Annotated in this window: 62 protein-coding genes and 2 pseudogenes (1 of these 64 only partly in view); 12 read left to right on the top strand and 52 right to left on the bottom strand. The window is 47.4% G+C overall.

Going from position 1 to position 115,343, the window contains the following annotated elements:
- Positions 1–150: 150 nt before the first annotated feature.
- From NYR53_RS11900 to NYR53_RS11845, 12 genes are all read right to left on the bottom strand, one after another.
- Entirely contained in the window at positions 151–1,122 is a 972-nt protein-coding gene (locus NYR53_RS11900; protein ID WP_367618640.1) for a Gfo/Idh/MocA family protein, read from the bottom strand.
- A 286-nt stretch (positions 1,123–1,408) separates the two neighbouring features.
- Complete coding sequence (locus NYR53_RS11895) at positions 1,409–2,881, bottom strand: glycoside hydrolase family 32 protein (RefSeq protein ID WP_261305359.1); 1,473 nt, start codon at positions 2,879–2,881, stop codon at positions 1,409–1,411.
- The gene (locus NYR53_RS11890) at positions 2,868–3,836 is read right to left on the bottom strand and encodes a carbohydrate kinase family protein (RefSeq protein ID WP_261305358.1); all 969 of its coding nucleotides are present in this window, start codon (positions 3,834–3,836) and stop codon (positions 2,868–2,870) included. The genes NYR53_RS11895 and NYR53_RS11890 overlap by 14 nt, the downstream gene beginning before the upstream one ends.
- A 37-nt stretch (positions 3,837–3,873) precedes the next feature.
- A complete protein-coding gene (locus tag NYR53_RS11885) occupies positions 3,874–6,117 on the bottom strand; it encodes a GH32 C-terminal domain-containing protein (protein ID WP_261305357.1) in 2,244 nt (747 codons plus the stop codon).
- A 23-nt stretch (positions 6,118–6,140) separates the two neighbouring features.
- The gene (locus NYR53_RS11880) at positions 6,141–7,805 is read right to left on the bottom strand and encodes a type 2 periplasmic-binding domain-containing protein (protein WP_261305356.1); all 1,665 of its coding nucleotides are present in this window, start codon (positions 7,803–7,805) and stop codon (positions 6,141–6,143) included.
- Between the two features lie 115 nt (positions 7,806–7,920).
- The gene (locus tag NYR53_RS11875; RefSeq protein ID WP_261306340.1) at positions 7,921–8,817 is read right to left on the bottom strand and encodes a carbohydrate ABC transporter permease; all 897 of its coding nucleotides are present in this window, start codon (positions 8,815–8,817) and stop codon (positions 7,921–7,923) included.
- Positions 8,818–8,829: 12 nt separating this feature from the next.
- Positions 8,830–9,744 carry an ABC transporter permease gene (locus NYR53_RS11870; RefSeq protein ID WP_261305355.1) on the bottom strand — a complete coding sequence of 305 codons (915 nt, stop codon included), beginning with the start codon at positions 9,742–9,744 and terminating at the stop codon, positions 8,830–8,832.
- Between the two features lie 85 nt (positions 9,745–9,829).
- Positions 9,830–10,834: a LacI family DNA-binding transcriptional regulator gene (locus NYR53_RS11865; protein WP_261305354.1), complete on the bottom strand. Its 1,005-nt coding sequence runs from the start codon at positions 10,832–10,834 to the stop codon at positions 9,830–9,832.
- A gap of 159 nt (positions 10,835–10,993) precedes the next feature.
- Positions 10,994–11,191: a hypothetical protein gene (locus NYR53_RS11860; RefSeq protein WP_261305353.1), complete on the bottom strand. Its 198-nt coding sequence runs from the start codon at positions 11,189–11,191 to the stop codon at positions 10,994–10,996.
- Positions 11,192–11,233: 42 nt separating this feature from the next.
- Positions 11,234–12,004, bottom strand: coding sequence for a formate/nitrite transporter family protein (locus NYR53_RS11855; protein ID WP_261305352.1), 771 nt, complete (start codon positions 12,002–12,004; stop codon positions 11,234–11,236).
- 173 nt (positions 12,005–12,177) lie between these two features.
- Positions 12,178–12,609, bottom strand: a complete 432-nt coding sequence (locus NYR53_RS11850; RefSeq protein WP_261305351.1) for a universal stress protein — start codon at positions 12,607–12,609, stop codon at positions 12,178–12,180.
- Between the two features lie 101 nt (positions 12,610–12,710).
- Positions 12,711–13,238: a hemerythrin domain-containing protein gene (locus NYR53_RS11845; protein WP_261305350.1), complete on the bottom strand. Its 528-nt coding sequence runs from the start codon at positions 13,236–13,238 to the stop codon at positions 12,711–12,713.
- A 138-nt stretch (positions 13,239–13,376) separates the two neighbouring features.
- Between NYR53_RS11845 and NYR53_RS11840 the strand changes: the two genes are divergently transcribed.
- On the top strand, positions 13,377–14,393 hold the full coding sequence (locus NYR53_RS11840; RefSeq protein ID WP_261305349.1) for an acyltransferase family protein: 1,017 nt from the start codon (positions 13,377–13,379) through the stop codon (positions 14,391–14,393).
- Between the two features lie 367 nt (positions 14,394–14,760).
- Here NYR53_RS11840 and pflA read toward each other — a convergent pair whose 3' ends face one another.
- The 4 genes from pflA to NYR53_RS11820 all read right to left on the bottom strand — a co-directional run bounded on the left by pflA (position 14,761) and on the right by NYR53_RS11820 (position 21,869).
- Positions 14,761–15,501: a pyruvate formate-lyase-activating protein gene (gene pflA / locus NYR53_RS11835; protein ID WP_261305348.1), complete on the bottom strand. Its 741-nt coding sequence runs from the start codon at positions 15,499–15,501 to the stop codon at positions 14,761–14,763.
- A gap of 20 nt (positions 15,502–15,521) precedes the next feature.
- Complete coding sequence (pflB, locus tag NYR53_RS11830; RefSeq protein ID WP_261305347.1) at positions 15,522–17,780, bottom strand: formate C-acetyltransferase; 2,259 nt, start codon at positions 17,778–17,780, stop codon at positions 15,522–15,524.
- 26 nt (positions 17,781–17,806) lie between these two features.
- Positions 17,807–20,413 (bottom strand): bifunctional acetaldehyde-CoA/alcohol dehydrogenase, encoded by a 2,607-nt coding sequence (gene adhE / locus NYR53_RS11825; RefSeq protein ID WP_261305346.1) that lies wholly within the window; start codon positions 20,411–20,413, stop codon positions 17,807–17,809.
- A 271-nt stretch (positions 20,414–20,684) separates the two neighbouring features.
- Entirely contained in the window at positions 20,685–21,869 is a 1,185-nt protein-coding gene (locus tag NYR53_RS11820; protein WP_261305345.1) for an MFS transporter, read from the bottom strand.
- Between the two features lie 215 nt (positions 21,870–22,084).
- Between NYR53_RS11820 and NYR53_RS11815 the strand changes: the two genes are divergently transcribed.
- Entirely contained in the window at positions 22,085–24,811 is a 2,727-nt protein-coding gene (locus NYR53_RS11815; protein ID WP_261305344.1) for an EAL domain-containing protein, read from the top strand.
- A gap of 52 nt (positions 24,812–24,863) precedes the next feature.
- On the opposite strand, the gene NYR53_RS11810 is transcribed toward NYR53_RS11815, so the two are convergent.
- From NYR53_RS11810 to NYR53_RS11770, 9 genes are all read right to left on the bottom strand, one after another.
- Positions 24,864–25,280, bottom strand: a complete 417-nt coding sequence (locus tag NYR53_RS11810) for a hypothetical protein (protein WP_261305343.1) — start codon at positions 25,278–25,280, stop codon at positions 24,864–24,866.
- Positions 25,280–26,563, bottom strand: coding sequence for a diaminobutyrate--2-oxoglutarate transaminase (gene ectB / locus NYR53_RS11805; protein WP_261305342.1), 1,284 nt, complete (start codon positions 26,561–26,563; stop codon positions 25,280–25,282). Before ectB ends, NYR53_RS11810 begins: the two co-directional genes overlap by 1 nt.
- A 50-nt stretch (positions 26,564–26,613) precedes the next feature.
- Positions 26,614–28,395, bottom strand: coding sequence for an ABC transporter ATP-binding protein (locus NYR53_RS11800; RefSeq protein ID WP_261305341.1), 1,782 nt, complete (start codon positions 28,393–28,395; stop codon positions 26,614–26,616).
- A 3-nt stretch (positions 28,396–28,398) separates the two neighbouring features.
- A complete protein-coding gene (locus NYR53_RS11795; RefSeq protein ID WP_261305340.1) occupies positions 28,399–30,180 on the bottom strand; it encodes an ABC transporter ATP-binding protein in 1,782 nt (593 codons plus the stop codon).
- A 24-nt stretch (positions 30,181–30,204) separates the two neighbouring features.
- A complete protein-coding gene (locus NYR53_RS11790; protein ID WP_261305339.1) occupies positions 30,205–42,882 on the bottom strand; it encodes a non-ribosomal peptide synthetase in 12,678 nt (4,225 codons plus the stop codon).
- A 95-nt stretch (positions 42,883–42,977) separates the two neighbouring features.
- Positions 42,978–50,657 carry a non-ribosomal peptide synthetase gene (locus NYR53_RS11785; RefSeq protein WP_261305338.1) on the bottom strand — a complete coding sequence of 2,560 codons (7,680 nt, stop codon included), beginning with the start codon at positions 50,655–50,657 and terminating at the stop codon, positions 42,978–42,980.
- Positions 50,658–50,735: 78 nt separating this feature from the next.
- A complete protein-coding gene (locus tag NYR53_RS11780; RefSeq protein ID WP_261305337.1) occupies positions 50,736–58,418 on the bottom strand; it encodes a non-ribosomal peptide synthetase in 7,683 nt (2,560 codons plus the stop codon).
- Positions 58,419–58,449: 31 nt separating this feature from the next.
- Complete coding sequence (locus NYR53_RS11775) at positions 58,450–75,531, bottom strand: non-ribosomal peptide synthetase (protein WP_261305336.1); 17,082 nt, start codon at positions 75,529–75,531, stop codon at positions 58,450–58,452.
- 30 nt (positions 75,532–75,561) lie between these two features.
- A complete protein-coding gene (locus NYR53_RS11770; protein ID WP_261305335.1) occupies positions 75,562–76,365 on the bottom strand; it encodes a thioesterase II family protein in 804 nt (267 codons plus the stop codon).
- 452 nt (positions 76,366–76,817) lie between these two features.
- On the opposite strand from NYR53_RS11770, the gene NYR53_RS11765 reads away from it, so the two are divergent.
- Positions 76,818–78,407, top strand: a complete 1,590-nt coding sequence (locus NYR53_RS11765; protein ID WP_261305334.1) for an esterase/lipase family protein — start codon at positions 76,818–76,820, stop codon at positions 78,405–78,407.
- A gap of 186 nt (positions 78,408–78,593) precedes the next feature.
- Here NYR53_RS11765 and NYR53_RS11760 read toward each other — a convergent pair whose 3' ends face one another.
- The 7 genes from NYR53_RS11760 to NYR53_RS11730 all read right to left on the bottom strand — a co-directional run bounded on the left by NYR53_RS11760 (position 78,594) and on the right by NYR53_RS11730 (position 86,457).
- Positions 78,594–80,036 (bottom strand): alpha/beta hydrolase family protein, encoded by a 1,443-nt coding sequence (locus NYR53_RS11760; protein WP_261305333.1) that lies wholly within the window; start codon positions 80,034–80,036, stop codon positions 78,594–78,596.
- A 79-nt stretch (positions 80,037–80,115) separates the two neighbouring features.
- Positions 80,116–80,805 (bottom strand): 4'-phosphopantetheinyl transferase family protein, encoded by a 690-nt coding sequence (locus NYR53_RS11755; RefSeq protein ID WP_261305332.1) that lies wholly within the window; start codon positions 80,803–80,805, stop codon positions 80,116–80,118.
- A 15-nt stretch (positions 80,806–80,820) separates the two neighbouring features.
- Complete coding sequence (locus tag NYR53_RS11750) at positions 80,821–82,023, bottom strand: ABC transporter permease (RefSeq protein ID WP_261305331.1); 1,203 nt, start codon at positions 82,021–82,023, stop codon at positions 80,821–80,823.
- Positions 82,023–82,709, bottom strand: coding sequence for an ABC transporter ATP-binding protein (locus NYR53_RS11745; RefSeq protein WP_261305330.1), 687 nt, complete (start codon positions 82,707–82,709; stop codon positions 82,023–82,025). Before NYR53_RS11745 ends, NYR53_RS11750 begins: the two co-directional genes overlap by 1 nt.
- Positions 82,706–83,815 (bottom strand): efflux RND transporter periplasmic adaptor subunit, encoded by a 1,110-nt coding sequence (locus NYR53_RS11740; protein ID WP_261305329.1) that lies wholly within the window; start codon positions 83,813–83,815, stop codon positions 82,706–82,708. Before NYR53_RS11740 ends, NYR53_RS11745 begins: the two co-directional genes overlap by 4 nt.
- A gap of 260 nt (positions 83,816–84,075) precedes the next feature.
- A complete protein-coding gene (locus tag NYR53_RS11735; protein ID WP_261305328.1) occupies positions 84,076–86,184 on the bottom strand; it encodes a hypothetical protein in 2,109 nt (702 codons plus the stop codon).
- A 111-nt stretch (positions 86,185–86,295) separates the two neighbouring features.
- On the bottom strand, positions 86,296–86,457 hold the full coding sequence (locus NYR53_RS11730; protein ID WP_261305327.1) for a hypothetical protein: 162 nt from the start codon (positions 86,455–86,457) through the stop codon (positions 86,296–86,298).
- Between the two features lie 239 nt (positions 86,458–86,696).
- Between NYR53_RS11730 and NYR53_RS11725 the strand changes: the two genes are divergently transcribed.
- The gene (locus NYR53_RS11725; protein ID WP_261305326.1) at positions 86,697–89,117 is read left to right on the top strand and encodes a beta-propeller domain-containing protein; all 2,421 of its coding nucleotides are present in this window, start codon (positions 86,697–86,699) and stop codon (positions 89,115–89,117) included.
- A gap of 66 nt (positions 89,118–89,183) precedes the next feature.
- On the opposite strand, the gene NYR53_RS11720 is transcribed toward NYR53_RS11725, so the two are convergent.
- From NYR53_RS11720 to NYR53_RS11705, 4 genes are all read right to left on the bottom strand, one after another.
- Positions 89,184–90,419 carry an MFS transporter gene (locus NYR53_RS11720; RefSeq protein WP_261305325.1) on the bottom strand — a complete coding sequence of 412 codons (1,236 nt, stop codon included), beginning with the start codon at positions 90,417–90,419 and terminating at the stop codon, positions 89,184–89,186.
- 288 nt (positions 90,420–90,707) lie between these two features.
- Positions 90,708–92,129, bottom strand: a complete 1,422-nt coding sequence (locus NYR53_RS11715; protein ID WP_261305324.1) for an NAD-dependent malic enzyme — start codon at positions 92,127–92,129, stop codon at positions 90,708–90,710.
- Positions 92,130–92,175: 46 nt separating this feature from the next.
- Positions 92,176–93,600 (bottom strand): aspartate ammonia-lyase, encoded by a 1,425-nt coding sequence (gene aspA / locus NYR53_RS11710; protein WP_261305323.1) that lies wholly within the window; start codon positions 93,598–93,600, stop codon positions 92,176–92,178.
- Positions 93,601–93,623: 23 nt separating this feature from the next.
- Positions 93,624–94,889 carry a cation:dicarboxylate symporter family transporter gene (locus NYR53_RS11705; protein WP_290428994.1) on the bottom strand — a complete coding sequence of 422 codons (1,266 nt, stop codon included), beginning with the start codon at positions 94,887–94,889 and terminating at the stop codon, positions 93,624–93,626.
- A 255-nt stretch (positions 94,890–95,144) separates the two neighbouring features.
- Between NYR53_RS11705 and NYR53_RS11700 the strand changes: the two genes are divergently transcribed.
- The gene (locus tag NYR53_RS11700) at positions 95,145–96,428 is read left to right on the top strand and encodes a sensor histidine kinase (protein ID WP_261305322.1); all 1,284 of its coding nucleotides are present in this window, start codon (positions 95,145–95,147) and stop codon (positions 96,426–96,428) included.
- Between the two features lie 4 nt (positions 96,429–96,432).
- Positions 96,433–97,353: a response regulator gene (locus tag NYR53_RS11695; protein ID WP_261305321.1), complete on the top strand. Its 921-nt coding sequence runs from the start codon at positions 96,433–96,435 to the stop codon at positions 97,351–97,353.
- A gap of 293 nt (positions 97,354–97,646) precedes the next feature.
- On the opposite strand, the gene NYR53_RS11690 is transcribed toward NYR53_RS11695, so the two are convergent.
- The 4 genes from NYR53_RS11690 to NYR53_RS11675 form a co-directional block, all read right to left on the bottom strand.
- Entirely contained in the window at positions 97,647–98,228 is a 582-nt protein-coding gene (locus tag NYR53_RS11690; protein ID WP_261305320.1) for a TMEM175 family protein, read from the bottom strand.
- Positions 98,225–98,524 (bottom strand): antibiotic biosynthesis monooxygenase family protein, encoded by a 300-nt coding sequence (locus NYR53_RS11685; RefSeq protein ID WP_261305319.1) that lies wholly within the window; start codon positions 98,522–98,524, stop codon positions 98,225–98,227. Before NYR53_RS11685 ends, NYR53_RS11690 begins: the two co-directional genes overlap by 4 nt.
- A 121-nt stretch (positions 98,525–98,645) precedes the next feature.
- Positions 98,646–98,996 (bottom strand): winged helix-turn-helix transcriptional regulator, encoded by a 351-nt coding sequence (locus tag NYR53_RS11680; RefSeq protein WP_261305318.1) that lies wholly within the window; start codon positions 98,994–98,996, stop codon positions 98,646–98,648.
- Between the two features lie 39 nt (positions 98,997–99,035).
- Entirely contained in the window at positions 99,036–99,371 is a 336-nt protein-coding gene (locus tag NYR53_RS11675) for an EthD family reductase (protein ID WP_261305317.1), read from the bottom strand.
- A gap of 157 nt (positions 99,372–99,528) precedes the next feature.
- On the opposite strand from NYR53_RS11675, the gene NYR53_RS11670 reads away from it, so the two are divergent.
- Both NYR53_RS11670 and NYR53_RS11665 read left to right on the top strand, forming a co-directional pair.
- Complete coding sequence (locus NYR53_RS11670; RefSeq protein ID WP_261305316.1) at positions 99,529–99,672, top strand: hypothetical protein; 144 nt, start codon at positions 99,529–99,531, stop codon at positions 99,670–99,672.
- 551 nt (positions 99,673–100,223) lie between these two features.
- A complete protein-coding gene (locus NYR53_RS11665) occupies positions 100,224–100,931 on the top strand; it encodes a DNA alkylation repair protein (protein ID WP_261305315.1) in 708 nt (235 codons plus the stop codon).
- A 293-nt stretch (positions 100,932–101,224) separates the two neighbouring features.
- Here NYR53_RS11665 and NYR53_RS11660 read toward each other — a convergent pair whose 3' ends face one another.
- Positions 101,225–101,632: a hypothetical protein gene (locus NYR53_RS11660; protein ID WP_261305314.1), complete on the bottom strand. Its 408-nt coding sequence runs from the start codon at positions 101,630–101,632 to the stop codon at positions 101,225–101,227.
- A 198-nt stretch (positions 101,633–101,830) separates the two neighbouring features.
- On the opposite strand from NYR53_RS11660, the pseudogene NYR53_RS34435 reads away from it, so the two are divergent.
- The 3 genes and pseudogenes from NYR53_RS34435 to NYR53_RS11645 form a co-directional block, all read left to right on the top strand.
- Positions 101,831–101,982: pseudogene (locus tag NYR53_RS34435) on the top strand (MerR family DNA-binding transcriptional regulator); the annotation flags it as partial.
- 54 nt (positions 101,983–102,036) lie between these two features.
- On the top strand, positions 102,037–102,201 hold the full coding sequence (locus tag NYR53_RS11650; RefSeq protein WP_261305312.1) for a MerR family transcriptional regulator: 165 nt from the start codon (positions 102,037–102,039) through the stop codon (positions 102,199–102,201).
- 125 nt (positions 102,202–102,326) lie between these two features.
- Positions 102,327–102,902 (top strand): annotated as a pseudogene (locus NYR53_RS11645) (SDR family oxidoreductase); the annotation flags it as partial.
- Between the two features lie 144 nt (positions 102,903–103,046).
- Here NYR53_RS11645 and NYR53_RS11640 read toward each other — a convergent pair.
- Together NYR53_RS11640 and NYR53_RS11635 are read right to left on the bottom strand one after the other, a co-directional pair.
- Positions 103,047–103,661 carry a TetR/AcrR family transcriptional regulator gene (locus NYR53_RS11640; protein WP_261305311.1) on the bottom strand — a complete coding sequence of 205 codons (615 nt, stop codon included), beginning with the start codon at positions 103,659–103,661 and terminating at the stop codon, positions 103,047–103,049.
- Positions 103,662–103,728: 67 nt separating this feature from the next.
- Entirely contained in the window at positions 103,729–105,201 is a 1,473-nt protein-coding gene (locus tag NYR53_RS11635; RefSeq protein ID WP_261305310.1) for an NAD(P)/FAD-dependent oxidoreductase, read from the bottom strand.
- A 680-nt stretch (positions 105,202–105,881) separates the two neighbouring features.
- On the opposite strand from NYR53_RS11635, the gene NYR53_RS11630 reads away from it, so the two are divergent.
- Entirely contained in the window at positions 105,882–106,100 is a 219-nt protein-coding gene (locus tag NYR53_RS11630; protein WP_261305309.1) for a hypothetical protein, read from the top strand.
- Between the two features lie 70 nt (positions 106,101–106,170).
- Here the strand turns inward: NYR53_RS11630 and NYR53_RS11625 are convergent, their stop codons facing one another.
- From NYR53_RS11625 to NYR53_RS11585, 9 genes are all read right to left on the bottom strand, one after another.
- Positions 106,171–106,776: a pentapeptide repeat-containing protein gene (locus NYR53_RS11625; protein WP_261305308.1), complete on the bottom strand. Its 606-nt coding sequence runs from the start codon at positions 106,774–106,776 to the stop codon at positions 106,171–106,173.
- 242 nt (positions 106,777–107,018) lie between these two features.
- Entirely contained in the window at positions 107,019–107,531 is a 513-nt protein-coding gene (locus tag NYR53_RS11620) for a GNAT family N-acetyltransferase (protein WP_261305307.1), read from the bottom strand.
- Between the two features lie 108 nt (positions 107,532–107,639).
- Positions 107,640–108,536, bottom strand: coding sequence for an ROK family protein (locus NYR53_RS11615; protein ID WP_261305306.1), 897 nt, complete (start codon positions 108,534–108,536; stop codon positions 107,640–107,642).
- Positions 108,537–108,541: 5 nt separating this feature from the next.
- Complete coding sequence (locus tag NYR53_RS11610; RefSeq protein WP_261305305.1) at positions 108,542–109,240, bottom strand: N-acetylmannosamine-6-phosphate 2-epimerase; 699 nt, start codon at positions 109,238–109,240, stop codon at positions 108,542–108,544.
- A 32-nt stretch (positions 109,241–109,272) separates the two neighbouring features.
- The gene (locus NYR53_RS11605; RefSeq protein ID WP_261305304.1) at positions 109,273–110,946 is read right to left on the bottom strand and encodes a response regulator transcription factor; all 1,674 of its coding nucleotides are present in this window, start codon (positions 110,944–110,946) and stop codon (positions 109,273–109,275) included.
- Positions 110,947–110,979: 33 nt separating this feature from the next.
- Positions 110,980–112,713 (bottom strand): sensor histidine kinase, encoded by a 1,734-nt coding sequence (locus NYR53_RS11600; RefSeq protein ID WP_261306337.1) that lies wholly within the window; start codon positions 112,711–112,713, stop codon positions 110,980–110,982.
- A 42-nt stretch (positions 112,714–112,755) separates the two neighbouring features.
- A complete protein-coding gene (locus tag NYR53_RS11595; RefSeq protein WP_261305303.1) occupies positions 112,756–113,640 on the bottom strand; it encodes a carbohydrate ABC transporter permease in 885 nt (294 codons plus the stop codon).
- Positions 113,641–113,671: 31 nt separating this feature from the next.
- Positions 113,672–114,577, bottom strand: a complete 906-nt coding sequence (locus NYR53_RS11590) for an ABC transporter permease (RefSeq protein ID WP_261306336.1) — start codon at positions 114,575–114,577, stop codon at positions 113,672–113,674.
- 82 nt (positions 114,578–114,659) lie between these two features.
- A protein-coding gene (locus NYR53_RS11585) for an extracellular solute-binding protein (protein ID WP_261305302.1) crosses the window boundary here: on the bottom strand, positions 114,660–115,343 show its end. The gene runs 1,005 nt beyond the window's last position; 684 of the gene's 1,689 nt are visible here — the last part of the coding sequence; the start codon falls outside the window, past its right edge; its stop codon occupies positions 114,660–114,662.

Below are 115,343 nucleotides of genomic sequence, written 5' to 3'. Positions count from 1 at the left end.
TTGAGCAATATAAGGTATCTACGTTCCGTATGACCTGGGTGGCTTTGGATAAATATGAGTTAAGCTTTCGCTTAACCCAATACATATAAATTCTTTCAAAAAAAAGCATACTTAACAATAATTTTCTCACTGTTAAATATGCTTCTTTACTTATACCAGGCGAACGGGCAATCCCGATTTCGCTGATTCCAGTGCAGCAACAGTCACCTGTTGTGTCTTAAAGGCATCCGCATAATCCGAAAGAATACCGACGGTATCCCCTGTTTTTAGCGCATGGATGAAGGCTTCATTTTCTACGAGATAGGGATTAACCAATCTTTTAATTTCAGAGGTTGCATGGGCTTCGATCAATTTCAATCGCTCCGTATCCCACTCCAGCATGCCTTCCTGCGTATAGCAGGTAATACCCACCTTGCCCAAACCATTTGGCAGCACGCACGTATTAGAAATATTAGCTATTGCTCCGCTGCGAAATTTTAAACTAACCGTTCCCACATCGGCTGCCGTTACCCCATCAAATTGCTTATGCATCACTTGATTGCCATACAAAGCGTAGACTTCGTCTATCTCTCCGATACAGTAACGCAGAATATCGACAAGATGTGTGCTTTGTTCGATGAATTGTCCACCTGATCTCTCTTGATCTCTCCACCAAGCAACTTGAGGCATACTGCCCATCCAACCGCCCGTAATCATGCCGACATTTTGCTGGCTCAACAATTGTTTCATCTGACTTACTGTATCTGTATAACGAAAATGATAGCCTACGGACGTAATCAAGGGTTTCTTGCGCAATTCGGTTAAAATCTGACTGGGCTGCTCGACATTGACACCAAGCGGCTTTTCAACAAAAAAAGGAATGCCTCTTTCAATAAGCTGGATTTCAAACTCCCCGTGCGACATTGGCGGTACTAGAATATATACGGCATCCAAGCGCTCGGCGTCCAACATCTCACTAACACTTTCATAACTGGAAGGAATGCTGAATGCCGAAGCGAACTCCTCCGCCTTTGTCTTACTCGTCCCGCATACCGCTTGGATCTGCACGTCTTCCATCTCGGATAAAATTTTTGCGTGCATCTTACTGAAACCGCCTGTACCGATAATGCCGATATGTAACATGATTACAAGCTCCTATCTTATCCAATTTTTGTACAATCGTATGGGCCTGCCAGATTTTGCTCGATAATATCCGTCTACCGCGTCGGCCCACCCTCTCGCTACATTGCAGAGTTCACCTGCTTATTATACCACCTTACGTATAGTAATCATTGGGAATTTGCAGAGAATTTTTCCATACCGAGCCTACTGATTTGAGGCAATTCTATTAATAAATAAGAAAGCTAGTTCTTCAGTCGTTCGAAGAACTAGCTCTCTTACCTGCTTTCATCAAAACCAATAACGTGAATCAATCAAAAATGGAATTAAGCGTATAAATCGTTAGTGATTTAACCTTAACGCTCCCTTCTTTCGTATACAGTTTGATACCTGCTGACGAAGATAATGGGAAAATCTGATCCGTCATGACGAGCTTCCCGTCATTGACAAAAACTTCGATGGACGACCGGTCCACGAAAATACGCATCTTAACATTTCCAGTCTCGGCTTCCAATAAAGCGCTGTGCTTACATGCAAAATCAGCATGGAAATCGGCAGCTCCAGAACGACTGCGATCAATAAACAGCAGTTGCTCATGAGTGCTATAGCCAACGATTGTTTCCTCTGTTTCGGAGGTTCTTAGCTTCAAACCAAATTCTAATGTATTGTCAAACTCAAATTCTGCGATGATTTCCAGCAAATCGCCTTGAGCTACCGTTATTTCGGAATTTTCAAGCTCAAAAGCTGCCCAATTCTCTTCACTTCGCCTTTGAGCCTGGAGCTCACGTATAGGTTTCTGACGGAGCCGGACCCCCTCCATTTCCGCCGTAAGTGTAAGCTCTCTAGGAAGCGTCATCGCTCCTCTCCACTCGGAGGTTGGAATCACATTGGCATATTTCCAATTGTTCATCCACCCGATAAACAGGCGTCTTCCCTGCTGTTCAGGCACGTCTGACCATGTGACGCCAGCGTAGTTATCTCTTCCGTGATCCAGCCAAAGAAGTGGAGCCGGGGATTCCTCTGGAACAAAAGTATTCCCATTGAAAGACCCAATAAAATACTGAGTGCGTGATCCTTCCGGGAAATTGGCATCATCTCCAATACTAACAATAAGCACCCATCTCTTGTTATTCATATCTCCATCTACTGGCAGCTCAAATAAATCTGGGCATTCCCAAATACCGTCATGCGAGCCTTGTCCTAACCCAAATTCACCCGAATAGGTCCAATCTTTCAAATTCACTGATTTGTAAAATCGGACCTCGTCGCCCGCAGCAATGACCATTACCCAGCTTTGCTGAGGATTGTACCAGAATACTTTGGGATCACGGAAATCAGGCAGATCTTCTTCTATAAGTACGGGGTTGTTTGCGTATTTTGTCCACGTTCGCCCTCGGTTCATGCTGTAAGCAAGACTTTGTCTTTGCCTAGTTAGATCCGTCCCAGGTATCGTATCATGATGCGTGAAAACAGCGACTAGACCTGACTTTCCACCAAAAAATCCGCTTGTATCGTGTTTATCAACCACTACGCTTCCTGAAAAAATAGTACCGTGTTCATCAGGCGCAAGCGCTATGGGAAGATGCTCCCAGTGAACCAGATCGTGACTGACAGCGTGACCCCAATGCATAGGTCCCCAAACCGTACTTTCAGGGTGGTACTGATAGAAAAGATGATACTCCCCCTCATAAAATACCATCCCATTCGGGTCATTCATCCACTGATCTTTCGGTGTGAAATGAAGCTGCGGCCGGAATTGTGTTTGATTATTAGCTGTTATCATGATGCTTCGTCACCTTTCGTATCTCTTCTAGGCTCGGCATCGCCGGTATGGCTCCTCTTCGGGTTGTTGCTAAAGCACCTGCTGCATTGGCGAAGCTGATTATGCTTCGAATTTCAGTTTCACTTATTGTTTGAATGGTTTGATTAGAATCAAGCCAACCGTTAAGGAAACCACCGAAGAACGCATCGCCCGCACCTGTAGCGTCTATGGCATTTACAGCATAACCACTAACGCTCCCCGTTGCTTGACCAAAACGGTAAAAAGCGCCTTTTTCAGCCCGCGTAATTAAAATGATGGAAGGACCAAAGGCTTCGTATAGCACACGTGATCCTTCTTCAAGATCAGTAACATCCGTTAAGAATACGAGCTCTTCTTCCGATAATTTCACGATGTCAGCATGTGACAAGCCATATTCCATCATCCGTTTAGCATGCTCCAAATCGTCCCAAAGCGGAATTCGCAAATTGGGATCAAACGATACCGTGCAGCCATTTTCTTTGGCGAACAGAAGTGCTTTCCTTGTCGCGGAGGCTGACGGTTCATTCGTCATCGATAACGAGCCAAAGTGAAATAACTTCGACTGCGCAATCATATCGAGGAGAACCTCATTTTCTGTCAGCAGCGTGTCGGCTCCTGGTTTACGATAAAAGCTAAAGGAGCGGTCGCCACTAGCATCCAATTGAACAAAAGCCAGCGTCGTGTTCGCTTCGCTGCTCATTACTACGCCCTGCGTATCAATACCGCACTGTCCAAGCGTATCCACTAGGTATTGTCCGTGAATGTCGGATCCAACCTTGCTAATGAAGCCAGTCCGCTTGCCCCACTTAGCTAAAGCAGCCAGCACATTGGCTGGCGCGCCCCCAGGGTTTCGTTCAAATAAAGCATAACCTAGCTCTGAGTTTCCAGCTGGTGTGAAGTCGATTAACACTTCACCTAATGCAACGATATCATACATCGCTCTCTCTACCTCCCGATATGTTCATCCGTTTTCTCTACACCGACACTTGAAATGCCGGTTTTATCTCCCATATTTGCATGGACGCGATTCGAATGTCTCGATTCCCGTGTAAAAGTAACCCTAGCGCGTCCAATCTAGATGGGTAGGCGCGTGTCGTTAAGCTTTTTAGACCGTTGGCGTAGACCTCGATCAATGATCGATCTACGAACACCCGCAGCTGCAGAGGTTCACCGCGAAGCTCAAGCAGCCCCTCTTGAATGCCAGTCGTTCGTTCACGCGTATCTAACGTTGTTTTATTTCGATTCACGCCAAGCCGCTCTCGATCCTGATCATAGAAGACAACGGTCTCTTCTTCCCCATCTGGCGTTCGTCTGAGCGAGATTCCGTATTGGTTGGCCGCGCCGTAGCCAAATGTTAGCTCTAACTCAAACGTATCACTCTGTATATTTTTCAAACTTTCATTCGCTTCATCCAAATTAAGATCCCATACGTTCAGAAGCTGCTTACCCCGGAGTTGACGCATTTCTTCGATTGGCTCGATCCCAAGCTGTCCATCCTCCCGCAGAGTCAAACTGACTGGCATGCCAGCGCCGTGCGACCATCCGCAATCGTAATCGATTTCAGGTGTTCGCTCACCTTGAGCAATCGTAAATAGCAGCGACCTGCCTGTTACAGGATCAACCATGCCGCTCGGCCCAGTGAAGTGGAAATCACCAACATCGATGAGTCCCGGCTCTTCATGATCCGGAATGAACAGGTAACCCGCAGCATCCCATGTCCCGATCCAATAATTCACTTCTACCTTAGCACCTGGCCCCCATGGGCTAATCAGCAAAATATGCTTGCCCGTTGCCTCACCATTACGCTTTAACGGCAGAAGTACTGGCAATTCCCATACAACGCCAAGGTATGGATACTTCTCGTAATTGCTCACGTAAAGAGGGCCTTCGAGCTTCCAGTCGATCAAGTTCGCAGAGCGGTAGACCATCGCGGTTCCGCCTCGTCCCTCTATCCCCGTGCCGACGAGCATGATCCACTCTTCCTTCTCTTTCCACACATACGGGTCACGGAATTCACCAAAGTATCCGATGCCAGGCTCCTGAACGACGATTGGCTCAGGATGCTTCACCCATGTCTTCAAATCTAAGTCTCCATCCTGGAGATAAGTGGTTCGAGCCAGACCCACCGATTGATTGGGAGAACATGCGTTATTCCCTATTGTATAAAATAATGCCGGAAATCCGTGTTCATCATAAGCCGCACTTCCTGACCAGATTCCATCCGGATCAAAGCTCGGTTCCGGCGCCAAAGCCGCTGGAAGATCGCGCCAATGTACTAAATCTTCACTCACCCAATGTCCCCAATGGATATAATGCCAAAAGGGGCCGTTTGGGTTGAATTGGTAGAACAAATGATACTGTCCATTGAAATAAATCGGCGCATGCGGTTCGTTCATCCAATGCCCTGGCGAGGTCAAGTGATACACCGGACGATGCCGATCCTGAACAAAGCTAGCTCTTGGAATCGCCAGGTCATCGAAAGGAATAGCGGGTACAGCGCCGCCGTGTTCGGTTAAATATTCCCGGTAAGTTCTCGCGATGTCCTCCTCAGACATCGCGAGATCATATAGACAAAGTTCATCCATCAAACCGTCGAACATATTCATCGTGAAGGCTTCTGCTAAAATGACACCCTTGTTATTGCGCCCAATTAACAAATCTTCTTGACTGGGAGTAATCAAAGTAATGTCCTGCCCATGGTGCTTTACTGCAACTATATATCCGTTCAAATACAGCTTCAACTGTCCGGATAACGCTTCGTAAGTAGCGGCGACGAAGGACCATTCTCCCTTAGGGAGTGGATGATTATAGCACCAAACCTCTACCCATTGATCGCCAAGCGCAAGCTGGAGTGACCATGATCCATGACGAGATAAACCGAAGACATAACCCTCGCAGCGTTCTCTGTCATGTTGATTGACGATGGCGGCGAGCCGCTGCTCATCACCGAAGTCATAGCTGCGCGGAGCGATCCAAGCTGTAATCGTTAATGCTCCCGACAAGCTAGGGCATTGGTCTGCCGGGCGCTGCAGCCATGTTGAATAACCATCAAACAACAGCGCACTTCCACGAATTCCTTTACGCCAAATCGGATCTTGCGGCGGCTGAAACCGACCTTTCGTAAGGGCATATTGAATGGAATCCAAATTACCCGTATACGGATCATGCGCTATGCGCCCCTGCCCTTCATCGAAGGACCAATAGGCAATAGGTTCCATGTTCGATACCTCCTGCCTTCCCTTTACTTAGCCGCTTTATTGTAGCGGTCTAATGCATCCTGGTAGATTTTCAACAAATCATCTAATCCCATTTTCTTCAGCGTCGTTAAATAGCTATCCCATTCTTTCTCAACGCCGCCTTCCATCAACCATTTGGAGCGTTTTTCATTGGTCAGCTTGGCGATGTCCGGTTTGATTTTGCTGATTTTATCCAGCTCTTCCGGCGTAAAGAAAATACTCGGATAATTCTCTTTTTCCATTTGCGGAACAAACGTATCCTTAATACGGTTCATTCTTTCCAATGCGCGAGGCTCTGGAGCGACGAGATTTTGGAAGTCTTCCGCCAAGATGACGCCCGTCATGTTCGGCGCTACTTTTTGACGGAATTCGCCAGCGGCTACGCCTGCATCAAGCGGCTTCTGCACCAGTTTGCCTTCTTTTTCATCGAATACGACGCCAATCGGTCCCCAATGAAGCTGAGCGGCCATCTTCGGCTCATATTGCAAATCTAACCATCTGGCTGTGATTTCGGGATTTTTGTTCACTTTGGTAATTACTGGACCGCCACGGCTCCAAGGAGAGCCATTGTTGTATTTCACGACCATGTCCTTGAAAGGCGGTACGAGTGCATAATCCTTGGCGCGGTCCGGTCCAACAATTTCCGTCTCTTCCCACCAGAGGTAGGAACCGAGCGTAACATCCTTCGTTTTTCCCTTTGCAAAGTAGGGTGCCGGATTATTATTGAAAGTAAATGAATCCTTATCTACGAGGCCCTCTTCGACCCATTTGTGGAAATACGCGACTGCATCTTTATATTTCGGATCAATTGCGGCGTAATTCACCTTGCCATCTTTCACATTCAAATGCTCGATAAACGAGTTATCGCCAGGTTGATACGTTTTGTCTGGGACTCCGAAAGCTCCGAACAAGTAACCAATATCTCCGGTCCAGAAGGTATTCATGAAGGACATCGGTACTTCATCGGCCTTGCCGTTCCCATTAGGGTCTTTCGTTTTAAAAGCAGTAAGTACATTATGCAGCTCTTCAATGGTCGTAGGCATCTTCAAACTCAACTTATCCAGCCAAGCTTTGTTCAAGAAGAGAAAATCCGGATTCGAGCCGATGCCAGCCTGTCCTTTACCCAGTTCTTCCGCCACAGGAAGCGAGTAGATTTTGCCGTCAGGCGCGGTAACGAATGCTTTCAGCTCCGGTCTTTTTTCAAACAGCTTCTTCACGTTAGGCATATACTTATCGATGAGGTCATTCAGCGGGATGATCGTACCGTCCTTGCTGTATTTCACCAAATCATTATCTGTGAAACGAGCGCCATAGAAGACATCCGGTAAGTTGGAGCTGGCTAGCAGGATGTTCTTCTTATCGTTATAGTTCGCTTCCGGGACATTATCCCAATCTACATGTACGTTCGTCTGTTCTTCTAGACGTTTAAATATTTCCATCTCGCCATAGTTAGGCGCAAGCGGTGCTTTGGGCGATACCATTTTCAGCGTTACTTTATCCTTTACAATCGGGTAACCGCTTTCGTTGAAGCTTTTGGAGGCTGCTTTCTCGCTGCTTTGCGGAGATACTGATGCGGCATCTTTCGCTGCCGGTGCTTTGTCATTGCATGCTGCCAATACCAAACTTAAGCTCATCGTTACCATCGTTAATGTCGTTAGCCTTTTTTTCATTGTCGATACCCTCCTCTTTGTATGTAACCCTTTACGCTCAGTCTGATCCATGGATGCACTTCTTGGTATCACCGAAAGACCGCCACCACCACCTTTCATGCTTGCCTTCGATTCATTAGCCTTTTACAGATCCAATCAGCACACCTTTAACGAAATAACGCTGTAAAAACGGATATAGAATGAGCAGTGGCGCCGCCGCAATGAGGATGACTCCATATTTGATCAACTCAGAGACCCTTTGTTTCGCTAAAAGAGAGTCAATATCCGATACCATGTCGCCGATAGGCTGGCTCTGGATCAAAATATTACGGAGGACCAGCTGCAGCGGATACAGCTTTTCATTCTCCAAATAAATTAAGGCATCGAAGAATCCGTTCCACTGGCGAACAACCGCAAACAGCACAAGGACCGCAATAATGGGTTTGGATAATGGAATCACAACACTCCATAGAAAACGCGTATTTCGACAGCCATCCATGAATGCCGCTTCTCGAAGCTCATCTGGGATCGTGGATTGGAAAAACGTCCGGGCAATAATAATTCCAAAAGCATCGACAGCCGATGGCAAGATGACCGACCAGATCGTATTCACCATGCCCAGATTTTTGACCAATAAATAAGTTGGAATTAAGCCACCGGAGAAAAACATCGTAAATACAAAGAACAGCATGAACGTATTGCGTCCATAAAAATCCTTACGGGAAAGCGGATATGCCGCTCCGATTGTTAAAGAAACACTGATGAGTGCACTTGCCACTGCGTATACGATCGAATTTCCATAACCAGACCAGATCTGAGGATCTGATAAAATTCTGCTATAACCTTCGAGTGTAAAGCCTTTGGGCCATAGCCACACATTGCCGGCATAGATTTGATCTGGCTCGCTGACGGAAGCAATAACGACGAAATAAAGCGGGTACAAAATCAACAATGCAAAGCCACTTAATACAAGGATGTTTAAAGCGTCGAACCATTTATCAGCGGTACTCTTAGCTGTAATCATTGGGCGAATGCCTCCTCTCAGTTAAAATAGGCCGCTGCCATTTATTTTTTTGACGATCCGATTAACGGAAAGCAGTAGTACGAAATTGATCAAAGAATTGAATAAACCTACTGCTGCAGAGAAGCTGTATTCCGCTCGCTGCAAGCCGATTTTGTACACATACGTAGCAATAATTTCAGACGAACTGGCATTCAGGTCATTTTGCATGAGAAATGCTTTTTCAAAGCCAACATTCATAAGGTTCCCGATGGCCAATATGAATAAAATGAGAATCGTTGGCTGAATCCCTGGAATATCGATATGCCAGATCCGTTGCCATTTGTTAGCTCCATCCACTACCGCCGCTTCGTGAAGATGCGGATCGATACCAGCCAGCGCTGCTAAGTAGATAACAGAGGCGAAGCCGGTTTCTTGCCATACACCGGAGAATACATAGAGGCTTTTGAACCATTCCGCCTTTGATAAAAAGTAGATCGGCTCGCCTCCAAAAAGTTGAATGATATGATTAATGAGTCCGCTGCCCGGTGATAAGAACACATACAACATACCAACAAGGACGACTGTTGAGATGAAATACGGAGCATAAATGACAGTCTGGATAAAACGTTTGTACCTTTCATGAAGCAGCTGATTGAGCAGCAACGCGATGAGGATAGGCACAGGAAATGAAACCACTAAAGAGAAAACACTAAGTCCTAACGTATTCTGAATGACAGTCCAAAAGTTGAAAGAATCGAAAAACCGCTGAAAATGCTCCATGCCTACCCAAGGACTTCCCCAGAAACCTTTGGAAGCGATAAAATCCTTAAATGCAATTTGAACCCCATACATAGGCCAATATTTAAAAATGATAAAATAAATCACTGTGGGCAGTATGAGCAGATATAACTCATAGTTGGCTCTGATCTGTTTAAGCGGGTCTTTGAACTTGTTCATTAGCAATGCTGCAGCCCCTTTCTTTTTGGAGAAATCGTTTACGTAAACGTTTTTCTAATGTTCAAAAAAAAGCTGAAACAGCTTTTTAACAGGAATCTCGCAAAATTAACGAGGTTGGTAGTCTGTATTCTGCGCTTATTGCGTCTGGCTTCTCAATCCGTTCTAACATAATCTCTGCTGCTTTCACGCCGATCTCGTAAGAAGGCTGCCGGATAACCGACAAAGGCGGACACGTAATTTGTGTCCAATCATAATCATCAAAACCAATAATAGCCAACTCGGCTGGAATTTGAATCCGACGTTCTTGTATGTATTTCATGGCGCCCATTGTCAATACGTTATTAGCAATAAACAGCGCTGTAATCTTCTGCTCGCCAAGAAGCGCCTTAACGCTCTCGTATCCGCTCTCAAAGTGAGATTCCGCCATCCTTACAATGGATGAATCAAACGGAATATCGTGATCTGCTAATGCTTTTTTGTACCCATCAAAGCGCTCATTACTCGTTGTAATCCCGAGTTCCCCGGTTAACAGCCCAATTCGGCGATGACCTTTCAGGATAAGCGTTTTCACTGCATCGTAAGCGCCTCCAATTCCGTCGGCCAACACACAATCCCCGTTATAACCCGTCGGATTGCGGTCGATGAACACAACGGGATAATTTGAGCGCACGATATCGTTTAGATAACTCACATCTTCAGCGATTGATGCAATAAATAAACCGTCAATTAACTTGGAGTCAAACAATTTAATCTGTTCTTTCTCATCTTCAATTTGTTCTGTTGTATTGTTGCTCAGCAGCAAATGATAGCCATGCTGCTTCAATGTATACTGAATACCTTGTGCTACCATCATAAAGAAGAAATTAGAAGTATCCGATGGAAGAACGGGCACGATGAGGCCGATTGTATTAGACTTCTGACTGCGCAAGCTCCTTGCTGCTGAATTTGGACGGTAATCGAGCTCTTCCATTGCTTCATAAACTTTGCGCTTAACTTCATCCGACACATAGCGAGTGTTATTAATAACATGTGACACTGATGCTATCGAAACGCCCGCATGCTCAGCTACCTGCTTAATGCCCGATCGCATAACATTCGACCCTCTTCTCTCAAGAAAACGTTTACGTAACCGTTTTCTTATATTATATGGTTGAATTCTCTGCTTTGTCAATGACTTTTTATGTATAGAAAAATCCCAAAATTCCGCTTTGGGATATTTTAGGATCTTTTTCTATTTTCTCTTTTTTCCTCATTTAACCTGATCTTTACTTAATAATGGCTCGTTTTCCATTTCATAGCCTGTTATTTTCTCTTTAACAATAGTCACTTTGCCCCCACTATTCATCAAAGTCGTTTTAACATCACCTATTTTGCAATCTCCGCAGACCCAACTGTTTTCTAACTTTCTAAACCCATTAGTCGAGCCACATTGTTCGCAAGTAATCATTTATCATCAACTCCTCGTTCAATGAAAAATGGATACTACACACTAATGAGAATGACGATAAACCAATGTATAAACGCCCGCTACAAATAGAGCCCCTCCAATTAAATTCCCCAAGTACACCGGTACCAGATTTTCCATAAAATCGATCCAGGTTGCCTGGTTTGCGAAAATAGCCGCAGGAATGACAAACATATTGGCAACGACGTGCTGAAATCCGATCGCTACAAAAGCCATTGTAGGGAACCATATTCCCATTATTTTACCTGCATCATCATCTGTCCCATAGGCTAACCAAACTGCAAGCCCAACTAACATGTTACAGCCAATACCGGATAATAGCGCTGCAGAGAATGGCTCTGCCGTTTTGGCGTGGACAATTTTTACAAGTTTAGTCAAATAAACACCATGTTCTGTTAAACCAACTTGATGCCCAAAAACATAGGCGATGAACACTGCTCCCAGGAAATTCCCAACTGTTATTACAGCCCAATTATTTACTAACTGATGAAATTTGATCTCTCCGGAAAAGAATGCAGCAGGTACTGCCATCATATTCCCAGTAAGAAGCTCGCCGCCTGCAATGATCGTTAATATCAGACCTAAAGGAAAAAAAGCAGCTCCTACTACGCTGCCTACGTCACTCCATGGGGCCGGAAATACGCTGCTAACCCTAATGTACAGTAAAAAGCCCAAGGCAATATAAGTACCTCCTAAAAAACCGAGAAAGAGCTGATTCCTGTACCCAAACTGTACCTTTTTCATTCCTGTTTCTACCGTACGTTCCCATATCTGCTCCTGTTTCATAAATCCCATGCTGACTTCCCCCTCCTTAGCCATTTCTTTCGTTTATAGAAGCTTCTAAGAATACTATGTGAATTACATCACATGAAAAGGTAGTCTAAAGAGGGCATGCCTCCGCGGTATCTGCCACTGCGAAAACTGCCCTTTAGAAATATGTTGAATGTAGAATCGTCAGTAAGGCACTACTATTTTACGACCAGTACCGGGAGCTTTGCATGTTGAACAATATTGTGGCTGACACTGCCAAGAACAAATTCACCAATACTACTAAGTCCTCTGCTGCCAACAATAATAAGATCCGCTTGAATTTCATCAGCATATTTCAGAATTTCTTTCGTAATCGACCCGCTTCTCACTTCAATATGAACATTCGAATAATCAGTAGTTTTTTCTTTTATTTTACCAATGACTTGCTCGGAGTAATCCAAATAATTGTTTTCAATGACAATAGGCGGTATGACAACCGAGGAACCAAGCACATATGTCGGAAGATTAAAAATATGAATAATATCCAGTTTCGAAAAATGATTCAACTTGGCCAACTTCAATGCAGAATCGAGCGCTTTATCGGAAGCTTCGGAACCGTCATAGGCTACTACTATTTTCGAATATAACATTTCACCTTCACCTCGTTTGTTTGATACCACCAGTATAATTCTTTCTAAGCTTAATCGATGTGAGAAAGATCACATGCTAAGCCAATAGCGAAATATACTTCTTAAGCTTTAGCATAAATATCGTTAAGCATTTGGTTCGCAACCGGGAAAAACATTTCCTCTTCGGACAGCAGATGCTCCGATAATACAGAGCAGGCCACTCTAAGCAGTGAGATCGCCTTTTTCAGCCTTATGCTGTCGGCACTTTTACATTGATCCGCAAATTCAAGAAATGAGCGGACAAAGCGTTCCGCTTGTTTATGATCCTCCCCCAGAACCCAGGTTGAGGTCCAAAAAGTAGGCTCCATCCCCTGATTCGCATACCCGGCCAGGATTGGCAAAACTTCATCTTCCTCCCAGTGCTCGTGAGCCTCCAGTTGAAGCATGAAGGTTTCCATCTGTTTTCGGATTTCTTGAAGCAAACGCTTTGACTCTTCCGAGCCAAGAATGCCGACTAGTTCGCTTGTGATTTCCTGGAAATGGACCAATTCTTTCTTTAGTGCGCTATGTTCGTCCTTTAAACGCTCAAGCATCTGTTGAAGTCTAGAAGTCTGAGCGTCATCTAACGGCATCCCAAGCTCAATAACCATACTTGATTCCTCCTTTTATTGCGTTAATCACATTGTAACTCTTTATTTCAGCTTTCACTGTGAGGAGAATCACTGCGGCAAATTGAAGCTAGGACTATATTAGAAGAAAAGGTATTTTTCGCAATGGAGGTAATCGTCGTGGGTAGAGAAAACAATGCTGCTACGAATACGTTTATGTTAAACGCTAAGTTTCTGCTCATTTTATTTGTGGTCATCGCTAATTGTATCGAGCCGCTGATTCAACAAAGTCCAGCTTTCCACTCCTTATATCTGGGTATTTACACCTTTCATATCCCCATGTTTGTCATGGTAACCGGATATTTCTCTAAAAATTTCCGTCTGGACATCTCAGGAATCAAAAGTCTTCAAATGATTTTTTACCATTATCTGATCTTCCAAAGCCTCTATTCTCTGCTCGATTTGCTAGCCTTCCATGCGCCGGGTGTCCGTTATTCTTTTTTCATTCCTTATTCGTTATTGTGGTTTTTATTGAGTCATTTTTGTTGGCGATTGCTCCTTATACTGTTTACAAAAATGCAGCATCCCCTTGTGATCTCTGTTGTTCTTGGAATACTTGTCGGTTATGCACCTTTTACCGGGACGATGCTCAGCTTTTCCAGGACACTAGTCTTCTTCCCTTTTTTCTTGGCCGGATACTATTTTCACCTCGATATGATCCCTAAACAGATCGTTCATATGAACAGATGGTTAAGCGCAATTGGCCTACTTGGTGTTCTGATCATTCTGAACGCGATTCCGCTTGATCCCAAATGGTTATATAGCAGTTTTACTTTTAAGGAGTTGGGTTCCTTTCATTGGTATGCAGGAGGATATCGCTTGGGCGTGTACGTGTTGGAAATTATCGCTTCCTTTTGCTTCTTGAGCTTCGTTCCTCGCAGCCAATCTATCCTTACAGAATGGGGCAAATATACCGTATATGTGTTTTTACTGCACGCTCTTATTACGAAAACAGCCATTTCGATGGGCGTTTTCTCGTATGTACGCACTCCTGTACAAATGACTCTCGTCTTGCTGCTTGCCGTCGCGATTACCTGGCTCCTATTGCAAGAATCGGTACGCCGGTTCAGTCGACCTCTTATCGAACCCAATCTATCTTTTTGGGAACGATGGATAGCTGGAAAACACAGCATATAGCAATTTCTAGCTCGGGTTCGATAGTTGCTGGCATTCACGGAACGCGAAATACTTGCATCCAAGACATTGACCTGCAAAAAGTACATCCTATTTTAAAGGATTTGTCGTTTTCACGGTGCTCACCTGTAAAACCTGCATCTCATTTGCTCGAAAAGCACCAACAGCGAATAAACCGTTCGATTTAGATGTATCTTTTGCAGGTCATCTCCTCTAATTCTACCTATTGTATGCTTTATCATGTATAGAATGCAGGTTGTTCATCTGCTGACAGGTAGTTACTAGCGAAAACTATGGCTTCTTCCTTTTTGCTTCACGGCTAAATTCTTATAGTTTAAATAACAAAATAAAACCACCCAGCAAGTTAATGCTAAAGTGGCTTTGTTTGACTTGCTATATTACCCATCTCAATGAGATTCCTCGCTCTGGCAACTTCCTGATCAGTTGGTGTAGGACATTGTTCAAGCGGGTATTCTTTCCCCATTTGCTGCCACTTATAGACGCCCATTCTGTGATAGGGCAGCAGCTCCAATTTACTAACATTAGGCAATGAACCGATGAACTTACCGAGCTCGCGTAAATCCTTGTAGTCATCCGTCCACCCAGGTACAAGCACATGTCGGATCCAGACAGGCTTATCGATCTCATTCAAATGTTCGGCAAAGCGAATGATACGATCATTAGGCTGTGCTGTAAGTTCGATGTGCTTATCAGGATTGATCTGCTTCAGATCGAGCAGTACTAAATCCGTCACATCCAAAAGATCCTGTGCATGACTCGGCTCACAAAATCCGTTCGTATCCAGTACGGTATGCAGGCCCCAGCGTCTTTTGCACTCAGCAAATAAACGGGCCAGGAAGGGAGCCTGAAGTGTTGGCTCCCCGCCTGTTACAGTAATTCCGCCGCCTGAACGGCGATAGTATTCGAGGTAAGGTTCAATCTCATTTAGAATCTCCTCTACATCCATCTGCTTGCCCGTATTCATTTCCCATGAATCCGGATTATGGCAATACTTACACTGCAGCGCACAGCCCTGCATGAACAGAACAAAGCGGATGCCAGGACCATCAACGGTGCCAAAGGAGTCGAAGGAATGTATGCGTCCTTTCATCGGTCTGTCCCCCTCTCTATTTACATCGTGCCGTGAAAAGTACGATGTATCACATCAAGCTGTTGTTCCTTAGTCAGCTTGATGAAGTTCACGGCATAGCCGGAAACACGAATCGTCAATTGTGGATATTGCTCCGGATGCTCCATGGCATCCAGCAGCTTTGCACGGTCAAAAACATTAATATTCAGATGATGACCGTAATTGGCCATATAGCCATCGAGCATGGAAACAAGATTCGAGATGCGTGACTCCTCTTCCCTGCCAAGTGCCTTCGGTACGATGGAGAACGTGTTGGAAATACCGTCGAGGCAATGCTCGTAGGGAATCTTGGCAACAGAAGCCAATGAGGCCAATGCACCTTTCCGGTCACGTCCATGCATAGGATTGGCGCCTGGTGCGAAGGGCTCTCCGGCTTTGCGCCCATCTGGGGTGCTTCCTGTCTTTTTCCCATAGACGACATTAGAGGTAATGGTCAGAACGGACATCGTGGGCACTGCCCCGCGATACGTCTTATGCTTCCTGATCTTATTCATAAACGTTTCCGTCAATTGAACGGCAATGGCATCTACACGATCATCATTATTGCCATACTGCGGGTACTCGCCTTCAATTTCAAAGTCGACCGCAATGCCATTTTCATTGCGGATCGGGCGTACCTTCGCATATTTTATCGCACTCAGTGAATCAGCAACTACGGACAATCCGGCGATACCTGTTGCCATCGTGCGTATAATTTCACGGTCGTGCAACGCCATCTCAATCCGCTCATAGCAGTATTTGTCATGCATATAGTGAATAACGTTAAGTGTGTTCACATACAGCTTCGCAAGCCACTCCATGATCGTATCGAATTTCCCCACTACTTCTTCATAGTTCAAAATATTAGAAGTCAAGGGAGCTAACCGGGGCCCCACTTGTATCCCTAGCTTCTCATCCACACCGCCGTTAATGGCATAGAGCAGAGCCTTGGCCAGATTGGCGCGTGCGCCGAAAAATTGCATCTGCTTGCCGATGCGCATCGCGGAAACACAGCAAGCAATACCGTAATCATCCCCATAATATGGCCGCATCAGGTCATCATTCTCATATTGAATCGAACTGGTCTCGGCCGATACTTTTGCACAGTAAGCTTTGAAGCCATCGGGCAGCTTGGTCGACCACAGCACGGTCAGGTTCGGTTCAGGTGCAGGCCCTAGATTGTATAAGGTATGCAGAAAGCGGAAGGAATTTTTCGTCACTCGCGCTCTGCCGTCCAGTCCCATGCCGCCAATTGATTCTGTTACCCAAGTAGGGTCTCCACTGAAAAGCTCGTTATAGTCGGGGGTACGTAAAAATTTGACGATGCGAAGCTTCATAACAAAATGGTCAACAAGCTCCTGCGCCTCTACTTCCGTCAATGTTCCATCCGTTAGATCTCTTTCGAAATAGATATCAAGAAAGCTCGATACGCGCCCAAGGCTCATCGCCGCTCCGTTCTGCTCCTTGATGGCTGCCAAATAAGCGAAGTATAACCATTGTACGGCTTCCTTGGCATTCGTCGCCGGCTTCGCAATATCAAAGCCATACGTTTTGGCCATCTGTTTTAATTCGCCCAGACTGCGGATCTGCTCGGAAAGCTCCTCTCGCAGCCGGATGACATCTTCGGTGATCGCATCCACTTCCATTTGCAGGAGGTCTTTCTTCTTTTCTTCGATCAACCGATCCACACCATACAGAGCGACACGTCGGGAATCACCAATAATGCGGCCACGACCATAAGCATCAGGAAGCCCTGTAATGATTGCAGCCTTACGCGCTGTTTTCATTTCCGAGGTGTAGGCATCGAACACACCTTGGTTATGTGTTTTACGAATATCTGTAAACACTTGGATCATTTCTTCCGGCAGCTTAAAGCCATAGGCCTCGCAGGCGTCGATGACCATGCGAATGCCGCCGAAAGGCTGCACAGAACGCTTGAGCGGAGCATCGGTTTGCAAACCGACAATTTTCTCTTTGCTCTGTGCGATATAGCCTGGTGCGTGAGAAGTAATCGTGGACACTGTCTGGACATCGATATCCAAGACGCCTCCATTCTCCCGTTCTTGGCGGGTCAGCGTGCTAACTGCCTGCCACAGCTGATCTGTAGCTTCTGTAGGACCTGCCAAGAAGGAATGATCTCCTTCGTAAACCGTTATATTTTGATCGATAAAATCTTTCACATCAATGGTCGTTTGCCATTTGCCTTTCACAAACCCACTCCAACAACGGCCTGCCTTTAAGTCCTCTTCTCGTATTGCCATGGTGGTACCTCCTTAGGTTTGCACGATTAAAACTTTCCGTAAAAAGCATTCCGATAAACGTCAGCGAGCTCTGTCACTAGAGGCATCCGAGGATTCGCTGTTGTACATTGATCTTCAAACGCCCGATCCGCCAAGTAATCTACACGCGTCTCGAATTGTTCCGCATTGAATCCCAAATCCTGAAATTTCTCAGGAATACCGAGGATTTTATTCAGCTTACGGATGGCCTCGATGAGACTGTTTACTCCTTCTTCCGTTGTCTTCGCTGGAAGCCCAAGCATACGCGCGATTTCCGCATAGCGTTGATCCGCTATGAAGTGATCGTATTTCGGGAACGAAGTGAATTTCGTCGGTTTTTGAGCATTATAGCGAATTACATGCGGCATCAAAATCGCGTTGGTGCGACCATGCGCGGTGTGGTATTCGCCGCCCCATTTATGCGCCAAACTGTGGTTAATACCCAGGAAAGCGTTCGCGAAGGCCATTCCGGCGATCGTTGAAGCATTATGCATTTTCTCACGTGCAATTGGATCTGCTGTGGCAAACGATTTCTCTAAGTTTTGGAACACCATTTGGATAGCTTTCATGGCTAAACCATCGGAATAATCATTCGCCATAACGGATACGTAGGCTTCAATAGCATGGGTTAGGACGTCCATTCCCGTGTCGGCTACCGCCGTCTTCGGCAAGCTATACACATAGTCAGGATCAATGATGGCAACGTCCGGTGTAAGCTCATAATCAGCAAGCGGATATTTGGTATTGCCCTTCTCTTTGTCTGTAATTACAGCGAAAGACGTCACTTCGGAGCCAGTCCCAGAAGTCGTAGGTATCGCGACGAATTTCGCTTTGCGCCCTAGACGCGGATATTTGTAAACCCGTTTACGAATATCCATGAATTTTTGCTTTAAGGCATCAAAGCTCGTATCTGGGTATTCATAGAACAACCACATCGCTTTAGCCGCATCCATCGGTGACCCGCCACCTAACGCAATAATGCAATCCGGCTGGAAGCTTGCCATCTGTGCCCGGCCGCGTTCCACCGTTTCAACAGATGGATCGGGCTCCACATCCGAGAACACTTCGATGTAGACTGGCAGCTGTCGTTTGCGGAGGTAATATTCTACACGTTCTACGTAACCTAGCTTCACCATCATGGGATCCGTGACAATCATGACGCGTGTAATGTCAGGCATTTTTTCTAAATACTGTGTAGCACCTTTTTCAAAATAAACTTTTGGCGGTATTTTAAACCACTGCATATTGACTGTTCGATAAGCAACTCGCTTCACATTGATCAGATTCACGGCGCTCACGTTAGAGGTTGTGGAGTTATGACCGTAAGAACCGCAGCCTAGTGTTAAGGAAGGCAAGTTAGTATTATAAATGTCTCCAATAGCACCGTGGGTGGAAGGTGAATTGACAATAATGCGTCCTGTTTGAAGCTTACCTGCGAACGCTTGGATGACCTCCGCATTCTGAGAATGAATGACGGAGGAATGTCCCATACCGCCAAACTTCACCACTTCCACAGCCCGATCAATGCCTTGCTCAGCATTCTTCACTTTGTAACAAGCGAGCACAGGGCTAAGTTTTTCAGCCGATAATGGAAATGCCTCACCAACGCCTGCTAACTCCGCAACTAGTATTTTCGTAGCCGCAGGCACCTTAATACCAGCCATCTCAGCAATTTTCGCAGCAGGTTGTCCGACTATTACCGCGTTAACCGCACACTTCTCAGCGTTAATCACCAACTTGGAAACTGCTTCTGTTTCTTCTTTATTTAAGAAATAACAGCCCTGTTCAATCATTAACTTTCTTGTTTCCGCATATACCGATTCTTCAATAATAACCGCTTGTTCAGAGGCGCATATCATCCCATTGTCAAACGTCTTGGATAAAATCAAATCATTGACAGCTTGCTGCAAATTCGCTGTTTTCTCAATGAAACAAGGCACATTGCCGGGTCCAACACCCAAAGCTGGCTTTCCAGTACTATAAGCTGCCTTCACCATTGAAGACCCTCCCGTTGCCAGAACAAGCGCTACATCCGGATGATTCATCAGCAGTTGGGTAGCTTCCACAGATGGATGCTTTACCCATTGAATGCAATGCTCCGGTGCGCCTGCTTTAACAGCTGCGTCCAGCAATGTCGCTGCAGCTGCGCTGCTAGATTGTTGTGCAGATGGATGGAAAGCGAATATGATTGGGTTGCGGGTCTTTGCCGCGATTAATGACTTGAACATCGTCGTCGAAGTCGGATTGGTAACGGGCGTCACGCCAGCAATAATGCCCACGGGCTCAGCAACCATTCGGTAGTTCTCATACGAGTTTTCCTCAATCACTCCAACTGTCTTGTTATTTTTAATGCTGTGGTAGATATATTCAGTAGCAAATAAATTCTTGGTAATTTTATCTTCGTAAACACCCCGACCGGTTTCCTCAACAGCAAGCTTGGCTAGAACCATGTGCCTATCAATGCCTGCTAATGCCATTTGCTGAATCATTTGGTCAACCTGCATTTGATCCAGCTTCAGAAATTGCTGCTGAGCTATCTTCGCTCTGGCTACCAGCTCATTGACTTCGTCTTGAGCAGAAATCTGTTCAATCCTCTTCGCTTCTTTTGTTGTCATGGTTCATTCACTCCTTTATTTTCAATCCATGTGAAGCTGTTGTCTTGAAGTTCTACCTTTAGATTAAACTTAATCAGGAACCCCAACTATGACAAAAATCACAAGATGAAGGATTAGAGCGCTTAATTCCTTGAACGATTTGTGAATATTTTCACATTCTAATTTACAGGTGTAAGACGGCAGTTCTATGTGCATAAAACTTGCCGCTCAGGCTGACATACCGACCAAAAAGCTCATCGCCGACAATGCTCAACTTTTTTCCCGTATTTCTTTAAGGTGAACCAAGAACTTTCTGTTTTCTGCGAATCCATATAACAAATCCAAACACGATAACACACGTCAAGGATACCCATGAACTATATAAAAAAACTTGCCTCATCCCGTAAGCTGAGCTCATAATTCCACCTAAGAAGCTGCCGATAATACGGGCGGCTCCAAGGCTGAGCAAGCCGTTAAGTGTTTGACCGCTGGCCTTCCATTCTGAAGGCACTTCACGGTTGATAAACGTGGCAAGCGTAACAGAAAGCACGATGAAAATAAGTCCGTGCAGCAGCTGCACCGGTAAGATCCAAAGCGGATTCCCGATTAAGGTAAACAAGAACCACCGGATCGAAGATGCGAGCGCGGCCACAATCAGAAGGGCTGAGATAGGGACGCGTTTGAAAATCCAGCCGGAAAACAGAAGAAACGGCAGCTCGCTGAGTGAAGAAATCACCATCGACCAGCCTAGCAGCATGCTGTCTCCTCCCATCTCCTTGAAGTAGATTGGGAAGAATGCGTAATAGTAACCCAAGGTGATTTGAACAACAAAGTTGATACCCAAATAAAACATCAGCTTACCGTTACGGAAAAGCTCCCGGAAACGTTTGCCGGTGACATTAGTCTGGCGGCCGGCAGCTGGCGGAAAACGCCAGAGAAACAGCAATGCGGCGGCCATAGTTCCGGCGTAGACAGGGAACATTGAGCCAATGTGTGACTTGGCTGCTATACCGAAAGCAAGAGACATGACAGCGAAGCCCACTGTACCTCCCAGGCGAATCCAACCAAAACTCCAAGTGGGACGCCTGTCCAATTCTTCCAATGTAATCGCATCACTGATTGCAAATATAGACGTCTGAAAAAATGTGAACACACAGATTAACAAAAGCAGGTAAATGAAATGATGTGAGAGCGGGAAGAACAAAATGGAAACACCGCTACCCATCAATAGAAAGCGAAGTACGCTATTCTTCGTCTTGGCCCGGTCACTGAGCGCCCCCCAAACCGGTTGGCCAAACATCGCAACCAAAGGTCCAAGGCTAAGAAGCATCCCGATTTGCTCCTGAGAAAATTTAGCGCTATGCAGGTAAACCGGCATAAATGTGCCGTAAACAGCGTTTCCCATGTAGATGACTACGTAAAACAACAAAAAAGCGTTCATCTTCGTTGTCAGCCCCTTCTTTCCTTTTAGAATCATACATCATTTAAGAAGCAATCTCTTCCTTTTCACGAACGAGAAGTCGGCAGTATTAACTGTACGACAGTGTAGTATGCGGTTCAAGAACTATTTTTTAGGAAATTCGAGATGTTGGTCGGGGATGTCCGAGTGGTTCGACTTAGCTTCTCAGAGGAAGGAGTTTATCAGTTTTTGTCGAAATTCATAGGTACTATTAACTACTTCAGGAGAAACATATGAAAAAGCAATTTAATACCTCAAAAATAGATCCTAATCCAAGTACGGAAGCTATCATTGCCTTGCAAAATGAAAATGATTACCTCAAAAAAGCCATTCTCGATATCGTGCAAGGTATTGAAAGTGAGGCTGCAGATAGTTTTTTTATACACTTGGTTCAATATCTAGCTCGCGTTTTAAAATGCTCCTATGCTTTCATTGCTGAAGTCGATCACCAGTCCGTAAAAACGATCGCCATGTATCAGAAAGGAGAAATGATAGAGCAATTTGAATACACGTTGGAATATACACCTTGTGAAAATGTAGTAAATGAAAAGCGTCTTTGTTGTTATCAAGAGTGTGTGCAGAACTTATTTCCCTTGGACTCGGATTTGACCAAATTTGATATTCAAAGCTATCTGGGTATTCCTCTCTTACATGTCGATGGTACTGTCATTGGCATACTTGTTGTGATGCACGATCAACCGATTCATGACAGGTTTCTCGCAGAAACGATACTGAAAATTTTCTCGTTTAGGGCATCCGCTGAGCTAATACGATTGTTGGAAGAGAAAAAACTAAAAATTAGCGAGCAGAATTTACTAACTTTAATTCATACGATGCCAGACATTGTTGTTTTTAAAGATGGTAAAGGCAGATGGATCGAAGCGAACAACGCGGTTCTCCGACTATTTGAGTTAAAACAAGATACATACAAAGGTAAAACGAACAGCGATTTCCAAAAAACCAATGAATTTCACAAAGAAATGTTCATTACATGTGAAAAAACGGATCAAGAAGCCTGGGAGGCAGGCAAACCTATTATTTTCGAAGAAGAAATTAAACGTTCCCGCGGTGCAAGTATGATGGTTGAATATACCAAAGTGCCCATTTTTGATCATAAGGGAAACCGACAATGGCTCATTGTTATTGGACGTGACATTACGGATCGGAAATTCCTACAAGATAACTTAATAGGTCAAAATGATATTTTGGAAATGATCGCAAAAGGCAAACCACTTCGTGATATTTTGCATCGAATTATTGAATTAGTCGAACAACAAAGCGGCGCTATTTGCTCGATTCTTTTATTGGAAAAAGAATGCTTGAAACATTGTGCAGCACCAAACCTTCCAGAATCCTACATTCGTGCGATTGATGGCGTGGAAATAGGGCCAACTGTAGGTTCATGCGGAACAGCCGCTTTCTTCAATACCAAAATCATTGTTTCTGATATCGGAAATGATCCACTATGGGATGACTATCGGGAGATTGCATTCCTTCACGGTCTTAGAGCTTGTTGGTCCGTGCCGATAACGGATAAAAATAATCAGGTGCTTGGAACATTCGCCATGTACTACAAAACTCCCAATTCTCCCCAAACCTATGAGCTTAATTTGATTGAACGAGCGGCCTATCTGGTAAGTTTGGTGATTGAACGGGATAAAGCGGAAGCAACCATTCGTCACATGGCTTTTCATGATTCTTTAACCGGACTTCCGAATCGAAAATCGTTTCAACATATGCTCGAAGAAGCCATTGTTGATGCTGAGCAAAACGATCAAATCGTTTCCGTGCTTTATCTGGATTTAGACCATTTCAAAATGATCAACGATTCCATGGGGCACTCCTGGGGAGATGTTCTACTGCAGAATGTTTCGGATCGATTGAAAAATCTGATTACGAATAGAGGCGTTGTCTCACGTCAAGGCGGGGACGAATTTACGATATTGTTACCGGGCACAACCAAACAAGAAACGGAGGATATTGCTAAATCAATCCTGGTTGCTTTGACCATTCCCTTTCGTATTCAAGATCAAGATTTATATATCTCAACTAGTATCGGAATCAGCATGTTCCCTTCTGATGGGAGCACGTTTGAAGCATTGATCAAACAGGCAGACATCGCGATGTATCAGGCGAAAAGCCAAGGGGAAAATTTATACCAGTTTTATGTAAAAGAGAATGAGTATCCTGCCTCTGAACATGTAGACCTCTACAGAAATCTAAGAAAAGCATTAGACAACAATGAATTTGTACTTGTTTATCAACCGCAATACGATATAGCAACGAAAGAATTCATTGGTGTAGAAGCTTTAATTCGGTGGAATCATCCCGAGAAGGGAATCGTCTCTCCCATGCAATTTATTCCATTTGCCGAAGAAGTTGGACTCATTGTTCCAATTGGGAAATGGGTCTTGCATGAGGCCTGCAAACAGTGGCGTTTATGGATGGACCATTTTGGAAGTACATTTAAAATGTCAGTCAATTTATCCTCGAGGCAGATGTATGAACCGGACTTAATTGAATTGATGACCAAGATTTTGAATGAAACAGGGATGGACCCTCATTTCTTGGAAATTGAAGTTACGGAAAGCATCACGATGAATCTGGACCGAGCAACGATGCTGCTTTCCAAACTGAAAGGCATTGGAGTAAGCATTTCCATTGATGATTTTGGTACGGGGTTTAGTTCATTGGCGTATTTGAAGAACTTCCCTATCGACCGCATTAAAATTGATCGAACATTTATTAAAGATCTTTCCAATGATATTAGTGATCAAAACATCGTGAAAACAATCATCGCTTTGGGGATAAATTTAAATCTAAAAGTAATCGCTGAAGGCGTCGAGTCTGAGGAGCAGCTCACTCTTTTAAGAAACTATGGTTGTCATGAAGCACAGGGATATTTTCTGGGACTTCCCATGTCTGCGGATCACATTGCTAAGCTTATTAATTCGGAGTAGTTTCTTTCAGTGAAATAGAAATACCCCCGGAAAATAATTCCAGGGGTATTTCCTAAAGGCTCAAAATTGCATGCCAAATGAAGATGACAAACCAGATAACAAACAGACAAACTGTTACTAAAAAAGTTGTATTAATAGAAATGCTTTTCTTATGGTTATTTCTAATGCTCAAATGATCTTGTCTAACATTTCCTTCATTATCCAATAATCGTACGTTCAATTTGTTAAGATGATTGGATGCAGAAAGTAAAGCAGAGATCGAAACAACCGGCCATAAGAATAAAGTGATCAACAATACAGCTAATGCATTCATGAGGTACTCATTTGGTAGAACAATCTTTAATTTAATGATTAGCATGGCTGCAAGGTTAAAAGCAAGAATACCTAGGCCCAAATAACCTATGATGATTCCTTTTTTCTTATTTCTCATATCAATCTCCATATCATTGCTTTCCCGCCACTTGGCCATCAGATTAAAGCGTGCTGCCTTAATCCGGATTTCTCAAAGCATTCTTGAACCGCCTGTCTCAACATGGAGCAGCCCTGCTCAAGCTCCTCCATCGATATGGTTAACGGGGGCATCAGCTTGATGACAGCGTCTTGACGGCCCACCCTTTCCAAAATGAGTCCCAACTCATAACAGCGGCTGGCAATTTCTTTGGAAATGTTCTCATACTTGCTTGCGGATACATCAACGCCCCATAGCAGACCCATTCCCCGAATCTGGATATCCTCGCTTATCGGAGCGATTTCCTCCTGCAAAAACCGACTGACAAAATGAGCTTTCAGATGAACCTCAGCCTCTAAGTTATATAACTCCCTGTATTCCAGTGCTGCAGCTGCCCCGACAAACGCCAATTGGTTGCCGCGGAAAGTCCCCGTATGCTCCCCTGGATGCCAAACATCCAATTCCGGCTTTAACAAGGTAATGGCCATCGGTAGTCCATAACCGCTAATCGATTTGGACAACACGACAATATCTGGAACGATTCCTGCCCGTTCGAAAGAGAAAAACGGACCTGTTCGGCCGCAGCCAACCTGAATTTCATCGCAAATGAGCAAAATATCATGCCGGGTACACAGATCGCGAAGACGCTGCATCCACTCGATTGGCGCTTCATTCAAGCCTCCCTCCGCTTGCACCGTTTCAAAAATAATGGCTGCTGGCTTGTCGATACCGGAATGGTCATCCGTCAGTACAGCTTCCAAATAGTGGATGGTGTCAAATGTATTCATGAATCCGCATGGAAAAGGCATAAAGGAAACATTGTGTAAATCCGTACCCGCCGCCAATCTGTGGTACAGGTTGCTGGTTACCGATAAGCTGCCAAGCGACATGCCGTGGAAAGCCCCCATAAAGGAGAAAATACCTGAACGTCCTTTGACTTTGCGAGCCAGCTTTAACGCTGCTTCCACAGCATTCGTACCGGTCGGTCCGCAAAATTGAACTTTATAATCAAGCTCTCTCGGCTTCAAAATGAGCTCTGAAAATGTATGCAGGAACGACTCTTTCGCCGAAGTAAACATATCGAGTCCGTGGGAGATGCCGTCTGATTCCAAATATTCGACCAGCTTACTTTTGATGTAATCGTTGTTGTGACCATAATTCAAAGCGCCCGCTCCTGCAAAAAAGTCGATAAACGTTCTTCCGGACTCGGCGTACAGCATAGAACCTTTTGCTTTCGTGAACACATCGGGAAAAGACCTGCAGTAAGAACGTACATTCGATTCCATTTTTTCGAAAATAGACATGAATTCCACTCCTCTTATCTTTCGATTGATTTCATGAAAGCATCCTTCTCTTACGCGGTGACCGGTTCCGTCTCGTGCTCGTTATGCGATTGCTGCCGGTACAGCTTTGCGTATAAACCTTCTTTGGCCATGAGCTGCTGGTGGCTTCCCTTTTCCTTTACAACACCTTGTTCCATCACATATATGACGTCCGCCTTCTCAACTGTTGATAGCCGATGAGCGATCATCAGGGTCGTCCTGTCTTTCATCAAAGTATGTAAAGCACTCTGCACCCAAAACTCGGATTCAGCATCCAGCGCAGAGGTAGCCTCATCGAGAAGGAGAATCGGGGCATTTTTGAGCAAAGCCCGGGCAATGGCTATTCGCTGACGCTGTCCTCCAGATAACGAAGTTCCCCGCTCGCCAACCATCGTATCGTAGCCGTCAGTCAGCTCCATAATGAAATCATGCGCATACGCCGCTGTTGCCGCATCCTTCAAGTCTTGATCCGTCGCATCTGGTTTGCCGAATCGGATGTTATCGCCAATCGTACCGTGAAACAAATAAGGGTCCTGTGGAACATAAGCAGTTAGCTCCCGAATTTCAGAAAGCATATAATGACCCAGCGGCTTGCCAAGCAAACGGATCGTCCCGCCATTAGCCGGATAGAAGCCGAGAAACAGCTTCATGACGGTGCTTTTACCGCTGCCACTGGCGCCTACGAGGGCCGCTATCTGTCCTTTCTGCACAGATAGTGTACTCCCGTTTAGAATGCCGGCCGAGGTACCGTAATCAAAAATCACGTCGTTCATTTCCAATTCTGTACTTGGCAACGCCTCCTGCTCGCTGACCTGTGGAGGTACGGACGAATATCGATCCGGCTCCGCCCTCTCATCAAGCAGCTCGAATACGCGTGCGGCCCCGGCAAACGAATGCTGAATCAGAGAAACGATACTGCCAAGCTGCAGAAATACCATCGAAACGCCCGTTTGCAGTTGGATGATTTGCCCCAAAACGCCAAGCTCGATTAAATTTTGCGAATACATGATAATCCCAACAACGAGCATGCCGCCTAAGCTCATGAAGTTAATCACGAAATTCACGGCTTCAAGAAGACCCGTTTGATGCCCCTGCTTCATCGCTGAGGCTGTGACCTCCGCATTCCTATCATGGAATCGCTTCGTAACTGTACGATGAAGTGAGAACATCTTGATCACTTGCAGGCCGGCCAGCAGGTCAGATAACCGTTCGGTCAAACCGCCCGTTTGCTCTTGAAACCGATCACTTATTTTCCGCAAAGGGCGTGCGAAGCGCGTGTTGATCAAGATGGACAGCAGGCCGAGCGCCAGCAAAACCAAGGCAAGCCGCCAATCGAGTAGGAACATAACGACTAGTGAGCCGACCAATGTCAAACATTCTACAGTGATCGATTTCAAATGCTCCGTAAACGTTTGTTCCATCAAGTGCATATCATTCGTCGTTCGCGAAACGATATCTCCGGAATGATGGGTTTCATAGTAGCGCTGCGGCAGCCGTCCCAACCGTTCAAAAACGAGCAGCCGGATGTCCGCCATCGTTTGTTTTACGCTGCGATGATACATATAGCTAAAAAACGGCGACAGGACACTAAGCATGACGAACGTGCCGCCAACGATCCAAACCGCCTTCATGAGCACAGCATGATCGCGATGAACGGAAAATTCAAGTAAATATTGAATAACGAAAGACATTAGAATAGCAATGCTCGCATTGCTTATGCTATCTCCGATTAATCCGATGAAATACCTTTTACGGCGCAGCTGCATAAAAGACATCAGTCGTTTAAATTCCTTGTAGGACTGTCTAAGGAACATGACTTAAGCCCCCTCTCTGTCTGCGCTGGCGGTACCGTCTTGCAGCACAAATTGTTTGAAGTACAGCTTTTTGTAAGGACCATTGCTGCGGATTAATTGCTCGTGCGTGTTGCATTCCACAATTTTCCCATCGCTCATAAAAATCACATAATCCGCTTTATCTAACGTCGTCAGGCGATGCGTGATGACGAGAACCGCACGGTCCTTCATCACCCGTTCGATCGCTTCCTGAACGATAGCTTCGGAGTGCGTATCGAGCGCGGATGTCGGCTCATCCAACAGCAGAATCGGCGCATCCTTCAACAGTGCCCGCGCGATCGCAATCCGCTGCTTCTGACCTCCTGACAAGGAACCCCGTTCTCCGATGACCGTTTCATACCCTTCCGGCTGCTGCATAATAAAATCGTGCGCATTCGCTTCTTGGGCCACCCGGACGATATCGTCACGGGTGGCATGAAGGTTCCCAAAACCGATGTTCTCGGCAATCGTGCCCGGAAATAGGTGCGTATCCTGAGAAACGAGTGAGATTTGGCTGCGAAGCTGCTTCAGACTCCACTCATGCAAGGGCCGGCCGAGCACCTTAATCGTACCGCTGCCCGGTGCCAGTTCATAGAAGCCGCAAAGCAGCTTGAACAGTGTGCTTTTCCCGCAGCCACTGGAGCCTACGAGAGCGATCGTCTGCTGATTTTGCAGCCAAAAGCTTAAACCGTTCAGCACATTCGTTTGTCCGTCATAGGAGAACGTGACGTTATCAAATTCAATCGGTGCTGCATTTAGGTACAATTCTTGGAATGAGCGGATATCTTGTTCCACCGGCATATCAAGAACATCAAACAATCGCCTAGCTGCCCCGGTCACTTCCTGAACCTGAGCGGACAGCACCGGGATCATCGATATGGGCTGTAGAACAAACGAAAACATATACAAGAAAATGATGATGTTGCCGGAAGTCAGCTCGCCTTGTTCAATCAAGTAGCCGCCGATGGCGACCATCAAAATGAGCGGTGTCGAAAGCAGCAGAATACTGATTGGCGACATGAGTGCGCGACGCTTTTCGAGCTGCAGGCTTTTGGACAAAACCTGCTGCATCACGCTGCTGTATTTTGCGAACAACGTATCCTGCCTGTTAAAAGCTTTGACCATCGAGATTCCGCCGATCATATCTTGGGTGACCGCATTAGCAGCGCCCAATTGTTCCTGCAGCTGTTCGGAATATTTGCTTATTGGCCTGCTCAAAACGGCTGTCACGGCAATACCAACTGGCAGCAGGATGAGACTGAACAGGATCAGCTTCCAACTCGTAAGCAAAAGAATCGTAAGCGCACTGACAAAGACCACCGGCATGTAAAATAGATTGGCAAAATGGTGGATAAAAAAGTTTTGCAGCACGGTCGTATCGTTCGTCAGGCGGGATACGAGATCACCCGATTGCTGCTTCTCTACAGTGGAAACCGGTAGGTTCTCCAGATGATCCGCAACCGAATTGCGCAAATCGCGCAGCGCGTAAGCACTAAACCGGGTTGAAGCATATTTGATCAAATACTTCGAAATCACACCGATCAGCGCCATAATGCCAATGAAACCAGCGGAAAACAGCAGCTTCTCCGAAGAGCTGTCGACCATTTGCTCAATTAGCTTCCCCATCCCGATATCGACGCCTGCAGCCATGAGCGAGGTTACAATCGTCAGAAGAACCCAAAAGATGTAAGGCTTGATGTAGGCCATCAGCCGAAAAAAAATCGGCTTTGGTCTTGGTAGCTGTGTCTTGCTTTTTCGACTGGCCAAAGTATCGCTCCTCTTCATTGCGGGTTATAAGGATAAGATTTCCTTGACAATCTCTGCATTTTTGGCGGCATATGGCGCATCCAACATGTCTTCATGAGGGCCTGCTCCCTCATAGCTGCGGTACTGCGAAGTTGTAGATTGGTTCCACAGTGTGCTGCCACTTAACTTGCCGCTTGATTTGATTCCGTTCTGTACAAAATGGATATTCGCATGAATGGTGCCGTTGTTTTGCAAACCGTTCAGGTAAAGCATGTAGTTTTTCATTTTTTGAATCACACTGTTTTTGATAAGTTCATTACTTACATAGGCTTCATATTTAGCGTTAGACTCGGCTTCCTGGATCAAAACGTCGACCTCTTTCGCCACCGTCTTTTCGGATTGACGGATGACTTTGTTTTTCCTAGACGCATCTAGCATGATCAGATCCGAGACAGCGTACCCTTTTGCCTCCATCGCCTTCGTCAGCTCGAACATGAGGTTGCCGCCGGCGGAATACCCCATAAAGACATACGGCCCCTCCGCCTGAACACTTGTCACAAGCTCGATGTAACGTTCCAGGCGATCCTCGCTCTCAATAAAATCAAGACCGTAGAGGGCATGCGAACCGATCTGTTCCGCGAGCTCTTTAAACACGAAACCGAAGCCGCCTACCGGTGGGAAACAGAATACATGACGATCTGTTTTCCGGTTCAATAAGGTAATAGGTTTGTTAAAATCGATCCTCAGCTCTTTGGAATCCAAGTATTGAGCCATTTGTTCAACAGTCGGATGCTGGAATAAGTAATGCAGCGGCAATTCCTCCTGCATCGATTCGTAAATTCGCGTCACAAGCTGAATAGCTTTCAGTGAATGGCCGCCAATTTCGAAAAAGTTGTCGTGAACGCCAACTTGCTTCAGGCCAAGGAGCTCCTGCCAAATGGCGGCGAGACGCTCCTCCGTTGCGTTACGAGGTGTGACATAAGCTGCGCGGGCCAAGGTGCTTTCATCCGGCTTCGGCAGCGATTTTTTATCCAGCTTACCATTCGGAGTCAGCGGCATGGCTTCCATACGGATGAAATAGCTCGGGACCATGTATGCCGGCAGCTCGGAGGAAAGATACGCCCTCAGCTGTGCCATGTCCTGGCTAACGCCTGCAACCAAGTATGCGCAAAGTACCTCTTCTCCGTTCATTTCTTCCGTCACGACGACAGCTTCTTGCACATATTCATGTCTGAGGAGAACTGCTTCTATTTCTTCCAGTTCGATCCGGTAGCCCCTGATTTTCACCTGCTCGTCGAGGCGTCCGATGTATTCGATCGTACCGTCTGGCAGGAACCGGGCAAGATCTCCCGTTTTGTACAACCGTTCACTTGTCCCTGCTATGGAAGTGAATGGATTCGCGACAAATTTTTCGCTCGTCAGGTCCTCACGATTCAAATATCCTCGGGCCAAACCGTCCCCTGCAATACACAGCTCGCCAATGATGCCGATCGGCTGCAGATGATGATCGGTTTCATTCACAATGTACACTTGCGTATTTGCGATCGGACGGCCGATTGTAATGTCCTTATCTGGCGTCAGGTCTCGCAGGAATGTGGCTACGACGCTGCTTTCCGTAGGACCGTATTCATTCACAAGCTCGATGTGCGGGAAAAGCTGCTTGCTGCGCTCGATCACAGGTTTGTTCACCTTTTCGCCGGCAACCGTAATGATACGCAGCGAGCCAGCTTCATCGGTGTTCATACAGTCGAGCAGCGCTGCGTACAAGCTTGGCACGCTGATGAAATGCGTAATGCGATGCTCCGCGATTTGCTTTTTGATAGCGACGGGGTCCTTTGCTTCTTCTTCCTGCGGCAGAATAACCGTGGCTCCCGCCAGAATCGGAGTAAAGAAGCTTGTCACGAAACCGTCAAAAGCAAATGAGAACAGCTGCAGTACATTGTCTTTTGTGCTCAGCTCATATTCCGACTTTCTCCATAAGAGATTGCCGGCGATGCTGCGGTGCTCGATCATGACGCCTTTCGGTTTACCCGTCGTACCCGACGTATAAATGATGTAAGCCAAATCCGTCTGCGCATTGACCTGCTGCAGATTGGAACCGTCCGCAGCATAGTGTTGATTGTCGTTCAAATCCAGCAGCTCTCCGGAGAAAGCCGCCTTTAACTCACCGCTCATGCCCACGATCAATCGCTCCTGAGTCAGCACGATCGCAGTACCGCTATCCTCTAGCATGTAGCGAATTCGTTCTTGCGGATACTGCGGATCAATCGGCACATACGCGCCGCCAGCTTTCAATATCGCCATGATACCGACGATCAGCTCGAGCGAGCGGTCGGCCATAATGCCTACCCGCGTCTCCGGGCGAACGCCCTTAACCCGCAGCGTTCTTGCCAACTGGTTAGCCTTCGTATTCAACTCCGCATAGGTCAGCTGCCGGTCCGCACAGACGACTGCCATCTGTTCTGGAGTTCGCGCCGCCTGCTCCTCAAACAGCCCGTGCAGCGGCTTTTCGTTTAGCACGTCTGTCTGCGTTGCGTTGAAGAGAGCTATTTGCGAAAGCTCATCTTCCGTCATGAGATCAACCTCAGCTAACAACGTATCAGGACGATCTAATAAGTTGTCGATCAGTTTTAACAAATGGCGGCCCATACGCTCTACGGTTGCTTTGTTAAACAATTTGGTGCTGTACGCCAGATTAAATCCGATCTCACCTTCGGTCTCAACCGCTGTTAACGCGAGATCGAATTTGGCGACGTTATGTTCGAGAGGGAACGGTTTGAACTGCAGTTCGTTAAGTTCGATCACCGCTTCATCTGTATTTTGGAAAATAAAGATTGTATCGAACAGCGGATTACGGCTTAAGTCCCTTTGTAAGCCCAAATTTTCTACCAACAGCTCGAACGGGTAGTCCTGATGCTCGTATGCCTGCAGCGCAGTTTCTTTGACTTGCTGAAGGAAGTTACGGAACGTCAATCCGGCTTCTGGCTGGCTCCGCAGCGCTAACGTATTGACGAACATCCCGACAACATTTTCCACGTCCGCATGCGGTCTGCCGGCAATTGGTGTTCCCACCACTAGATCATCCTGACCGGAATATTTGGCAAGCAGCACATTAAATGCGGCGAGGAGCACCATATACAGCGTCGTTCCCTGTGAAGCAGCCAATCGGTTCAGTAGCTCCATCCTTTTAGGGCCGGAGCCGAAAGCGATAAAGTCCCCTTCGAAGCTTTTCACTTGCGGTCTAGGATAATCGGTTGCGAGATTTAGCAGCGGCACTTCGCCGGCAAACTTGCTTAACCAATATTGCTCGTGCCTCAGCATGACACCGCTTTGGAATTGTTCATTTTGCCATACCGCAAAATCCTTGTACTGGATAGTCAGCTTTGGCCGATCAGCGCCCGTGTAAAGCGCAGCAAAATCATTCACAATGATGCTGCTTGAGACACCGTCTGAAACGATATGATGCATATCTAAAACAAAGACATGCTGATCGTCCGCCCTTCGGATCAAAGCTGCGCGAATCAATGGCGCTTCACTTAGCTTGAACGGACGAATGATAGACTGCACAAGTTGAGCGGCAGCTTCGTCTGAATCAGCCTGGAAGACCTCGATTTGAACCGTCAGTTCGGCATCCGCATGTACCTTCTGCCTCGGCTCCCCATCCACGGTATGGAATGAGGTGCGAAGTACTTCGTGCCGACGAACAAGTGCCCGATAAGCCTGCTCAAATCTCTCAAAATCTAGCTCGCCTTCGATCAGCATCACATCCGGCATGTTATAACCGACGCTGCCCGACTCAAACTGCTGCAGAATGAACATCCGTTTTTGAGCGGATGACAGCGGGTAATATTCCTGCTCATCAGCAGGCCCAATCGACTGGTAATTGTGCGATGCGGATTGGTCAATAAACTTGGCAATCTGCTGCACCGTCGGCATCTCGAACAGCATGCGCAGCGGCACTTCCACACCCGTTTCACGATGAATCTGGGCGAGGAGCATCATCGCTTTCAGAGAATGGCCGCCCAATTCAAAAAAGTTATCATGAATGCCGATCCGGCCGATTCCGAGAATATGCTGCCAGATACCGCAGAGATTATCCTCCGTTGCATTTGACGGTGCCGTATAGTTGTTCTCATGCCCACCATCCGGCTCGGGTAGTGCTTTGCGGTTAATTTTACCGTTCGGAGTCAAGGGAAGCTGATCCATTTGAACAAAGTATGACGGCACCATATAGGCAGGAAGCTCCTTGCTTAAGCTTTCTTTCAGCTCAGAAGCTGGCATCAATTCGTCAGAAACGAAGTATGCGCATAAGTACTTTTGACTATGGGAATCCATCCGATCAATGACTACGGTTTCTTTGATCCCCGATTGTTTCAGCAAAATAGCCTCGATTTCGCCGAGCTCGATTCGGTAGCCTCGTATTTTAACTTGATGATCTACCCGTCCGATATATTCCAAATTGCCGTCCGGCAGGAAACGTGCCAAGTCACCTGTTTTGTACAAACGAATACCAGTTTCGCTGCGGAATGGGTCCTCCATGAACACTTTCTTCGTTCTCTCCGGGTCATTCAAATAGCCGCGCCCAACCCCGATGCCGGACACACATAATTCGCCTTGAACGCCGATAGGCACAAGCTTCATATACGGGTCAACGATGTAAACATGCAGGTTTTGCACCGGCTTGCCGATCGGCACCGTTTCCAGTTCCGGCGCTTCATCCATTTCGTACAACGTAATGTCATCCGACGCTTCAGTTGGCCCGTATGCGTTGACCAGCTTCACGTGCGGATAGCGCTCGAACCATTTTCGCGCCAGCGGAGGTTTGATCGACTCCCCGGTCACCAGCACATATTGCAGATCGGGAAGCGGTACGACTTCAGGTAAATCCAGCATCGCGGTCATATACGAAACGACTACCTCCAGAACGGTTGCCTTGTCTTCCGCCACTTGCTTCATAAACTCACGTACATTCAACACGAGTTCATGACTGTACATCGCCGTCCGGCCACCAATCACTAAAGCGGTAACCAACTGCCAGACGGAAATATCGAAGCAGTGCGGGGCATTCTGGACTATGACACTTTGTTCGTCCAGATCGAAGGCGTTGATCATCGCATCCATATGATTCAGCATGCCTGCATGCTCCAGCATGGCGCCCTTCGGCTTGCCGGTCGAACCGGATGTATAAATGACATAAGCAAGGTTATTGGATCCCGGTACCGGGAGGATTCCATTCTCTGCTTCTACTTGGCGGATGACCTCATCGACCGTATCCATCGGAATGATTACTCCGTTACAGTCTTGTTCGATTTCAGGCGTTACGTATGGCATTTCAGTCAGCAGGCACACAGCGCCAGAATCAGCAAGCATATCGCGAATTCTTTGCGGCGGATAATCCGGATCGATAGGCACATAAGCGCCGCCCGCCTTCCAAATGGCAAGGATGCACACAATCATCTTTGGTGAACGGTGCAGCAAGATGGCCGCCAAATCCTCCTGCTTCATCCCTTTTAAAAGCAAGTAACGAGCTAACTGATCTGCCCGCTCATTCAACTCGCGGTAAGTGATGTGCGTTCCTTCGAAGCTGACCGCGATGCGATCCGGCGTTTGCGCCGCTTGTTGCTCGAACAGCTGCGGCATCGTCACATCCAGGTTGAACGGTTCTCTCGTATCGTTAAATAAATGAATGATCTCATGCCTCTCTGCAGCGCTAAGTATATCGATCTCAGCTAGCAAGCTATCGGGGTTCGAGACGATTTGATGGAGCGCCCGCAAATAGTGGTCCGCTAATCTTTCCACCGTCGCCCGGGTAAATAACCGCGTGCTGTATTCCAAATTGAAGCGGATTTGATCCTCTTCGTCCGTTGCTTCCATCGAAAGATCGAATTTGGCAATTCGGCTCTCCGTTTCATAAGGCGTAAATTGGAGCCCTTCCATTTGCGCCGCCTGAACAGAAATGTTCTGCATGCTGAACATGGTGTCAAACAACGGGTTGCGGCTTAAATCGCGGGCCATATTCAGCTTGTCGACGAGAGATTCGAAAGGATAATCTTGGTGCTCGAATGCTCCAAGTGTTGTATCTTTTACCGACGCCAAAAACTGCTTGAACGTCTGCCCGCCTTCCGAACGGTTGCGCAGTGCCAGTGTGTTGACGAACATCCCGATAACAGGCTCAAGCTCCGCACGCGGTCTCCCGGCGATCGGCGTTCCGATCACGATGTCTTCCTGCCCGCTGTATTTGGACATCAGCACATGATAAGCAGCTAACAGCACCATGTACAGCGTTGTGCCGGTTTCGGCGGCAAGTCGTTTGAGCCTGTCAGCCAGCTCTTTACCTGAGAGAGCGGTTATATAATCGCCTTCAAAGCTTTGGATGGAAGGTCTGGAGAAATCGGTTGGCAAATCAAGTATCGGAATTTCTCCTTCAAACTGGGATAACCAGTAAGTCTCCTGCATTTGCATGAATTCCGATTGGAAAAACGCGTTCTGCCACACAGCAAAATCTTTATAATGGATCGAAAGTTCCGGCAATACTTCGCTTTGATACAAACGGACGAATTCGTCAATGAGGATTGCCATCGATACGCCATCAGAAATGATATGATGCATATCGAAAAGGAATAGATGACGTCCAGGCTGTAGATGAATCAGACCTACGTGAAGCAGAGGCGCCTTCGATAAATCGAACGGTCGAACGAACTGTTCTACCAACCGACCTACTTCGGTACCTTCTTGAGCGAAATCGATATATTCAATCTCAAATTGCAGATTCCGGTGTACGGTTTGGACCGGTTCGCCATCTACGACCGAGAAAGAGGTTCGCAGCGATTCATGTCGTTCAACCAAGCGAATGAACGACTGTTTGAATCTTTCGAGGTTCAGCTCACCTTCGATGAACATAACACCGGGCATATTATAAGCCGTTCCGGAGCCTTCAAATTGCCCAAGAATAAACATCCGCTTCTGGGCGGAGGAAACCGGGTAATAGTCGCGCTGCTCGACCGGCTTGAGCGCCGTATAGGTCTCCCTGTCGGCCTGTGCGATATGCTGGGCCAGCCTCTCTATCGTTGGCGACTCGAACAGCACCCGCAGCGGCACGTTTACTTGAAGCTGCTGCTTGATCCGCGCTAGCAGCGTCATCGCCTTCAGCGAGTGGCCGCCCAGCTGGAAGAAATCGTCGCGGATGCCGACCTGCGGCACGCCGAGTACATCCTGCCAAATGGCAGCGAGCTGCTCTTCCGCCATATTGCGCGGTGCTGCATACGCTGTGCCTAGTCCTAAGCCGCCTTCCGGCTCGGGCAGCTCACGGCGATCGATTTTGCCGTTAACCGTCAGAGGCAGCTTCTCCAGCTGCACCACGTACGCCGGTACCATGTAGGACGGCAGCTCTTGCGCCAGAAACGCCTTTATTTCCGGCGCACCCAGTTCCTGCTCCGCCACGATGTAGGCACACAAGAACTTCTGCCCGCTAGCGTCCTCGCGTGCGATCACTACCGCATCCTTCATGATAGGATGCTTCATCAGCTCCGCTTCGATCTCGCCCAGCTCGATCCGGTACCCCCGTATCTTCACCTGCTGATCAATGCGGCCCCTATATTCAATCGTCCCGTCCGGCAGCCATTTCGCCAGGTCACCAGTGCGGTACATCATCTCTCCCGCTATGAATGGGTTCGGTACGAAGGTCTCGGCCGTCAGCTCAGGCCGGTTCGCATACCCTCTCGCCACGCCATGACCGCCGACGTACAGCTCACCCGGCACGCCGACTGGCTGCAGCTGGTTGTACTTGTTCACGATGTACGCCGTGGAATTACTGATCGGCCGCCCGATCGGAATGCTTCCCTCGTAATCGCGTTCGATCCTAAATGTCGTGGAGAACGTGGTGTTCTCCGTCGGCCCATAGCCGTTAATCAGTCGTAAATCCGGACACTTACTGCGTACGTGGTTAATGTGGCTTGGAGACAACGCGTCTCCACCGACTAGCAGTTGGTGAACACCCCTGAACAGCTCCGCGTTCTCCTGCGAAAGCTGGTTGAATAGCGGTGAAGTAAGCCACATCGTCGTGATGCGGTGTTCGGCGATGAACGCGCCAAGCTGCTCACTATCCAGGATGACACTCTTCTCGGTCAGGTAGAGCGTACCTCCGTTCAGCAGCGCACCGAAGATTTCGAACGTGATCGCATCGAAACCAAGCGCTCCTGTTTGCAGGATCCGCTCATCCGCACTCCACTGAACGTAGTTCGTTTCCTTAACCAGCCTTACAACGCTGCGCTGCTCAATGAGCACCCCTTTCGGCTTGCCGGTGGAGCCGGACGTGTAGATGACATACGCCAGATCGCGCGATGAGCCAGGCAGCACCAGATTGGAGCAGTCGCTATTATAAACAACAACCTCATCGTCAAGGAAAATCACTTGTGCAAAAGCAAATGCCGTTGTCTGCTGACGCAGGTGCCGCTCTGTCAGAATGATACGTGCTCCGCTATCTTCGAGCATGAACTTCATGCGCTCTACAGGCACATCGAGATCAAGGAGCAAGAAGGCGCCGCCTGCCTTCAGAATGCCGAGCAGGCCGACCATAAGTTCTAGTTTGTGTTCCGCCATCAGACCGACGACATGATCGGGACCTACGCCTTGTGCGATCAGCGTCCGCGCGAGTCGGTTCGCTTGCTCATTGAGCTGACGGTAGGTCAGCTGCTGACCCTTCCATTCAATAGCAGGATGATCAGGTGTTTGCCGGGCCTGCCGCTCAAATAACGCAGCAATAGTCATTTCGCTCGGGTAATCTGTTTGCGTATCGTTGAAATCAGCCAGAATTTGTCGTCTTTCTTCCTCTGAGAGCATGTCGAGCTCCGCCAGCTTCCTCTCCGGTTCCTGCACAATGGATTCGAGCAGTACGAGGTAGTGGCGGCCCATTCGCTCGACAGTTTCCCTTTCAAAAAGGTTCGTGCTGTATTCGATATGAACGCTCAGACCGTTCGCCGCTTCCTTCGCTTCCAAGGATAGATCGAATTTGGAAATGTAATTCTCAACCGCGTACGGCTCAACCTGCAGCTCTTCGAATCCGGCCTCCTGCACATCGATGTTTTGCACCATGAACATCGTATCAAACAACGGATTGCGGCTAATATCGCGCACAATGTTCAGCTTTTCGAGAAGTAGCTCAAACGGGTAATCCTGATGGGTGTACGCCATCATCGCGCCCAGCCTGACTTCCGCTAAAAACTGCTTAAAGGTTTTATGGCCCTCGGGCTTATTTCTCATCGCCAGCGTGCCGACAAACATGCCAATGATGCCTTCCACATCGGCATGGGATCTTCCGGCTGTAGGTGTGCCGACAATGATGTCTTCTTTTCCGGAATATTTGGAGAGCAAGACGTTATAGGCGGCAAGCAGCACCATGTAAAGCGTTGTTCCTGTTTCCGCAGCGATGCGCTTTATGCCATCCAAAATCCGTTTTTCCGCCTGCAGCGATACATGATCGCCCTCAAAGCTTTGCACCGCAGGTCTTGCATAGTCAGTCGGCAGCTCCAGCTGCGGCAGCTCCCCTTCAAACAAGTCAAGCCAGTAAGCTTCCTGTTTTTTCAGTTTCTCACTTTGCAGACCGTCATGCTGCCATACGGCAAAATCTTTATACTGAACGGAAAGTTCCGGCAGTTCTGCCCCATGATACAATTCTGTAAATTCGTTGACGAGGATCGACATGGAGACCCCATCCGAAATGATATGGTGCATATCGCACATGAAGATGTAGTGATCGTCGGCAAGCTGAATCAACCCTACGCGGAGCAGCGGGGCAACATTCAAATCGAACGGTTGAATAAATGAGCGGATCAACGCCTCGACCTCGACACGAGATGGCTCTCCCCCATCAACCTCCGTATAACGGATCTCAAACGGAACATATGCGTGTATTCTCTGAAAAGGCTCTCCATTTACCGTTTCAAACGATGTTCGCAGCGTCTCATGGCGTTCGATCAATTGGCGGAACGCCTGTTCCAAGCGGTTTCTATCCAGCTTCCCTTTCAAATTGAACACGCCTGGCATATTATAGCCTGTGCCAGAACCTTCAAATTGATTGATGATGAACATCCGCTTTTGTGCCGAAGAAACAGGATATACATCCTGCTGCGGTGCAGGGCGAATCGCCAAAAATCCGCTGCTTTCTGCGTCAAAAGCTTCTATATAACGAGCCACCGCTTCAATATTCGGCGTCTCGAACATCAAGCTTAACGGCACTTCCACTTCGTACGCTTTGTGCAGCGCTGTGATGAGCGACATCGCCTTCAACGAATGCCCGCCCAGCGCGAAGAAATCGTCCAGCACCCCGACCTGACCGCAGCCGAGCACGTCCTGCCAAATTTGCGCGAGCCCCGCTTCCAGTTCTGTTCTCGGTGCCACGTAGGCCGTGCCCGAGTCCAACCCGCCTTCTGGCTTCGGAAGCGCTTTGCGGTCGATTTTGCCGTTGGCGGTGAGCGGGATTTTGTCCAGCTTCACAAAATGCGACGGGATCATGTACGCCGGCAAATCACTGCCGATATGCGCCCTAAGCTCGGACACAGTCAGCTCCCCGTCTGAGATGAAGTAGGCGCACAGGAACTTCTGCCCTTGTTCGTCATCCTGCGCCAACACTGTCACTTCCTTAATCCGCTCATGCAGGAGCAGCTGCGTCTCAATCTCGCCAAGCTCGATGCGATGCCCGCGGATCTTCACCTGATGGTCGATCCGACCGAAATATTCCATCTCGCCACTGGGCAGCAAACGCGCTAGGTCGCCGGATCGATACAGCCGTTCCTCCGGCTTGTAAGGATTCATGACGAACCGCTCAGCCGTCAGCTCCTCGCGGTTCAAATAACCGCGGGCGACACCGTCTCCGCCGACGTACAGCTCGCCGACAACGCCGATCGGCACCAGCCTGCGCTGCGCATCGAAGATGTAGCTCGTCAGTGTGGGAATCGGACGGCCGATGTTGCTTAGGTTCGTTTCGATTTCGCGATCCGTTATTTCTTTATAGGTAACATGTACAGTCGTTTCGGTAATCCCGTACATATTAATCAGCAGCGTATCCGGGTATTTCATCTTCCACGGCTTCAGCATGAGTGGGTTCAGCGCTTCCCCGCCGAAGATGACATAACGGATGGATAGCCCCTTGCTCTGCTGCTGCAGCTCCTCTTGGATCAGCGTGTAGAACGCGGTCGGCGTTTGATTCAGCACTGTCACTTGCTCCTGCCGCAGAAGCTGCGCGAATGCTTTCGGGTTTTGCGCGGTTGTCTTTGGTACAACCACACACCTGCCGCCGTACAGCAGCGCCCCGTACATTTCCCACACGGAGAAATCGAAGCAGAAGGAGTGGAATACCGTCCACACGTCACGCTCGTTGAAATCGAACTGCAGCCGGTCATGAACGAGCAGACGCACGACGTTCTGATGCTCGATCATAACGCCCTTGGGCTTGCCGGTCGTGCCGGACGTGTAGATGATGTAGGCCATATCGTGCGGCCCATTCACCGGTTCCAGGTCAGCAGAATCCCCGGCGTACAACTCATCATCGCTCATATCGAGTACGACGCCGTCATAAGGTACTTTTCCGGTCAGATGCGGCTGCGTCAGCAGGACGCGGGCCCCGCTGTCCGCAAGCATGAACTGCGTGCGCTCCTGAGGGTAGTCCGGATCGAGCGGTACATAGGCGCCGCCTGCTTTGAGTGTCGCAAGGATGCCGACAATCATATCGAGCGAGCGCTCGACGAGCAGGCCGACCCTAACGTCCGGCCCCACTCCGTGGCTGCGGAGGTTGCGGGCGAGGCTGTCCGCGCGTTCGTTCAGCTGACGATACGTCAGCTGCTCTTCACCGCAAGATGCAGCGACGCGATCCGGCGTCCTTAGCACCTGCTCCTCGAACAAACCATGGATCGTTTGTTCCTTCGGAAACGCCGCCCCTGTCTGATTGAATTCGTCCAGCAGCGTCATTTTTTCAGCCATGGAAATAAACTCAAACTCCGCCAGACTGCGGTCCGGCTCGTTCAAAGCCGACCGCAAAAAATGAATCAAGTGAAACACGATTTGCTTCATCAAAAATTCGCTATAGATTCCGGTGTTGTATTGGATAACCAGTTCAACCTGTTCCTCGGCTTTTGAAAACTGGAAGATAACATTGGATTGGACATGGTTGGCGACGCTGCTGTCATGAATGCTCTCAAGCAAAACAAGCGTAGGAAGGTAAGGTTTGTCTCCGCTCCCTTTTGGCAGGTCGAGCAGCTCCGCCAACTTCGCATACGGATAATTTTGATGCTCATTGGCAGATTGGATGGTTTCTTTTACAGCTGTCAGCCATTGTTTGAACGTGCAGGTATCCTGCATGAAAGTCATTTGCAGCAGCAAAAGCGAGTTCACCAGAACAGAACTTTGTTTGTTTTGCTTGAAAACAGGCATGCCTACGATAATCTCCGCTTGGGACGTATACCGATGCAGGATGTATGTAACCCCAGACAAGAGAATCATATAAAGAGCAAAATCGGACTTACTCGTGATATGCTGCAGCTTTTGCGAGAGCTCTGACGGCAAGTCGTATTTCATCGCCGACATTTTGTCGGGAATAGCGGCTGATCGATCAGCATCCCTCGGAAATTCCGAAAGAACGATTTCACCCTGCAGCTTGTTCAGCCAATACTGCTGCTCTTTCTCAAATTGACCGCCGGCAAGCATCATATTTTGTGAATATTTATCGATCATGAGCATCCTCCTAAGAGTTTTGCTTTAGCAAAACTAACTTCGTAAGCATAGGCTTAGTTTTCCATAGGAAAACTGACTTCGTAAGCATTGGCCAACTAAAATAGAAACTCCACAGCCTCATCCAACACATTTTCCAACTTGTCGAAGTGCGTAAGTGCAATATCTCTCAACAAAATGCCCGGATTTTCCGTAACCTGATGCAGTAACGCTTGATAATCGGTCATCATCCGTTCAATCGTCTCTTTATGAAACAAATGGCTGGCGTATTCCGCATGGAGCACAATCTCGTTTTCATCCTCGATCGCTTTGACTGACAAATCGAACTGGGCGATTTTGTTTTCCGTGTGGTAAGGTTCGAATCTAAGACCGGCAAACTCCGAAGCTTTCATCTCCTGATTCTGCACACTGAAGACCGTATCGAAGAGCGGATTTCGGCTTAAATCCCTGCGCAGCTCCAATTGATCAATGAGCATCTCCAAAGGGTAATGATGGTGTTCCAGAGCCAGTAATGAACTTCGCTTCACTTCCTCCAAAAACTGCGCGAACGTTTTACCGCTTTCCGGCTGGCTGCGTATCGCGAGCGTATTCACAAACATGCCGAGAATGTTCTCGGTTTCAGCAAGCGGCCTGCCTGCTACCGGTGTTCCAACGATTACATCCATCTGCCCGCTGTATTTGGAAAGCAGCACTTGATACGCGGCAAGCAGCATCATGTAAAGTGTGGCGCCATAATCGGACGCTATGTTGTGAATTTGATCGCGCAGCGGCTGGCTTAACCTCACGGTGAGCGCATCCCCTTCAAAACTTTGAACGGCTGGTCTCGGATAGTCAGTCGGCAGCGCCAACACCGGAATAGTGCCGGAGAACGTCTCAAGCCAGTACGCTTCATGGATTCGCATCGACTCGGAAGAGAGCATGCTGTTCTGCCAAACAGCGAAATCTTTATATTGAACCGTTAATTCAGGCAGATCATCTCCACGATACAGGCATGCAAATTCACTTAACAAAATGCCCATCGACACGCCGTCGGATACAATGTGGTGCATATCAAACAGCAGTAAATAGCGCTGAGCACTTACATGTACGAGCTTGACTCGCAGCAGCGGTGCCTTTTGCAAATTGAATGGCTGTACAAACTCCGTAACGATGGAAGCCAGCCCTTCCTCAGTGCTTCTGGCGTACTCAACCTCAAAATGAACATTCGTGTGCACGATCTGCACCGCTTCGCCGTGGACTGTCTCGAACGTCGTCCGCAGTGATTCATGCCGGGCAACCAAGCACCGGAACGCTTGCTCGAATCTCTCCAGATCCAATTCACCTTCCATGAACATGACGCCTGGAATGTTATAGCTAGTGTTCGAGCCTGTAAATTGGCTCATGATATACATCCGCTTCTGGGCGGAGGAAACCGGGTAAAAATCGCGCAGTTCCACTGGCTTAATCGCCGCATATGATTCCCTGTCGGCCTGTACGATATGCTGGGCAAGCGCCTCTACCGTCGGCGACTCGAACAGCATCCGCAGCGGCACATTCACTTGAAGCTGCTGCTTGATCCGCGCCAGCAGCGTCATCGCCTTCAGCGAGTGGCCGCCGAGCTGGAAGAAATCGTCGCGGATACCGACTTGCGACACACCGAGTACGTCCTGCCAGATGACGCAAAGCCGCTCTTCTGTCATATTGCGCGGTGCTGCATATTCTGTGCCGAGCCCCAAGCCACCCTCTGGCTCAGGCAGCTCGCGCCGATCGATTTTGCCGTTAGCGGTAAGCGGCAGCTTCTCCATCTGCACCATGTACGCCGGCACCATGTAGGATGGCAGCTCCTGTGCCAGCAACGCTTTTACTTCCGGCACATCCAGCTCCTGCTCTGCCACGATGTAGGCGCACAAGAACTTCTGCCCGTTCGCATCCTCACGAGCGATCACTACGGCATCCTTCATAGCAGGATGCTTCATCAACTCCGCCTCGATCTCGCCCAGCTCGATCCGGTACCCCCGGATCTTCACCTGCTGATCGATACGGCCTCTATATTCAATCGTCCCGTCCGGCAGCCATTTCGCCAGGTCACCGGTGCGGTACATCGTCTCTCCCTCTTTGAATGGGTTCGGAACGAAGGTCTCGGCTGTTAGCTCCGGACGGTTCGCATACCCTCGCGCCACGCCATCACCGCCGACGCATAGCTCGCCCGGCACGCCGATCGGCTGCAGTTGGTTGTACTTGTTCACGATGTATGCTGTCGAATTGCTGATTGGCCGCCCTATCGGGATGCTTCCCTCGTAATCCCGTTCAATCAAGAATGTCGTGGAGAACGTTGTGTTCTCTGTCGGACCATAGCCATTAATCAGACGCAGACTCGGAAACATGTAGCGAACGTGATTAATGTGGCTCGGCGACAACGCGTCTCCGCCAACCAGCAGCTGCCGCACACCTGCGAACAACTCCGCATTCTCCTGTGAAAGCTGGTTGAAAAGCGGTGATGTGAGCCACATGGTCGTGATTCGATGATCGGCGATAAACGCACCGAGCTTTTCGCTATCCAGAATAACGCTCTTATCAGCTAGATATAGCGTAGCTCCGTTCAGCAGTGCGCCAAAAATCTCAAACGTAACCGCATCGAAACCAAGCGCGCCTGTCTGCAGAATGCGCTCATCTTCGCTCCACTGGACGTAGTTCGTCTCCTTCACCAGCCGTACGACGCTGCGCTGTTCAATAAGCACGCCTTTCGGCTTACCTGTAGAGCCAGACGTATAGATGACGTAGGCCAGATCGCGCGGTCCTCCCAGTGACAGCAAGTTCTCGCTAATCAAGCTATTCTCATTCAATACGGCTTCATCGAGGTCGATCACATGTTCAGCGAGCGCAGCCTGTGCCATCCAATACAATTTCCGCTGCGTCAGTACGATGTTAGCGCCGCTATCTTCGAGCATAAATCTGATCCGTTCCGCAGGCATTTCTAGGTCAAGCAGCAAATAAGCGCCGCCTGCCTTCAGAATGCCCATTAGACCGATCATCAGCTCGATCGAACGATCCGCAAGTAGGCCAACGACCTTGCCTGCGCCAACCCCCTGCTTCCTCAGCTCGTTTGCTAGTAGATTCGCCCGCGCATTCAGTTCCCGATAGGTGAGTTGTTTACCCTCAAAGACAACAGCCGGATGATTCGGTGTCAGCGCGCTCTGCTTCTCAAACAGCGTTGCGATCGTCTCGTTGTTCGGATAATCAGAGCTTGTATCGTTGAATTCTTGAACGATTTGCCATTCTTCCTCACTAGGTACTATGCTTAGCTCCGCCAACGTCAGATCCGGGACTAATACGATTTTTTCTAACAAGCATACGAAATGGCGCGCCATCCGCTTCGCTGTCTCCAGCGCAAACAGATTCGTGCTGTAATCCAGCTGGAGCTCCAAACTTCCCGCTCCTTCACGCACTTCCAGCGTCAGATCAAATTTGGCGATGCCGCTTTGCCAGACGTGCGGTGTAAAGGTCAATTCCCCAAAGCCTGCTCCGCCCTCTTGGCCTAGTCCCGGATCGATACTCTGCATGCTGAACATCGTATCGAACAAAGGATTGCGGCCGGGATCGCGCCGAATATTCAACTGCTCCAGCAGCTTATCAAACGGATACTCCTGCGCTTCAAAGGCTTGAAGGGCATACTCCTTTACTTCCGACAAGAAGCTGTGGAATGTTTTCCCGCCTTCCGGACGGCTTCGCAGCGCCAGTGTACCGACGAACATCCCGACGACATGCTCCAAGTCCGCCTGAGAACGGCCGGCTGTCGGAGTACCTACAACGATATCTTCCTGTCCGGAATACTTGGAAAGCAGGATATTATAAGCAGCAAACAAAACCATGTACAGCGTTGACCCGTTTTCAGCAGCCAATCGTTTCAATGACCCGAGCAATTCCGTATCAACTGCAAAGCGTATATGGTCACCCTCGAAGCTCTGCACTGCAGGGCGAGGGAAGTCAGACGGAAGCTCCAGCTGCGGCAGCTCGCCGGCAAATGAATGCAACCAGAACGCTTCTTGCTTGCGCAGTGATTCACTTTCCAGCTGAGCCTGCTGCCAAACTGCATAGTCTTTATATTGGATGGACAGTTCAGGCAAAGTACCACCGCCATACAACTGTACAAACTCCTTCACGATGACAGACATCGATACGCCGTCTGAGATAATATGATGCATGTCGTACATGAACAAATGACGCCGTTCCTGCAGCTCTACAAGCGCAACACGGATCAATGGCGCCTTTTGCAGATCGAATGACCGCATAAAACGCTCCACCAGGCGTTCAATGACTATGTTTTCTGAAGCCGAATCCTCAGCGCTTTCAGACAGTCGTGAGAACTCTACTTCGAAATCGACGTTCTCATGAATCTTCTGAACCGGCTCCCCGTCGACCAACTCAAAGGACGTGCGCAGCGCTTCGTGCCGCTGGATAAGGCGAGCGAACGCTCTCTCGAACAGGTCGCGGTCTAACTCGCCGCAGACGATAAACACGCCGGGCATATTGTAGCCTGTACCTGCATCATCCAAATCTTGCAGCACAAACATCCGCTTTTGTGCGGAGGAAACCGGATAATACGGCTTTTTCCCCGCTGGTTGGATTGCTTTACGGACATCCTCCTCCGCCTCGCGGATCTTGCGTGCCAACCCTTCCGCTGTAGGCGATTCAAACAGCTCGCGCAGCGGGATATTGACGCTGAAATGCTTGTTCAAGCGTGACATCAACGTCATGGCTTTCAGCGAATGTCCGCCGAGACTGAAAAAATTGTCATGAATGCCTATGCGGACAATCCCCAACACTTCCTGCCAAATAGCAATAAGTGCTTCTTCCACGACATTTGTCGGCGGTATGTACTCCGTCCCCGTTACGAACTCCCCATCAGGCTCAGGCAGTGCTCGACGGTCTGTTTTGCCGTTCGGTGTCACAGGCAGCTTAGCCAGCTCCATAAAAAACGACGGAATCATGTATTCCGGCAGTTCTCTCAGCAAATATGTCCGCAGCTCTAGCGAATGAAGCGGCCTATCTGACACGTAATACGCGCACAAATAAGTTCCTCCCTGCGCATCTTTCCGGTCCAATACGGCTGAGGCCGTCACCGAAGGATGATTCAGCAACTGCGATTCGATTTCGCCAAGCTCAATGCGGTGTCCACGGATTTTCACCTGATGGTCGATACGGCCTAGAAACTCGAGGTTGCCGTCCGGCATCCAGCGTGCCAGATCGCCCGTTCGATACATGCGTTCGCCTTCACGATACGGATTTGGCATAAACTTTTCCGCTGTCAGCTCGTCGTTGTTCCTGTAACCGCGCCCTACGTTATCACCAGCTATGAATAATTCTCCCGGGGCGCCGAATGGTTGAAGCTGCAATCCGTCATTCAACATATAGATGCCGTTGTTCGCAATCGGCCGTCCAATCGAAGGCAGCTCAGGAATGTCTCCGTTTGGCTCCATCTGAAAGATGGTGACGACATGGGTCTCCGACGGACCATAATGGTTATGGAGTTTCACGCCATTTTTTTGCAAAAAGGAACGAAGCTGATTCGTGACCACCAGCTGCTCGCCAGCAGTAATGATATGCCGTACACAAGACGGAAAACGGCCGGCGTATTCTTGCTCGTTAAAAATAAATTTCAAGAAGGAGACCGGAAGGAACAAGACTTCAATTTGCGCCTCTTCAATTAAGTGAAGCAGCTTATGCACCTCTCGCTTCGTATCTCCGTCGATCAGATATAATTTCCCTCCCGAACACAATGTAGAAAAAATCTCCTGGTAGCAAACATCGAAGATCATCGTTGTGTACTGCAGAACAGTACTGCCGTAATTGACATTGTCGTGGCGGAAAACATGGTGAAGCAGGTTGACCATATTGCGATGTTCAAGCATGACACCTTTTGGCTTACCTGTCGTACCTGACGTATAAATGATATAGAACAGATCGTTGGCGCTGCTGTTTACCTCCAGATTACTGCTCTCCGAGTCATATACGTGATCGCTCGAAATATCAAGGATTTCACCCTCAAACGCCAACTTTCCGTATAAATGGCTTTGTGTTAGCAAAATGGATGCACCGCTGTTGTGAAGCATATAATTGACGCGTTCTTCCGGAAGCTCGGGATCGATCGGCACATAAGCGCCTCCCGCTTTCAGAATCGCCAGAATACCGACTACCAAATCCGGCGAACGTTCCACCATAATCCCGACAGCCTGATCCGCTCCAACGTTTTTGCCATGAAGCGTTCTGGCTAATCGGTTAGCCCTTTCGTTCAATTCAAGGTACGTCAACTGCCGTTCCCCGAATACAACGGCCACTTGATCCGGCGTTTTCTCCGCCTGCTCCTCAAACATACGATGAACAGTCAAATGGCTTGGAACTTCTTCCCTCGTATCGTTCAGCTGCAGAAGAAGCTGCTTTTCTTCTTCGGTGACCATAACTAGATCCTTCAGGCGCAGCTCCGGATGTTCCACGATTGTCCATGCGACGGTATTCAGATGTCCTTCGATGCTCCGCAGAAACTGCGTGTTATACACGTTCGCGTTATAGTTCAGGCGCACCGCCAGCTCCCGGCCTGGCATAACCAACAAGTTCAAATCGTAGCTCGTCTGCTCGATCATGCTCACATCCGTTGCTTCAAATCCCAATTGGCTTTCGAGGGATCCATTTTGCACGGACTCCTCCACCGGATAGTTTTCGAAAACGAGAATATGATCGAACAGATTACTCTTAAGCAAGCTTTGCGCCTGAACCTCAGCAAGCGGCAAGTAGGTGTACGATTCGGCAGCCAGCGCATTCAGCTGCACACTTTGCAGCACATCCGAGAATGATTGATCCGCGGACGACTTCACGCGTACCGGAATCGTATTAATGAACAAACCGACCATTTTCTCAATGCCGACAACCTGCGAAGGCCGCCCGGAAACGACGGAACCAAATACGACATCATTCGCATGACTATACCTTTGCAGCACGATGCCCCAGATCGTCTGAAACACCGTATTCAACGTTACCTGGTGCTTGCCCGCCAACTGCTGCAGCTTCGCAGTCAGCTTCTCATCGAACCGGATTGTCAGCTCTTCCTGCTTATATCCGCGCCCTGCCATATCCGTGGCGGGAGCTGTCATCTGGGGCACAGACGCCAGTTGTTCATATCCGGACAGCGCATCAGCCCAAAAACGCTTTGCTTCGTCCTTGTCCTGGCGTTCCAGCCATTTGATGTAGTCGCTGTATGGATACGTCCTTTCCAACTGGATCGGTGCTTGTTCCCGCAAGGAGGCATAGATTTGGAACAGTTCGCCGACGATGATACCGAGACACCATCCGTCCATCAGAATGTGATGGTGGCTCCAAAAGATTTGATATTCGGACTCCCCCGTCTGAAGAATGGAGACACGCATCATCATGTCCTTGGACAGATCGAATCCTTGCTCCAGATCTTCCTGTTTAAACCGCTCTACAAATAGCTCACGTTCCTGTTCAGGCAAACTGCTGACATCTTCAAAACGGACCTGAATCTGACGCTCTTTCAGCACCACCTGCACGGGTCGTTTCACTTTTTCATAAAGGAACACGGTGCGAAATACGTCATACCGCTGAGCGATTCGGTTTAAACTGACCGAAAACAAGCCAATATCGAGCGTCCCTCGTACGCGGATGGACATTTGTTCGAAGTAAGCATTCGATTGGCCCTGCTCGAGCAAGTAATGAAACAGCATCCCTTCCTGCATCGGGGATAAAAAATACATGTCTTGGACGTGTTCTTTTTTAAATTGGCTCATACAGGGGCTTCTCTCCTTAGAATTTACATTAGGGACGTAAGCATTTGCTATGCTATCATTTCGCGTATCTTGCCATGATTACAGCTTTTCACCAAGCAATTCGAAGATATCATCGACGTCGTCCGTCGTCAGTCCCTTGGAGCTGAAATCGCTCGCAGTCCGCTCGCTTTCCTCTTTGTTCCTACAGTGATCGATGATGCGGAGCAAATGATAGTTGAACGCAGCAGATAAACATTGCATGGTGGATTCCTCATACTGTCTCGGGCTATACGAAATTCGGAAGCTCATCTCGCCGTTTGCTATCATTCCGTTCATGATGATTGGATACATGCGGTGGGAATTCGGATTAATCGGTTCTCCCATGTCATACGGGGACGGACCGAACGCGTCATGGACGAGATTCGCATCGAACTGACCGAGATAGTTGAAGCAGATCTCCGGTTTTAGTTTAAAATGGAGTCCGGACCGTTTGTCTTCCGGTGTCAAATATTTCAGAATGTCATAGCCGATTCCCTTGTTCGGTACCTGTCTGAGAGTCTCCTTAACCGACTTGATTTCCCTGGATAAATCACCATCCGTCAGATCAAGCACGATCGGATACATGGAGGTGAACCAGCCGACTGTCCGGGAAATGTTGACGTCTTCCATCATCTCTTCGCGCCCGTGGCCTTCGAGTTGAACAGCAATACGATCGGTCTGCCCCCACTCCTGAACGGCCAATCCTACAGCGGTTAAAAGAATGTCGTTCATTTCCGTATGGTAGGCATGATGGACATGCTTCAGCAGATGCTCGGTCTGTTCCCGGGTAAGCGCCATTTCTGCCGTTGCACTTTCGCCAAGTGTACAGGTTTCAACTGCAAAATCTTTATACAATGAGCCAACTGACATATTTTCTAGCTGTTTCCAATAATCAATTTCCTGCAGCAATTCCTTGCTTTCCGCGTAGGCCGTTAACCGTTGAGACCAATATTGGAACGAGTCCGTTTTTTCCTGAAAAGATGTCTCTTCGCCTGCAAGGGCCTGCGCATAGCTTGTCGCCAAATCTTCAAACAGGATGCGCCAGGAGATCCCGTCAACGATCAAATGGTGAGCGGCAAGCAGCAAGTGATCACCTTCGGCTGTTTGAAAAAGAGCTGCTTTCAGCAAAGGACCTTGACTCAGGTCGAAGCTTTGTTGAATGCGATTGGCTTCCGATGCAATGCGCAGTTCTGTGTCAGCATGAGCCCTGAAGTCGAACTGTTCGAATCCATAAATCTCGCCTTCCAGACCGCGGCCCAACTGGACGATCCGCCCGTCCTTCTCGCTGTAAACCATACGAAGCGCATCATGATGCTGGACAAGATCGTGCAGCGCCTTCTCCAAAGCCAGCGAATCGAATCCGTCAGACTTATGCAGCATAACGGATTGATTCCAGTGATGCTGGCTGGCAAACCGCTGATCGAAAAACCATTGCTGAATCGGTGTCAACCCGACTTCACCCGTTACGGTCTCCTGACTGATTTGGCGCTTGACCAGCGCAACTAAGCCGCTCAGTTCTTCGATCGAAGGGTATCGGAACAGATCTTTCATCTCAAGCTGCAGCCCATGATTAAACAAACGCGAGGCTACTTGTATGCCCTTGATCGAATCGCCGCCAAGATCGAAGAAATTGTCACGTATACCGATCCGGTCCGATCCCAGCACTTCCTGCCAGATGTGTACCAGCTTTTCTTCCAACTCGTTTCGAGGCGCTATGTATTCGGCTCCTGTCTTCAGCCCACCCTCGGGCTTCGGTAGCGCCTTCCGGTCAACCTTGCCGTTAGACGTCATCGGCATCTGCGGGAGTCTTACAAAATGCGACGGGATCATGTATGCCGGCAGATCCTCGGATGCATGCGCCCGCAGCTCCGTCACGGTCAGATCCTGATCCAACAGCAGGTACGCGCAAAGGAACTTTTGCCCCTGCTCATCGTCCAGCGCCATTACGACGGCCTCGCGAATCGACTCGTGCTTCAAGAGCTGTGTCTCGATTTCGCCCAGCTCGATCCGATGCCCGCGGATTTTGACCTGATGGTCGATTCGGCCCAAATATTCCATTTCTCCGCTGCGCAATAATCTGGCGAGATCACCCGACCTGTACAGCCTTTCCTCCGGCTTATAGGGATTCGCAATGAACCGCTCGGCCGTCAACTCTTCGCGGTTCAAATACCCGCGAGCTACGCCTTCTCCGCCCACATACAGCTCTCCAATGACACCGATCGGTACTAACCGCTGCTCGCTATCCAAGATGTAGCTTGTCAGTGTCGGAATCGGCCGGCCAATGTTGCTTAAGCTCGTCTCCATGTCCTGTTCCGTTATTTCTTTATAAGTAACATGAACGGTCGTTTCAGTAATGCCGTACATATTAATCAGCTGTGTCTGCCGGTACATCGCCTTCCATGGCTTCAGCATGATCGGATTCAACGCCTCGCCGCCGAAGATGACGTAGCGGACTTGCAAATCGTTGTCTTGTCGTCCAAGCACCTCGTGAATCAGCGCGTAGAACGCGGTCGGCGTCTGGTTAAGCACAGTAACTCCTTCTTGGCGCAGCAGCTGTGCGAACGCCTTCGGATTCTGTGCCACCGCCTTAGGCACAACGACACAGGTGCCGCCGTACAGCAAAGCGCCGTACATTTCCCAAACGGAGAAATCGAAGCAGAAGGAGTGGAACACGGTCCACACGTCGCGATCAGTAAAATCGAACTTCATCTTATCGTTCAGCATCAGACGAACGACATTTCGGTGCTCGATCATGACGCCTTTCGGTTTGCCTGTCGTACCGGACGTATAGATAATGTAAGCCATATCGTCCGGCTGATTCACGGAGTCCAGGTTCGAACCGTCTCCGCTGTATAGCGCCGGGTCACCTATATCAAGCACCGTACCATCAAACGGCACTTTGCCGGTCAGATGAGACTGGGTCAGCAGCACGCGGGCGCCGCAGTCGTCCAGCATAAATTGCAGCCGATCCTGAGGGTAATCCGGATCAAGCGGCACGTAGACGCCGCCGGCCTTCAGCGTGGCGAGTATGCCCACGATCATATCGGACGAGCGCTCCAAGAGCAGACCGACCCTTCCATCAGGCTGCACGCCGTGACTGCGCAGCTCTCTGGCCAACCGGTTCGCGCGGTCATTTAATTCGCGATAGGTCATTCGTTCCCCGTCATATACGATCGCCGTGCGATCCGGTCGAATCGCAGCCTGTGACTCAAACAGTGCGTGCAGCGTCATTCCTTCCGGGTACTGAGCGGCGGTATCGTTGAGCTCGACAAGCAAACGTCTTTTCTCCGCCTCACTCAGCATATCTATGTTAGAAATCGTCTGGTGCGGGTTAGCAACCGCCGTATGTAAAATATTCAGAAAATGATCGGCCATACACTTCACGGTTTCCTGCTTGAACAACTTGGTCCGGTAGACGAAGCAAAGCTCGATCCCCTCTTCATCTTCTCTTGCTTCAATCGTCAAATCGAACTTCGCGACGGGATTGTCTACTATGCCTGGCGATATCGACAATCCGTCCAGCTCCATGGCTTCAAGCTCAATGTTTTGCAGGACAAACATCGTATCGAACAGCGGATTGCGGCTCATGTCTCTGCGCACATCGACCTGTTCAACCAGCGCTTCGAAAGGATAATCCTGATTTTCGTAAATATGAAGCATGTTCATCTTGACCCTAGCCAGAAACTCGGCAAACGAAAGCTTGCCGTCTGCTCGATTACGAAGTGCCAGCGTACCCACGAACATGCCAATGATCGATTGCAGATCGGGGTGGGATCTGCCTGCAATCGGCGTCCCGACGACGATATCTTCTTGTCCGGAATATTTGGCAAGCAGCACATTGTAAGCCGCAAGCATGACCATAAACAGTGTAGTGCCCGATTCAGACGCGAGACGTCTGAGCGCCTCCTGCAGTTCTTTGCCGGTATGGACGATAACCTTATCTCCCTCAAAACTCTGAATAGGCGGTCTCGGATAATCTGTTGGGATTTCAAGAACAGGAACATCCCCGCCAAACATCTCGACCCAGAAGGTCATCTGCCGTTTCATCACTTCGGATCCGAACCATTCGTGCTGCCAAACGGAAAAATCTTTATACTGAATCGCAAGCTCCGGCAAGTGGTTCCCTTGATACAGGAGCATAAATTCCTTGACGATGAGCCCCATCGAGGTACCGTCGGAAATAATATGATGTAAATCGAACAAGAAGAGGTGGCGTTCTGCAGCAAACCGAATTAACTCTACGCGCAGCAGTGGCGCCTTGCTTAAATCAAACGGGCGTATGAAGTCGTTCATCATTCCCGCAGCATCTTCTTCATTCGCCTCTTTTACAGGAATTCGCAGCTCAACCTGCGGATGCACGATTTGCACAGGCTCTCCGTCCACCGTATCGAAAGAAGTTCGCAGTGTATCGTGCCGCGCCACTAGAGCTTGGAAGGCTCCGCGGAACCTTTCTATATCGAGTGGTCCTTCAAGCAGCATGGCCCCTGGCATATTGGAGCTGGTTCCATCAGGGTCAAGACGATTCAGCACGAACATCCGCTTCTGCGCCGAGGATACCGGATAATAATCACGCTGCTCCGTAGAGCGGATCGCTGCGTAGACTTGTTCGTCTGCGCGTTGAATATACTTGGCAATCTGCCTTATCGTCGGACTGTCGAACAGTACCTTGATCGGTACTTCCACCTTCAGTTCCTGATGAATTTTCGAAATGAGCATCATTGCCTTCAAAGAATGGCCGCCATTTTCGAAAAAATGGTCAGTCACGCCGATATGCTCTGTCTTTAAAATCTCTTGCCATAGCGGCAGCAGATTAGCTTCCGTAAGGTTAGCCGGTGCTTCATAAATGGCAGCGGATTTCAATTCCCCTTCCGGTTTCGGCAGCGCTTTTCGGTCAATTTTGCCATTTGGCGTAAGCGGCAGACGTTCCATCGGCATAAAGTAGGAAGGCACCATATAGGCCGGAAGCTCCTGCAGTAGGTCTTCTTTAAGATCAGCTGCTGCTGCGTCCGTTTCGAGTGTATAATACACAGCGAGCGCTTTTTCTCCCCCACCGTCGTTGGCGGCGAGCACGACAGCCTCTTTAACAGAACGATGCCTCAGTATCGTCGCCTCGATTTCTCCGAGCTCGATGCGATAGCCGCGAATTTTAACCTGATGATCGATACGATCGATAAATTCGATATTGCCATTCGGCAGCCACTTGGCCAAATCGCCGGTTTTGTACATTTTCGTGCCTGGAAGGAAGGGATTGTCGATGAATTTTTCCGAGGTGAGTGCTTCTTTGTTCCAATACCCTCTGGCCAGCCCTGCTCCAGCTACGCATAATTCACCCTTCACTCCAATAGGCTGCAGCTGGTGATGTTGATCCACGATGTACACCTGTGAGTTAGCGATCGGATGCCCGATCGTTATCGGCTCTCCAGGCATCAGATTTCGGCTTACGGTGGAAATGACGCTGTTTTCCGTCGGGCCGTACTCGTTGACGATTTCCGCTCCGGGAATGATTCGCTTCGTTTTCTCCAGCAAATAGGGCGAAATGTTCTCACCGCCGAGGGTTACGGCTTTCAGCGAAGAATCTTCCTCCGCGTTCATCGTTTCCAAAATCGCAGCGTACAAGCTCGGCACGCAGCTAAAATGGGTAATCTGCAAGGAAGAGATTCGTTTCTTCAGCGCCAGCGGATCTTTCGCTTCCTCATCACTCGCTAGGACAACCGTCGAACCGGATACAATCGGCGCGAAAAAGCTGCTGACAAAGGCATCGAACGAAAACGATAAAAACAGCAATACACGATCATCCGTGCCGAAACCATATTCCTCTTTTCTCCAACGGATCGTATTCATGATGCTTGCGTGCTCAATCATTACACCCTTCGGCTGACCAGTCGTTCCTGATGTGTAGATCATATAAGCTAAGTCCGCAGGCCAGCTTTCAGCCGTTAGATTTGCAGCATCCGAGGCATAATTCACTTCGTCTTGCAGATCTAGGAACTCGCAATGGCTTCCCTCAACCTTGTGCATCAACCCCGTTTTACTCAATAGGAGCTGTGCTCCGCTATCTTCAAGCAAATAGCGGATCCGCTCAGCTGGATATTCCGGATCGCAAGGCACATAGGCTCCGCCCACCTTCAGAATGGCGAGCAGACCGACAGCCATCTCTAAGGAACGATCCGTCATGATGGCAACCATTTGGTCCTTGCCAACGCCTTTTTCTTTTAATACCCGAGCGAGTCTGTTGGCTCTTTCGTTAAGCTCGCGGTACGTCATGCTCAAATCTCCGCAAACAATAGCCGTTTGATCCGGTGTTTTGATGGCCTGCTGCTCAAAAAGCGCATGGAGCGTTTGCTCTTGGTCCTGCGGATAACGGATTTCCGTATCATTGAAAGAGTGGAGAATTTGCCGTTTCTCTTGCTCCGTTAAGATTTCAATATGCTTGGGCAGCACCTGCGGATCGGCAACGACCTGAGCGATGATTTGCTTCATATGCCCTTCGATGCTGTTCATCCATTCCGCCGCATAAACAGCTGCATTGAAGCTTAGCTTGATCCCCAGTTCAGCGCCCGGTGCCACAACGATATTCAAGGGATAATTGGTCTGCTCCTCGACATGCACATCGTCGATTGCGAAGCCCAGCGACCCTTCCCAACCGTTATTTTGCAGTTCTTTGGCAACCGGATAGTTTTCAAAAATGAGGATATGATCGAATAAATCCTGTTTGTGTCCATTCTGGCTTTGAATTTCGTACAAAGGAACGAAATGATAGGCCTCCGAAGCCAGCGCATTGCGCTGAGCTTCGGCAAGCAGACTGCCAAACGATTGCTCATCTTGATAGGAAATGCGTACCGGAATGGTGTTAATAAACAGTCCGACCATTTTCTCAATACCCCTCACCTGCGAGGGCCGACCGGAAACGACAGAGCCAAACACAACGTCATTCGTATGGTTGTATTTACTTAGGAGAAGACCCCAAATCGTTTGGAAAACCGTGTTTACCGTCGTCTGGTAGCTGCTAGCAAGCTGAGCAATCCGACCAGTCGTCGTTTCGTCAATAACGAAGCTGATCTCTTGCTTTTGATACAAACTGTCTTCAGGTGCGAATGCTTTAGGGATATGAACGGACTGCTCGTAGCCGTCCAGATACGTTTGCCAATAGGCCAGCGATTCGTCTTTATCCTGCTTTTCCAGCCACTTGATATAATCACTAAAAGGGTATACCGCTTCTTGAGGCAGCGTATTCTCATGCTTCAAAGCTTCATAGATTTGAAACAGCCGGTTGATGACAATGCCAAGCCCCCACCCGTCCATCAAGATATGATGGTGGCTCCAGATGAACTGATATTCCTGTTCAGCCGTTTGGAATACAGCCATGTGCATCGGTATATCCTTGGCCAGGTTATAACGTCCAGCATTCCGTTCGCTGATAAAAGATGCGATGTAGATCTGCTGTTCGCTTTCATCCAAATGATCGATTTGCTCGAAATGAAGCTGGATCGTTCTTTTGCTTAAAACAACCTGTCTTGGGCGCTGAAGATTTTGATGTACAAATGCTGTGCGTAAAATATCGTTTTCTGCGATTAATTGGTTAAAGCTTTGTTCGAAAAGGCTGACATCGAGCTGCCCGCAAAGTTTTGCTTGCAGCAGGTTATGATAGGCGCTCGAGTCTGGATCCATGATTGAATGAAAGAGCATCCCTTCCTGCATCGGAGTGAGTGGATACACTTTTTGGATTGTGTCTGATTTTTTCATTATTCACCTCTAAAGAGTTCGCACTCCGGAATCAAGACTCGAAAATATCAACCAAACCATCCAGTTCTTCCAAGGAAAGCTCATGATCGCCGAGGTCGCTCGGGGTCAGCTCAGGTCCTTGTTTATTCACGCAATGCTCCATAATTTCCAGCAGATGCTTCTTAAAGCTATTTTGCAACTGGGTCATCGTGGTCTGATTGTACTCCTGGATATTGTAGGCAAAACGAACGCTTAGTTTGCCGCCTTGAATCATTGCGGTGACATCGAGCGTAAACAAACGCTCCGCATCCGGACTCATCGGCTCTCCCATATCATACGGCGACACCGTGAACCATTTTGTCGTTACGTCGGAGTCGAACTGGCCCAAATAGTTGAAACCAATCTCAGGCTTTGGTGCCGGGTCCAAACGCAGCTCCTCTGGAGACATGAATCTCAGCAGATCGAATCCGATACCCTTGTTCGGTATACGCCTTACGTGCTCTTTGATCCGCTTAATATGGGAGCCCGTATCGTTCGGTCCTTTCAAGTCGAGTACAATCGGGAACTGCGCTGTGAACCAACCGACCGTTCTCGATACGTTGACCTGCCCCTCCAAGTCTTCCCTGCCGTGCCCTTCCATATTGACGATCACGCAGTCCTGCTTCGTCCAGTCCCCAACACTTAAGCCTAACGCTGTCAACAAAATGTCCGGAATGTCGGTATGATAAGCTTGATTAACCTGCTTCAGTAAACGCTCTGTCTCTTCCTCGTTCAGCTCAAACGCGGTACTTCGCGTATGAATGAGTTTCATTTCTTCCGCTTTCTTGTCTTTCGGCAGCGGAGCCCAGGACAAGCCGCCCATTTGCTGCCAGTAATTCTTTTCCTTTGCCAATTCTTTACCAGCCGCATAAGCCTTCAACTGTTCCGTCCAAACTTGATAGGAATCCGTTTTATCCTGAAATAGGATGTCCTCATCGTTCATCGCTTGTTCATAACCTAAAGCAAAATCCTCCAGAATAATGCGCCAGGAAACGCCATCGACCACGAGATGGTGCGCGACGATTAACAGATGATCGCAACTTATCGTTCTGAACAAAGCCAGCTTGATCAAGGGCCCCTCGTTCAAATCCATGCTCGACTGCAAGCGATTTGCTTCTTCGGTAATAACCGAAGACTCATCAACTTGATTCCTTACATCAATTACTTTCAGATGTACCAAAGGTTCTTCCAGACCGCGGATCTGCGCAGTGACTCTGTCGTTGTCTACCCGGAAAACGGTTCTTAGCGCATCATGATGCTGGATAATTTGGGTGAATATTTTGCGGACAACGGGCTCCTTAAAGCCATGAGTACTCTGCAGCAGGATCGATTGATTCCAATGATGCATGTCGGTGAATCTCTGGGCGAAGAACCATCGTTGGATGGGAGACAGCTCCAGTTCCCCGACTACCGTTTCTTGGCTGCTCTTACGGCCTAATGTTTGTACGTATGAACTCACTTTTTCAATAACGGGATTTTGGAACAAATCCTTCATTTCCAGCATCAAATCATGTTTATACAAACGTGTTGACACCTGAATGGCTTTGATCGAGTCGCCGCCAAGCTCAAAGAAATTATTCTTGATGCCAATCGGGCGAACGCCCAGCACTTCTTCCCATACTTCCGCAAGCAGACGCTCTAGTTCATTTCTAGGCGCTTCATATTCCGTGCCTGTGATGGCTGTGCCCAGTTCAGGCTCCGGAAGTGCTTTGCGGTCAATTTTACCGTTAGGCGTCAGAGGCATTTGTCCCAGTTGAATAAAATAGGATGGCACCATGTAATCGGGCAATGATTCGGCTACATACGCTCTCAGGTTCGATATGGGAGCATTGGATAAGCCTGTGAAATAAGCGCACAAGTAATGGTGACCATGATGGTCTTCAAGGGCGATGACGATCGCTTCTTGAAGCAGTTCGTGACCCAGCATCACTGATTCGATTTCTGACAATTCAATACGGTATCCTCTGATTTTCACCTGATGATCAATCCGTCCCAAGTACTCGATATTTCCATCAGGCAGCCAGCGGGCAAGGTCGCCAGTATGATAGATATGTTCACTTGGAGCAAACGGATTGTCCGTGAACTTCTCATCCGTCAGTTCCGGCTTATTCACGTATCCCCTGGCCAATCCGACACCCCCGATGCACAATTCGCCAGGTACGCCGATCGGCTGCAGCAGGTTATCTGGACTCATGATGTACACCTGTGTATTTGGAATCGGGTAACCGATTGGGACCACACCCGTATGCAGCTCTGAATGACTGGCCTGCCAAATGGTTGCGCAGATCGTCGTTTCGGTCGGTCCGTACGCATTGATGTACTGGACCTTTCCTTCCCACCTGCGGATCAATTCGAAGGAGGTGGCGGAGCCGGCGGTAATCAGCTTCTTCAGAGAGCTCATCCGCTGCGGATTCAGATGCGTCATGTAGGTCGGCGGCAAGGTAAGAATAGAGATCCGGTGTTCACTTACATAATCTTCAAACCTTGTGTAATTACCGATGATTTCCTTGGACAACACGTGGAGCGAAGCTCCCGTCAGCAGCGCCATAAACATTTCCCAAACCGAAGCGTCAAAGGAACTGCTGGCAAATTGTCCGATCCGGTCATCGGCAGTCACATCGAGTTGATTCTCAAAAAATGCCTGTAAATTTGCTATACCCGCATGCTCGAGCATAATCCCTTTCGGTTTGCCTGTTGTCCCCGACGTATAGATGATGTAGGCCAAATTGTAGGATGTACTAGCCCACCCCAAATTGGTGTCTAATTTGAAAGTCAGATCCGTTTCCTCCAGCGCTACAACTTCCCCGGCAAATCCTGCTGGACGTTCCGCCTCCTGAGTAACGATTAACGAAGCAGCGCTGTCTTCCAGCATGTAGCGAATCCGATCGGCCGGATAGTCGATGTCGATCGGCAAGAACGCGCCACCAGCTTTAAGAATGGCCAGTATCGTGACGATCAAATCGGCGGAACGCTCCATCATGACGCCAACAATGCTGTCTGCGGCGACGCCCTTCTCGCCTAATACCCTTGCTAAGCGGTTTGCTTTGGCATTCAACTGACGGTAAGTCATCCGTTCACTGTCCCAAACGACAGCCACATGATCCGGTGTCTTCTCCGCCTGCCGCTCAAATAGCTCCTGTATCGTACAGTTCTGCGGGTAATCGGCTTTCGTTTGGTTGAAATCTACGACAATTTGCTTCTTTTCTTCCAATGAAAGCATGTCGATTTGCGCTAGCTGCGCATCAGGCTGATCGGCAATTTCCTGTAAAATACGGACGAAATGACGCCCAAAACGTTCCATCGTTTCTTGTTTGAACAGCGCCGTACAGTACTCAATCGTCAATTCCAATCCTTCTTGATCTTCCATGGCAAGCATAGTCAGGTCGAACTTCGACGTCGTATGCGGAACCTCATGCGGAATAAATGTTAAAGGCTTGATGCCAATCGATGGGTTACCGATATTTTGCATAATAAACATCGTATCAAACAGCGGATTGCGGCTTAAATCGCGCTGCAGCTCCAGCTTTTCCACCAGTGTTTCGAACGGATAGTCTTGATTCTCGAAAGCCATAAGCGCCTGTTCTTTGACTTCGGCCAAAAACTGCTTAAACGACTTGGAACTTTCAGGCCGGTTCCTCATGGCAAGCGTATTGACGAACATCCCGATAACATGTTCCAAGTCCGCATGCGATCTGCCGGCAATTGGCGTTCCGACCACAATATCCGATTGGTTGGCGTATTTCGACAGCAGCACATTGTAAGCAGCAAGCAGTACCATATAGAGGGTCGTGCCACTCATCGCAGCCAACTGATGAAGCTGTCTCAGCAGAGATTTATCCGCTCTGAACGTTACACTGTGTCCAGCGAAGCTGCGCATGGATGGTCTTCCATAATCCATAGGCAGATCGAGCAGCGGAACTTCACCTTCAAACATCGTTAGCCAGTAGGATTCCTGATCTCTGATTGTTTCCGACTGGAACAGACGGTTTTGCCATTCTGAGAAATCTTTGTATTGAACTCGGAGCTGCGGCAGTGGTTGCATTTGATACAACTGTACGAATTCTTGGATGAAAATCCCCATCGACACCCCGTCGGAAATGAGATGGTGCATATCAAACAACAGCAAGTGGCGTTCTTCCTCCAGCTTCACCAGTCCGACTCTGAAAAGAGGCGCAGTCTTCAAGTCAAAAGGCCGGACAAAGCGCTCGATCATCTCCTCTATCGTCGGCAGTGAATCTGCCACATACCAGGTGTAATCCACCTGTATCTCGAGTCTAGGATGCACCCTCTGGATCGGTTCTCCGTCGACCGTATCAAACGAAGTTCGCAGCGTTTCATGGCGGTCTACCAGGCTTTGGAAAGCTCCTTCAAATTGCTGAATATCGAGCTTGCCTTCGATCGTCATAGCACCCGGCATGTTATAGGTGGTGCTTCCGCTATCCAGCAAATTCAAGATGAACAATCGCTTCTGTGCGGACGATAGCGGGTAATACGGCTGCTCTGCCGCCAATTGAATCGACTCGTATCGCGAGAGTCCCGCTCCTTGTATGTAAGCTGCAAGCTCCTTGACAGAAGCCGTCTCAAAAACTGCTCTCAACGGAACTTCGACTTGGAATTCTTTGTACATTTGAGAGACTAGCGTCATTGCGCTGAGCGAATGTCCTCCAAGGTCAAAGAAGTTATCGAGCAACCCGATTTGTCCGATCTCCAGCAAATCCTGCATCAAACCAATCAGCTTCGCTTCTGCTGCGCTGGAAGGAGCGACATATTCTTTTTTGGCCATAAGATCCGTATCCGGTTCCGGCAAAGCCTGCTTATCCACTTTGCCGTTCGGAGTAAGCGGCATGGCTAACAGCTGCATGAAGTAAGACGGAACCATATAGGCCGGCAGTTTTTTCCCTAAGTGCGCCCTTAAATCATCCAGTGTAAACACATCATCTGCGGTAATATAAGCGCATAGATACGTTTGTCCGCGATGGTCGTCCTTGGCTAACACAACCGTTTCGTTAATGAGCGGATGCTGCAGGATGACGGATTCGATCTCGCCGAGCTCGATCCGGTAACCTCTCACCTTCACCTGTTCGTCCAGACGACCGATGAATTCGATTGTACCGTCAGGCAATCTGCGGGCAAGATCACCCGTTTTGTACATCCGTTCGTTTCCGTTATCCCCGGCTGCAAACGGGTTCCGCACAAACTTCTCGGCAGTCAGTTCTTCGCGGTTTAAATAGCCGCGCGCCAAACCGTTACCGGCGATGCACAACTCGCCAATGACGCCGATAGGCTTCAGAGCGCCCTCTCCGCTCACAATATAGATTTGTGTACCCGCAATCGGTCTCCCGATCGTAATCTCTTTGTTTGAATCTAGGCCTCTTTCATATGTGGCTACAACACTATTCTCCGTCGGTCCGTATTCATTCACCAACTCGATATGCGGATGAAGCTGCTTGCTGCGTGAGACCACGTTATCGGTCACTTTCTCCCCAGCCAGCGTCACGATACGAAGCGAGCTTGCTTCTTCTTCGCTCATGCACTCAAGCAGCGCTGCATACAAGCTTGGTACGCTGATGAAATGCGTGACTGCATGCGCAGCGATTTGTTTTTTCATGAGCAGCGGATCCTTTGCTTCCTCTTCTTGCGGCAAGATGACCGTTGCTCCGGCAATGATCGGCGTGAAGAAGCTGGTCACGAAGCCGTCAAAGGCGAAGGAGAACAACTGCAGCACAGAATCGTTGGTATCCAGCGCGTATTCGGCTTTTCTCCACAGCAGATTACTGACAATGCTGGCGTGTTCGATCATGACGCCTTTAGGCATTCCTGTCGTACCCGATGTGTAAATGATGTACGCCAGATTAGTCGGATCATTAACCTTCGGCAGATTCGAACCGTCAGAGTTGTAATGGCGCTCGTCATGGAGATCGAGCCACTTCCCATCGAAGGCAGCATGAACATCCTCACTCAAGCTTGCGACCAGATGCGACTGACTCAGGACGAGTTTGATGTTACTATCTTTCAACATGTAGCGGATCCGTTCCACAGGATATTGTGGGTCGATCGGTACATAAGCCCCGCCTGATTTCAGAATTGCCAGGATACCAATAACCAGTTCTAACGAACGATCCGCCATAATGCCTACACATGTCTCCGGATCGACGCCTTGATCACGAAGTGTCCTTGCCAAACGGTTAGCTGTTGCATTCATCTCCGCATAGGTCAATTGCACGCCTGCACAGACAACTGCCGGCTGATCCGGCGTCTTCTCTGCCTGCTCCTCGAACAACTCGTGCAGTGTCTTGCCGGTAGGCAAAACTGTCTTTGTTTCATTGAATGTAACTAGCAATTGGTGCAGTTCCGCTTCGTTCAACACCGTCAAGTCGGCCAGACAAATATCTGCATTTTTAACCGCCGACTGTAACAATTGAACGAAATGACGTCCGATCCGTTCCACCGTTGCTTTCTTAAACAATTTAACGCCGTAATCAATAAACAATTCTATTTCGCCATTTGTTTCTCTGGCTTCGAACGTCAGGTCAAATTTGGCAATGCCGTCATGCATTGCGATAGCAGCCAATTTCAAGTTGTCGCTTGGGTCATCCGATTGCGAGCGCGTTTCCAAGTTCTGCAGAATAAACATCGTATCGAACAGCGGATTACGGCTTAGATCCCGAGCTATGCCAATGTGTTCCACCAGCCTCTCGAATGGGTAATCCTGATTCGTATAGGCTTCCAGAGCACGATGCTTCACATCGGCTATGAACTCACGGAAAGTCTTATCCGCATCGACCCGATTCCGCATCGCCAGCGTATTCACGAACATCCCGAGTACGCCCTCCGTGTCCGGATGCGATCTCCCTGCGATTGGGGTTCCAACTACGAACTCCTGCTGCCCGGTGTATTTGGCTAAAAGCACGTTGTAGGCTGCTAGGAGCACCATAAACAGGGTGCTGTCCGTTTGCGCAGCAAGCTGTCCAAGCTGCGTACAGAGTTCACTTTCAACGACGATATGAACACGATCGCCTTCAAAGCTTTGCACGGCAGGTCTGACAAAATCGGCCGGCAGATTGAGCACCGGAATTTCTCCGGCAAACGTGTCTAACCAATAGGTTTCTTGCTTTTTAAAAACATCAGTCTCGAACCAGCTATTTTGCCAGACGGCAAAATCTTTATATTGAATGCCTGGCTCAGAAAGTCGCTCACCCTTGTATAGCCGCATCCATTCATCCATCATAATGCCCACGGATACACCGTCTGAGATGATATGATGCATATCGACAAGGAATAAGTGCTGACCATCGGCAAGTTTAGCCAGACCCGCTCTAAGGAGCGGAGCTCTGTTTAATTGAAATGGACGCACAAACCTTTTTGCGAGCTCTGCAAGTTCGGTTTCATTCGCTTCGATGTTTGCGACGATGGTTTCAACAATAGTTTCAACCGAGAATTCAATGTCCGCATGAATTTGCTGCACCGGCTCGCCGTGAATCGTTGCAAAGGAAGTTCGCAGGATCTCATGTCTGGCAATAAGCTCCTTCAGAGCTGCTTCCAGCCTAGCCGCATCTAAATCGCCTTCAAGAATGAAAGCCTCTGGCATGTTATATCCGGTGCCTGCACCTTCAAACTGGCTGAGAATGTACATCCGCTTTTGGGCCGACGATACCGGATAATAGTCCTGTTCATCCAGCACCCGTCCAATGGATACATAGGCCTCTTTGACGGCCGTTTGGATATATGCAGCGATCGCTTCAACGCTCGGAGTATCAAACAATACCTTTAACGGCACTTCTACTTGGCAAGCCTTGTGCATCGCGGAAATAAGCGACATCGCCTTCAGCGAGTGCCCGCCTAGTAAGAAGAAATCGTCCAGCACCCCGACCTGGCCGCAGCCGAGTACCTCCTGCCAAATTTGCGCAAGCTCAGCTTCCAACTCTGTTCTCGGCGCCACATAAGCCGTGCCCGAATCCAGCCCGCCTTCCGGCTTCGGCAGCGCTTTGCGGTCGATTTTGCCGTTGGCGGTAAGCGGAATTTTGTCCAGCTTCACAAAATGCGACGGGATCATGTACGCCGGCAAATCGCTGCCGATATGCGCCCTAAGCTCGGACACCGTCAGCTCCCCGTCTGTGATGAAGTAAGCGCACAGGAACTTCTGCCCCTGTTCGTCATCCTGTGCCAGCACCGTCGCTTCCTTAATCCGCTCGTGCCGCAGCAGCTGCGTCTCGATCTCGCCGAGCTCGATGCGATGCCCGCGGATCTTCACCTGATGGTCGATCCGTCCGTAGTATTCCATCTCGCCGCTGGGCAGCAGACGCGCAAGGTCACCGGTTCGATATAACCGTTCTTCCGGCTTGTATGGATTCGCGACGAATCGCTCAGCCGTCAGCTCCTCGCGGTTCAAATAACCGCGGGCGACGCCGTCTCCGCCTACGTACAGCTCTCCGACAACGCCGATCGGCACCAGCCTGCGCTGCGCATCGAAGATGTAGCTCGTCAGTGTCGGAATCGGACGGCCGATGTTGCTTAGGTTCGTTTCGATTTCGCGATCCGTAATTTCTTTATAAGTAACATGTACAGTCGTTTCGGTAATCCCGTACATATTGATCAGCTGCGTATCCGGATACTTCCTCTTCCACGGCTTCAGCATGACCGGGTTCAGTGCTTCCCCGCCGAAGATGACACAGCGGACGGCAAGCCCTTTGCCCGGCTGCTGCAGCTCCTCTTGGATCAGCGTGTAGAACGCGGTTGGCGTTTGATTCAGCACCGTTACTTGCTCCTGCCGCAGCAGCTGCGCGAATGCTTTAGGGTTTTGTGCGGTTGTCTTCGGAACCACCACACACCTGCCGCCGTACAGCAGCGCCCCGTACATTTCCCAGACGGAGAAATCAAAGCAGAAGGAATGAAATACGGTCCACACGTCGCGTTCGCTGAAATCGAATTGCAGCTGGTCATGAATGAGTAAACGCACGACGTTCTGATGCTCGATCATAACGCCCTTCGGCTTGCCAGTCGTACCTGACGTGTAGATGATGTAGGCCATATCGTGCGGCCCATTCACCGGTTCCAAATCTGCATAATCCCAGGCGTACAGCTCTACATCGCTCATATCCAGCATGACACCGTCATAAGGCACCTTATCTGCCAAATGCGGCTGCGTCAGCAGGACGCGGACTCCGCTGTCCTCCAGCATGAATTGCGTGCGCTCCTGCGGATAGTCCGGATCGAGCGGTACATAAGCGCCGCCGGCTTTGAGCGTCGCGAGGATGCCGACGATCATATCGAGCGAGCGCTCGACGAGCAGGCCGACCCTAACATCCGGCCCCACTCCATGGCTGCGAAGTACGCATGCCAAACTGTTGGCGCGTTCATTCAGCTGACGGTACGTCAGCCTTTCCTCGCCGCATGATGCAGCTATGCGTTCCGGCGTCCTTTGCACCTGCTCCTCGAACAGACCGTGAATCGTTTGATCTTGCGGGAACGCCGCTCCGGCCTGGTTGAATTCGCCCAGCAGCTGCGTTTTCTCTGCATCGGTTAGCATATCAATATCCGCCAATTGGATATCTGAATTCGCTGAAACGGCGTGAAGGATTTGCAGAAAATGCTGCGCAAGCCTTTCTGCCGTCGCACGATGAAATAAAGCTGTGCCATATTCGAGATGGAACACAATCCCATTCTCCCCTTCAGCAGCTTCGAGCGACAAGTCGAACTTCGCGACATTTCGGTCTAATCTGTAAGGCGAGAATGCCAGATCGTTGATTCGAATGGCTTCGTCTCCCGTATTTTGCAGCACGAACAAGACATCGAACAGCGGATTGCGGCTTAAGTCGCGTCGAATGTTCAGCTTCTCGACCAACTCTTCGAACGGATAATCTTGATTTTCAAAGGACCTCAGCGATGTTTCCTTTACCTCCGCCAAAAACTGTTTGAACGATTTCCCAGCCTCTGGATAGTTTCTAATAGCCAATGTGTTGACGAACATACCGATTGTGCGTTCGACATCTGCATGCGGTCTTCCGGCAATTGGCGAACCGATGATGATATCCTCTTGACCGGAATATTTGGCCATGAGCACGTTGTAGGCTGCTAGCAGCACCATATACAGCGTCGTACCTGATTCCGCAGCTAGCTTGTGCAGTTCCTGCAACAGCTCCTTGCCGGTATCAAATGTGACGCGATCGCCATCAAAGCTTTGAACGGGCGGTCTTACATAGTCGGTCGGCCAATCAAGCACTGGAATTTCACTGGAAAAAGCGTCGAGCCAATAGGCTTCTTGGCGCTTCAAATCCTCACTTTGCAGCCGTTCGTTCTGCCATACGGCAAAATCTTTATATTGGTTGCGAAGTTCAGGCAGACTTGCCCCCTCGTACAGATCGGTAAATTCACGCATGAGCACCGAAACGGAAATGCCGTCCGAGATGATGTGATGCATATCACACAGCAGCACATGACGTTCCGCAGCCAAGCGTACAAGACCAACCCGCAAGAGCGGCGCCTGACTTAAATTGAACGGCTTGATGAAATCGCGAACCAGCGCAGAAACATTACCCTCATTTGCTTCCATCACTTCAACGTCGAATGACACATGAGCATGCACCTTTTGTACCGGCACGCCATCCACCGTATGCAGCGAAGTGCGAAGCGCTTCGTGGCGCAGAATCAATCCCCGGAATGCTTCTGTTAACCGTTCATGGTCCAAATTTCCTTCAACCAGCATCGCATCCGCCATATTATAGCTTGTGCCTGTTTCATCCAGTTGATGAATGACGTACATCCTCTTCTGCGCCGAAGATACGGGATAGAACTCCTGCTCTGGCACAGGTGCAATTGCTGAGTAGCTCTTCTCATCCGAATCGATTATGTAAGCTGAGACAGCGGCAATCGTCGGATTTTGGAACAAAGTACGCAGCGGTACTTCCACACTGCTCGCTTTGTGCATTTGCGAAATGAGCATCATCGCTTTCAGCGAGTGACCCCCGTGCTGGAAGAAATCGTCGTGAATGCCGATTTGGTCGACGCCAAGCACCTCTTGCCATACAGAAGCAAGCTTCGCTTCCATAACATTCGTCGGTGCGACAAATGTGGTTCCTATATGAACACTGCCTTCGAGTGCCATCAGTGCTTTGCGGTCCAGTTTACCGTTTGGCGTAAGCGGCATTTTATCCAGCTGCACGAAATGGGACGGGACCATGTAAGCTGGCAGCTGACCTGTCAGGTGTTCGCGAAGCTCCGGAATCGTCAGCGTTCCGTCCGCAACGAGATATGCGCACAAATATTTTTGCTGCGATTGGTCGTCTCTTGCGATAACAACGGCTTCCTTGATGCTTTCATGCTTCAGCAGACCCGCTTCGATTTCTCCGAGTTCGATGCGGTAGCCTCTAATTTTCACCTGATGGTCGCCCCTGCCGAGGAATTGCATGTTACCGTCAGGCATCCATCTGGCCATATCCCCTGTTCGATACATGCGTTCACCAGGTTCAAAAGGATTATCGACAAACTTATCAGCGGTCAGCTCAGGCTGATTATAATAACCCCGGGCAACCCCGATTCCGCCGATACACAGCTCGCCAATGACACCAACCGGCTGCAACTTCATCTGTGGATCAAGCACATAAAACTTCATATTCGGCAGCGGCTTTCCGATTGGCACATTGCCGGAATACGGCAGTGATGCATCGGTATGTTCGTAGAAGCTGGAATCAATACATGCTTCCGTCACGCCGTAACTGTTCACAATCCGCATCCTATGGCCGAATCGGCTTTGCAGATTGGTGAAATCTTCAGATGAGCAGCTGTCCGATCCCAAAATAAGCAAATTCAGTTGGCTCATGTCCAAATCGTGATCGTATATATATTGCATTAACGGTACGATCAGCGCCGGCGTCGATTCAAAAATATTGATTTCATAGCTCCTAATTAGCGTGTAGAGCGAAGCTGGATCCAGCTTTACATCATTTGGACAAATGATCATCTTACCGCCGTTCAGCAGCGCTCGCGCCATGTCCCCGGCGAATACGTCGAATGCAAAGCTCGCCATCTGCAGCAGGCTAACCTGGAACGAATCCAGTTTGTATGCCTCTCTCCAGGCGAATGCAACATTCGTGTAGCTGCCGTGTTCGATCATCACGCCTTTTGGCTTCCCAGTCGTACCCGAAGTATAGATAATATAGGCCAGTTGATCCTCTCTGTTAACGATCCCGAGATTGGTAGAAGGCTCGGAGTACAAACCATTATCCTCAAAACAAACAATTTCTTTCTCAAAAGATACCCGGCGTGCGATCGCGCGCTGAGACAACAATAGCTCCGCACGGCTGTCTGCCAGCATGTACCCAATCCGTTCATCCGGGTACTCAGGATCAATCGGCAAATACGTGGCTCCCGCTTTCCATACAGCGAGCACGCCGATGATCATGTCAATCGAACGATCAACCATAATCCCTACGACGCTCTCCGACTGAATTCCTTTGGTAAGGAGCTTCCGCGCAAGCTGATTCGCCATGCTGTTAAGCGTCCTGTAGGTAAGCAGCTCCTCTTCACAAACTACCGCTACATGATTCGGTGTTTTCTTCACTTGTTCTTCAAAAAGCTCTGTGAACGTTTTGCCAGATGGATATGCCAGCTCCGTCTCATTGAACCCTTCCAAGAGCTGCCGCTTTTCATCCCCTGTTACCATGGAAATATCTGCTAGTGTGATATCCGGACATTCCGTAACACACTTCAAAATTTCGATATAATGCCCAGCCAGACGTTCCATCGTCGACTTCGCAAACAGCTTCGTACTAAACTCCAGCTGGAATACAAGCTCAAGTTCCTTCTCCGTTGCTTCCAGTGACAGGTCGAATTTCGCGATACGGTTATCCAACATGTAGGGCACGAAACTTAAGGAGTCGCCCAGCTCCAGCATCATCAGGTCTTTCATCTGAAGGCTGAACATCGTATCGAACAAAGGATTCCTGCTCATATCCCGCGCGACATCCAGCTTTTCCACCAACAGTTCAAACGGATAATCCTGATGTTCAAAAGCGTGCAATGCATTTTGCTTCACATCTTCCAGGAAATTGCGGAAGCTTAAGGTTGGAATCGGCCTGTTGCGGAGAGCAAGCGTATTAACGAACATTCCGATCGTATGCTCTACATCAGGGTGTGGCCTACCTGCCACCGGTGTGCCCACAACGATATCATCTTGATTCGCATATTTAGCGAGAAGTACGTTGTACGCCGCTAGCAGCAGCATGTACATCGTCGTGCCCGTTTCAGCGGCAAGACGGTTTAGACGAATCATCAATTGATGGCCCGTGCCGAATAGGATGCTGTCACCTTCAAAGCTTTGCACCGACGGCCGCGGAAAATCGGCTGGCATCCCCAGTACAGGAATCTCACCAGCAAAAGCTTCCAGCCAGTAGGCTTCCTTCTTTTTCATTGCGCCTGACAGGAAAGATTCGTTTTGCCAGACCGCAAAGTCTTTATAGGGCACCGACGCTCGTGCAGGTTCTAAACCACGGTATAAATCTGCCAATTCGCTAACGAGAATCTCGATCGACAATGCGTCGGAAATGATGTGATGCATATCAAACATGAACAGGTGGCGATTTTCACCGATTTTTGCAAGGCCTATTCGAATTAGCGGGGCTTGATCCAGTTGAAATGGCTGGACAAACTTGGATACGAGAAAATCAATAGAGTCATCAGGTCCTTGACTATCATGTTGAATGGTAAAATGAATGTGGTTGTGTACTTTCTGTACAGGGTGTCCATCGATGGTGTGAAAGGAAGTGCGAAGCATGTCGTGACGAACAGCCAATCGGTTAAAGGCAGCTTCCAATTGTCTTGGATCCAAAGGTCCTTCGACGGTAAAAACGCCAGGCATATTATAGGTCGTCCCCATGCCTTCGAATTGGTTCAACACATATAGTCGCTTCTGAGATGAGGAAAGAGGGTAATATTCTTGTTGTTCCGCTGGTAAAATTGTGGTGTATGTACCTTCGCTAGCTTGGTCAATGTAGGGAGAAATCGCCGTAATTGTCGGCGTCTCAAACAAAACACGAAGCGGCAGCTCTACATGAAATGACTGATGAATGCGCGAAATGATCTGCATGGCCTTTAAGGAATGGCCGCCCAGCTCAAAAAAGTTATCCTGCACACCGATTCGTTCCTGCTCCAATATGTCCTGCCAAATCAAAACAAGCATTTCTTCTATATCGCTGCTTGGCGGCATATATTCACGACCAGTCATAGCGAGCCCCGCAGGCTTAGGCAGCGCTTTGCGATCAATCTTTCCGTTCCCTGTGATCGGCATTCTATCCAAATGTACGTAATGGGAAGGTACCATATAGGCCGGAAGCTCCAGCGCTAAGTGCATGCGCAGTTCAGAAACCGTCAGCTCCGCCTCACTAATCAGATACGCACACAAATATTTTTGCGCTTGCGCATCGTCGAGTGCGATAACGATAACCTCATGAATCATGGGGTGCTCAAGCAATCTTGTTTCGATTTCACCCAATTCAATGCGGTGTCCGCGGATTTTCACCTGATTGTCGATCCGGCCCAAATACGCCATTTCTCCATTAGGGAGCATTTTTGCCAAATCGCCGGTTTTATACAACCGTTCCCCAGGCTTATACGGGTTCATGATGAAACGCTCCTGCGTCAGTTCATCACGGTTCAAATAGCCTCGGGCTACGCCCGCTCCACCGACATACATCTCGCCCGTAACACCTATGGGCACTAACTTCCTGTTTTGGTCAAAAATATAGCAGGTTAACGTCGGAATTGGCGTTCCGATGTTGCTAATATTCGTTTCGATTTCCTGTTCGCCAATCTCTTTAAATGTAACGTGCACCGTTGTTTCCGTAATGCCGTACATATTAATCAGCTTCGTCTCGGGATACTTGTGCCGCCATGGTTGCAGCATGATCGGGTTCAGTGCCTCACCGCCAAAAATGACATAACGGATTGCCAAGAAGCTGTCTTCCTGCAGCAGCTCTTCATTGATCAACGAATAAAATGCGGTAGGCGTTTGATTCAGTACTGTTACTTTTTCATCTCGAAGCAGCCCAGTAAATTCCTTCGGATTTTGCGCAATAATTCTCGGAATCACCACGCATTTGCCCCCATACAAGAGGGCGCCATACATCTCCCATACCGAAAAGTCAAAGCTAAACGAATGGAATGCGGTCCATACATCATTCTCGCTAAAGTCAAACTGCAGCTTGTCGTTAAACAGCAGCCGGACCACGTTACGATGTTCGATCATTACCCCTTTTGGCTTTCCAGTCGTACCGGAGGTGTAAATGATATAAGCCATATCAGATGGCTGATTCACGAGTGGCAAATTGGAACTATCGCCAGATGAAAGCAGATCCCCATCGATAACGAAAATGGTCCCGTTGAAAGATACTCTTTCCTGCCACTGCACTTCAGTCAGCAATACCTGAGCCCCGCTGTCCTCAAGCATAAACTGGATTCGCTCTTCCGGATAATCAGGATCCATAGGCACATACGCACCACCCGCTTTGAGTATCGCGATAATGCCTACGATCATTTCCACAGAACGATCCACCATAAGTCCAACCCGATCATCAGGCTTCACGCCGTGATCGCGAAGCCTTCTTGCCAAACGGTTGGCACGCTCATTCAGCTCACGGTAGGTAAGGCTTTCGCTGCCGAAAACGACCGCAATGCGATCTGGCACCCGATCCGCCTGTTGTTCAAACATCCCATGGATGGTTTGATCCATCGGATAATCAGCTTCAACACCTGATAAAACATGCAGCAGTTGGTTTTTTTCCTGCTCATTACAAAGCTCCAGATCAAACAACGGTTTGCCCGGATTGTCTAATACATCCTTTAGAAGCACAAGCATGTGCTCTAACATCGAAGAGATTTCTTCACTCGTAAATAAGCCTGTACGATAATCGATGTCGAGCTGCAGCTGGTCAATATCCATACGATCTTTGATATGTATGATGAAATCATTGGCTTCGTGTCCATTGCCAAACGGTTCCGTAACGTATTCGATTTGTTCTTTTTTCTGCCATTCCATCACCTGGTATTCTATGAAAACACCGAATAGTCTGCTAATGTCACTGTGCTTTTCCCGCAATTCGTTAACCAATACGTTATAGGGGTACTTTTGAACTCTGAAAATGTTCATCTGCTTTTTGCCGACTTTGCGGATAAACGACAGTGCATCTAGCTCAGGCTCCACCTGCATTCGAAAAGGTGTCGTGCTGACGAACATACCCAGCATATTTTTTTCTTTCGCGTTCGTCCGATTGGAGAAATTGGTACCAAGCACGATATCCTCATGAGAGGTAACGCGATAAATGTACGTGTACAGCATGGCGACAAACAACGTAAAAACACTGACGTTATGTTCTTTGCAAAACCCCACAATGTCATTACGAAGCGTTTGTGGAATAATGATCGATTCTCTCGCCGCCTCGGTACTGACACGGTATAGATCATAAGTTTTCAAACTCGTAAATTCAGGGATTGTCTGAAATTCCTCATGCCAAAATTTTTGATCTTTCAGGTAACGGTCTGAAGCTTCATAGTCTGGCTCATTGTGAACGTAGTCCACGTACGACGGGCGCTCATCTTGAGCGGTATCTTCACCATTCACAAGGCCTACATAGATATCGATGATTTCGTTAACGGCAAGCACCATGGATATCCCGTCCGAGACGAGATGATGAATTTTCATATATACGCGGCCCTCATCGCCGCTAATTTTGAAAATTACAAACTCAAACAAATCGGCATCGTGAAGCTGAAAAGGCTGCATCATTCCTCGTTCGCCCCATAGACGTACCGCCGCGCTGGCATCATCTTGGTCGCTGAAGTCGTAGAATGGAATTTCGAAGGATGTGAATTCGGAAACATACTGACGCGGTTCGCTGCTGTGCTCATCCAGCACACGAAGCCGAATGGTATCGTGCAGCCTGACAAAGTCGTGAATCGCCTGCTTTAACAGCCCATAATTCAATTGCGAGTCCTTCAGATTAAACGTACCGCCAAGATTAGAAATACTCGTCCCCGGATAAAATTTCTCCGTATACCAAATTCTTTTTTGCGCATGTGTTAACGGGTGAGTCGGTTGGTTCGACATTTGGTTCCCTCCACCATGTTTAATAGTTCTCTATAGCCAAATTACGTTACCCGTGTGAACGACTTGCTTTGGGGTCGGTTTCGCAGGGACTTTGTGAAAGCTATCGTAAACCGTCTGCATGATGTTTTCTTGTTGATTGTGCAGAAAAAAATGATCGCCATCAAACATATGTAGAAAAAACTCGCTACTCGTTTGTTCATTCCAAGCAGCCAAAGATGCAACGCTAACATCATAATCGGCATTCCCGCCGAATGCGGATATCGGACAACGCAGCGGCTGATCATCTATGTATGAATACGTCTCACATACTTCAAAGTCGGCCCTCAGCCTCGGCATCAGCAGCTGCATCAACTCGTCATGCTGGAGTACCGCCTCCGGCGTGCCATTCATTCGTTTCAACGCCATTTTGAACTCATCATCTGGAAGTTGGTGAAGTTTTTTCTTCGTATAAGGAAGCCCAGGGCCAGAACGTCCTGAAACAAATAAATGAACAGGCTGTTTCCCATATTTTCTACTAATTTGGCGAGCTGTTTCATAAGCAATCAATGCGCCCATGCTATGACCGAAAAATACAAAGGGCGTTTGAAGCAGCGGCCCCATTTCCAAAACAATCGCTTGGACAATTTGTGACAATGAGGTCATAGGGGATTCAAGTCCCCTGCTCTCTCTGCCGGGTAATTGAACGGGGCACACCTCAACATCCTTTGGGAAAAAGCGGGACCATTCACGAAATACCGAAGCCCCTCCTCCAGCGTACGGAAAGCAAAACAATCGAAGGTTGGCACGGGAATTCACATTTGCATTTAAGAACCATGAATGAAGTTTGGATGTCATCTCTCTACCTCTTCCACTTGTTTTTATGATAAAAGAACACTCCTGACCTAAAAAATTGCTATTTCCCCCCTGTCCAGAAACGTACACCTGACCTCTTTAAAGGTAATGCTGAATTATTAGCGTAGTGTTAACTGAATAAGAAATATTTATAAAGAAAATAATGGTAAATATTAAAGTTTATGTGAACGTGTTATGAATTACAGGATAGTTAACATGGTAAAATATCGGGATGCAACTAGCATTTAACCCCGAAAAACAAGAGATTCAAGCCTATTTGTACCAATCTTTTCTGTTATTTAGGTTAAAATTATCTTTATAAAAATAAATTATAATGCACGTAAAATTCCCATCTTCATAAACAATTAAAATACAAAATTAGGAAATTAATGAGATAATTGAATTGGCTGGCCAGCCCATTTGAAGTTGTATTAAGAAAAGAGAGGAATGAAATCATGAAGAAATTTGCCACTTCCATCTTTCTAGCATTCATACTGGTCATAAGCTTCGTTATCGCGCCCGCCTCTGCTGCCGTTTCTAACCCTAACCTGTCCCGTGTCCCAGGCACATGGTCGCCGGGAGCGACGCCATCCAATTTGAATGCCAAATTGCCTGTCATTTTATTCGTTCAGGGCCTCGGCGGCAATGCGGGATCTTGGTATGACACCAATGACATGTATCAAACAGCTTACAATAACGGCTATCAGACTGCTTTTATCGAACTGAACGATTCGGGCGGAACGCCCAAAAACATGTGGGACAACGGACAGCTGTTAGCTCAGAAAATTGCAGTCATCTCCCAATACTTCAACAAGAAACTTGTGATCGTCGCTCACAGCAAGGGAGGCGTAGATACGCAAGCCGCTCTCGTGCACTACAATGCTTATCCTTACGTTACGAATGTGATCACACTGAGCTCTCCGCATCACGGTTCTGAGTTAGCCGATCTTGCTTATTCAAGCTGGGCGGGGTGGCTAGCCGACCTCATCGGCTACAAGAACGACGCCACTTATTCCATGCAAACCTCCTACATGAACTACTTCCGCTCTGTTACCGATTCGAACCCTAATAGTTCTTTCAATAAGTTCTACACATTGGCTGGAAAAGGCTGGGCCTCATCACCTAGCAGCTCTTATTTTGCCGGTGGACTCTACTTGTCGCTATTCGGGAATAACGACGGTGTGGTTACTGTAGACAGTTCCTATGTACCTAAGGGTACTATGGTCAAGATCGGTGATTGGGACCATAATACGATCCGCAAAGGATCCACTACGTTTTCTTTATTCAAACCATTTTTAACGGCCACAAGTACAGCAGTATCAGCAAAAGCTGGCGTTCCTAGCGACCTCGTCACAGTTGCAAGCAATAAACCTTCTGATGCTGCGCAAGAAAATACAGACGGATCAGCAAGCAATTTACTAGTTCGTGGCGGAGCGCACAATGGAACTGCCAGCGAAAGCTTTCTTGTTGAAAACGACGTAAAAAGCATAACCGTCGACTGGATCTCCCACCAGAAAGCCGATCACGTCGAGCTGATTTCCCCAACAAACGGGCAAACGAGCGTAAAAGTCAAAACTTATCAAGACGAGCAAGTGTTCAAAAACGCTTGGCATCACATTGCTGTCGTGAATAATCCCAAGCAGGGAGAATGGACACTTAAGACACACAGCGTTAATCCAGGCGGCTATCTGATGACCGTCCGATATGATTCAGATTTGGACAAAGCCATTCATTTGAAGCTAAACGATGACAAAACAAAGATTCAGGTCGAGCGCGATAAAGCTTCCTTGCAAGAAGACAAACTTAACGTCCAATATCAAGTTGATTTTACTTCTGAGGGCAGCAGCGCCAACAAAAAACAAACAACAAAGTTAAAAAATCTCGCAACCATCGATTCGGACAGTGAAGCAAATCTATCTGATGTAAGCAGTCCAGGTGTCTACCAAGTATCATTCGTCGTAAAGGGACAAACAGCGAAGGGTGTTCCCTTCGAAAGAACACTTATTCGTTCCATTTACATCGATGAGAAGGGTGACAGATACTAAACCATTCATGAAAAAACGGCTCTTTCGCATCTTTTGCGAATAGAGCCGTTTTTTCCACATAAGAAAGTATAAGTTTTCGGTTGCCGAAAACTGCTTTCTTATTGGCGATAAAACCTACCTCTAATCGCGGTCGCTCATCATTGAATGGCCTCGATAGAGGTTTTCTCATTGCGGATCGTTATGGCATCATTTTTTCTCAACGATTACTTCCTTAAAGGGCGACATCGGTTCATCCAAAAGAGTAGATGGCTTTTGATTCAAGTATTTATCGAAAAATGCGAGCACATAGCTATTAATCATATGCCATGCCTGTTTGGGTGGCAATTTCAAGCCATCCATGAGGCGAAGCCCGGGGGACCATAAATAATAGTCTGTAAAGCTCATATGCTTGATTCCACGGATGGTTACCGCATAACCGCCACCTTTTCCGAACAAGACGCTATTCCGAATCGGTATCTCTGTTTTATATTTGTCGTAGGCTTGTTTAGTAACTCCGATTTTTGCCAATTGCTGTTCGGTCGGTTCCGCATCCTTGTTCGACTCTACAACCTCCGTCTTCATCTGCATGAAGGGTTGTTGCAGGCCGTTTACAATGGTTTTACCGAACGGAGTTCCATCCATGTTGATACCGGCTTTTAGCCGTTGATCCGCATAGAGCGTTTGGATCGTTGCCGCCCCTCCGAAGGAATGGCCCAGCATGCCGATTTTATCCATGTTTATTTTTCCGGTTAGCAACCCCTGCGGGTCTTGCTTATTCAGCTTTCCGAACTGGTCCAGTACAAACTGAGCATCCTTCACCCAGACTTCGATCATTCGATCCCATCCGTCAATGTCGATGACGGCAGGAAGCTTTTTCGTCTTGGGAGCAATACGCTGATCAGGAAATACCGTCGTCATCGCATAGTAGGGATGCTGTATGGCGGCAACCAGATAGCCGTTGCTTGCCAGTTCCTCCATTTGAGACGTGCTCGTAAACCGCGTGCCTGGCAGTCCGTGCGAGAATACAATGAGCGGATATTGGGCTTGTTCTGCCGAGAGCGGAGCGTTTACATAAGAATCTGTTTTTACATGGCGAAAATAGTGTAATATGAATGCAGGAATCTTGTATTCCTGCTGCAGCGCTTGCCCAAACTGACGATACTCAGGTATGTAAAGTGCCTTAAATGAGGCTTGATCGATTTGAGCAGGGTACCATAATTGAACAAGAAGCTCTCGCCGATCATTAGGAGTATCCGTTAATATTTCCTCTCTTGACGCATCGGTCCAATGATAGGTGACTGTTCCTACCGAATAAGGACCGGATGGAGAGTCGATTTTAAATACGGGAAGCAGGATAGGCAGTATCACAGCAACAGCCAATAAGAACGGCAGCAGGAAGTTCCAAATGAAATGAGGCTGCTTTCTTCGCTCTTTATGACGCCTTGCTTTTACAAACAAATACAGCATATAGCCCGCCGTAAAGACGTATAGCGGAACCATCTGCCACCTGTAGCCCTCAAAAATGAAATGAAGTAAGGCTATACCTATAGCCAAGCAGTTTGCCACGCCAACCACTTTTCTTCTACCCCATCTATCAACGATCCATAGCATTACATTGCTTACAATAAACAAGATCTCGAATATTCGCATGAAGCCCTCCCTTCCGGTCATCTTCACCATTATGTTCCAATAAAGCACATAATATAAGACTTCGGATAGGATTGGAAATTTATGTCTCGAGCGTATCAACGTCAACGTGAATGACTTTATCAGGAAAATGGCTGGACTTCGCACATAGAGATAGTTTATAGGCAGGATCAATTTCATATTGCATAAAATGATATTTCGTTATTTCGTCACTGGTGATCAGTTGAATATCAGAACCTTGCTTGTTGATGCTGAACGAATTCAAAGAGATACTAAGCCCTCTCCCGTCTGCTTTGATCAAGCTTTCTTTTAACGTCCAAATGTCAAAAAAATAGGCCAAACGATGTGAGCTTGGCAAATTCATCAATTGCTCGTACTCCGCTGTGGAAAAAAATTGACGGGCGATTTGCATATCGATCGAATGAATCTTCTCAACATCGATTCCTACAGGGTCTGAATCAATGGCGCAGACGACCCAGTCTCCAGAATGTGAAATATTAAAGGAGACGGAATCCGTACCGTCAAGGTGGGGTTTGCCATAGGCATTCATGACGAAACGAATCCTATGCCGAGGCAGCTTCGTCATTGTGCCAATCGCATATTTGACCAACAACTCCCCCACCGAAGAGCGAACAGCGTCATCATATTTCAACATCCGCCGGACCTTGCTTTGTTTCTCCAGCGATAATTGACGAAACATCCGATCAAACTTCTGTCTATCCAGTTCTTCCGATAGATGCACAGCAAAAACCTGCAGCTTGAGCAGATGCAAACCCTCCTACTACGCTTATTCGTATCTTAGTGATTCAATAGGCTGCATGTTGGCCGCCTTTTTAGCGGGATACCAACCAAAAAACAGTCCTACCGCCGTAGAAAATCCAAAAGCGATCACGATCGTCCAGCCTGACAAAATGAATTGCCACTTAGTGATCAGTGAGAAGGCAAACGAACCTAGTACGCCGATTGAAATGCCAACCACCCCGCCAAGAAAGCAAAGAATGATGGCCTCCATCATAAACTGCTGTAAGATCAACCCTGGCGTAGCTCCGATTGCTTTGCGGGTACCAATTTCCCTCGTGCGCTCCGTAACAGACACAAGCATAATATTCATAACTCCGACACCGCCGACTAACAAGGAAATGCCGGCAATGGAGCCTATCAGAATCTGCATAACATTAAATACGACATCGAGGTTTCGCTGGAAATCCTCTACTTTCTGAACTTCATAATAACTACTCTCTGTGTTATGCGCTTTGGCTAAATGACTTGTTATCGCTGTTCCCGTCTTATCCTTTTGCATAGAATCCGTAGTGTTTGCAATCACCATCAGTGAATCCAGTTCATTGTTCGTGCCCTCTTTGAGCAGAGGCAAGGAATCATAAGGCAAATAAGCGGCATAATTTTTACCATCCAGCCCGGATAATATCGATTTATCGGACTTGTATACACCAACGATCTCGTATTTGTTCCCATCCAGCGTGATCTTTCGGTTTACAGCCTGTTCGGCAGAGCCAAACTGACTGATTGCGTAGTCCGATTCAACGACAATCACCTTTTGGCGCGACTTTTGTTCGCTTACGGTAAAAAACCGGCCCGCTTCCGTTTTCAAGTTCATAAACTTGACGATGTCTGCAAACGTGCCTGTCACGTTAAAAGTAAGCGTAGAGTCCCCTGATTTGGAAGTCATGGTCATGCCTAAAGAGCCCGAAGCCGCTTGAATCCCTTCTAGCCTGCTAACTTGTTTTAAATCCGCCATCGTTATTTGGATTTTATCAGCTTTCGTCGCGCTTGAGGACGGCGTTACGAAGAAAACGCCTGGGGAATATTTAGCGAGCTCCGAAACGACGGAGCCTTTACCGATTTGGCCGATGGATACAACCAAGACGACGGATGCAACACCGACGATAATGCCGATCATCGTTAGCAAAGAACGGAGTTTGTTCACTCGCAAGCTGTCCAAGGAAATCAATAGATTTTTCCATATACTCACTATCGCTCACTTCCCTTTCGGCGATCTTCGATGATTTCCCCATCTCCGAAGCGGAGTATGCGTTTGGCATGCTCCGCAATGTCCATTTCATGGGTGATGACAATCACCGTAGACCCTTCATCGTTCAGTTGAGTGAATAGCCCCATGATTTCATGAGACGACTTTTGATCCAAGTTTCCAGTCGGCTCATCGGCCAGCAGGATGGCAGGATTCATCGTCAACGCTCTAGCTATCGCAACACGCTGCTTTTGCCCGCCGGACAATTCGCTCGGGCGGTGATGCACGCGCCCCCCCAAGCCGACTTTCTCCAGCAAACTGCTTGCCCGTTCCATACGAACCGAAGAAGCAACGCCTCCGTACAGCATCGGGAGCTCCACATTGCTCTGAACCGTTTGCCTGGCGAGCAAGTTGAAATTTTGGAACACGAACCCAATTTTCTTATTTCGAACCTTGGCTAATTCTTTTTCCGTCAACGATTGGACTTCTTGACTATCCAACTTATAGGTGCCGCCACTTGGAATATCCAAGCAGCCCAAAATGTTCATCAACGTCGATTTCCCAGATCCCGAAGGTCCGATAATCGCTACGTAATCCCCTTTCTCGATCGTCAGATTCGTCGGTTTAAGGGCTTGAACTTCCAACGCGCCGTTGCGGTAAACTTTATGAATTCCCTCCAATGCGATCATTTGTTGACCACCTGCACGCCTTCCTTCACATCAGCGGAAGGTCCTTCAATAAACGGGTCACCTGGTTGCAGTCCTTCGAGTACTTCGATAAATTCGTCGTTTTCCTCCCCAAGCTTAACATGGGTTCGAACGGCTTTATTCTCAACAACCTTAAATACATAAGATTGCTGTCCATCCCGCTTCACAGCGCTAAGAGGGATGATATGATGCGCAACGTTCTCTATGGTTAATTGAACGGTTGCTTTATATCCGGGACGAAGCTGCACATCCGGCTGTTCGAGATCAACCCTGAACTCAACGACTGACTCCTTGGCATCCAGTTCGGAAGTGACGGCAACCGGTGAAATATACGAAATGCTTCCTGCATAGGTATTCGTGAATGCATCGCCCGATACCTTAACCTTCATCCCTACTTTAGCTAGGTTGGCATCGTTTTCCGCCAAGTTCGCTTTAATCTGTAATTGAGACACGTTTGTAATTGTAAATGATGATGTGCCGAGTGCGATCTCTTGTCCTTCTTTGACAGAAATCCCAGTCACAATCCCATCGATATCAGCAAATAATTGATTCTTTTCAAGCTTTTTCTGGATGTCATCGATATTGGACTCTGCGTCTTGAATTTTGAGATCGTACAACTTCACATCAGCAGCACTATTTCCATCAAAGGATTCCAAGCTCGAAGCTGAACCCGTTTCGCTCATTTCTTTTTTCGCCGTTTCAAACGTTTGCTTTCTCACTTTATCCTGGTCTTTCAGAAACTTCTCCTTCTCAGCGAGATTCACTTGAAGTTGATGCTTCTCTTGCTTCAGCTTTTCATTCAAATCCGTCGTGGACAAGGTAAGCAGCTCCTGCCCCTTTTTGACAGAATCGCCTTTTTTGACGTGAATCTTCTCAATGATACCGCCTGATGTTACAAATTGTTCCTTAATGACTTTTGACTCGATCTTTCCGTTCGCGAAGACGTCTTTCGTTATGTTCCCTTCTTTCGTTGTGGAAATTTTTACGGCAACCGCCGCACTTCCTTTTGAGGTAAATACACCTGTAACTAGTACGGCAACAACCAAAAGGATGACAACCAATACTCCCCAAAGCGCTTTTCTAGGCACGATCATTCTCTCCCCATTCTTTAGGTATCTACATGTATGCTTTTGTGCCAAAAAGCACTAAAGCTTCTTGGCAATAAAGCATGAGATGGATAGTTGAAACCCTTACCCTTCTTGAAGGAGTGGAACAATCATAGATGGATGACTCGAAGGATGAATCATGATTATTTTAACCCGTTTATGTTTTCTGTGTGTTATTTCCAAATAAAGGTTTTATTGAGATAAAAGTGAAGACTCTGACGATTGATCAAATGGTTCCTGCTTTAGTCCGTTGTAATGAACCAGTCCGCCTTTTGAGTCGCCAATAGCTTTCTTTGCCCTTCAAATTCTTCATATAAACTGAGCTTATACTGCTTCAAGAAAGAAGATTTGAAAATCAAATCGGCATCTGTTACTTGTATTTTAAAGTTCTCATGTTTACCGATTTTCAGCTTCGTCCCCACGGTTTCGGGCGTTTCACCTTCGACGGGGTCAAAATCTTTCATCTCGAATGATTTCTCAAACGACTTTTGACCGCTTCCATCTTCAAAAACAAGCACGAGCTTATGTCCGTCTACATTCGTTTCCAGATAGCCCTCGCGACTGATTTCATAATTAAATTTAAGGGTAAACGTACTGTTTTCGACCATCGTTCCAAAATGATTCAATGAAATTTGATAAGGGTATAGGATAACGTCCTTCAGTGAGTCCTTCACATCAACCTTCACTTCAGGAAGCATGAACGCCACGGGTTTCACGTAAGAATCGGGTTTGCCGCCGCTCTCCGTCAGCTTGCCTTCCGTTACGGACTCACCGATAATCAGGTGCATGTTTTCCGTCGAAATCCCTTTCGGAAGCGAGGCCGATACGTTTAGCAGTGCAGTGCCATTCGGACTTACTTTATTTTTGACTTCGGCTACCGAAGCTGGAAGCACCGTCCCGTCAGCTGCTCTGAATTGAGCGACTAGCTTTGTGGGCGCGGTATATCTTTTCTCCAAGTTCGTCGCTTCTACCTGTGCGATAACCAATGAGCTTGTATTGCTTGTATAACGATTAAGGCTGCGGATCTTAAAACTAGTTTTTCTACCCGCATCGTCAAGGAGGTACGGCTGTTCCAAACTATGGAAGGGAATCGCCTGCAGCTCGGATTGACTGGTAAACTCGACCACATCCGATGTGACCGTATCGCTTTCTTTCTCCTGCAGCACAAGCTTCATTCGCGAATACTTCGATGTATAAGGAATTTTACCTACCATTTGCAAATTCAAGGACGAATCGGATGCTATACCGACTGCATTCGCCGTCTGCACGATGTTGGCTTCGATTTTAACCGCATCATCTAAAAGAAAGTATCCGGTCAAGTTCGGTATGGACAATGTATCGGGACCTTTATTACTTAAGGTAATATCTCCGCTCACTAGGTCCTGATCTTCCCATGGGAGCCGGTATAAAGCATTCAATTCAGCGGTATAAACACCGGATTTGCTTGTAAAAGAGTAGGCTTTTCCGATGGAACCGCCTTGATTCGAGGTTGCGGCAGGAAGCTGAAATGCGGCCACAGGCAGGTTGATTTTCAAATCGGTCGCAGTCTCCGTTATGACAAGCTCCCAATGATCGGAAGAAACGGCAACTGGAATCGTTCCGGATAACTGAATTTCTTTGCTTTCTTTCGGTTTGATAGTTAAATCCTTGAGTCCTTTCGCTTCCAAAGGATATAGAAGCCCTTCCGGTGTGCGAATCGAAAAGAGGTAGGACGGCATTGTAATCGCCTTAGTGCCGACATTCTCAAGAGCTAAATAAACGGTAGGCACATGATATTTTTCGTTTTTGTTGCTGACGAGCTTCTTGATCGATGCCTTCACTTCCGTGTCTCCTGCTTGGAGGATTGAACCCTCTTGTGACGGAGTCACATCCGTGTATGTATCGGGTACGGCGACCTGACCGAGCACTCTTTCGAATTTAATCTGGTTCAAATCCCAATTCATAAACTCTACAACCAAATCTTGAAGCTGCGTGCTTTCATTCACATTCGCATAATAAGTCATATCCACACTTGAGCCAGGAGCTACGGAAGTCTTGTCTATATCAGAAGGAAGTAAACGCGCGTTGAATTGGCTGCCCGCTTTGTTTTTTAAGCGGATCCAATAATCGATCACTTTTAATGCGCTGCTGCCTCCATTGTGAATCGATATGTTGATTACAGCCAGCTTACTGTTCTGAGACGTTGTCAAATGAATTTGCTTTAATTCAAAGTAACTTTGTTCCGAAATGGAGACCTTGCCAATGATCGCAGATCCCTCCCCATCGGCAAATGCGGGTGTTACAGTGCTTAGAGAGAGCGAAATGGAAATAGCCAATGCTGCCAGTTTCAAGATAGGCGACTTCATAGTCATAATTTCATCCTTTCTCCACCTTAGGGATTTTTTGAAAATATGTATTACAAGCAGCGATGCATATTGAAAAGGAGCAACTGCAAAAGCATGCTCCTTGACAAATCTCGAAAATTACCGAACTAAGCCTACTCTATTGATAAAAGCAGGCTGCAATTTCACCAACCAACTTGTTTCGTTTTCTTTCTTTACTTTCCTTTCCATCGGCAGGGATTGTTCTAATTCCGTTTTTCTTTGAGCCATCATTTTTTCCAAAGCATACGTGTTAATATCCATGAGTTTTCTCCCTTCGATACTTATTGATAGATTTAGTTTAAGTTTTTTTTATTTACACGGTATTAAATAGACATAGATTAATTGTAAATGCCATTTTCATCATTCCTTGTAAATTGTTGGTTTTGAACCCCCATAAAAAATATTTTCGAATCGCTGAAACAAATCAGAAAACACATCCGTTAAGAGGATATAGTTGAAAATAATGGTAACTCTCAAAACGACTGAAAAGGATGAAGAAGATGAAGAAAAAAGGTTTGGTCGTCGGCCTCCTGTTATCCGCTATGATCTTAACGTCCGCATTTGCACCTAACTCCATTAATGCCGATCAGGGACCAGTAGTTCGGCTTGAGGGACAGCCTATCACATTCTCACAGCAGCCTAAATTAATAAACGGTACTTTAATGGCGTCTGTAAAGGATCTTGCCAAGACTTTAGGCATGGAAGTGACATGGAGTGAAACGGAACAGCTTGCGGTAGTTATTGGCAACGAGTACGAACTGAAGCTTCCAATGAATTCAGACTTTGCTTACGTGAACGGTAAAGCAAGCACCATTTACGGCAGTACACAAATGGTAGATGGTTCTATGTACATTCCGCTGCGCTTCTTTATGGAAAGCGCAAATTATGTTGTTCGCTGGGATTCAGCCACCAGCTCAGTGAACATCACGAAACAGGCTGACAGCTTGCCGGTAGTCGGTACCTATGACCACTTGGTCACACTTTTGACTCAGAATGAAAGCAGTGGGTCCGCCAGGATTACTGTAACAACCACACAAGCTGAATCTAAATCCTTAGGTAACGCACCGGCTCCAGCTAGTGCCGGTGCTGCTGTTCCAGTCCAAAATTCGCCCAAGGCAGCGGCACCCGGTTACTCCAGCACGAACGTTCAAGTGCAAGGCGTGGATGAATCCGATGTCGTCAAGACAGATGGAACCTACATCTATACGGTAAACAAGCAGCGTATTATAGTCACTCAGGCTTATCCCTCTGACCAGATGAAGGTGCTGAGCATTCTCGATTTCCCGAAAAATCAAGACACGCAGTTCCAGCCTAGTGAAATCTACGTGGACGACAAGCATCTGATCGTGCTTGGTAATTCTTATCAGAGTTATATACCGGTCCCTAATAATGGGGAAAGCGGCATAACAGAGAAGAAAATGATCCTCCCTATGCCTATGAGATCCCAGGGAACCGCGAAGGTCATGGTCTACGACCTCTCCGATCGGAGCAACCTGAAGCTTGAGAAGGAAGTTGAGCTTGAAGGAAACTACGTTTCTTCCCGCAAAATCGGATCGTCGCTCTATTTTATCTCCAATAAGTACGTGAATTACTACCAATACCGGGAATTGGCGGATAAAGAAAAAGCGAAGACTGCCCTAATTCCTGCTTATCGGGATTCAGCGGCTGGCGATTCCTTTACCTCTGTTCCGCTCAATCAGGTCTATTACTTGCCGAAAGCTCTGGAGCCTAACTATGTGCTCATCGGAGGCATCAATCTTAATGAATTGAATCAGACGATGAATGTCACTTCTTACCTCGGCTCAGGTCAGAACGTGTACGCGTCCGAAGAGAACTTATATGTGGCCGTAACGAATTATGAACAGATGCGAATCCAACCCATGAGGATGCCCGCTGGTGATGCTGCTCAAGGCATACGAGTCGGTGAGCCGAACGGAGTCATCCAGTCTTTTGAACTTCCTAAGCAGGAAACGATCATTTATCAATTTGGACTGAACGAAGGTAAAGCAGAGTACAAACATACAGGTAAGGTGCCCGGGCGTTTACTCAATCAATTTTCCATGGATGAGCATAATGGCTACTTCCGGCTTGCTACAACAACAGGCGAAGTGGGACGGACAGATGAGGGGACTTCGAAGAATCATGTTTTCATACTTGACGGGAACCTGAACGAGAAAGGCAAGATCGAAAACATCGCGCCAGGAGAGCGGATTTACTCCACCCGCTTCATGGGCGACCGAGCTTACATGGTTACTTTTAAGAACACCGATCCGCTATTCGTTATGGATTTAAAGGATCCCGCTGCGCCAAAATTGTTGGGTGCGTTGAAGATTCCTGGCTACAGCGATTATCTGCATCCTTATGATGAAAACCATATTATTGGCTTCGGTAAAGATACCATCGAGGTTGACAACAAGAATCCGAATGGACCGCAGTCCATTGCCTATTACCAAGGCATGAAAGTGGCGCTGTTCGATGTTACCGATGTGAATAATCCGAAGGAGAAATTCAAGGAGCTGATCGGGGACCGCGGCACAGATTCTGAGCTGCTGCACAATCACCGTGCGTTGCTATTTAGCAAGGAAAAAAATCTGCTTTCCTTCCCCGTTAACGTAATGAAAATCGACCCGAATCAGACGACAAACAATCCGAAGATGCCTGCTAACGCATACGGCAATTTTGCTTTCCAAGGCGCATACGTCTACAACCTTGATTTGGAAAAAGGCTTCCAGTTCCGTGGCGGCATTACCCATCTTACGCAGGAAGATCTGCAAAAAGCCGGACAATATGTTCAAGCCGGCGACAAGCAGGTACAACGCGTTCTATATATCGGCGACACGCTGTACACCGTCTCGAACGGATTAATCAAAGCGAACGACCTGGGTACGCTGAAGGAAAAGAACTCGGTGGTAATTCCGTAGTCCTTTTCACGACGAATAAAGCCCCGGTTCCTCCTTCAAGGATCGGGGCTTGTTCGTGCTCTAGATTCATTTATTTCCCGCAACTGTGTCGCTATTAATCGGTTGCCGGACGTCCATTGATTTTCGTTTGGCTATGAACAACGTCAAGATCCCGCTCGATAATGTAATAATAGCGAGTGTTAGTAAAAATGTGGAGATCCCGAACCAATCGAGACAAGCTCCGGTCGCAAGCAGCGAAATCTGGAACATCACGCGGTCAAGCATTCCGCGAAATGAGAAAAAGCGGCCTTGCGCTTCTTTCGGCACTTTGATTTGGAAAAGTGTAGATATCATCGGAAAGAAAAAAGCGACGGCGCAACCGAACATAACGTAAGAGCCGAGAACCGCATAACTGCTTTCACTGAAGGACATTCCAGCAAAAGAAAGCGCAAATAATAACATGAACAGCGTAGAGCTGGTTACCAGATTTCGCATGCCGATCACGCGCTTTGCGAATAGGCCTGCAATCAAAATGCTAGTACCTTCTAACGAATAGATCCAACCCATCAGTTCCGGTTTGTGCTGGATTTGACTAAACTTCAGTACAAGCAAATTAAAACCGCCAAGAAACAAAGTAATAACCCCGCTATTGATAAGTCCGATAAAGATAGATGGTTCTGACCGAATGAGTGGAAACAACTCCGTAAAGCGAATTTTCTCCTGCTTTTTTGCAGCCGCGGCGGAATCCGCAGCAAGGGGAATCCTCAACTGTGTAATGAGCAACACGAGGATGACGTAAAAAGCAAGCGACAGCGCGTAGACCGTGTACAAATTCATCATGGATACCAATATACCTGCTGCAGCAGTACCGCCGATTCTCGCTATTGTAATCACGTTAAAGTTTAAGCTGTTCGCTTTAAGCAGCTCGGAGGCCGGAACGACGGAAGGCAGCGCTGCTTGTACGGTAGGCATATAAACAGTAGCCGCTACTTGCATGATGACGACGGACAACAGCATAATGGCGACGGATTGGTAGTGAATAGCCGCAAACATGACAATCGGAGCCAGACAGCGGACAAGCCCTGAGATAAACAATATTTTTTTCTTATCATAGCGGTCTGCCCACACCCCGGCTTGCGGCGAAATGAGTACACCGAGAAATAAACCGCACATTAGGATCAAGCTCTTGCCTAAATCCGACGGGACGTGGCTTTGCATAAATTGCAAATTAGCAATGATACTTGTCCAAATACCTGCGCCTTGAATGGCTTCTCCGATCATCATGAAAACAAATGTCCGATTCCGAAGTAACGATTGATTCATACCTAATCTCCAATCTATGATGACACTCAGAATCTTCCAATTATAGCACGTATGTTCGCTTTATGTCTATTAGAATATATGACCTAGGAAGATATATTTACGTACTCACCTCCGGTCGGAGTTGGAGAAACTGATGACTTTTGAGCTGTCCGAAGCTAAAAACAACGAAATAGCGTCGATGTAAAGAGAACAGGGCTGTCTCAAAGTAGAAATCTACTTGAGGACAGCCCCTTTGTTGACTTATATAGAGAATATCGAAGAATCTTTTATCTTTTGTATACTATACGCCTAATTGGATTCTCTCATGCTTTTTCGGGCAACCCCGGTACGGTAAGCCGCTTCAACAACAGCTTCTCTTACCTTTTCCACGACTTTCTGGTTAAACACGCTCGGGATAATATACGTTTCGTTCAACTCTTCATCTGTCACGACAGATGCGATCGCCTGTGCAGCAGCAAGTTTCATCGCTTCATTGATCTCGCTTGCCCTGCAATCCAGTGCACCACGGAAAATGCCTGGGAAGCAAAGCACGTTGTTGATTTGATTTGGCTTATCAGACCTTCCTGTAGCCATGACCCTAACGTAAGGCTTGGCCTGCTCCGGGTCGATCTCCGGAATCGGGTTCGCCATCGCAAAGACGATCGGGTCTTTCGCCATGGACTTAACATCGTCCACTTTTAAAATATTCGGAGCCGAAACGCCGATAAAAACATCCGCATTCTTGATAACTTCAGACAAGCTGCCGACTTCCAAGTTCGGATTTGTCATCTGAGCAAACGCTGTCCAATGAGGGTTGTCATAAATAGCTTCCCGATGGATCGCGCCATTGCGGTCCACACCGATCAAATTATGCACACCGGCGGCAAGCAACATCTTGGAGCATGCGATGCCCGCTGCGCCGATACCGTTCACAACGACCTTAATATCCGACATTTGTTTGCCGGTAATTTTGAGTGCATTCAACAAGCCGGCCAGAAGGACGACAGCCGTTCCGTGCTGATCATCGTGAAACACCGGGATATCCAGTTCCTGCTTCAAACGCTCCTCAATTTCGAAGCAGCGCGGTGACGAAATGTCCTCCAAATTAATGCCTCCGAATGCCGGAGCCATTGCTTTTACGATGCGGACAATTTCGTCGGGGTCTTTCGTATCCAGGCAAATCGGAAATGCGTCAACGCCTGCGAACTCTTTGAACAGCATGGCTTTGCCTTCCATCACCGGCATAGCTGCCATTGGTCCGATGTCGCCAAGCCCAAGTACGGCCGTTCCGTCCGATACAACCGCGATCATATTCCGTTTAATCGTCAGGGAGTAGGCCTTGCTCGGCTGTTCCGCAATCGCTGTGCAGACTTTGGCGACACCTGGCGTGTACACCCGTGACAAATCGTCCCGGTTTTTCACCGGAATTTTGGAGGCAATCTCGATTTTCCCGCCTAAGTGCACGAGGAAAGTCCGATCTGACACGTGAATCACCTTAACACCGTTTAGCTTCTGAAGCGATTCATCGATCAACTGGCTGTGTGCTTGATCTACTACATTAACCGTTATATCACGGACGGTATTCGAACGGCTGGACGAGATGACGTCAATCCCTACAATATCGCCATTTGTCCCTTCAATTACAGCGGCTATATCGCCTAGTGAGGCTAGTTCTTTATCGATTTGAAGCCGAAATATCATATACGTGCTGGCACCGCTTGTTACAGACATGGTTTCTCTCTCCTTTTTTTGTGAAACGACTCCTATGAATTTCTCTTTAGTTTTTGTTTAATAACTCCGCTCCTGCAATACCCGGATTCGTCATTTCATACGGATCGAGAATAATCTCGAGTTCCTCTTCCGTTAAGACATTATATAGAAGGCACAGTTCCCGAACAGGACGCCCCGTCAGAATCGCTTCACGCGCGATCCTCGCTACGACTTCATAGCCCAGATGCGGGTTGAGCGCGGTAATGACCCCAACACTTTTCTCCACATACTCTTTGCAGCGCTCTACGTTTGCTTCGATTTCTTCTAAACAATGCACACGGAAAACTTTGAAAACTTGATTCATCATACTGAGCGATTGCAGCAAATTGAACACGAGTACAGGCTCCATCACATTAAGCTCAAGCTGTCCAGCTTCAGAAGCAAGACAAATCGTATGGTCATTCCCGATAACCTGGAAAGCTACCTGATTAACAACCTCAGCCATGACCGGATTCACCTTACCTGGCATGATGGATGAACCAGGTTGACGCGCAGGCAGATTCAGCTCTCCAAGTCCAGCACGCGGTCCTGAAGCAAGCAATCGTAGGTCGTTGGCAATCTTCGACATGTTGATCATGCACACTTTCAATGCGGCAGACACCTCGGTATAGGCATCCGTATTCTGAGTTGCGTCCACGAGGTGATCAGCATTGATAAGAGGTAATCCACTGAGCTCCGCGAGCAATTCCACAACTCGCTTAATGTAGCGTGGATCGGCATTCAGGCCTGTTCCGACGGCCGTTGCCCCCATGTTGACTTCGTACAAATGGTCGCGGGTTTGTTTGATCCGCTTGATATCACGCTCGAGTACTCGGCTGTAGGCCTCAAATTCCTGCCCGAGGCGGATCGGCACGCCATCCTGCAGATGCGTCCGCCCCATTTTGATAACCCCGTCGAATTGCACGGCTTTTTTACGAAATGCTGTGAGCATCTCCTCCATCGTCACGAGCAGCTTCTCAATTAAAGAAAGTGTTGCAATATGAATCGCTGTCGGAAAAGCATCGTTGGTCGACTGGGCCATATTCACATGCGAGTTGGGACTTACTTTAAAATAATCGCCCTTGATTCCCCCGAGAATCTCGATCGCCCGGTTGGCGATGACCTCGTTGGTATTCATGTTGATGGACGTACCTGCTCCGCCTTGTATCGGATCGACGATAAATTGATCATGCCATTTGCCGTCCATAATCTCCTGTGCTGCTTGCACGACAGCATGCCCAATCTGCGGATTCAACTGCCTGATCTCCATGTTCGCTGAGGCAGCAGCATGTTTAACGGTTGCCATCGCACGTATTAATTCTTCATGAATGCGGTAGCCGGTAATCGGAAAATTTTCAACCGCGCGCAGTGTTTGAATGCCATAATAGGCGTCGGACGGTACTTCCTTCGAACCAAGAAAATCTTTTTCCACCCTTTGCGAAGCTGTTGTCATGGTCTTTTCCCCCTAGCTATTTCTTATGCTGCCTTCTTAACGGACTCTAAATATTGCTTTCCTTTACTCTTGTCGTACTGACCTTCCCATTTCGCCATGACCACCGCGGCCATAGAATTGCCGATAACGTTGACTACTGTCCGGGCCATATCCAAAATACGATCAATACCTGCGATAAAAGCTAATCCTTCGAGCGGAATCCCGACAGATCCAAGTGTGGCAAGCAGGACGACGAACGAAGCGCCTGGCACGCCGGCAATTCCCTTTGATGTGAGCATCAAGACAAGCATCAACATGATCTGAGAGCTAATCGACATATGGATTCCATACATTTGTGCGATAAATAATGCGGCAATCGCTTGATATAACGTAGACCCGTCCAAATTAAACGAATATCCGGTAGGGACAACAAATGACGTGATTGCCTTCGGTACGCCGAACTTCTCCATTTTTTCCATCATCTTTGGAAGAGCCGTTTCGGAGCTTGCTGTAGAGTAAGCGAGTATGAGTTCATCTTTCAAAATGCGAACAATGGCCATAAGGCTGGTACCGCAAAGCTTAGCAATCAAACCAAGCACGATAACTACAAACAGGAACATGGCGACATACACGGCAATCACCAATTTCCCCAAAGGAATCAAGGAGCCGACACCGAATTTGGATACGGTTACACCAATCAACCCGAAAACACCGATCGGCGCAAATTTCATAATTTGGTTCGTCACCCAGAACATCGATTCGGCAACGCCTTGGAAAAAAGATAAAACCGGCTTTCCTTTATCGCCAATCGCGGCAACGCCCAAACCAAACAAGACAGAGAAGAAAATGATGGCCAGCATGTCACCGGCTACTAAGGATTCAAAAATGTTTTTCGGAACGATGTTGACAAATGTATCGGCAAAGCTGTGACTAGTCACTGTTTTCGTCGCTTCGACATATTTCGTAATATCCGACTTAGCTAGTCCAGCCATATTGATTCCGGCTCCAGGCTGAAAGATATTCGCTATGACCAAGCCGAAAATAATAGCAATCGTCGTCACGATTTCAAAGTAAAGAAGCGTTTTACCACCAAGTCTTCCAAGCTTTTTGATATCTCCTACTCCTGCTACTCCGACAATGAGAGAAGAAACGACAATCGGAACGACGATCATTTTAATCAAACGAATGAAAATGTCTCCCGCCGGTTTCAAATAACTTTCGATGGATGGGTTACCATAAAAAATAGCCCCGACAATAACCCCTAAAACTAGTCCCAACAAGATTTGAAAAGCCAAGCCAAATTTTTTCATCTTAATTCCCCTTTTTTATAAAAATGTAAAGCGCTTTCTTTTGTATAAAAGTTAAAATGTCTTGAATGAGTTTTATTGTACGAGGAATCTACAGTAATCTATTTGAATCTACAAGTTGATCAAAAATTCTTTGGTCAATCCTTCGTCGAATTGTTCAACTCGTTTTTGGAATAATGAAGTAGAAGGCATATTTATGTCCATGGAGGAATCATACAAATGATGTCGAACAACTGTTAAGCTGTTAAAAAAGGAGGCTTGAAAACTGCATTGAAAGAAAAATGGCTCCTTTTAACGCTGATGGTCATTTCGGTTCCGATCGCGGGCGAATTGAATTTTTATCCGTTTCATACTGATTTTCGGGTAAGTTTGGGCACCCCTGCCTTTTTTCTATTCCTACTCTGGCTTCGTTCTCCCTCGCCGCTTATCTCTGGATTACTTGTCGGCAGCTCGGTAACGATCTTTCGCATGGGACTTGAGTTAGCACTCGTTCCGTATTGGAACTGGGGAGCTGCTTTTCACCATCACTTTCCGGTATTCTTTTATTATTTGACCTATGCGATTGCCTTCGCGGCATTTCGAATGAACCGTCGTCATGACCGGCCGCTTCTGGTCGGAGCATTAGGTGTGGCGTGTGAAATCGCTGCGACGTTGGCAGAGCTTTTGCTCCGTTACTCGGCAATAGGGCAAACGACCACTCTCGCAACCTGGAATCAGATAGTTCTCATTGCTTTTTTTCGTAGTTTTTTCGTTCTTGGCTTTTTCAATTTAGTCAAATTGAGGCAGTCCAAAGCGGCCGAAGAGCAGAAGCGCAAAGAAAACGAAAAGATGCTTATGCTAATTTCTGAGCTTTACGAGGAAACCATTCAATTGAAGAAAACGCTGCACAACGCGGAAAATATCGCCCGTGACAGCTACGCGCTGTATCAATCGTTAATTGATGAACAGCCTGTGTCTCATGAAGATCTAGCACAAAAGGCACTCCAGATTGCCGGGCAGGTACATGAGATCAAAAAGGACAATCAACGGATTTATGCCGGTCTATCCAGCCTGATATCGCACGATAGCGAGTATATGCCGATGGAAGAGTTGGCCGATATCGTCCTGCGCTCCAATCAGAAATATGCCCAATCATTTGGCAAAAAGATCGATTTTACGCTGCATACCGAGGGCATCTTTCCTTTGTGTCATGTGTACACCACATTGTCTTTGCTTAATAACTTGGTTGCCAACGCCGTTGAAGCGCTTGAGGAACAGGGCAATATCCGAATAGGGGTTGTACGTAAAAAGGACGTTATCGTGTTCAGCGTCGCTGATAATGGTCCGGGTATTAAGCCAAAGTATCGGGAGAAAATCTTTATGCCCGGCTTTACGACCAAATTCGATCATGCTGGCAATCCTTCGACGGGTATCGGTTTGGTTTATGTGAAACAAGAAACAGAGAAACTGCATGGAACCGTACAAGTTCAAGAAAATAGCGAAGGCGCAGGCACTGTTTTCACCATCACACTGCCGATTAGTCAAATAGGAAAGGGAGAGTAGTGCCATGCGTTTTTTTATTATCGATGACGATCCGGCTGTCCGTTCCATGCTGGAACAAATTATCGAGGACGAGGATTTAGGAAGTGTGGTAGGCGAAGCTCCTGACGGGGCGGATGTTGATAACACTTTGCTCGAACTCAAGCAAGTAGATATCGTGCTTATAGATTTACTAATGCCCGTTCGCGACGGTATTGAGACCGTTCGTAAGCTATCTGGCAGCTTCGAAGGGAAAATCATTATGATTTCCCAAATAGAGTCGAAGGAAATGATAGTCAAGGCCTATGCCTGCGGAATTGAATATTATATCACCAAGCCTATAAACCGTTTGGAAGTAATCGCCGTTATTCGCAAGGTTTCTGACTTGCTGCGCATGCACCAATCCCTTCGAAATATCCAAAAATCACTCAGTGCTGTCGGCTTTAGCGGTGCTTTAACGGAGAAAGAGCCGTCTTCCAATGAAAAAAATATCATCACATGCGGGAACTACATGTTATCGGATCTTGGCTTGATTGGAGAAGCCGGCAGCAAGGACTTACTAGAGATGCTCGATTATTTGTACCGTTATGAGGCGGATCATCCACAGGAGCAGGGCTTCCCGCAGCTTCATGAACTTTACCATCAAATCGCCTTAAAAAAATTAGGTGCCTCCGCTTCCAGTATCGACTTGAAAAAAGAGATCAAAGCAGCCGAGCAACGGGTGCGGCGGGCCATAAACCAAGCGCTAACCCACTTGGCATCCCTAGGATTAATTGATTATTCGAATCCAAAATTCGAGCAGTACTCTACAAAGTTTTTTGACCTGAGTGATATCCGCAAAAAAATGAAAGAACTGGAGAATGAAGATTCTTCTTTCAGCTTGATCCGGCAAAACACAAAAAAGTTTATTCAGGTGCTTTATTTAGAATCAAGAAAGTTAATGAACTAATGATAAGCGCGGAAAACGCGCTTATTCATGAGCGCCCCAACAAATAAGCGCGAAAATCGCGCTTTCAGCGAGAACTCTGCGAGCCGAGGCTCGCCAGCAGAGTCTGAAGCCGAAAATCGACTTCGTTATTTTACATTAAATGTTTCAAACATTCGCTTGATCATCCTTGTCTTGATGATGGGTACCTAAAATTACAAAAAGCACAATGGTACAGGAGTTTTTCTCCTAGTCCATTGTGCTTTTTTTACGTCTTTATTTTCGCGCAATATTCTATTCCGTTCGTTTTAGGCGCATTATCCATTTTTCTTAAGAATAAAGTAGATAGGAACTGCCGCGTATACGGCAATCGAAATATACGGGGAGATGAAGGCGATACCTATCGCGACAATATAAACGAGTAAATGTAGCCAAGTATTCTTGAACGAGAGCGCTTCCTTACTAGTTATTGTGAACGGATGATCGGTATTCTTTTTCAGTACATGGTGATACAAACAATAATAACTCGCACCGCAGAACATGCCGATTATACCATACAAAATAGAAGGGAAATGAAGGCCCGGGTATTCACCCATCAGCGCGGTTGGGAAAGGAATGAAAGCAATAAACATCAGAAAAATGCCGTTCAGAAAAATCGTTTTGCGATCTATGTGTTTAACTCCATGAAACAATTCATGATGAGACATCCACCAAACAATTAGAACCAAAAAACTAATAATATAGCTGAGTACAACCGGAAGATTATGTATAAAATCCTTTACGAGCCCCCAATCTTCTTCGGACGATTCGATCTTTGGGACTTTAAACTCAAGAATTAAAATGGTCATCACGATGGCAATGACGCCGTCACTAAGAGCCTCAAGCCGAGTCTTGGTCATCGGGAATTAGCTATAACGTTATAATGCTTCATCTCTAAGATGGCATTGAAAAAGGGCTTAACCAATGCAAAGAAATGCTGAAAATCTGAGCTCGTTCGAAATCCTTGCATATGTCCCTCCATCGAGTCCCATTCAATTCTGACAATGAAATGGTTCGTTTCTTCAATGCCATTTATGACTTCGTAGGACAAACAATGCTCAGAGCGGTTTAAATACGTCCCAGCCTCTGTATAAGCCGTTATGAATTGCTGAGCTGATTCTGGCGCTATGTCATACCGGATGATTTCCACTATCATGAGATATCCCGCCTTCATAAAATTTTTTATGGATGCAATCCACATCCAAAATTATACAGGTTGTAATCTCAGCAAACAATACGGCACATTTTTGTTCGTAGAACGTTGTCATGGCTGTGGGCTATTCGTCTGACGTCTTCAAATCCCTTACTTGCAGATCGAACTCGCGCATACGTTGTTTGCCCCATTCACACATAAGCTCAAGAATCGGCTCAGCACTCTTGCCATACTCGGTGAGGGAGTATTCGACTTTTTTAATCCGCTCATCAAATACAATCCTCTGAATCAAGCCATCCTCCTCGAGTTCCTTCAATTGAAGAGTCAGTATTCGCTGAGTGATATTCGGCATCCGCTGATGAAGCTGGTTGTAGCGTAATGTCCGCTTGGATAAATGCCGCAGTATGACCGTCTTCCACTTCCCTCCCAGAACATCTAATGTCACTTCTACCGGACAGCCATAGATTTTGGTCATGGTCAAACACCTCCTCTTCCATGCTTTACTTCGTACTTGCTAGTAAAGGTCCGCAGCTGTAAACGATGCCACGACCTCTTCGATATAGATATCTTGTTCCCCGATGTAATAGTTAGAAACGTCATCCTGCAAAGCCTTGATTCTAGGGTCACTGACGAAAACATCTAGAGCTTCCTTGGATTCGAAATACAAATTAAAAATAAAAGAATACGGAGCGGAAGAGCCGTCTGCCGAGGATAAGACCTTTTTTACTTCGTACTTGGAAGCACCCATTTCAAGAACGGTTTTCCTAGAAAGCAGGGGTAGATGCGAATTGAAATAATAGGTTTCATCAAATGGGATACCTCGTTTGTAGCAGAAAGTCAAAACTATCATGCCATCATCTCCTTTGGGATTATAATAAGATGATAAACCATGACATTAATGGTATAGTCAATTGTAGATTATATTGGGTCGAATCTAAACTCTGTGAAGTGATTTCTGACATAAAAGCTGCTTATCTGAAGATTTCAGAGAATTAGGAGGCGTTATTTTGGTGATAATGCCGATGCAGCGCAAGCAAGCGGAACGAGGAGGCGCTATTTTGGCGTTTATGCCGATACAAGGTCGGCAAGCGGAACCAGGGGACGCTATTTTGGCGTTTTACCGGTTTTTACACCTCCAAAGTGGGAAATAGAGGCTCCTCGTTCCGCAAAAACGTAATATATGCAATTTTGAGCAAAATAAGGCTTCTACGTTCCCCCAATATCTGGTGATGCCAGGTGATTGTTGAGGTTGGGACACAGATAGAAGAACTATGAAGTAGCTTGTCTGTGATTTATCCACGGGATGGATGTGCTCCTTTATTGGCGTATATTGTTGAAAGTAGAGTACTAGGGCAGGTAGATAATCAAGAATAGGTTCACAGTTGGGTGAACATTACGTATTTGGCTACTTGGCAGAAGGAGCGGCTATACGGGATATCAAGGCCATTTAAAGATAAGCTACACACTGAGAAAGCGGTTTTCGGGAACCGAAGTTCATCATTGATTATTTGTTCATTGAGCAATTCTACCAGTCCCTCAATGACCTGGTCACATCCGGTTGGGTGGTGCGGATATCTCCGACTGAATCTGCTTCCTGCTCAGATGGAAGTGCAATTAAAAATACTTACAAAATCTGATATAGTCTTAATAGATAGCCATAAACCTTTAGGGAAAACCTCCAATAAGAAGGAAGTGTTAAACAATGAATTTAGAAATGGTTATGCAGGAGCTTGAAGCTCTCGGCAAGGAACGAACCAAGAAAATATACGTATCCAATGGCGCGCACGAACCGCTTTTTGGCGTTGCTACAGGCGAAATGAAGCCCATCGCCAAAAAAATCAAAATAAATCAACCTTTGGCTGAGCAGCTTTACACCACAGGGAATTACGACGCAATGTACTTTGCTGGCATAATTGCAGACCCAAATGCAATGACTGAGGCGGATTTTGAGCGTTGGATGGATGCGGCTTATTTTTATATGCTATCCGATTTTGTGGTTGCAGTAACTTTGGCAGAAACAGATATTGCGCAAGAAGTTGCCGATAAATGGATCGCAAGCGGCGAAGAACTAAGAATGTCAGCGGGCTGGAGTTGTTACTGCTGGCTTCTGGGTAATCGCCCGGACGGTGAATTTTCTGAAAGCAAAATTGCCAATATGCTTGAAATCGTGAGAAATACGATTCACGATTCTCCCGAAAGAACTAAATACGCTATGAATAGTTTCATTTACACAGTGGGGGTATCCTATATACCGCTCCATGAAAAGGCGGTCGAGACCGCAAAGGCAGTAGGCCCAGTAGAAGTCAAACGGGACAAGAAAAAAAGCAGTTTCCTACATGCTTCCGAAAATATTAAAAAGGCAGTAGTTAAGGGGCAACTTGGTTTCAAACGCAAACATGTAAGGTGTTAAACTATGGCTTCACTCGAAAAATCCGATCAAGCAGAAATCATTGCCCAAAAATCGCGCAGTATCGTGATTATTGAGCATAATTGCCAGTTAGGTTAGCTGAGGGCAGCCACACAGCAGCCCCCTCAGAGCTTGATGGCATAAATGAACAAGAACTTTATACCATTCCCGACAAAAAAACATCGCCGGTTCCTTTCGGCGATGTTTTTTTGTTCTTTTTATTTTAGATTGTGAGCCTTATATATCTTGTTGTATCATCCCACCTGTTGGTAGACGGCCTTTGTGTTGCAGGGAGCTTATTCCTCATGTTCGCGTTCGCAAATGACTTTAGTGAACAAATTTAATGGAAACAGAGTAGGAACTACCCGGCCTGGGACCTGGACAAACTCGACAAAATCTCTTCCAACGCGGATTAATTTCCCGCGCAACTCTCCTATATCTTCTGCGGTGGCTGTCAAATCAAAGGGCTTTGCAGTTTTAACGCGTTCGTTCAGGACGATAAAGAAGGATGTTTGAATTACCACTTCCGTTGATCCAACTGTAAAAGAGAACGCCGTCACGTTGGAAAGCTTTCCTGTCGTTTTTGTCAGTTGCGGGAATCCCGGTTGGAAAACCGTTACAGTCCGCCCCACAATGGGCTGCAGGCGTTGAACCAACGTGATGTTTTGGGGGGCTGGACAGCCTTCAATGTCAATATCGCTCAAAAAATCTCCTCCTACAAGAAGCTGGTTGGCACTTAACTTTATTTTATGCTGATCCAGAGATTATGTATGGACGGATCTTACGGGAACATCGTTGGAACAGGCTTCGACAGACTAAAATATTTTTTGTTGACTTAAACCATGGTTTAAGTCGTATCCTATTCCTGTCGACAACGAAAGATTAATTTTGGAGGCCTCCAGATGAAATATTGTTCAATTAGCGAAGCTTCAGCCAAATTAAATATTCCAGAATCAACGATACGTTATTATGAAAAAAAGGACTATTACCCCTAATCGAACGAGATAAAGCTGGTAGGCGGTTATTTTCAGAAGATCAGATTGCGCTCCTTGAAACCGTTATTTGTTTAAAAAACACGCACATGCCCATTAGTAGTATCAAGCAATATATGAATTGGGTAGTTGAAGGAGATAACACCACCCAACTCCGACTTGAAATGATGCAGAATCACAAGCAAGTTGTGCTAGCTGAAATTTCGTTGATGACAGAATCCTTACAAGGAATTGACGTAAAAATTACACGTTATACAAAACGTACTCAGGAAAGAAAATAAGAAGGATATGCTGAAAAAAGCATTAGAAACTGACGCATAAAAAGGAATAGGCTTTATTGGTTTTGAAGAAAATAATGGAGAAAAGGAACTATAATGAAACTTTCAGGAAATACAATACTTATGAATCCGAGCGTGTAGCATTGTTTGATTGGGTAACAGCGAACTATCCAGAAGTGAATGTGTTAGTTAACAATGCAGGGATCCAACAACGCTTTAATGTGTTAAAAACGGATGCGAAGAACAATTGGAATCATCTCAGCAAAGAAATCACAACCAACATTGAAGCACCTTTCCATCTCTCGTTGCTGTTCGCTCCATTTTTTGCGACAAAAGAAGAAGCGACAATCATTAACGTGACATCTGGGTTAGCTTTTACACCGTTTGCGATTGCTCCAATTTATTCAGCAACGAAAGCGGCGCTTCATTCATTTACAATGAGTTTAAGACACCAACTATCTAATACGTCTGTAGAAGTAATTGAAGTTGCTCCACCGGCAGTGAATACAGATTTAGGCGGGACTGGGTTGCATACGCACGGAGAACCATTAGATGCCTTCGCAGATGGGATTTTCAAAGGATTAGATGAGGGTAAAATGGAAATTGGATATGGCACTTCTGTCAATCGCTTACGCATGTCACGAGATGAAGTCGACGAACACGTAGAAAATATGTATAAGGCAATGAAAAACACAATTGAATAACTAATTTACGAATAGGTACTACCTTTGTGTAGGTGCAATGGAAAGCGGCAGCCGATCGTGTTGGCCGGCTGCCGCGGTGTCTTTATTGAACTATCGATTCCGTTAGCTGAGAAACCCTATGCGTTATAATTGAAATATAATAAATTAATTATTTGTTTCTCGATATAGGGGGGCAATCAACCGCATCAACATATCGGCCTTCGGAATTCGATAGTCTTCAATCCCGTTCGAATTGATGACCATGATACCAGAAAGGACAGATAAGAAACAGGCGATAAGCTCTCTGGGGTCTCCTGCCGCCAATTCTCCGACCTGCTGTCCCTCTTGGTATAACGGAAGCAGCATATCAATAAAAGTATCCATCGAATACTGCTCCAGAAGGTGCTTAACCTGTGCGGGCACACCGTCAGACGTACGTGCCTGGTGGATGAGCATGAAGTACGGTGCACCGCTTTCATCGAGAATTTCCGTCGTCAAAGCCCTGATTTTCTCGATCGGCGTTCCCGGCATTTCATAGATGCTTCGCATAGCCGCTTCCGTTTCTACCATCGCCTCTTGAACAAGCGACATAAACAACTCATCTTTCGATTTGTAATAATGGTAAAGCAGCCCGTTGCTAATACCAGCCGTTTCCGCGATCATGCTCATCTTCGCGCTAATGATACCTTTGCGGGCAAACACCTGGATGGCAGCCGCCTTAATTTGTTCTCTTCGTTCATCGCGGATTTGATGCAATTGTTCTTCATTTAATGGTGCCAATGTCGAGTGCTCCTTTGTCGGACGATATAGATATCTATCAGTATACCAAATCCGATCCTTAAAATCGCTATAGCTTTGTCGGCTCGAACGGCGTTTCCGAGAATCGTGGCAGCAGATCTTCCAAAACTGCCTCGACGGGCCGTCCGTCTTTCGCCTTAAGCCCGGCGAGCAGTTGCTTGCCTTCATCTGAAGCGGATAGAACTTGGACGGCTGTCTGCGGATTGAAAATGTGGCTAGGTGATATGGACAACGTATTCACGGCCCAATAGAGCCCGTATAGTTGCCAATCGGGCTTGCTTATAGCGTGTTTGAGATACAGCTCCATATATTCCCGGCTGAACGCATTCCCCGTGTGTGAATCCGTTCCTTCGTATTCGACACCTTCCCACCGTAGATCGGCCGTGCAGTTTAACCAGAAGGCCGGCTCGATGGCTTCTTTGATTCGGCGAAGTACACTGTGCTCCCAATCGGGCCGGAAATCGCCGTGTCGTTCTCGTAGACTGGTTTCCAGAATTTCGGCAGCGATCGCGGCCAAAGTCATGCCTTGGCCGAAGATCGGATCATAGATGCAGTAAGCATCTCCCAAGACCAGTAATCCTGCAGGCCAGCGAGACATCTGTTCGTAGCGATGACAGTACAATTCGGGAACGCGGAAGCCTCGAGGAGAGGTGATGGGTTCCAGATCGCGTACGATTTCCGAAATGATCGGGCTCGGAAGCTGCTCCACGGCCAGTTCAAATTCAGCGGCATCCGTCGGAGGGTAATTCCCGCCTGGGCGGTAGAGCAGCACTTCGGCAATCTGGTTCTCGATAAAGGAGAACACGCCCGTGTAAGTGCCGCCTGTAGGCTGACCCTGGAGGTTGATGACGTCCCATTTATCGATTAAGTGGGTTAGATGAGAAGGCACTTTATATCGGCGGGTACTGTATCCCAGCGAAACCTTCAGAAGATCCGGCTTCGGCACCTCGTATCCCAAAGCCGTAAGCCATCCCGAAAGTTTCGAGGAACGTCCACTCGTATCAATAACCAGATCAGCTGTCAGAGTCTTCTCTTGCGATTGATCTCGATCCCTAGCTTGAACGCCGGTAACGACTGACCGGCCTGGGGCCGTTAACAACCGGATCACATCGTGCCTAGGCAGGAACTGTACGTTAGGAATGGCTTTTACGCGTTGACGGATGACCCACTCAAGTACCGCTCGACTAAATTTGATATCATTCCGGGCATACTTCATTTCCAGGCTCCCGTGTTGGTTCATGAAATAAACGGCTTTGTTCAGAGACGAAGGGGAACCTTGCGCCACTAAGTCATGCTCATATCCCGGAAAAAGCCGTTCCGTGATCGATTTCCCGCGCGCCGTGAAGCGATGCGGATGGAATGCCTGCGGAGTTCCGGGACGGAGGTCTGGCCCAGAAGGGAAGTCGTCTTTCTCGATGATCAGCACCTCTTCGTAATGATCCGAGAGTACGCGTGCGGTCAATAATCCGGCCATACCCCCACCGATGACGATAGCTTTGTTTTTGTTAGGATTGGTTGTCATATCATAATCCCTCCTTGTTTAGATTGACTCATTCAGTCAATAAATCTGCAAAAAAATTCACACAAAAATTTCGATCTTAACCTAAAATTTTAGATTGATCCGTTCAGTCAATATTATTATCTGTTAATCCCCAATTTTTGTCAACACGTTTTTTAAAACACTACGAAGACAAAAAGACCTTCACGCAAAGCGTTCTGAACACAGGAGTCAAACAAATAAACTTCACTGTCTGCAGACCAGCCTCGACCTGCAAAACATACATCTTATTTTAGTGGATTTGCCGTTTTCAAGGTGTTTACCTGTAAAACCTGCATCTCATTTGCTCGAAAAGAGCCAACAGCGAATAAAGTGTTCGATTTAAATGTATCTTTTGCAGGTCATCCTCTACAATTCTACCTATTGTAAGCTTTACCATGTATATAATGCAGGTTGTTCATCCGCTAACAGAAGCAATCTATACATTTCGGTTCCTCGTCTGTAAAGATAATTTCTTCTTTCAATTAGCGTAAACATGCAGATGCCGCGTCCGTGAGGATGGGTAATGAGGAAAACATTTACAAAGTAGCGATTGGTAGCTTATGATTTTAATATTCGCCCATTGGGGGAATGAATCGGATTCCGCCTTGCCTCTTTTGGGGTCGATTACGCCGGCAATGAAATCAAGCTGAAGGAGATGAATAATGATGAAGAATAGATTTGAATTTACTGCGATCGTCTTAATAGGCAATGGCGAGTTAACAGACGACTTTACCATCGATCTTGCCAAAATCGCTGACCGTTTGACCTCACAGCTGGAGATCGCCAAGAAAGCGTTGCAAACTATTGCAGAGTGCTCAGCGGAAGGTAACGAGGCAGCCAAGACTATTGCCGAAGAAGCTCTAAAAGCGATTGTCGAGTAGGTCAGATGAATTCTACAGATGGGGGATCACATGGTTTGAATATGCAGCCATGCGGCTTCATTAATTGAGATTAATCAACCTTGGCTCCATGAGAAAGCGAAAACAATACAGATTGCTCTCTATCCATTCTCATACCTGTAACGGTGAATGTTTTGAAATCCACTCTTTCCATTTTTGCCCCTCTTACATCAGCACCCTGCAATTTCGCATTTGCCAGTAATGTCATAGTCAGATCACAATCTCTTAAATCGGCTTTTTCTAAATTGGCTCCTGACAAGTCTGCTTCATAAAATTTGACCCCGCGTAAGTCCTGTTTAACTAGTCTGGTATTTCTCAAATTTGTATATGACCAATCGCCTTGATAAATTGTGATCCCATCCATATTGGAGCCAGAAAAATCCGAACCCGTCATTTTACATGTTTCAAATTTCGAAACAAAAAGATTAGCTCCGTTAAAGTTACAATTCTCAAACGCGGATTCTTTATGAATGGAGCCATTTAACAAGGCTCCGCGAAAATCACATTCAATGAAACGGCAGTTGTAAGATGTAATTTCTTCTAGTGACCCGTTAGTAAACGAGCAACGATTAAATGTACAACTTTTTAGCTCGCCGTACCTTAAATCTTGAGTGCCAAAGTTTACTCCTGCATAATTTTGATTGCTATGCTCAAACATTAGGTGCCTCCTGTGTATCGTTAGTAACTTGAAATGACTTTTTTAATATAGCATACGGCTGTCAAGGACCTGCATGATCTCAACAAAAAGTCAATCGCTTTATTTTCTCGTAATCCTTATGGAATTAGGTTCGATCACAGAAAAAAGGAGCTGCCGCGAGGCAAACTCCTTCACATTCGTTCTTCGTCGTTAAGTGAGAAATCTTCGTTACTTTCTGAATCTAAATCAGTTATTCATCCACGCTAACTCTTCTCATATAAATTGAATTTCCAACCATTATCCCATTCTAATAGTCTTATATGTTGGAATCCGCTTTCCAAATAATATTGATTTAATCTATCATTTTCAGCCATACAATCAAGCCTTATTCGGTTCTTCCCTTTATTTTTTATATAGTTTTCAGCCCATTTCAATAATAATTGACCTATGCCATTCCCTAAATGACTTCTACTTACAGCAAATCTATGAATATATCCTGATTCATTATTATCAAGTTCTGCCCAAATTAAAGGGTCCGACCAACAAATGAAAAGTGTTCCCACAACTTCTTCTCTCAACCTAGCCAAATAGATCTCATTACCTTTTCTAAAACATTCATGAATTTGTTCAATATTAAAATTTTCTGGATTCCATTGATTTATCCCTTTAGATTGAAGCCACCTTGCAGACCCTTTCCAAAGCTCAAGTACAAGATGGCTTTCATCCAGAGATGCAAGTTGTACATCGAGTATTATATTTTCATTAACTTGCTTCATAGACTTCACCTCACAAGTAATTGAACTTCGCATTCCAGCTAGCTGCTATACCATCTATATTACCACAATTATACAATTAAGTAATTCTCATAAATGTACTTGTTTACATTATCCTTCCAAGGAAGAAAACACCCGTTTAGCTGCTCCTATCGCCCCTGCCAGATTGCCAAGTTCCGCCGGTTTTACCTCGATGTCGAGCTGTAACTGCTTCACTTTGGTCGTGAGCAGCCCCCACCAGTAATCCCGGGAATCGACAAGACCCCCACCAATGATAATTGCTTGCGGATTCAGGCTAAGATGAATGTTATAGATGACGATCACCAAATCATCCAAAAACCGATCGACCATGCCTACGAGCTGAGGGTGCCCGTTATTAAAATCTTGCAGTACCTCCACGCCCGTCGCATATGGAATTTGGGTGACCTCTCGCGCAGCTGCTACAAAAGCAGTACCAGATACATACTGCTCCATACATCCGTATTGACCACAATTGCAAAGACGCCCTCGCGGGACTAGAACAACATGCCCCCATTCGCCGCCATTCCATTGCGCCCCACGGATAAGCTCACCGCGCACCATATTGGCTCCTCCAACCCCGGTGCCTAGCGTTAACATGGTCAAATCGCGATAGGGTTTGCCAGCACCAAGCCACGCTTCACCGATCAATGCCGTATTCGCATCGTTATCAATGACGACAGAGTGGCCATATTCAGACTCAAGCAGCGGTTTCATATTCATACCCTGCCAGCCTGGCAAATTATTAGTCGCATATACGATATCTCCGGTATCCGCATTGACTCTCCCGGCCGTACCGATGCCGATGCCGGCCACATCCTTCTGCGAAGCAAGAAGATCTTCAATGACGGATCTCATGTTGCTTAGTATATGCTCTCTTCCCAGCTCAGCAGTAGTCGCAATCTTGACTTGCTTCCATATTTGACCTTGGTCGTTGATGACGATTCCTTTAATCGAAGTACCGCCGATATCGATACCAATCGCATTCATCCGCTTTACAACCTTTCGTTGTCCGATTTTATTTGGCTGGAAATCGCTTGAACGAATCTCTCGGTAATAATCTGGGGACGCGTTATCGCACTTCCGATAACTACGAATTGTGCTCCCGCCTCCAAAGCGCGATTGACTTCCTGTGTTGTAAAATACTTTCCTTCTGCAACAACAGGAACACGAACGCCCTTTACTAATCGAGCGACCAAATTGATATCGGGGTTGCTGGATTGCGAGCTGTATGGCGTATAGCCCGAAAGTGTTGTCGAAATATAATCCACCCCTAATTCAGCTGCGAATAAACCTTCCTCTTCATTCGAAATATCGGCCATAATCGGGATGTTGATCCGTTTGAGCTCCTGAACCGTTTGCGCTAACGTTCTTCCATCAGGGCGATTCCGATTCGTACCGTCAATGGCAACGATATCAGCCCCAGCCGCATATACAGCTAGAGCGTCCTCAAGGGTCGGCGTAATATACACGTCGCTGCCTTCCATATTCCTTTTATACAGCCCGATAATCGGCACTTGAATAGACTGTTTCATGACAAATATATCGGCAACCCCATTTGCGCGAATCCCGATGGCTCCTCCTAATTCTGCCCCTTTGGCCATTTCCGCCATATAGTGCGGACCATACAAGGGCTCACCCATGTAGGCCTGACATGAGACAACGATCCCTCTTTCAGCAATTAATTTTCTCATCCCATTTAACTCCTAACATAGAATCGAATGTCCTATACTTTTAACCGCAGCATTCTGAATTCTTGAGGCGTTGTGTCGTTCTGCTTCTTGAAGAAGCGAATGAAAGCCAGTGCGGAATTGTAGCCGAGTGCGGCAGCGATTTCGTTCACTTTCATGGCGCTGCTCATAAGCATCTCCTTTGCTTTCAAATTCCGGTAATCGATGATGTAGTCGGATAACCCGATACCGGTCATTTGCTTATACAGTCTGGAGAAATACGACGGATTCAGTCCGACGTGGTCCGCAATCGCATTTAGGGAAATATCCGTGGAAATGTGGGCTTCGATGAATCGGTGCGCCTTTTGCACAACTTCCGCCGGAAGCATCGCGCCTTGGGCTGCGTTCCAGCTGAACAGGCAATCAGCCGTTTGCATAAAATATTGCCTTAAGGAAAGCCATGAGTCATTGTCGCCGTACTGGAACAGTGGAGCCAAATCATGGACCTCATTCAAATATGCGCGCATCTGTGAGCTTTTATTGATGTATGCCAGAAATATGGCGGCCATGGAGTGATAGAGCTCCTTTTTCCTCTCGTACGGGCTGTTTTCCTCGCCCCAAATCTGCGTCAATTCCAGGTAAAGTTTGTAAAATTCTTCACGGTGGCAATTTTCCAGGGACTTGGTGAGAAGCTGCACACGGGTATAATGAAAAAAATCGGTCTGCTTATCTACTGCCGTGCCTTCCTCTGCCCGTCTGATGTCGGAATCGGTCAAAATAACCTCGCTGGACAATCCCATTCCATATACGAATCCATATTTCAAACTATGGAACCTTTCGAAAACACCGCTCCATGCCGTATGCTCGCTGCTTAGAATAAATGAGACTGGCAGCTGCAGCAGCTTCTTACACGTCAGCTGAATCTTCTCGAGCATGCCGCTTACATACGTGGATGTTTGTTTCCACAGTAAATCGGATGAAACCTCTTGCGTTGGCGCATTGTTCATACCTAACGGTTGGATGAACCAAACGATTTTGGACTGGTCGTACACATAGGAATAACTGCGCACGTATGGCGACAAAAACTCCTCAGTAACATTTTGCACGGCGTAAATAAGCAGCGCTTTATCCGGAGCCGTTATCATGTCCCTCCAGTCATCGACACGTCCAAGCAGCAAAAAAATCGGCATGTCCGCCCGCAGCGGCATCTCGATATCTTTAAAATGGATCTCCAATTGGCTTCTCGTTACAGATTTGCCCTGAAGAAGTCCAGAAATATAATCTTTCTGCAGCGATGGCAGCGCCAGCCTCATCCGGTTGTTCGCTCTTTCAAACATTCGCAGCTGATCGTATTCCTCTTCGAACTTCTCGATCGCCCTCTTAACAGAACGGATGATTTTCTCATCGCTTTCGATCTTCAGTATATATTCGAAGCTGCCGTATTGGACGGCGCTCTGCACATAATGGAAATCGTTATAGCCGGTTAGAAAAATGACTTTACAAGCCGGCCATTGGGCTTTAATTTCCTGCAGCAGCTCGATCCCTTCAAGACCGGGCATTTTAATGTCGGAAATGACAATATCGACCTGGTTGTTCTGAAGTACCTCCAACGCCTCCTCGCCGGAATAAGCCTTCAGGATGTCGAGGTCCAGATCATCCGTTTGTTCAAAAAGCTCAATCAGGCCGTCCACGATGATCGGAAGATCGTCGACGATAAGCAATCGGTACATACTTCTCCCTCCTCAAGCGTTTCTGTAAAATGCTTAACTCCTACCGAAGTGAATCTTCACTTTCAATCCACCTAATGTGGAACGCGCCATCGTGATGCCATATTCGGCTCCGTAGCGAAGCTGGATTCTGCGATGAACGTTGACAAGACCTGTCGTCTCTTCGAGTCGGCCCTCGGACAACTGCAAACGGGTGTTCAACCTGTCAATCTCTTCATCCGTTACGGCGCTCCCGTTATCCTCGACATAGAAAGAGAGACTGTCTTCGTTTTCTTCGCTGTGCACCCAAAGTTCGCCCTCGGTCCGCATGTTGCCAAGCGCATGCTTGTAAGCGTTCTCGATGATCGGCTGCAGCACTAAGCGAGGAACGGAAAACTCGGGTACATCGCTGTCAAACCTCACTTGGATGCGATCCCCGTAACAGACTGTCTGCATATCTACATACGTGCGGGAATGCTTCACTTCCAGTGCTAGCGGGATTTCGTCCTCGCCGTCCCTCGTAATGAAATGAAAATATTCACCGATGTACAAGCAGAACTGGTACGCTTTGTCCTTCTGGCGTTCGGATTTGATCAACCGACACAAGACAAAGAAGCAGTTGTATAAGAAATGCGGATTGATTTGTGATTGCAGACGCTTCAGCTCCGACCGCTGGTTACGGATTTGCTGCTCGTAGTTTTCTTCGATCAATGTTCTAAGCGACCGAATCGTATCATTAAACGCCTGGTACAAATACCCGAATTCGTCATGCCCGCGGTCGATAGTGATCGGCATCAGCCGGTTTTGCTGAACGTGCCGGAACGAATGAACAAGCCGCATGAGCGGTTTATAAATCAGCCTGAACAGTGAATATGAGAAAAATAGGCCGACAACAACGGCAAGCACGCAAGCCCACCAAAACCATACGCGGTAGGTTTGAATCGGACCGAGCACATTCGCTTCGGGAATCAAGCTTATCGAATACGAATTCCAGAGCGGAGAATACTTAAACACCGACAGATAGCTTTTTCCCCCATATCGGACCGTTTCGTAGCCTTCTTTCTTACCTTCTGCCTGTTTAACCTTGATAAAAGCCTCGACCGTCTCGAGCAGCGCCGGATCGTCGTCGCTTTGGATATGCCAGCCACGGTCCACGCTCAGGAGGATGCTCCGGCCATCGAGCGAGCTGCCGATTTGAGCTAGCGATTCCTTGATTTTGCGGGCAGACAACTCGACCCCGACGACGAAAAGCGGCTCACGCCGCGTATTTGCCGGGTACTGCATGGAGATGAACAGCCGATCGTTCCAATAAATGAACGGTTCCTCATATGATCTGTTTTTCGGCTGCATGGCCGCGTATTCCTGCCTGTCGATCGACGTGTCGTATTGGATGCTCAGCAGCGTTCGATCGATGGAAGGAACATACGCTTTCGCTTCTTGAATAAACGGGCTGGAGTCCTTCATCAATACAAGCCGCTTCTGAATACCCAGTATTTTCTCCGCCCGTTCGTAGTAAGACAACTCATTACCGGTGGCAGCTAATTCGATCAAATCGTCGTCCGTCACGTATTTGGGCAAATATCGCACAATCCGGTCCGCCTCCTTTTCGAGCGAGTCCAGGTAATACCCTGTCGTATTCAGTGTCGACTGAGATATTTCCTTGCGGATGCTTTCCGCGCCTTTCTCGTTGATCAACCATGTAATGGCCATAAGCGGCAGCAGAACCACCATGAAGGCAGCCAACATTTTTTTAAATATGGAAGAATCTCTCAGTCGGAAAAAGCGTTTCATCATTCGTTCACCTGCTAAGTTTTGGTAGAGAATCCTGAATGTTTATTCTTTGACACTCCCCATCACAATTCCTTTAATGAAGAAACGCTGCAGGAACGGGTAAACGATCAATATGGGAAAAGCCGCAACGAATATTTGCGCCGCCTTGCTAGTCCGGTCGGACAACTTGCTGATCAACTCCGCGTCTTGTGTCTTGAGGAAGCGGAAATCGAGTTTGATAATGATGGTTTGCAGGAACGTTTGCAGCGGGTATTTGTCGGGATGGTTCATCAAAATCATGCCGTCGAACCAACTGTTCCAGTGCCATACCATTGTAAACAGACCGGTCGTCGCGAGCGCAGGAAGAGCTAAGGGAACATAGATTCTCCATAGTGTCGCAAAATGTCCAGCACCGTCTATCCGTGCTGATTCTTCCAGCTCTTTGGGTAGGTTCCTGTAAAAGTTAAGCAGCAAAATAATGTTGAACACCTGAAGCGCGCCCGGCAGCACGAGTGCCCATATTGTATCGATCAAGCCGAGCGATTTCACCGTCAAATACCAGGGGATAAGGCCACCACTGAATAAAATCGTGAACACGAACACCCATACGTAAAATGTTCTCAACTGAAACTGCCTCGTTTCTTTCGATAACGGATAAGCGGTGAGGATCGTCAGAAACATGCTGATAGTCGTTCCGAGAATGAGCCGTTCGAATGAAACCCGAAAAGCGCGTAAATATTCAGGCTTGCCGAATACGTTGTCATACGCTGCCGTCGTAAAGTCGACAGGCCACAGCGTGACCTTGCCAGCGGCTGCCGCCGTCCCGGTGCTGAACGATAAGGCCAAAATATGGATAATGGGCATCAGACAGGCAAACGAGATCGCTGCCAGAAATATGACATTACCGCTCAAGAAAAGCCGCCTGCCGAGTGGCATTTTGTAACCCATGATGTGTCCCCTCTCTTCCAGATAACTCTACTCAAAAAATGCGATAATTCGCGAAACGGTATGCGAGGAAATATGAAACCGAGATAAAAATAAACGAAACGATCGATTTCAACAGTCCGACCGCTGTGGCGAATCCGAACTGGGACTGCTCGACACCCATCCGATACACGAAGGTATCGATAATGTCGGCGCTTTCGTAAACTTGCGGACTGTACAAGTTGAATATTTGATCGAAGCCGGCATTGAGGACGTTGCCGATGTTGAGCGTAAACATCAGCACGATAATCGGCATCATGCCCGGAATCGTAATGTTCAGCGTCTGTTTCCAGCGTCCAGCGCCATCGATCTCCGCAGCTTCATACAGCGACGGATTAATACTTGTTAATGCCGCCAAGTAAACAATCGTACCATACCCGAATTCTTTCCAAACGTCCGAAACGACCATGACATAAGGGAACCAACGATTATTTCCCAGAAAATAAATCGGGTCGATCCCAAGCAAACCAAGCGCTTGATTGAAAACCCCGGTTGTCGGAGAAAGTACATCGATTAATATGCCGCTCAGCAGTACCCAAGACATGAAATGCGGCAAGTAAACGAGCGTTTGGAACGTTCGTTTGATCCATTGCCTGCTCATCTCGTTGAGCAGGATAGCAATCGTAATCGGTACGAATAAACCTGCAACGATTTTCATGACAGAAATATAGATAGTATTGAAAAAAATTCGGCCGATGTCGGGATAGACGAACATATAATTGAAGTTTTTCAACCCGACGAACGGAGAACCGAACAGACCTTTGGTCGGAATATATTTTTGGAACGCCATGATAATGCCCGCCATTGGGATGTAACTGAAAACGATGACAAAAATCAGTCCCGGGATCAGCATCAAATGCAGCGGCCATTCACGTTTCCACATGCGCGAGATCGATTTCATCATGCACCACCACCTGCTTATATTACCCCGCCGAGTTTGAATAGAAAGAGGGATCGTACCTGATCCCTCTCCTTGAGAAGAACTATTTGTTCTTCGCGTACCAGTCGTTCACTTCTTTGGTGATTTGGTCTCCGCCAAGCTTCTTCCAATCGGCGACAAATTTATCGAACTCATCAACCGATACCTGATTCATAATAATTTTGAAAAATACTTCGTCACGTTTCTTCTCTAGGATCGCATTCTTCTCCACCATCGTTGGTGTCGGAGCGCCGTAAAACTTCGTTTGTTCGAACTGATTGTTCTTTTTCATATCCGGAATAAGGGAGTAGGAGCCCTTCGGACCTGAAATCCAATATTCCCACCACATGCTCGTATCGCCATTTACATATTTCATAGCCCGCTCGTATCGGGTCTTCTGATCTTTCGTCTTCGCCAGACTCGCGTCTTTGGCTGCAATCGCCTTCGGCAGCACTTCGCCGTTATTGTTCGATAAGCTGCCAACCCTGAGCGGATTAAGCAACCAGTAGTTGCTTTTCTTTTCCACACGGTCTTTACCATACTCATAAACTTTGTTATCTTCCGTCTGATTGTTATCCACGACAATCCATTGATTGAGCAGCCTCATGACGGCTTCCGGATTTTTCGCTTTCTTTGACACGACGTAATATCTGTCGCCGCCTATCCCGATTTGTGCTTTGGCCGGATTGTTATCCACGGATGGAATCGGATATACGCCCCATTCCTGCACTTGTTTGCCGTCTTTGAT

This window comes from Paenibacillus andongensis, assembly GCF_025369935.1.
GTDB classification, from domain to species: domain Bacteria; phylum Bacillota; class Bacilli; order Paenibacillales; family NBRC-103111; genus Paenibacillus_E; species Paenibacillus_E andongensis.
Note: the sequence above shows the minus strand (reverse complement) of the source record. Positions and strands in the feature narration are given on the sequence as shown.

Excerpts from the sequence above, each read along its gene's own strand:
- NYR53_RS11650 (WP_261305312.1), top strand. The coding sequence starts at position 102,037 with ATGAATTGGGTAGTTGAAGGAGATAACACCACCCAACTCCGACTTGAA.
- NYR53_RS11610 (WP_261305305.1), bottom strand. The coding sequence starts at position 109,240 with ATGAGAAAATTAATTGCTGAAAGAGGGATCGTTGTCTCATGTCAGGCC.
- pflA (WP_261305348.1), bottom strand. The coding sequence starts at position 15,501 with ATGAAAGGACGCATACATTCCTTCGACTCCTTTGGCACCGTTGATGGT.
- NYR53_RS11685 (WP_261305319.1), bottom strand. The coding sequence starts at position 98,524 with ATGATAGTGGAAATCATCCGGTATGACATAGCGCCAGAATCAGCTCAG.
- ectB (WP_261305342.1), bottom strand. The coding sequence starts at position 26,563 with ATGTCTATTTTCGAAAAAATGGAATCGAATGTACGTTCTTACTGCAGG.
- NYR53_RS11865 (WP_261305354.1), bottom strand. The coding sequence starts at position 10,834 with ATGCGATCGGGCATTAAGCAGGTAGCTGAGCATGCGGGCGTTTCGATA.
- NYR53_RS11675 (WP_261305317.1), bottom strand. The coding sequence starts at position 99,371 with ATGATAGTTTTGACTTTCTGCTACAAACGAGGTATCCCATTTGATGAA.
- NYR53_RS11770 (WP_261305335.1), bottom strand. The coding sequence starts at position 76,365 with ATGACATCCAAACTTCATTCATGGTTCTTAAATGCAAATGTGAATTCC.
- NYR53_RS11735 (WP_261305328.1), bottom strand. The coding sequence starts at position 86,184 with ATGACTATGAAGTCGCCTATCTTGAAACTGGCAGCATTGGCTATTTCC.
- NYR53_RS11715 (WP_261305324.1), bottom strand. The coding sequence starts at position 92,129 with ATGTCTGTAACAAGCGGTGCCAGCACGTATATGATATTTCGGCTTCAA.
- NYR53_RS11890 (WP_261305358.1), bottom strand. The coding sequence starts at position 3,836 with ATGTATGATATCGTTGCATTAGGTGAAGTGTTAATCGACTTCACACCA.
- NYR53_RS11815 (WP_261305344.1), top strand. The coding sequence starts at position 22,085 with ATGAAAAAGCAATTTAATACCTCAAAAATAGATCCTAATCCAAGTACG.
- NYR53_RS11690 (WP_261305320.1), bottom strand. The coding sequence starts at position 98,228 with ATGACCAAGACTCGGCTTGAGGCTCTTAGTGACGGCGTCATTGCCATC.
- NYR53_RS11695 (WP_261305321.1), top strand. The coding sequence starts at position 96,433 with ATGCGTTTTTTTATTATCGATGACGATCCGGCTGTCCGTTCCATGCTG.
- NYR53_RS11745 (WP_261305330.1), bottom strand. The coding sequence starts at position 82,709 with ATGATCGCATTGGAGGGAATTCATAAAGTTTACCGCAACGGCGCGTTG.
- NYR53_RS11820 (WP_261305345.1), bottom strand. The coding sequence starts at position 21,869 with ATGATTCTAAAAGGAAAGAAGGGGCTGACAACGAAGATGAACGCTTTT.
- NYR53_RS11870 (WP_261305355.1), bottom strand. The coding sequence starts at position 9,744 with ATGAACAAGTTCAAAGACCCGCTTAAACAGATCAGAGCCAACTATGAG.
- NYR53_RS11790 (WP_261305339.1), bottom strand. The coding sequence starts at position 42,882 with ATGATCGATAAATATTCACAAAATATGATGCTTGCCGGCGGTCAATTT.
- NYR53_RS11630 (WP_261305309.1), top strand. The coding sequence starts at position 105,882 with ATGATGAAGAATAGATTTGAATTTACTGCGATCGTCTTAATAGGCAAT.
- NYR53_RS11780 (WP_261305337.1), bottom strand. The coding sequence starts at position 58,418 with ATGAAAAAATCAGACACAATCCAAAAAGTGTATCCACTCACTCCGATG.
- pflB (WP_261305347.1), bottom strand. The coding sequence starts at position 17,780 with ATGGCAATACGAGAAGAGGACTTAAAGGCAGGCCGTTGTTGGAGTGGG.
- NYR53_RS11760 (WP_261305333.1), bottom strand. The coding sequence starts at position 80,036 with ATGCGAATATTCGAGATCTTGTTTATTGTAAGCAATGTAATGCTATGG.
- NYR53_RS11600 (WP_261306337.1), bottom strand. The coding sequence starts at position 112,713 with ATGAAACGCTTTTTCCGACTGAGAGATTCTTCCATATTTAAAAAAATG.
- NYR53_RS11855 (WP_261305352.1), bottom strand. The coding sequence starts at position 12,004 with ATGGGATTTATGAAACAGGAGCAGATATGGGAACGTACGGTAGAAACA.
- NYR53_RS11615 (WP_261305306.1), bottom strand. The coding sequence starts at position 108,536 with ATGAATGCGATTGGTATCGATATCGGCGGTACTTCGATTAAAGGAATC.
- NYR53_RS11845 (WP_261305350.1), bottom strand. The coding sequence starts at position 13,238 with ATGGTTATTGAGCTTGGGATGCCGTTAGATGACGCTCAGACTTCTAGA.
- NYR53_RS11730 (WP_261305327.1), bottom strand. The coding sequence starts at position 86,457 with ATGGATATTAACACGTATGCTTTGGAAAAAATGATGGCTCAAAGAAAA.
- NYR53_RS11605 (WP_261305304.1), bottom strand. The coding sequence starts at position 110,946 with ATGTACCGATTGCTTATCGTCGACGATCTTCCGATCATCGTGGACGGC.
- NYR53_RS11900 (WP_367618640.1), bottom strand. The coding sequence starts at position 1,122 with ATGTTACATATCGGCATTATCGGTACAGGCGGTTTCAGTAAGATGCAC.
- NYR53_RS11885 (WP_261305357.1), bottom strand. The coding sequence starts at position 6,117 with ATGGAACCTATTGCCTATTGGTCCTTCGATGAAGGGCAGGGGCGCATA.
- NYR53_RS11680 (WP_261305318.1), bottom strand. The coding sequence starts at position 98,996 with ATGACCAAAATCTATGGCTGTCCGGTAGAAGTGACATTAGATGTTCTG.
- adhE (WP_261305346.1), bottom strand. The coding sequence starts at position 20,413 with ATGACAACAAAAGAAGCGAAGAGGATTGAACAGATTTCTGCTCAAGAC.
- NYR53_RS11725 (WP_261305326.1), top strand. The coding sequence starts at position 86,697 with ATGAAGAAAAAAGGTTTGGTCGTCGGCCTCCTGTTATCCGCTATGATC.
- NYR53_RS11590 (WP_261306336.1), bottom strand. The coding sequence starts at position 114,577 with ATGAAATCGATCTCGCGCATGTGGAAACGTGAATGGCCGCTGCATTTG.
- NYR53_RS11595 (WP_261305303.1), bottom strand. The coding sequence starts at position 113,640 with ATGGGTTACAAAATGCCACTCGGCAGGCGGCTTTTCTTGAGCGGTAAT.
- NYR53_RS11625 (WP_261305308.1), bottom strand. The coding sequence starts at position 106,776 with ATGTTTGAGCATAGCAATCAAAATTATGCAGGAGTAAACTTTGGCACT.
- NYR53_RS11850 (WP_261305351.1), bottom strand. The coding sequence starts at position 12,609 with ATGTTATATTCGAAAATAGTAGTAGCCTATGACGGTTCCGAAGCTTCC.
- aspA (WP_261305323.1), bottom strand. The coding sequence starts at position 93,600 with ATGACAACAGCTTCGCAAAGGGTGGAAAAAGATTTTCTTGGTTCGAAG.
- NYR53_RS11895 (WP_261305359.1), bottom strand. The coding sequence starts at position 2,881 with ATGATAACAGCTAATAATCAAACACAATTCCGGCCGCAGCTTCATTTC.
- NYR53_RS11620 (WP_261305307.1), bottom strand. The coding sequence starts at position 107,531 with ATGAAGCAAGTTAATGAAAATATAATACTCGATGTACAACTTGCATCT.
- NYR53_RS11800 (WP_261305341.1), bottom strand. The coding sequence starts at position 28,395 with ATGTTCCTTAGACAGTCCTACAAGGAATTTAAACGACTGATGTCTTTT.
- NYR53_RS11705 (WP_290428994.1), bottom strand. The coding sequence starts at position 94,889 with ATGAAAAAATTTGGCTTGGCTTTTCAAATCTTGTTGGGACTAGTTTTA.
- NYR53_RS11810 (WP_261305343.1), bottom strand. The coding sequence starts at position 25,280 with ATGGCCAAGTGGCGGGAAAGCAATGATATGGAGATTGATATGAGAAAT.
- NYR53_RS11635 (WP_261305310.1), bottom strand. The coding sequence starts at position 105,201 with ATGACAACCAATCCTAACAAAAACAAAGCTATCGTCATCGGTGGGGGT.
- NYR53_RS11765 (WP_261305334.1), top strand. The coding sequence starts at position 76,818 with ATGAAGAAATTTGCCACTTCCATCTTTCTAGCATTCATACTGGTCATA.
- NYR53_RS11775 (WP_261305336.1), bottom strand. The coding sequence starts at position 75,531 with ATGTCGAACCAACCGACTCACCCGTTAACACATGCGCAAAAAAGAATT.
- NYR53_RS11720 (WP_261305325.1), bottom strand. The coding sequence starts at position 90,419 with ATGAATCAATCGTTACTTCGGAATCGGACATTTGTTTTCATGATGATC.
- NYR53_RS11860 (WP_261305353.1), bottom strand. The coding sequence starts at position 11,191 with ATGATTACTTGCGAACAATGTGGCTCGACTAATGGGTTTAGAAAGTTA.
- NYR53_RS11785 (WP_261305338.1), bottom strand. The coding sequence starts at position 50,657 with ATGAGCCAATTTAAAAAAGAACACGTCCAAGACATGTATTTTTTATCC.
- NYR53_RS11665 (WP_261305315.1), top strand. The coding sequence starts at position 100,224 with ATGAATTTAGAAATGGTTATGCAGGAGCTTGAAGCTCTCGGCAAGGAA.
- NYR53_RS11880 (WP_261305356.1), bottom strand. The coding sequence starts at position 7,805 with ATGAAAAAAAGGCTAACGACATTAACGATGGTAACGATGAGCTTAAGT.